85 protein-coding genes (1 of these 85 cut by a window edge) are annotated in these 92,587 nt (G+C 73.3%); 29 read left to right on the top strand and 56 right to left on the bottom strand.

All coding sequences use genetic code 11. From position 1 onward, the window contains the following. On the top strand, positions 1-1,337 hold the 3' portion of the coding sequence (locus ACFWE1_RS06580; RefSeq protein ID WP_376932671.1) for a M23 family metallopeptidase. Its footprint begins 160 nt before the window's first position; the window shows 1,337 of its 1,497 coding nt (coding positions 161-1,497); the start codon falls outside the window, past its left edge; its stop codon occupies positions 1,335-1,337. A gap of 60 nt (positions 1,338-1,397) precedes the next feature. Here ACFWE1_RS06580 and ACFWE1_RS06585 read toward each other — a convergent pair whose 3' ends face one another. The 4 genes from ACFWE1_RS06585 to ACFWE1_RS06600 all read right to left on the bottom strand — a co-directional run bounded on the left by ACFWE1_RS06585 (position 1,398) and on the right by ACFWE1_RS06600 (position 5,039). Then, positions 1,398-2,270, bottom strand: a complete 873-nt coding sequence (locus ACFWE1_RS06585; protein WP_376932672.1) for a transporter substrate-binding domain-containing protein — start codon at positions 2,268-2,270, stop codon at positions 1,398-1,400. 134 nt (positions 2,271-2,404) lie between these two features. Beyond that, the gene (locus tag ACFWE1_RS06590; RefSeq protein ID WP_376932673.1) at positions 2,405-3,259 is read right to left on the bottom strand and encodes a helix-turn-helix domain-containing protein; all 855 of its coding nucleotides are present in this window, start codon (positions 3,257-3,259) and stop codon (positions 2,405-2,407) included. Continuing rightward, the gene (locus ACFWE1_RS06595) at positions 3,256-4,119 is read right to left on the bottom strand and encodes an amino acid ABC transporter ATP-binding protein (protein WP_376932674.1); all 864 of its coding nucleotides are present in this window, start codon (positions 4,117-4,119) and stop codon (positions 3,256-3,258) included. The genes ACFWE1_RS06590 and ACFWE1_RS06595 overlap by 4 nt, the downstream gene beginning before the upstream one ends. After that, entirely contained in the window at positions 4,116-5,039 is a 924-nt protein-coding gene (locus tag ACFWE1_RS06600; RefSeq protein ID WP_376932675.1) for an amino acid ABC transporter permease, read from the bottom strand. Before ACFWE1_RS06600 ends, ACFWE1_RS06595 begins: the two co-directional genes overlap by 4 nt. A 310-nt stretch (positions 5,040-5,349) precedes the next feature. Between ACFWE1_RS06600 and ACFWE1_RS06605 the strand changes: the two genes are divergently transcribed. The 3 genes from ACFWE1_RS06605 (at position 5,350) to hutI (ending at position 8,939) form a co-directional block, all read left to right on the top strand. Beyond that, the gene (locus ACFWE1_RS06605; protein WP_376932676.1) at positions 5,350-5,832 is read left to right on the top strand and encodes a hypothetical protein; all 483 of its coding nucleotides are present in this window, start codon (positions 5,350-5,352) and stop codon (positions 5,830-5,832) included. 162 nt (positions 5,833-5,994) lie between these two features. Further along, complete coding sequence (hutU, locus tag ACFWE1_RS06610) at positions 5,995-7,701, top strand: urocanate hydratase (RefSeq protein ID WP_376932677.1); 1,707 nt, start codon at positions 5,995-5,997, stop codon at positions 7,699-7,701. A 14-nt stretch (positions 7,702-7,715) separates the two neighbouring features. Beyond that, the gene (gene hutI, locus ACFWE1_RS06615) at positions 7,716-8,939 is read left to right on the top strand and encodes an imidazolonepropionase (protein WP_376932678.1); all 1,224 of its coding nucleotides are present in this window, start codon (positions 7,716-7,718) and stop codon (positions 8,937-8,939) included. 86 nt (positions 8,940-9,025) lie between these two features. Here the strand turns inward: hutI and ACFWE1_RS06620 are convergent, their stop codons facing one another. Both ACFWE1_RS06620 and ACFWE1_RS06625 read right to left on the bottom strand, forming a co-directional pair. Next, on the bottom strand, positions 9,026-9,502 hold the full coding sequence (locus tag ACFWE1_RS06620) for a SixA phosphatase family protein (protein ID WP_376932679.1): 477 nt from the start codon (positions 9,500-9,502) through the stop codon (positions 9,026-9,028). Positions 9,503-9,575: 73 nt separating this feature from the next. After that, complete coding sequence (locus tag ACFWE1_RS06625; RefSeq protein ID WP_376932680.1) at positions 9,576-10,520, bottom strand: arginase family protein; 945 nt, start codon at positions 10,518-10,520, stop codon at positions 9,576-9,578. Positions 10,521-10,621: 101 nt separating this feature from the next. On the opposite strand from ACFWE1_RS06625, the gene ACFWE1_RS06630 reads away from it, so the two are divergent. Next, the gene (locus ACFWE1_RS06630) at positions 10,622-11,440 is read left to right on the top strand and encodes a hypothetical protein (RefSeq protein WP_376932681.1); all 819 of its coding nucleotides are present in this window, start codon (positions 10,622-10,624) and stop codon (positions 11,438-11,440) included. A 144-nt stretch (positions 11,441-11,584) separates the two neighbouring features. Here the strand turns inward: ACFWE1_RS06630 and ACFWE1_RS06635 are convergent, their stop codons facing one another. Further along, positions 11,585-12,580 (bottom strand): NAD-dependent epimerase/dehydratase family protein, encoded by a 996-nt coding sequence (locus ACFWE1_RS06635; RefSeq protein ID WP_376932682.1) that lies wholly within the window; start codon positions 12,578-12,580, stop codon positions 11,585-11,587. 191 nt (positions 12,581-12,771) lie between these two features. On the opposite strand from ACFWE1_RS06635, the gene ACFWE1_RS06640 reads away from it, so the two are divergent. Beyond that, positions 12,772-14,940: a copper-translocating P-type ATPase gene (locus ACFWE1_RS06640; RefSeq protein ID WP_376932683.1), complete on the top strand. Its 2,169-nt coding sequence runs from the start codon at positions 12,772-12,774 to the stop codon at positions 14,938-14,940. Positions 14,941-15,063: 123 nt separating this feature from the next. After that, a complete protein-coding gene (locus ACFWE1_RS06645; RefSeq protein WP_376932684.1) occupies positions 15,064-16,008 on the top strand; it encodes a helix-turn-helix domain-containing protein in 945 nt (314 codons plus the stop codon). A 196-nt stretch (positions 16,009-16,204) separates the two neighbouring features. Here the strand turns inward: ACFWE1_RS06645 and ACFWE1_RS06650 are convergent, their stop codons facing one another. The 4 genes from ACFWE1_RS06650 to ACFWE1_RS06665 all read right to left on the bottom strand — a co-directional run bounded on the left by ACFWE1_RS06650 (position 16,205) and on the right by ACFWE1_RS06665 (position 21,605). After that, entirely contained in the window at positions 16,205-17,002 is a 798-nt protein-coding gene (locus ACFWE1_RS06650; protein WP_376932685.1) for a GntR family transcriptional regulator, read from the bottom strand. 245 nt (positions 17,003-17,247) lie between these two features. After that, entirely contained in the window at positions 17,248-17,865 is a 618-nt protein-coding gene (locus ACFWE1_RS06655; RefSeq protein ID WP_376932686.1) for a DUF305 domain-containing protein, read from the bottom strand. An 85-nt stretch (positions 17,866-17,950) separates the two neighbouring features. Further along, the gene (locus ACFWE1_RS06660) at positions 17,951-18,382 is read right to left on the bottom strand and encodes a DUF6153 family protein (protein ID WP_376932687.1); all 432 of its coding nucleotides are present in this window, start codon (positions 18,380-18,382) and stop codon (positions 17,951-17,953) included. Between the two features lie 10 nt (positions 18,383-18,392). Next, positions 18,393-21,605 (bottom strand): efflux RND transporter permease subunit, encoded by a 3,213-nt coding sequence (locus ACFWE1_RS06665; protein ID WP_376932688.1) that lies wholly within the window; start codon positions 21,603-21,605, stop codon positions 18,393-18,395. Positions 21,606-21,759: 154 nt separating this feature from the next. Between ACFWE1_RS06665 and ACFWE1_RS06670 the strand changes: the two genes are divergently transcribed. Both ACFWE1_RS06670 and ACFWE1_RS06675 read left to right on the top strand, forming a co-directional pair. Then, a complete protein-coding gene (locus tag ACFWE1_RS06670; RefSeq protein ID WP_376932689.1) occupies positions 21,760-22,863 on the top strand; it encodes a hypothetical protein in 1,104 nt (367 codons plus the stop codon). 107 nt (positions 22,864-22,970) lie between these two features. Then, positions 22,971-24,356 (top strand): hypothetical protein, encoded by a 1,386-nt coding sequence (locus ACFWE1_RS06675; protein WP_376932690.1) that lies wholly within the window; start codon positions 22,971-22,973, stop codon positions 24,354-24,356. 251 nt (positions 24,357-24,607) lie between these two features. On the opposite strand, the gene ACFWE1_RS06680 is transcribed toward ACFWE1_RS06675, so the two are convergent. Both ACFWE1_RS06680 and ACFWE1_RS06685 read right to left on the bottom strand, forming a co-directional pair. After that, positions 24,608-27,436: an esterase-like activity of phytase family protein gene (locus ACFWE1_RS06680; protein ID WP_376932691.1), complete on the bottom strand. Its 2,829-nt coding sequence runs from the start codon at positions 27,434-27,436 to the stop codon at positions 24,608-24,610. Positions 27,437-27,644: 208 nt separating this feature from the next. Further along, entirely contained in the window at positions 27,645-29,105 is a 1,461-nt protein-coding gene (locus ACFWE1_RS06685; RefSeq protein ID WP_376932692.1) for a PLP-dependent aminotransferase family protein, read from the bottom strand. 63 nt (positions 29,106-29,168) lie between these two features. On the opposite strand from ACFWE1_RS06685, the gene ACFWE1_RS06690 reads away from it, so the two are divergent. Then, the gene (locus tag ACFWE1_RS06690; protein ID WP_376932693.1) at positions 29,169-29,885 is read left to right on the top strand and encodes a hypothetical protein; all 717 of its coding nucleotides are present in this window, start codon (positions 29,169-29,171) and stop codon (positions 29,883-29,885) included. Positions 29,886-30,023: 138 nt separating this feature from the next. Here ACFWE1_RS06690 and ACFWE1_RS06695 read toward each other — a convergent pair whose 3' ends face one another. Next, positions 30,024-30,782: a MerR family transcriptional regulator gene (locus ACFWE1_RS06695; protein WP_376932694.1), complete on the bottom strand. Its 759-nt coding sequence runs from the start codon at positions 30,780-30,782 to the stop codon at positions 30,024-30,026. Between the two features lie 171 nt (positions 30,783-30,953). On the opposite strand from ACFWE1_RS06695, the gene ACFWE1_RS06700 reads away from it, so the two are divergent. The 4 genes from ACFWE1_RS06700 to crcB are packed head-to-tail and all read left to right on the top strand — an operon-like array spanning position 30,954 to position 33,247. Next, complete coding sequence (locus tag ACFWE1_RS06700; protein WP_376932695.1) at positions 30,954-31,814, top strand: DUF4097 domain-containing protein; 861 nt, start codon at positions 30,954-30,956, stop codon at positions 31,812-31,814. Beyond that, on the top strand, positions 31,811-32,425 hold the full coding sequence (locus tag ACFWE1_RS06705) for a helix-turn-helix transcriptional regulator (protein ID WP_376932696.1): 615 nt from the start codon (positions 31,811-31,813) through the stop codon (positions 32,423-32,425). The genes ACFWE1_RS06700 and ACFWE1_RS06705 overlap by 4 nt, the downstream gene beginning before the upstream one ends. A 28-nt stretch (positions 32,426-32,453) precedes the next feature. Beyond that, positions 32,454-32,873, top strand: a complete 420-nt coding sequence (locus ACFWE1_RS06710; RefSeq protein WP_376932697.1) for a CrcB family protein — start codon at positions 32,454-32,456, stop codon at positions 32,871-32,873. Then, positions 32,870-33,247: a fluoride efflux transporter CrcB gene (gene crcB, locus ACFWE1_RS06715; protein ID WP_376932698.1), complete on the top strand. Its 378-nt coding sequence runs from the start codon at positions 32,870-32,872 to the stop codon at positions 33,245-33,247. The genes ACFWE1_RS06710 and crcB overlap by 4 nt, the downstream gene beginning before the upstream one ends. A gap of 61 nt (positions 33,248-33,308) precedes the next feature. Here the strand turns inward: crcB and ACFWE1_RS06720 are convergent, their stop codons facing one another. Further along, on the bottom strand, positions 33,309-33,944 hold the full coding sequence (locus tag ACFWE1_RS06720) for a copper resistance protein CopC (protein WP_376932699.1): 636 nt from the start codon (positions 33,942-33,944) through the stop codon (positions 33,309-33,311). 75 nt (positions 33,945-34,019) lie between these two features. Then, positions 34,020-34,664, bottom strand: a complete 645-nt coding sequence (locus ACFWE1_RS06725) for a hypothetical protein (protein WP_376932700.1) — start codon at positions 34,662-34,664, stop codon at positions 34,020-34,022. 126 nt (positions 34,665-34,790) lie between these two features. On the opposite strand from ACFWE1_RS06725, the gene ACFWE1_RS06730 reads away from it, so the two are divergent. The 3 genes from ACFWE1_RS06730 to ACFWE1_RS06740 are packed head-to-tail and all read left to right on the top strand — an operon-like array spanning position 34,791 to position 38,207. Continuing rightward, positions 34,791-36,890 carry an APC family permease gene (locus ACFWE1_RS06730; RefSeq protein ID WP_376932701.1) on the top strand — a complete coding sequence of 700 codons (2,100 nt, stop codon included), beginning with the start codon at positions 34,791-34,793 and terminating at the stop codon, positions 36,888-36,890. A gap of 10 nt (positions 36,891-36,900) precedes the next feature. After that, on the top strand, positions 36,901-37,326 hold the full coding sequence (locus ACFWE1_RS06735; RefSeq protein ID WP_376932702.1) for a DUF1801 domain-containing protein: 426 nt from the start codon (positions 36,901-36,903) through the stop codon (positions 37,324-37,326). Continuing rightward, positions 37,323-38,207, top strand: coding sequence for a DMT family transporter (locus ACFWE1_RS06740; RefSeq protein WP_376932703.1), 885 nt, complete (start codon positions 37,323-37,325; stop codon positions 38,205-38,207). Before ACFWE1_RS06735 ends, ACFWE1_RS06740 begins: the two co-directional genes overlap by 4 nt. 4 nt (positions 38,208-38,211) lie before the next feature. Here ACFWE1_RS06740 and ACFWE1_RS06745 read toward each other — a convergent pair whose 3' ends face one another. Further along, positions 38,212-39,396 carry an NAD(P)-binding domain-containing protein gene (locus ACFWE1_RS06745; protein ID WP_376932704.1) on the bottom strand — a complete coding sequence of 395 codons (1,185 nt, stop codon included), beginning with the start codon at positions 39,394-39,396 and terminating at the stop codon, positions 38,212-38,214. Positions 39,397-39,566: 170 nt separating this feature from the next. On the opposite strand from ACFWE1_RS06745, the gene ACFWE1_RS06750 reads away from it, so the two are divergent. Further along, positions 39,567-39,773, top strand: coding sequence for a DUF3073 domain-containing protein (locus ACFWE1_RS06750; protein WP_189083317.1), 207 nt, complete (start codon positions 39,567-39,569; stop codon positions 39,771-39,773). A gap of 180 nt (positions 39,774-39,953) precedes the next feature. Here ACFWE1_RS06750 and ACFWE1_RS06755 read toward each other — a convergent pair whose 3' ends face one another. The 8 genes from ACFWE1_RS06755 to ACFWE1_RS06790 all read right to left on the bottom strand — a co-directional run bounded on the left by ACFWE1_RS06755 (position 39,954) and on the right by ACFWE1_RS06790 (position 49,570). Further along, positions 39,954-41,603 carry an amidohydrolase gene (locus ACFWE1_RS06755; RefSeq protein ID WP_376932705.1) on the bottom strand — a complete coding sequence of 550 codons (1,650 nt, stop codon included), beginning with the start codon at positions 41,601-41,603 and terminating at the stop codon, positions 39,954-39,956. A gap of 71 nt (positions 41,604-41,674) precedes the next feature. Next, positions 41,675-42,154, bottom strand: a complete 480-nt coding sequence (locus ACFWE1_RS06760; RefSeq protein WP_376932706.1) for a DUF3237 domain-containing protein — start codon at positions 42,152-42,154, stop codon at positions 41,675-41,677. Between the two features lie 13 nt (positions 42,155-42,167). Further along, entirely contained in the window at positions 42,168-43,850 is a 1,683-nt protein-coding gene (gene nikE, locus ACFWE1_RS06765) for a nickel ABC transporter ATP-binding protein NikE (protein WP_376932707.1), read from the bottom strand. Then, positions 43,847-44,710 carry an ABC transporter permease gene (locus ACFWE1_RS06770; protein ID WP_376932708.1) on the bottom strand — a complete coding sequence of 288 codons (864 nt, stop codon included), beginning with the start codon at positions 44,708-44,710 and terminating at the stop codon, positions 43,847-43,849. Before ACFWE1_RS06770 ends, nikE begins: the two co-directional genes overlap by 4 nt. After that, positions 44,707-45,660, bottom strand: coding sequence for an ABC transporter permease (locus ACFWE1_RS06775; RefSeq protein WP_376932709.1), 954 nt, complete (start codon positions 45,658-45,660; stop codon positions 44,707-44,709). The genes ACFWE1_RS06770 and ACFWE1_RS06775 overlap by 4 nt, the downstream gene beginning before the upstream one ends. Positions 45,661-45,691: 31 nt before the next feature. After that, positions 45,692-47,341 (bottom strand): ABC transporter substrate-binding protein, encoded by a 1,650-nt coding sequence (locus tag ACFWE1_RS06780; protein ID WP_376932710.1) that lies wholly within the window; start codon positions 47,339-47,341, stop codon positions 45,692-45,694. A gap of 106 nt (positions 47,342-47,447) precedes the next feature. Continuing rightward, on the bottom strand, positions 47,448-47,906 hold the full coding sequence (locus ACFWE1_RS06785) for a DUF3237 domain-containing protein (RefSeq protein ID WP_376933075.1): 459 nt from the start codon (positions 47,904-47,906) through the stop codon (positions 47,448-47,450). After that, positions 47,906-49,570: a CocE/NonD family hydrolase gene (locus tag ACFWE1_RS06790; protein WP_376932711.1), complete on the bottom strand. Its 1,665-nt coding sequence runs from the start codon at positions 49,568-49,570 to the stop codon at positions 47,906-47,908. The genes ACFWE1_RS06785 and ACFWE1_RS06790 overlap by 1 nt, the downstream gene beginning before the upstream one ends. Positions 49,571-49,730: 160 nt before the next feature. Between ACFWE1_RS06790 and ACFWE1_RS06795 the strand changes: the two genes are divergently transcribed. Next, positions 49,731-50,303: a TetR/AcrR family transcriptional regulator gene (locus ACFWE1_RS06795; RefSeq protein WP_376932712.1), complete on the top strand. Its 573-nt coding sequence runs from the start codon at positions 49,731-49,733 to the stop codon at positions 50,301-50,303. Here the strand turns inward: ACFWE1_RS06795 and ACFWE1_RS06800 are convergent. Further along, complete coding sequence (locus tag ACFWE1_RS06800; RefSeq protein ID WP_376932713.1) at positions 50,189-50,764, bottom strand: MarR family winged helix-turn-helix transcriptional regulator; 576 nt, start codon at positions 50,762-50,764, stop codon at positions 50,189-50,191. The genes ACFWE1_RS06795 and ACFWE1_RS06800 overlap by 115 nt on opposite strands. Positions 50,765-50,797: 33 nt before the next feature. After that, positions 50,798-52,123, bottom strand: coding sequence for a flavin-dependent oxidoreductase (locus ACFWE1_RS06805; RefSeq protein WP_376932714.1), 1,326 nt, complete (start codon positions 52,121-52,123; stop codon positions 50,798-50,800). Positions 52,124-52,272: 149 nt separating this feature from the next. Between ACFWE1_RS06805 and ACFWE1_RS06810 the strand changes: the two genes are divergently transcribed. Next, positions 52,273-52,758 carry a DUF3237 domain-containing protein gene (locus ACFWE1_RS06810; RefSeq protein ID WP_376932715.1) on the top strand — a complete coding sequence of 162 codons (486 nt, stop codon included), beginning with the start codon at positions 52,273-52,275 and terminating at the stop codon, positions 52,756-52,758. A 69-nt stretch (positions 52,759-52,827) separates the two neighbouring features. On the opposite strand, the gene ACFWE1_RS06815 is transcribed toward ACFWE1_RS06810, so the two are convergent. From ACFWE1_RS06815 to ACFWE1_RS06835, 5 genes are read right to left on the bottom strand one after another with little or no spacing between them, the layout of a single operon-like run. Further along, a complete protein-coding gene (locus ACFWE1_RS06815) occupies positions 52,828-53,709 on the bottom strand; it encodes a 1-phosphofructokinase family hexose kinase (protein WP_376932716.1) in 882 nt (293 codons plus the stop codon). Beyond that, complete coding sequence (locus ACFWE1_RS06820; RefSeq protein ID WP_376932717.1) at positions 53,706-54,203, bottom strand: hypothetical protein; 498 nt, start codon at positions 54,201-54,203, stop codon at positions 53,706-53,708. Before ACFWE1_RS06820 ends, ACFWE1_RS06815 begins: the two co-directional genes overlap by 4 nt. After that, complete coding sequence (locus tag ACFWE1_RS06825; RefSeq protein ID WP_376932718.1) at positions 54,203-56,044, bottom strand: IlvD/Edd family dehydratase; 1,842 nt, start codon at positions 56,042-56,044, stop codon at positions 54,203-54,205. The genes ACFWE1_RS06820 and ACFWE1_RS06825 overlap by 1 nt, the downstream gene beginning before the upstream one ends. After that, positions 56,041-57,408 (bottom strand): hypothetical protein, encoded by a 1,368-nt coding sequence (locus tag ACFWE1_RS06830; RefSeq protein WP_376932719.1) that lies wholly within the window; start codon positions 57,406-57,408, stop codon positions 56,041-56,043. Before ACFWE1_RS06830 ends, ACFWE1_RS06825 begins: the two co-directional genes overlap by 4 nt. A gap of 28 nt (positions 57,409-57,436) precedes the next feature. Then, on the bottom strand, positions 57,437-58,276 hold the full coding sequence (locus tag ACFWE1_RS06835) for a fumarylacetoacetate hydrolase family protein (RefSeq protein WP_230763614.1): 840 nt from the start codon (positions 58,274-58,276) through the stop codon (positions 57,437-57,439). 80 nt (positions 58,277-58,356) lie between these two features. On the opposite strand from ACFWE1_RS06835, the gene ACFWE1_RS06840 reads away from it, so the two are divergent. Next, a complete protein-coding gene (locus tag ACFWE1_RS06840) occupies positions 58,357-59,034 on the top strand; it encodes a hypothetical protein (protein WP_376932720.1) in 678 nt (225 codons plus the stop codon). A gap of 52 nt (positions 59,035-59,086) precedes the next feature. Here the strand turns inward: ACFWE1_RS06840 and ACFWE1_RS06845 are convergent, their stop codons facing one another. From ACFWE1_RS06845 to ACFWE1_RS06880, 8 genes are read right to left on the bottom strand one after another with little or no spacing between them, the layout of a single operon-like run. Further along, the gene (locus ACFWE1_RS06845; protein ID WP_376932721.1) at positions 59,087-59,767 is read right to left on the bottom strand and encodes a polysaccharide deacetylase family protein; all 681 of its coding nucleotides are present in this window, start codon (positions 59,765-59,767) and stop codon (positions 59,087-59,089) included. Continuing rightward, positions 59,764-60,141 carry a hypothetical protein gene (locus ACFWE1_RS06850; RefSeq protein ID WP_376932722.1) on the bottom strand — a complete coding sequence of 126 codons (378 nt, stop codon included), beginning with the start codon at positions 60,139-60,141 and terminating at the stop codon, positions 59,764-59,766. The genes ACFWE1_RS06845 and ACFWE1_RS06850 overlap by 4 nt, the downstream gene beginning before the upstream one ends. An 8-nt stretch (positions 60,142-60,149) precedes the next feature. Then, complete coding sequence (locus ACFWE1_RS06855) at positions 60,150-60,989, bottom strand: class II fructose-bisphosphate aldolase (RefSeq protein ID WP_376932723.1); 840 nt, start codon at positions 60,987-60,989, stop codon at positions 60,150-60,152. Next, entirely contained in the window at positions 60,983-61,762 is a 780-nt protein-coding gene (locus ACFWE1_RS06860) for a DeoR/GlpR family DNA-binding transcription regulator (RefSeq protein WP_189083305.1), read from the bottom strand. Before ACFWE1_RS06860 ends, ACFWE1_RS06855 begins: the two co-directional genes overlap by 7 nt. Next, on the bottom strand, positions 61,746-62,753 hold the full coding sequence (locus ACFWE1_RS06865) for a D-2-hydroxyacid dehydrogenase (protein ID WP_376932724.1): 1,008 nt from the start codon (positions 62,751-62,753) through the stop codon (positions 61,746-61,748). The genes ACFWE1_RS06860 and ACFWE1_RS06865 overlap by 17 nt, the downstream gene beginning before the upstream one ends. Then, positions 62,750-63,658 (bottom strand): carbohydrate ABC transporter permease, encoded by a 909-nt coding sequence (locus ACFWE1_RS06870; protein WP_230763602.1) that lies wholly within the window; start codon positions 63,656-63,658, stop codon positions 62,750-62,752. Before ACFWE1_RS06870 ends, ACFWE1_RS06865 begins: the two co-directional genes overlap by 4 nt. Before the next feature lie 9 nt (positions 63,659-63,667). Then, a complete protein-coding gene (locus tag ACFWE1_RS06875; protein ID WP_189083303.1) occupies positions 63,668-64,609 on the bottom strand; it encodes a carbohydrate ABC transporter permease in 942 nt (313 codons plus the stop codon). Continuing rightward, positions 64,609-65,907, bottom strand: a complete 1,299-nt coding sequence (locus ACFWE1_RS06880; protein WP_376932725.1) for an ABC transporter substrate-binding protein — start codon at positions 65,905-65,907, stop codon at positions 64,609-64,611. The genes ACFWE1_RS06875 and ACFWE1_RS06880 overlap by 1 nt, the downstream gene beginning before the upstream one ends. 232 nt (positions 65,908-66,139) lie before the next feature. Between ACFWE1_RS06880 and ACFWE1_RS06885 the strand changes: the two genes are divergently transcribed. The 5 genes from ACFWE1_RS06885 to ACFWE1_RS06905 all read left to right on the top strand — a co-directional run bounded on the left by ACFWE1_RS06885 (position 66,140) and on the right by ACFWE1_RS06905 (position 69,699). Continuing rightward, complete coding sequence (locus tag ACFWE1_RS06885; protein WP_189083301.1) at positions 66,140-67,048, top strand: SIS domain-containing protein; 909 nt, start codon at positions 66,140-66,142, stop codon at positions 67,046-67,048. Next, positions 67,048-67,395 (top strand): hypothetical protein, encoded by a 348-nt coding sequence (locus ACFWE1_RS06890; RefSeq protein WP_376932726.1) that lies wholly within the window; start codon positions 67,048-67,050, stop codon positions 67,393-67,395. The genes ACFWE1_RS06885 and ACFWE1_RS06890 overlap by 1 nt, the downstream gene beginning before the upstream one ends. Next, a complete protein-coding gene (locus ACFWE1_RS06895) occupies positions 67,377-68,363 on the top strand; it encodes a carbohydrate kinase family protein (protein ID WP_376932727.1) in 987 nt (328 codons plus the stop codon). Before ACFWE1_RS06890 ends, ACFWE1_RS06895 begins: the two co-directional genes overlap by 19 nt. 62 nt (positions 68,364-68,425) lie before the next feature. Continuing rightward, positions 68,426-69,268 carry an alpha/beta fold hydrolase gene (locus ACFWE1_RS06900; RefSeq protein WP_376932728.1) on the top strand — a complete coding sequence of 281 codons (843 nt, stop codon included), beginning with the start codon at positions 68,426-68,428 and terminating at the stop codon, positions 69,266-69,268. Beyond that, a complete protein-coding gene (locus tag ACFWE1_RS06905) occupies positions 69,265-69,699 on the top strand; it encodes a GbsR/MarR family transcriptional regulator (protein ID WP_376932729.1) in 435 nt (144 codons plus the stop codon). The genes ACFWE1_RS06900 and ACFWE1_RS06905 overlap by 4 nt, the downstream gene beginning before the upstream one ends. A 36-nt stretch (positions 69,700-69,735) precedes the next feature. On the opposite strand, the gene ACFWE1_RS06910 is transcribed toward ACFWE1_RS06905, so the two are convergent. The 7 genes from ACFWE1_RS06910 to purM all read right to left on the bottom strand — a co-directional run bounded on the left by ACFWE1_RS06910 (position 69,736) and on the right by purM (position 79,977). Further along, positions 69,736-70,944: a sensor histidine kinase gene (locus ACFWE1_RS06910; protein ID WP_376932730.1), complete on the bottom strand. Its 1,209-nt coding sequence runs from the start codon at positions 70,942-70,944 to the stop codon at positions 69,736-69,738. Next, positions 70,941-71,615, bottom strand: coding sequence for a response regulator (locus ACFWE1_RS06915; RefSeq protein ID WP_376932731.1), 675 nt, complete (start codon positions 71,613-71,615; stop codon positions 70,941-70,943). The genes ACFWE1_RS06910 and ACFWE1_RS06915 overlap by 4 nt, the downstream gene beginning before the upstream one ends. A gap of 86 nt (positions 71,616-71,701) precedes the next feature. Beyond that, on the bottom strand, positions 71,702-75,085 hold the full coding sequence (locus tag ACFWE1_RS06920; protein ID WP_376932732.1) for a fibronectin type III domain-containing protein: 3,384 nt from the start codon (positions 75,083-75,085) through the stop codon (positions 71,702-71,704). A gap of 210 nt (positions 75,086-75,295) precedes the next feature. After that, positions 75,296-76,630 (bottom strand): cryptochrome/photolyase family protein, encoded by a 1,335-nt coding sequence (locus ACFWE1_RS06925; RefSeq protein WP_376932733.1) that lies wholly within the window; start codon positions 76,628-76,630, stop codon positions 75,296-75,298. Continuing rightward, positions 76,627-78,111, bottom strand: a complete 1,485-nt coding sequence (locus ACFWE1_RS06930; RefSeq protein ID WP_376933076.1) for an SDR family oxidoreductase — start codon at positions 78,109-78,111, stop codon at positions 76,627-76,629. Before ACFWE1_RS06930 ends, ACFWE1_RS06925 begins: the two co-directional genes overlap by 4 nt. Then, positions 78,108-78,866 carry an LLM class flavin-dependent oxidoreductase gene (locus tag ACFWE1_RS06935; protein WP_376932734.1) on the bottom strand — a complete coding sequence of 253 codons (759 nt, stop codon included), beginning with the start codon at positions 78,864-78,866 and terminating at the stop codon, positions 78,108-78,110. The genes ACFWE1_RS06930 and ACFWE1_RS06935 overlap by 4 nt, the downstream gene beginning before the upstream one ends. A gap of 7 nt (positions 78,867-78,873) precedes the next feature. Then, positions 78,874-79,977, bottom strand: coding sequence for a phosphoribosylformylglycinamidine cyclo-ligase (purM, locus tag ACFWE1_RS06940; RefSeq protein WP_376932735.1), 1,104 nt, complete (start codon positions 79,975-79,977; stop codon positions 78,874-78,876). Between the two features lie 40 nt (positions 79,978-80,017). Here purM and ACFWE1_RS06945 point away from each other — a divergent pair, with 40 nt between their 5' ends. Further along, complete coding sequence (locus tag ACFWE1_RS06945; protein WP_376932736.1) at positions 80,018-80,623, top strand: zinc-binding alcohol dehydrogenase; 606 nt, start codon at positions 80,018-80,020, stop codon at positions 80,621-80,623. Between the two features lie 46 nt (positions 80,624-80,669). Here ACFWE1_RS06945 and ACFWE1_RS06950 read toward each other — a convergent pair whose 3' ends face one another. Both ACFWE1_RS06950 and ACFWE1_RS06955 read right to left on the bottom strand, forming a co-directional pair. Beyond that, a complete protein-coding gene (locus ACFWE1_RS06950; RefSeq protein ID WP_376932737.1) occupies positions 80,670-81,272 on the bottom strand; it encodes a hypothetical protein in 603 nt (200 codons plus the stop codon). A gap of 30 nt (positions 81,273-81,302) precedes the next feature. Then, on the bottom strand, positions 81,303-81,773 hold the full coding sequence (locus ACFWE1_RS06955) for a hypothetical protein (protein ID WP_376932738.1): 471 nt from the start codon (positions 81,771-81,773) through the stop codon (positions 81,303-81,305). Positions 81,774-81,933: 160 nt separating this feature from the next. On the opposite strand from ACFWE1_RS06955, the gene ACFWE1_RS06960 reads away from it, so the two are divergent. Next, positions 81,934-82,368 carry a hotdog fold thioesterase gene (locus tag ACFWE1_RS06960; protein ID WP_376932739.1) on the top strand — a complete coding sequence of 145 codons (435 nt, stop codon included), beginning with the start codon at positions 81,934-81,936 and terminating at the stop codon, positions 82,366-82,368. A gap of 12 nt (positions 82,369-82,380) precedes the next feature. Here the strand turns inward: ACFWE1_RS06960 and ACFWE1_RS06965 are convergent, their stop codons facing one another. From ACFWE1_RS06965 to ACFWE1_RS06990, 6 genes are all read right to left on the bottom strand, one after another. Beyond that, on the bottom strand, positions 82,381-84,642 hold the full coding sequence (locus ACFWE1_RS06965; protein WP_376932740.1) for a TIM-barrel domain-containing protein: 2,262 nt from the start codon (positions 84,640-84,642) through the stop codon (positions 82,381-82,383). After that, the gene (locus ACFWE1_RS06970; RefSeq protein WP_376932741.1) at positions 84,639-85,775 is read right to left on the bottom strand and encodes a glycoside hydrolase family 15 protein; all 1,137 of its coding nucleotides are present in this window, start codon (positions 85,773-85,775) and stop codon (positions 84,639-84,641) included. The genes ACFWE1_RS06965 and ACFWE1_RS06970 overlap by 4 nt, the downstream gene beginning before the upstream one ends. Before the next feature lie 37 nt (positions 85,776-85,812). After that, positions 85,813-87,054: an ABC transporter substrate-binding protein gene (locus ACFWE1_RS06975; protein WP_376932742.1), complete on the bottom strand. Its 1,242-nt coding sequence runs from the start codon at positions 87,052-87,054 to the stop codon at positions 85,813-85,815. A gap of 76 nt (positions 87,055-87,130) precedes the next feature. Next, on the bottom strand, positions 87,131-87,982 hold the full coding sequence (locus ACFWE1_RS06980; RefSeq protein WP_376932743.1) for a carbohydrate ABC transporter permease: 852 nt from the start codon (positions 87,980-87,982) through the stop codon (positions 87,131-87,133). After that, a complete protein-coding gene (locus tag ACFWE1_RS06985; protein WP_376932744.1) occupies positions 87,975-88,931 on the bottom strand; it encodes a carbohydrate ABC transporter permease in 957 nt (318 codons plus the stop codon). Before ACFWE1_RS06985 ends, ACFWE1_RS06980 begins: the two co-directional genes overlap by 8 nt. After that, entirely contained in the window at positions 88,928-90,130 is a 1,203-nt protein-coding gene (locus ACFWE1_RS06990; RefSeq protein ID WP_376932745.1) for an ROK family protein, read from the bottom strand. The genes ACFWE1_RS06985 and ACFWE1_RS06990 overlap by 4 nt, the downstream gene beginning before the upstream one ends. Positions 90,131-90,313: 183 nt before the next feature. On the opposite strand from ACFWE1_RS06990, the gene purF reads away from it, so the two are divergent. Beyond that, entirely contained in the window at positions 90,314-91,771 is a 1,458-nt protein-coding gene (gene purF, locus ACFWE1_RS06995) for an amidophosphoribosyltransferase (protein WP_376932746.1), read from the top strand. 216 nt (positions 91,772-91,987) lie between these two features. On the opposite strand, the gene ACFWE1_RS07000 is transcribed toward purF, so the two are convergent. Beyond that, positions 91,988-92,428 (bottom strand): hypothetical protein, encoded by a 441-nt coding sequence (locus ACFWE1_RS07000; RefSeq protein WP_376932747.1) that lies wholly within the window; start codon positions 92,426-92,428, stop codon positions 91,988-91,990. Positions 92,429-92,587 lie beyond the last annotated feature (159 nt).

A 92,587-nucleotide genomic window follows, 5' to 3' on the forward strand; every position in this document is an offset into this window, starting at 1 on the left:
CCGCCCCGAGCGACCCCGCCCCGAGCGATCCACCGCCGAGCGATCCGCCGGATCCGGGCCCGACGACGCCACCCGACCCCGGCACGAACCCGGGAACGGATCCAGGCACCGACCCGGGCACCGATCCGGGAACGGATCCAGGAACCGGCCCCGGCACCGATCCGGGAACGGATCCAGGAACCGACCCGGGCACGACCCCGCCGACCACTCCCCCGGTGACGACCCCGCCGACCACCACGCCGAAGCCGACGACGCCCACGGCGCCGAAGCCGAGCGCACCGAAGCCGGCCGCGCCGGCCCCGACGGGCGGGTCGGCGAAGCCCGGACCGCGGCCGCTCAAGCTGAGCGCCGACATCCTCTCCGCGGGCACGGCCGTGTCGGCGGAGATCCGCCAGGCGCAGCGGGTCCTGAGTGAGGCGACCGCCGCGCTCCGGGCCGCGCAGGACGAGCTGGCCGCGGCGCGCGACTCGCGGGAGGCCGCCCGCTCCACCGCGATGGAGCTCGACGAGCTCGCCGAGGCGGCGCGCGACCAGGCCGACGCAGCGGCCCGGCTCTACATCGGCGCCCTCCGCGGCGACGGCGATGCGCTGGGCTCGATCGACGCCGCGGTGAAGCCCGGCGGCGACCTGCTCGCCGGCCTCGGCAGCATGCAGCGCGTCTCCGAGCTCACGGGCGACGTGCAGGGCCTCCGCGACGCGGCCGACCGGCTCGACGGCGAAGCCGATGCGGCCGAGGCGCGCGCTGAGGCCGCCTGGGCGAAGGTCGACGCGGTCCCGGTCGAAGCGCTCCAGCAGAAGGTCGACGACGCCGAGGCGGCCGTGGCGAGGGCGCGCGACGCCCTGGCATCGGTGCGCACGGTGCTCGCCGCGTCGAGCGTCACGGTCATCGAGAACCTGCCGACCGATTCCGGGCAGCTGAGCGATCAGGGCTGGTCGCTGCCGGTGAGCGGGCACCTCACCGACGGCTTCGGCCCGCGCCCGAACAAGCCGATCGCGGGGGTGAACGACTTCCACCGCGGCACCGACCTCGCCGCGTCCTGCGGCTCGCCCGTGTTCGCCGCGACGGGCGGCACCGTGATCGAGGCCGGCCGCAGCGGCAGCTACGGCAACTGGATCCTCATCGACCACGGCGACGGCGTCTCCACCGGCTACGCCCACCTCGTGGACGGCGGCATCCTCGTCTCCGTCGGCGACGTGGTCCAGGCCGGCGGGCTGATCGGCGCGGTCGGTTCGACGGGCGCGTCCACGGGCTGCCACCTGCACTACGAGGTGCGCCTCGGCGGCGTCGCGGTCGACGCGATCCCGTTCATGGCCGCGCGCGGCATCCAGCTCGGCTGAGCTCCACCGAACCGAGTTGCCCGACTTTCATGAAAGTCGGGCAACTCGGTGGTCGGGGGTCTACTTCTGCAGGTTGATCCCCGGGGCGACGGGCTTCACGCCGTACTTCGCGAACAGCTCCTCGGTCGTGCCGTCCTCGTAGAGCGTCGTCATCGCGGCGAGCACGGCGTCGATGAGCTCCGGCTTCGCCGTGTTCATCATGCTGCCGACGTAGAAGCCGCCGTCGAACGGTTCGGCCACGATCTCGCGGTTCGCCCCCTGCTCGATCGCGTACGCGGCGCCCGCTTCGCTCTGGATGCCGAGCGCCGTGCGGCCCGACTCGAGCGCGAGCTCCGCGTCCTGCTGGGTCGGGTACTCGGTGACCTGCATGCCCGGCTTGCCGGCCTCCTCGCACTCGGCGGTGAGCGCCTCGGCGTAGCTCACGTCGGTCGTGCCGCGGATCGTCGCGATCGTCTGCCCGCAGGCGTCGAGGCGGGTCGCGTAGGCGCCCCCGTTGCCCGCGGTCGTGATGAGCGTCGCCTGCTCGGTCATGAAGTCGACGAAGGTCCCCGCCTGCTGGCGCTCGAGCGTGTCGTAGAGGCTGCCGCCGTAGATGTCGTACCGACCGGCGGCGACGCCCGTGATCCCGCCCTCCCACGCGACCGGGATGAACTCGATCTCGAGGCCGAGCTCGGCGGCGACCGCGTCGAGCAGGTCCTTCGTGATGCCGGACTGCGGCACGTTGTCGGCGTCGGGGATCATGTACGGCGCGTCGGGCAGGGTCACGCCCACGCTCAGCACGCCGGGCTTCACGAGCCCGTCGAGGCCGGCCGCGGCGCCGTCGGACGGGCCGGCGTCGCTGCCGGGTGCGTCGAAGGTGCAGGCCGCGAGGGCGAGGGCCGTGGCGGCGGCGAGGGCGGCCGGCAACAGGCGTCGTCGGATGTTGCGGGTCATCGGGGGATCCTTCCGGTCGGTGGCTGCCGGCACCGCCGGCTCCCCCGACGGTAGGAGCGGCGCCGGGCGGCCTCCAGGGATCGGTCGCGGCATCCGTTGCACTTTCCGCGGATGCCCCGGCCGAGGCATCCGGCTCAGGCCGCGATGCCGAGCTGCGCGCGACGGAACGCGGTCGGCGTGACCCCGCACTCGCGCCGGAAGAAGCGCGAGAAGTACGACGCGTCGTCGAAGCCGAGCCGCCCGGCGATCTGCGCGCAGCTGAGCTCGGTGCGGGCGAGCAGGCGCTGCGCCTCGCGCACGACCTCGGCGCGGATGAGTTCGCCGGGGCTCCGACCGGCCTGCTGCCCGACCGTCTCCGCGAGGTGCCCGGGGGTGATGCCGAGCGCCTTCGCGCACTCGGCGACCGTGAGAGTCGCCGAGGCACGCTCGCGCACGAGCCGCTCGAACGCGGCCGACAGCCCCCGGCTCGGCCCGGCGGTCGGGTCGGGGGCGAGGCGGCGCAACTGCAGGAGCAGCAGCGACAGCAGGGTGCGGATGGCCCGGGCCTGCAGTGCGTCGGGCAGGGCCAGTTCGGCGCGGAGCTCGGCGAACACCCGCTCGAGGCGGCGGCGCTGGGCGTCGGTGGGCCGCAGCCGGGCATTCGTCCAACCGGGCAGGCCGGCCTCGGGCCCGCCCTCGCCGGTGAGGAAGTCCTCGCCGAAGAGCACGATCGTGCCCGTGACGGGCGCCGTCTCCTCCCAGTGGTGCAGCTGCCCGGGCGCGATCAGGAACAGCTGCGGGGCGGCGATCGCGATCGACTCCGTGTCGATGTGGTGGAATCCGGCCCCGCCGGTGACGAGCACGAGCTCGACGAAGTCGTGCCGGTGCGGGCGGCCCGCCCACGGCCCCGGCCCGAGCGTCTCGAGGGGACCGATCAGGAAGTCCCCGTCGAGGCTCGCGGGCGACACGTTGATGCGGTGGGTGGGCGGCGCGGCCGCGCGCACCGTCATGAGACCGCCGCCTCGGCCTCCGCCGCCTCGGCATCCTGCGCTGCACCGTCGTGCGCTTCGCCACCGTGCGCCTCGCGGTCGTGCGCCTCACCGCCGGAGCGACGCAGGAACGCCGCCGTCCGCGGCGAGCGCGGCGCCCCGAAGAGCTGCGCCGGCGGCCCCTGCTCGACGACGACCCCGCCCTCCATGAACACGACCGTGTCGGCGACCTCGCGGGCGAAACCCATCTCGTGAGTGACGACGACCATCGTCGTGCCGCCGGCGGCGAGCGCCTTCATGACCGCGAGCACCTCGCCGACGAGTTCCGGGTCGAGCGCGCTCGTGGGCTCGTCGAACAGCAGGATCGCAGGCTCCATCGCGAGGGCCCGGGCGATCGCCACGCGCTGCTGCTGCCCGCCGGACAGCTGCGAGGGGTACTTGCCCGCGTGCTCGGCGAGCCCGACCGAGGCGAGCAGCTCGCGCGCCCGGCGCTCGGCGTCGGCCTTGCGCCGCCCGAGCACCTTCACCGGCCCGATCGCGACGTTCTGCACGGCGGTGAGGTGGCCGAAGAGGTTGAACTGCTGGAACACCATGCCGAGGTTCCGGCGCACCCGGCTGGTCTCGCGGTCGCTCGCCTCGGTGAGGTGCCCGCCGTGGGCCGTGTAGCCGACGAGCTCGCCGTCGACGGCCACGACCCCGCCGTCGAGCGATTCGAGCTGGTTGATGCAGCGCAGCAGGGTCGACTTGCCGCCGCCGGAGGGCCCGATGAGGCAGACCACCTCGCCGGGGGCGACGTCGAGGTCGATGCCGCGCAGGATCTCGGTGCCGTGGTAGGACTTGCGCACGCCGCGCAGGGCGAGCGAGCCGCGGGCCGCGCTCATCGGGCCGCCTCCGCCTTGAGGACCCGCCGCCTGCTGCGGTCGAGGCCGCGCTCGAGGAAGTGCTGCCCGATCGTCGCCAGCGTGACGAGCGCGAGGTACCAGAGCGAGGCGACGACGAGCATCGCGATCACCTGGTAGTTCTGCCCGTAGATCTGCTGGGCGATGGTCATCAGGTCGCCGCCGCCGATCACGGAGACGATCGCGGTCGCCTTCAGGATGTCGATGAACTGGTTGCCGAGGGGCGGCAGGATGACCCGGACCGCCTGCGGGATGACGATGAGCCGCTGCGCCTCGAGGCTCGTCATGCCGATCGCCTTCGCCGCGTCGGTCTGCCCGGGCGGGACGGCGAGGAAGCCGCCGCGGACGACCTCCGCCATGTACGCCGCCGTGTGCAGCACGAGGCCGATGAGCGCCGCGAGGAAGGGCGTCACGAGTTCGTTGGTGCTGCCGCCGATGGTGAGTCCGAGCGCCGGGATGCGCACCCCGATGACCGGGAAGATCAGGGCGAGGTTGAACCAGAACACGAGCTGCACGAGCAGCGGCGTGCCGCGGAACAGCCAGATGTAGCCGTCGACGATGACGCGGAGCACGGGGTTGCCGGACTGGCGCATGACCTCGAGCACGATGCCGAGCAGCAGTCCGAGGGCGAAGGTCAGCACGGTGAACAGCAGCGTCGTGCCGACCCCGGCGAGGATGCGCGGGCTGAACAGGTACTGCGCCACGACCGGCCAGTTCATGGCCGGCGCGGAGACGAAGGCCCAGCCGATCGCGGCGACGAGGGCGCCGACGACGACGGCGGGGACCCAGCGGCTGAGGATGCGGGATCGGGACCGCAGCGGCAGGGCCGCGAGCCGGGCGAGCGGGTCGCCGCCGCCGGCATCGGTGCCGGGCGGGTCGGTGAGGAGCTGGGAGGAGGTCATGGGGTTCATTCCAGGAATCGGGGGTGCGGCCGGCAAGGCTTCGGCCGGCTCTGCTATCCGGTATCCCAGACCTGGCCGCTTCGATGAGCGATCGTGCGCGCTGGAGCAAGGCCGAGGCGTTCCCGGTCAAGGTGCGCGGGCGCCTGCGCCCGGCGTGCGCGGGGCGGCGGGCGCGTGTCGGGCGCCGCCGCACCCGAGAGGAGTCACAGCATCGCCGCCGCGCGTCCATCGACGTCCGGCCGAGGCATCCGTAGCGTCGCCAGCGGCCGGCGCACCGTCGGCCGACCGACGACGATCTGGAGGATGGCCGATGGCCGGAAAGTACGAGCACCTCTTCGTGCGACACATGGGCGACTCGAGCGCCGACCTCGTGAACGAGGGCGCCGTGGCGACGGGCGTGCCGCGCCCGGCGCACATCGGCGACGCGTTCGCGCTGATGCGGGCCGAGGACGTGCCCGAGTCGAAGATCCACATGACCTACACGTGGATCGGGCCGACCGACGAGCCCTCGCACTGGGTGAACGAGCACGAGCACGACTACGACGAGGTGCTCATCTGGACGGGCTCCGACCCGGAGAACCCGCACGACCTCGGCGGCGAGATCCTCATCGACATCGAGGGCGAGACGTACAGCGTGACGACCTCGGGCGCGCTCTACATCCCGGCCGGCATCCGGCACTGCCCGCTGGACTTCAAGCGCGTGACCCGGCCGATCCGCTTCAGCGCGCTCTCGCTCTCGGGCGACGGCGCCTACTCCTCGGACGAGGACGTCCCCCGCGACGCCACCGCCTGAGCGCGACGCGCTTGAGCTCGATCTCGACTTGCCCGACTTTCATGAAAGTCGGGCAAGTCGCCGTTTTTGCGGGCGGATGCCTCGGGCGACGTGTCCGGGATCGCAGACACCCGCCCCGCGGCATCCGTTGTCCGCACCGCCCGGCTGCGCGAACCTGGGGTCATGACCGATGCACCCTCCACCGAAGCGCGCGGCGCCCGCACCGTGCGCGCCGCCCGCGGCTCGACGCTGAGCGCGAAGAGCTGGCAGACCGAGGCGCCCCTGCGCATGCTGATGAACAACCTCGACCCGGAGGTCGCCGAGCGCCCCGAGGACCTCATCGTCTACGGCGGCACCGGCAAGGCCGCCCGCAACTGGGAGTCCTTCGACGCCATCGTCGCGACGCTCGAGCGCCTCGAGGACGACGAGACCCTGCTGGTGCAGTCGGGCAAGCCCGTCGGCGTGTTCCGCACGCACGCGTGGGCGCCCCGCGTGCTCATCGCGAACTCCAACCTCGTCGGCGACTGGGCGAACTGGCCCGAGTTCCGCCGGCTCGAGTCGCTCGGCCTCACCATGTACGGGCAGATGACCGCCGGCTCGTGGATCTACATCGGCTCGCAGGGCATCCTGCAGGGCACCTACGAGACCTTCGGCGCCGTCGCCCGGGTGCTCGCCGAGTGCCGCGGCCGCAGCGCCGAGGAGATCGCGCAGGCGAGCCTCGCCGGCACCCTCACCCTCACCGGCGGCTGCGGCGGCATGGGCGGCGCGCAGCCCCTCGCCGTCACCATGAACGGCGGCGCCGTGCTCATCGTCGACGTCGACGAGACGCGCCTCGCCCGCCGCGTCCAGCACGGCTACCTCGACGAGTACCACCCCGATCTCGAGACCGCCCTCGCCCGCGCCGTGGAGGCGAAGGACGCCGGCATCGCCCGCAGCGTCGGCGTCGTCGGCAACGCCGCGACGATCTTCGCAGAGCTGCTCGACCGCGAGGCGCCCATCGACGTCGTCACCGACCAGACGAGCGCGCACGACCCGCTCTCCTACCTGCCCGAGGGCGTCTCCGTCGCCGAGTGGCACGAGCTCGCCGCGAGCGACGCCGAGGAGTTCACCCGGCTCGCCCGCGCCTCGATGGCCAAGCAGGTCGAGGCGATGGTCGGCTTCCAGTCCCGCGGGGCCGAGGTGTTCGACTACGGCAACTCGATCCGCCGCGAAGCGGAGCTCGGCGGCTACCCGCACGCCTTCGACTTCCCCGGCTTCGTGCCCGCGTACATCCGGCCGCTCTTCGCCGAGGGCAAGGGACCGTTCCGCTGGGCGGCGCTCTCGGGCGACCCGGCCGACATCGCGGCCACCGACCGGGCCATCCTGGAGCTGTTCCCCGAGGACGAGCACCTCCGCCGCTGGATCACCCAGGCAGGCGAGAAGGTGCACTTCGAGGGCCTGCCCGCGCGCATCTGCTGGCTCGGCTACCAGGAGCGCCACCTCGCCGGGCTGAAGTTCAACGAGATGGTCGCCTCGGGCGAGCTGAGCGCGCCCGTCGTCATCGGCCGCGACCACCTCGACTCCGGCAGCGTCGCGAGCCCCTACCGCGAGACCGAGTCCATGGCCGACGGCTCCGACGCGATCGCCGACTGGCCGCTGCTGAACGCCCTGCTCAACACCGCGTCCGGCGCGAGCTGGGTGTCGATCCACCACGGCGGCGGCGTGGGCATCGGCCGCTCGATCCACGCGGGCCAGGTCGTCGTCGCCGACGGCACCGAGCTCGCCGCGGAGAAGATCGCCCGCGTCCTCGTCAACGACCCCGGCACGGGCGTCATGCGGCACGTCGACGCGGGGTACGAGCGGGCGATCGAGGTGGCGCGCGAGCGCGGCCTCGACGTGCCGATGGCCTGAGCGGAGGACGGCGGATGCCTCGGACGACCCTCTTCACGAACATCGGCGAGCTGACCACGAACGACCCGGCGCCCGGTCGCGAGGGCGGCCCGCTCGGCCTCGTCCGCGATGCCGCGGTGCTCGCCGTCGACGGGCGGGTCGCGTGGGTCGGGCCCGCCGCGGCCATGGCCTCCGCCGCCCCCGCCGGCGGCGCCGAGCCCGACGAGCTCGTCGATCTCGGCGGCCGAGCCGTCATCCCGGGCTTCGTCGACTCGCACTCGCACCTCGTGTTCGGCGGCGACCGGGCCGAGGAGTTCGCCGCCCGCATGGCCGGTCGGCCGTACGAGGCGGGAGGCATCCGCTCCACGGTGCAGGCGACCCGCGCGGCGAGCGACGAGGAGCTGCGCGCCCGCCTCGCCGCCTTCGTCGAGGAGCTGCACCGGCAGGGCACGACGACGTTCGAGATCAAGTCCGGCTACGGGCTCTCCGTCGAAGCCGAGGAGCGCCTGGTGCGCCTCGCGCGCGAGGTCACCGACGAGGTCACGTTCCTCGGCGCGCACGTCGTGCCGTTCGAGTACCGGGAGCCCGACGGGCCCGGCGCCGACGCGTACGTCGAGCTCGTCACGGGCGAGATGCTCGCCGCCTGCGCCCCGCACGCGAAGTGGGTCGACGCGTTCTGCGAGCGCGGGGCGTTCACGGCGGAGCAGTCCCGCCGGGTGCTCGAGGCCGGCCGTGCCGCGGGCCTCGGCGTGCGCGTGCACGGCAACCAGCTCGGCCCCGGCGAGGGGGTGCGGCTCGCGGTCGAGCTCGGCGCGGCATCCGTCGACCACTGCACCTACCTGAGCGACGAGGATGTCGCGGCGCTCGCCGCCTCGGACACGGTCGCGACCCTGCTGCCGGGCGTCGAGTTCTCGACCCGCCAGCCGTACCCCGACGCGCGGCGGCTGATCGACGCGGGCGCCACCGTCGCGATCGCGAGCGACTGCAACCCGGGCTCGAGCTTCACGAGCTCGATGCCGTTCTGCATCGCCGTCGCGGTCCGCGACATGCGGATGACGCCCGCCGAAGCCGTCTGGGCGGCGACCGCGGGCGGGGCCCGGGCGCTGCGCCGCGAGGATGTCGGCGCGCTCCGCCCGGGCATGTCGGCCGATCTCGTCGAGCTCGACGCGCCGAGCCACGTGCACCTCGCCTATCGGCCCGGCGTGCCGCTCGTGCGTCGCGTGTTCCGCGCGGCCGGGCACCTCGCCGGCGCCGCGTAGGCGGCCCCGGCGCTGTTTCCGAGTTGCCCGACTTTCATGAAAGTTGGGCAACTCGGGGTGGGGTGGCGGGTGAGCGGTCGACGGCGTCAGCTGCGCGGCGCGCGGACGAGCTCGAGCCGGCCGCTGCCCTCGATCAGCTCGGCCCACGAGTCGATGTCGACCGCGCACGTCACGACCGCGCACGTCGGCAGCTCGACGAACTCCCCGGTGAGCTCGGCGACCGCATCGCTCATGCCCGGATTGTGGCCGACGAGCATCGCGACGGATGCCTCGTCGGGCAGCGCTGCGGCGGCCGCGAGGATGGTCCGGGCCGACGCCGCGTAGAGCTCCGGACGTTCGACGGGCTCAAGGCCGAACGCCGTGGCGTACTCGCGCGCGGTCGTGATCGCCCGGAGCGCCGGGCTCGACACGACGAGCCGCACGCCGCCGCCCTCATCCACGAGGCGGTGCGCCATGGCGGGGGCGTCACGCAGTCCGCGGGCGTTCAGCGGGCGGTCGAAGTCGTCGATCGCCGGGTCGCCCCAGTCGGACTTCGCGTGCCGGGCGAGGAGGAGCGTCTTCATGCCCCCAGCCTCGCACCGCTCGCCCGTCGCCGCGAGGGTGCGGGCACGTCGGCCGAACGTGCGGAGCGGAAAGTCAGCCGCGCGCCGGCCGGCCCGCGACCCCGGCGAGCACCTCCAGCACGCAGAGGGCGGCGAGCCGCACGGTGCGCCCGTCCGGGGCATCCGCCGTCGCGTCCACCTCCGCGAGGTCGACGCTCACCACGCGCGGATCGCTCGCCGCGGCGCGCGCGAAGGCCCGCAGCTCCCACGCGGCGAGGCCGCCGGGCATCGAGGCGGGACAACCGGGGACGACGGAACGGTCGCAAACGTCGACGTCGAGGTCGAGGTGCACGGGCCCGTCCGCGGCGCCGGCGATCGCGAGCGCCTCGGCCATGACCTCGGCCGGTGCGCGGCCGTGCAGCTCGTCGCGGTGGATGACGGTGATGCCGAGCCCGCGCGCCCGGCGGGCGTACTCGGCCGAGTTCGCGAAGTCGGCGATGCCGATCTGCACGACGCGCGCCGGGTCGAGCCCGGCCTCCACGAGCCGCCGCACCGGCGAGCCGTTCGAGACGCCGTCGCGCAGATCGTAGTGGGCGTCGAGGGTGACGAGTCCGGCGCGGTCGAGCCCGTCGCCCCAGGCGCCGAGGGCGGTGGCGACCGTCACGGAGTTGTCGCCGCCGATCGCGAGCACGACCTCGGCCAGCTCGCGGAGCCGCGCGACCTCGGCGCGGGTGCGCGCCTCGCCCTCCGGGCCGTCCGGCTCCTCGACGTCGCCCGCGTCGACCACCGCGACCGGTGCGGACTCGGCGAGGTCGAGCTCGCGGCCGCTCCCGCGCCGGTCGGGCACGAGGGCGGCGCTGTAGCGCTGCAGCGCCTCGCGCACGGCGGACGGGGTCGCGTGCGCCCCGGTCGGCGAGAGCGAGGTGCGCCACGCGGGCACGCCGAGCACGGCGAGCGCCGCGCGCTCCCCCGCTGCGAGGACATCGGGGGCGGGCCAGGCTCCGGCGCGCGGCCAGAGCGGATCGTGCGAGAGCGCCATGCGCCCACGCTAGGCGGTCGGGCTCGCGCGCGCAGCGGGCGCGGATGCCTCGTCGTCTGCGATCCCGGACAGATGCCGCGTGCTCGCGTATCGTGGCTCGCATGCCCGAGCCCGAGCGCCGCCCCGGTTCTCCCGCGGCATCCACCCCGGCACTCGGCGCCCTCGCGGTCGTGCTCGCCGCGTTCGCGGTCGCCGTCATCCCGCTCGGCCGGCAGGCGCAGCTCGCCCTGCTGTCGGGGATCGGCCCGGCCCAGCTCGGCGCCGTCGGTGCGATGGCGCTCGGCACCGTGCTGCTCGTGATCGGGGCGGTCGCGGTGCGCGGCCGCACGCTGATCGGGGTCGCCGGGGGTGTGGCGGCCGTGCACTTCCTGCTGCTCGCCGCGGCGACGGTGGCCCGACTCGGCCTCGGCGGCGGGCCCGGCGGCACGGTCGCCGACGTGGGCGCGCTGCTCGCGCTCGCGATCGCCGCCACCGCCGCTGGACTCGCGCTCGTCGGCGCGCGGGCCGTGTCGAGCGCGGCGGAGCTCGGCATCCGCCGCGTCGCCCTCGTGCTCGCCGTCGGCGCCGCGGCGGTGCTCACGCTCTCGGAGCTGCCGGGACTCGTCGCCGCGCTCGGCTACGGCGCCGCCTCGGCGCGCTCGACGGTCGTGGTGTGGGTGCGGGTGCTCGCGATGGTGCTCGCCGTGCTGCTCGTCGCCCGCGCCGCTCGGGGCGGACGGGGCGCGCGCCCAGTCGCCGTCGTCGCCGCCCTGCTCGCGGGCGTGCTCGCCGTCGAGGCGGCGCTCGGCGTGCGGGAGTGGAGCGGCCTCGCCTTCGCCGCCGCCGTCGTCGCGGCGCTCTGCTGGGCGGCGGTCGCGGTCATCGCGGTTCGGCTCGCGATCGTGTCCGGGCCGGCCACCGGCGCCCACCCCCGCTCCTGAACGTCCTGCCCTCACCGAGGGGGTCGAATTGCGACATCCGCGTCGTTCCAGGACGCGAGAGATGTCGGAATTCGACCCCCTCGTGAAAGGTGGGGCGAGAAGAGCGGGGCAGGCCGAGAAGGGCGGGATCGCGGGAGGGCGGGTCTAGCGGCGGGCGGCGCGGAGCAGCGCCACGAGCTCCCGCTCGCGCTTGGCCGTGAGCCCGGCGCGCCGCTCGCGGTCGAGCCCCTGCTCACGCTCCCACGCCAGCACGTCGGCGAGGGTCTGCTCGATCGGGCGCGGCAGGAATCCCTCGCGCTTGGCCGCCTCGTTCGAGCGATCCTGGAAGGCGTGCCAGCCCGGCTCGGCGATCCAGAGGGGCAGGGATGCCTCGCCCGACCACTCGGCGACCCCCTGCTCGGCGAGCCAGTCGGGATCGGCCGCGAGCTGCTCGCCCGCGAACCCGCCGACCGCCACAGCAGCGTCGAGCACCGCGCCGAAGGTCGAACGGTCGCCGACGAGGTTGAACGCACCGCCGAGGCCGCGCTCGATCGCGTCGAGCGTCCAGGCGACCAGGTCGCGCACGTCGACGAGCTGCGCGGCGGCGTCGCGGATGGCCGGTACGAGCATCGGCGCGTCGTCGCGGGCCGCACGGGCGACCCAGTAGCCGCTCCGACCCGACTCGTCGCCCGGACCACCGATGAGCCCCGGCCGCACGATGAGGGCGCGGTCGCCGAACGCCTCGCGGTAGGCGTGCTCGATCGCGGACTTCGCCTCGCCGTAGCTCTCGGGATCGGACTCGTCGGACTCGAGCGGCGGCAGCAGCTCGGCCGACTCGTCGGCGCCGGGCTCGTCGTGGTGCGCGTAGACGTTGCCGGACGAGATGGCGACGGCGCGATCGGCCACCCCGGCGAGCGCCGTGGCGGCCCGCCTGGCGAAGCCGGGCTGGCGGGTGACGTCGATGACGGCATCCCAGCGCCGGTCCGCGACGGCGTCGTAGGCGTCGGGCCGCGAGCGGTCGGCGACGACGAGCCGGGCGCCGTCCGCGACCTCGCCGCCCGCACCGCGGGCGAGGCACGTGACGCGGTGGCCGCGGCGGACGGCCTCGCGGGCGAGTTCGCGGCCGAGCCACTGGGTGCCGCCGAGGATCAGGATCTGCATTCCGCCATTTCAGCATCCCTTCGACGAGCTCAGGGAACCAGGTGGTTCGCTGAGCCCGTCGAAGCGCCCGGTGGGGTTCCCTTCGACAGGCCCAGGGAACCAGGCCCGGGAATAGCCTCGTCAGCGGGGCGGTTTCCCTTGCAGATACCCCAGAGGGGTATTAATCTGGCGAGAGGACACAGGAGGGCACGATGAACGCGAGCCAGCACGACCCGCACACCGAGCACCAGGCATCCGACCACGATCCCCACGCGATGCACGCCGGCCACGACGCGCACGCCGGCCACGACATGCACGCCGGCCACGACATGCACGCCGGCCACGACGCGCACGCCGGCCACGACATGGGCGGCCACGGCGGGCACGGCGACCACGTCGGCCAGTTCCGCCGACTGTTCTGGATCATGCTCGTCATCGCCGTGCCGACCGTCGCCCTCAGCCCGATGTTCGCCGGCCTCATCGGCTACCCCCTCCCCGACTCGGGCGTCGTGCCGTGGATCTCGCCCATCCTCGGCACCGTCATGTACTTCTGGGGCGGCAAGCCCTTCCTCACCGGCGCCTGGTCGGAGCTGAAGTCCCGCAAGCCCGGCATGATGCTGCTCATCGGCCTCGCGATCACGGTCGCGTACTTCGCGAGCCTCGCCGCGAGCTTCGGCCTCGTCAGCCACCACCTCGACTTCTGGTGGGAGCTCGCGCTGCTGATCGTCATCATGCTGCTCGGCCACTGGATCGAGATGAAGTCGATCGCCCAGGCCTCCAGCGCGCTCGACGCGCTCGCGGCGCTGCTGCCCGACGAGGCCGAGCGCGTGGTCGACGGCCCCGACGGGCAGACGGTCGAGACGGTCACGCCCGCCGAGCTCGCCCTCGGCGACGTCGTCATCGTGCGCCCGGGCGGCCGGGTGCCGGCCGACGGCGAGGTCGTCGACGGCACGGCCGACGTCGACGAGTCCATGATCACGGGCGAGTCGCGCCCCGTGCGCCGCGGGCCCGGCGATCACGTCGTCGCGGGCACCGTCGCGACGGACACGGCGATCCGCGTGCGTGTCGGCGCGGTCGGCGACGACACGGCGCTCGCCGGCATCCAACGGCTCGTCGCCCAGGCGCAGGCCTCGAGCTCGCACGCCCAGCGGCTCGCCGACCGCGCGGCCGGCTGGCTGTTCTGGTTCGCACTCGGCGCGGCCGTGCTGACCGCCATCGCCTGGACCCTGCTCGGCGACCCGGACGACGCCGTCGTCCGCACGATCACCGTGCTCGTGATCGCCTGCCCGCACGCGCTCGGTCTCGCCATCCCGCTCGTCGTGCAGATCGCGACCGAACGCGCGGCGAAGGGCGGCGTGCTCATCACCGACCGGCTCGCGCTCGAGACGATGCGCACCGTCGGCGCCGTGCTCTTCGACAAGACCGGCACCCTCACGAAGGGCGAGCCCGCCGTGACGGATGCCGCGGCGGCCCCGGGCCATGAGCTCGACGAGGTGCTCGCGCTCGCGGCATCCGCCGAGTCCGACTCGGAGCACCCGCTCGCGAAGGCCATCGTCGCGGATGCCGAGCGCCGCGGCCTGCGCCGCAGCGCGACGAGCGAGTTCGAGGCCTCGGCCGCGATCGGCGTGCGCGCCGTCGTCGGCGGTCGCGTCGTGCAGGTCGGCGGTCCCGGGCTGCTCGAGCGCGAGGGCGTTGCGGCGCTGCCGGCCTCCGCCCCGTGGGCCGACGGCGGCTCGACCGTGCTGCACGTGCTCGTCGACGGCGCGGTCGCGGGGGCGCTCGCGCTGGACGACGAGATCCGCCCGGAGTCCCGCGAGGCGGTCGACGCGCTGCACGCGCTCGACATCCAGGTCGTGATGATCACGGGCGACGCGGAGCCCGTCGCGCGCCGTGTCGCCGGCGAGCTCGGCATCGACCGGGTGTTCGCGGGCGTGCGCCCCGAGGACAAGGCGGCGAAGGTGCAGGAGCTCCAGCGCGAGCGGCTCAGCGTCGCGATGGTCGGCGACGGCGTGAACGACGCGCCCGCGCTCGCTCAGGCGGACGTCGGCATCGCGATCGGAGCGGGCACGGATGTCGCGATCGCCTCCGCGGGCGTGGTACTCGCCTCGAGCGACCCGCGCTCGGTGCTGTCCGTGATCGAGCTGTCACGGGCGAGCTACCGCAAGATGTCGCAGAACCTCTGGTGGGCGGCCGGCTACAACCTCATCTCGGTGCCGCTCGCGGCGGGGGTGCTCGCCCCGATCGGCTTCGTGCTGCCGATGTCGATCGGCGCGATCCTGATGAGCCTGTCGACGGTGATCGTGGCGCTCAACGCGCAGCTGCTGCGGCGGCTCGACCTGCGGCCCGAGGCTTCGGCGAAGGCGGTGCTCGAGCGACGCTGAACCCGGATGCCGGTCGGCCGGCCCGCGTGCGAGCCGGCCGACGGGCGCCGACCGGTCCCCCGTGCGGGCGCCGCTCGGCTCGCATGTCGGCGGTGCCGCCTACACTGGCGCCAGGGAGGTCGAATGCCGTTGGAGCGCTTCGCCTCGCACGCGACCGACGTCGACCGGGCCGAGCGCGAGATGCAGCAGATCTGGCCGACGACGAGGCTCGGCCGTGACCCCGACCACCGCTTCGCGTACGAGCAGACGGTGCTGAGCGACGCCTCGGCGAGCTTCATCCGGCTGCACATCGGCACCCGCCTCGAACGCGCGTCCACCCGCCTCGACGACGCCTTCATGATCGGGCGTCGCAGCGGCGGCGGGTACGTCTACCGCACCGACGGCAAGGCGGGCAGTCGCAGCGCGGTGATGCTCTTCCATCCGGGCTCGGTGCAGGCCGACATCCACGATCTCAAGATCGATCTGGTCTCGCTCTCCCGCAGCGAGGCCCAGCGGGTCGCCGCGGGCCTCGTCGGCGCCGAGTCGGCCACGCTGCGCTTCGGTGGCGTCGGCGCTCGCACCGCGAAGCTCGAGCGGTACTGGGCGGCGCTGCACGAGCACGTGCTGCGCGAGGTGCTCGCCGACGACGAGCTCGCGTCGAACGATCTGATCCGGGGCCAGGCGGTGCGCTCACTGCTCGTCGCGGCCTTCGCGGCGTTCCCGATCGAGATCCTCGGCGACGCGGGGTACGCCGACGGCGCCCTGCCCGCCGCGGTGCGCCGCGCCGTCGAGTACGCGGAGTCGCACGCCGCCGAAGCGATCTCCGTCGACGACCTCGCGGCGGCGGCGCGGCTGACGAGCCGCGGGCTGCAGGCCGCGTTCCGGCGGCACCTCGACACGACACCGAGCGAGTACCTCCGCCGGGTGCGGCTCGCGCGGGCGCACGAGGAACTCCGCGAGGCCGACCCCACCGCGGGCGCCACCGTGCGCGGCATCGCGCGTCGCTGGGGCTTCGGCAACGGTGCCCGCTTCGCGCGCGCCTACCGCGAGGCCTACGGCGTGGCGCCGGTCGCGACACTGCGCGGCTGACGCGTCGCACGCGGCATCCGCCCTCCGCGCCCGCCCCGCCGCCCCGCCGCCCCGCCGCCGCGACGCCGCGACGCCGCAAGACGGCACTTTTTGCGGGTGTTCGCGCCCGCGCACCCGCAAATGCTGCCGTCTTGCGGGGCACGGGGCGGGGGCGGGCGCGGGGCCGGGGGCGGGGGCAGGGCGGGCGCGGGCCGGCTCAGTCGAGCGAGCGCACCTCGATCGGGCTCGCGGCGGTGGTGCCCGCCTCGCCGCCGGTGAACCCGGCGGCGGCGTTGTCGATCCGGAACGTCGCGAACTCCGAACGATAGCGCGCCTCGGCGTACTCGACGGCCCGGCCGTGCGCGTCGCGGGAGAGCCGGCGCTCGCGCAGCAGCGCCGCACCGGACGGGATGCCGAGCGCCTCCCCGTCGAGCGGGTTCGCGGCGACGGCGTCGATCGTGTGCCGCGCCTGCACGAGGCCGAAGCCGTGCCGCGCGAGCTCGTCCGAGACCGAGGCGTGGTCGAGATCGAGGCCGAAGAGCGTGCGTCCGACGTCCGGCACGAAGCTCGCGCGCTCGATCATGATCGGCACCTCGTCGAGCAGCCGCACGCGGATCAGCTCGACGACGAGCGCGCCCTCGTCGAGCTCGAGCAGGCCGGCGACCGCGGATGCCGCGTGGCGGCGTTCGAGCGACAGCGTCCTGGTGCCCGGGGTCTTGCCCTCGGCCCGCGCCCAGTCGGTGAAGGAGCGGAAGGTCGCGAGCGACTGCGCCGGGACGACCTTGCCCACGACGGGCGGCTTGCCGCGGCCGCCGACGATGAAGCCCTCCGCGCGCAGTGCCGCGAGCGCCCGGCGCACCGGTCCCCGCGAGGTGCCGAACTCCCGGCAGAGGGCGGCTTCGCTCGGCAGGGCCATCCCGGCCGACCACACCCCGCGCTCGATTCGCGTGCGCAGCTCGGTCCGCACGCGGAGCGAGACGGGGGACCGGCGGCCCGACGGTGCGCTGATGACCATGCTCCGACGATAGGGAGCGCGGTGTCCCCCGAACCGGGCATCCGGCGTCGCCGCGGTGAACACTGCGTGAACTCGGGGTCGGGGCGGTCCGGGGCATCCGCCTGGCAGCCCGAAGCCGGGCCGGCCGGGCACCGGGCGCGCCACTTCGGCCGCGTTGCGCCATCCGTACTGGCGCAACGCGGCGGAAGTGGCGCAGACGCGAGCGAGCGCGGGCCCGGCGGCCGGCGGGCCCGGCGGCCGGCCCGCTACTGCCCCAGCAGCTCGCGCATCTCGGCGATCTCGGCGGTCTGGTCGGCGACGACCGCCTCGGCGAGCTCCAGCACGTCGGCGTTCTCGCCCTCGGCGAGCACGTCCTCGGCCATCGCGACGGCGCCCTCGTGGTGCACGATCATCTGCTCGAGGAACAGCGGCCCGGCCTCGGCCCCGCTCGCCGCCTCGAGCGCGGCGAGGTCCTCGGCCGACATCATCGTGCTGTGGTCCATCCCGGCCATGCCGCCGCCGGACTGCCCCCAGTCCTCGAGCCACCCCTCCATGCGGTCGATCTCGGGCTGCTGGGCGGCCTTGATCCGTTCGGCGAGCGCCGCGACCTCGGGGTCGAGTCCCTCCTTCGCGAGTACGAGCTCGGACATCTCGATGGCCTGCTGGTGGTGCATGATCATGCCCGCCGTGAACGCGACGTCGGCCTCGTTCGCCGCGGCGAGCTCGCCCGCCGACTGGCCGGGGTCGGCACCGGTGCCGGAGTGGTCCATCCCGTCCATCCCGCCGCCGGTGGCGGCGCAGCCGCTGAGGACGAGGAGGCCGGCGGATGCCGCGGCGACCGTCGCGAGGCGCGCGGCGGTGCGGGGGGTCAGCTGAATCTTCATGGTGTGCTCTTCCGTTCGTGATCGGCGCGCCGCCGGTCGACGGCGCGCGTGGCGCTGGCGTCGCGCAGGGCGACGCGGGCGCGGATCACGTCCGGCTGATGGAGAGCTGCAGCAGCGAGGGCGCCGGACGGCGGCCCTCGCTCGCGAGCCGACGGGCGACGGCGACGAGCCGCATCGCACCGGGCAGACGCAGCGGCGCGGCGGCCGCGCCGAGCAGCAGCACGGCGAGCAGGGCGAGGATGCAGATGAGGGCGGCGACCCCGCCGTCGCCGGCATCGGCGGTGGCGACTTCGCTCGCCGCGTGCGCTCCGCTCGCGGCGTGCGCGGATGCCTCGACGCCGACCGGCCCGGATGGCGCACCGGAGCGCTCCGCGCCGGCGACCTCGGCGGCCTGCGCGACGGGCATCGTGTGCCCGCCGTCGTGCCCGCCCGCGCCGCCGAGGGCGTGCATGCCGAGCAGTCCGAGCAGGATGGCGGGCACGGCGAGCAGCGCGAGAAGCGCCCGCCGGATACCCATACCCCCTACCCTAGAGCGTGGACGCCTCCGGCGCACCCGACGCCTCCGGCGCACCCGCCGCAGCGCTTCCGCCCGAGGCATCCGCCCCGTCGTCGGCACGAGCCGCGCGCTTGGCCCGCCGTCGCTCCCGGCCGCCCTCGACGAGGTCGTAGAGCACGGGCAGCACGACGAGGGTCAGTGCCGTCGAGGAGATCAGACCGCCGATCACGACGATCGCGAGCGGCTGCGAGATGAAGCCCGAGTGCCCGGTGATGCCGAGCGCCATCGGCAGCAGCGCGAAGATCGTCGCCAGCGCGGTCATGAGGATCGGCCGCAGTCGCCTCGATGCGCCGTGCAGCAGGGCCTCGCGCACACGCATCCCCCGGTCGCGGTACTGGTTGACGAGGTCGACGAGCACGATCGCGTTCGTCACGACGATGCCGACGAGCATGAGCACGCCGACGAGCGAGGCGACGCCGAGCGGGATGCCGCTCAGGATCTGCAGCACGATCGCCCCCGTCGCCGCGAACGGCACCGAGACGAGCAGCAGCAGCGGCTGCAGGAGCGAGCGGAACGTCGCGACCATCACGACGTACACGATCAGGATCGCCGCGAGCAGCGCGAGCCCGAGCTGCGAGAACGACTCGGTCTGATCCGCGGTGACCCCGCCGACCGACGCCGCGGTGCCGTCGGGCAGCTCGACGTCGGCGAGCGCCTGCGAGACCGCGGCGCTCGCGGTGCCGAGGTCGTCGCCCGACGGCGTCGCCGAGACGGTCGCGCTGCGCAGCCCCTGCACCGTCGTGACGGTGGCCGGGCCGTCGACCTGCGCGACGGTCGCGAGCGAGTCGAGGCGCACCGGGCCGGCCGCGGTCGGCACCTGCAGCGCCTGGAGCGCGGCGATCGTGGTCGGCGGTTCCTCCGAGTCCAGGTAGATCGTGAGCGTCTTCTCGTCGATCACGATGGAGCCCGCGCTCTGCGGCTGCATCGCCGCCGAGACGAATCCGCCGAGGGCGACCTCCGAGTAGCCCGCCTCGGCGGCCGCCGAGCGGTTCACCTCGACGGCGATGTAGGGCCGCCCCTCGGAGAGGTTCGAGGTGACCTGGGCGAGGGAGTCGATGCCGTCGAGCTCCGTGACGACGGCGTCCGTCGCGGTGCGCAGGTCCTCCGCGTTCGAAGCGGTGATGTCGACCTCGATGTCGTTCGAGGCGCCGAAGCCGCTCGCCGCGGAGAGGGTGACCTCGCCGACGTCCTGCAGCCCGTCGAGCTCGTCGCGCACGGTGGCCTGCAGCGCGTCCTGGTCGGCGGACTCGTCGGTCGTCACCGAGTAGGTGACGGTCGCGGCGCCGCCGCCGAGCAGGGCCGAGAGGCCGCGCCCGCCGGAACCGATCGAGGTCTGCACGGTGTCGACGCCGTCGGTGTCGAGCAGCGCCTGCTCGACGGGCTTCGAGGCAGCGTCGAGCGCGTCGAGGCTCGTGCCGACCGGGAGCTCCTGCGTGACCTGGAAGGTGTTCTGCCCCGAGGAGCCGAGGAAGTTCGTCTTCATCAGCGGCGTCAGCGCGATCGTGCCGCCGAGCACGAGCACGGCGAGCAGGATGGTCGTGACGCCGTGCTTCAGCGTCCAGTGGATGATCGGCAGGTAGCCGCGCTGCAGCCGCGAGGGGTGCTCCAGCTCGTCGGCGCCCGCTGCGCCGCCGGTCGCGGATGCCTCGTCGATGAATGCCGCGGCCGAGGCATCCGAGCCGTCGTGCTTGTGCACCTTCGCGGGCTTCAGGAACCAGTACGCGAGCACCGGCACGATGGTGAGCGCCACGAGCAGCGAGGCGAGCAGCGCGATCGTCACGGTGAGCGAGAACGGCCGGAACAGCTCGCCCGTGACGCCCTCGACGAGCGCCATCGGCAGGAACACCGCGACCGTCGTGATCGTCGAGGCGGTGATCGCGCCGGCGACCTCGCGCACGGCGCGCACGATCGTGGCGGCCTTGTCGACGCCGGCGACGAGGTGCCGCTTGATGTTCTCGATGACGACGATGGAGTCGTCGACGACGCGGCCGATCGCGATGGTGAGCGCGCCGAGCGTCAGGATGTTCAGCGTGTAGTCGGCGGCCTGCAGGCCGATGAAGGTGATCAGCACCGAGGTCGGGATGGAGATCGCGGTGACGAGCGTCGCCCGCACCGAGAGCAGGAAGACGAGGATCACGATGACGGCGAATGCGAGGCCCAGCAGGCCCTCGGTCGCGAGCGACTCGATGGACTGCTCGATGTACGGCGCCTGGTCGAAGACGACGGTGAACGTCGCGCCGGGGTTCGTCGTGTCGAGCGAGGACTCGAGATCGGGCAGCAGCGCCTTGACGGCGTTCGACACCTCGACGGTGTTCGCCGCGGGCAGCTTCGTGACGGAGATCGTGAGGGCCGGCTCGCCGTTCACCCGGGAGATGCTCGTCACGGGGTTCTCGCCGAGGGCGACGGTGGCGACGTCGCCGATGGTCGGCGGGGTCGTGCCGGGCTGACCGACGAGCGGCAGGGCGGCGACGTCGTCGACGCTGCCGAGCCGGGTGCCCGACTGCACGGCGAAGGTGCGGTCGTCCTCGGTGATCGTGCCGGCGGGCACGAGCACGCCGTTCTGCGAGAGGGCGTCGCGGATGGCCTGCACGGTGAGGCCGCGCGCGGCGAGGGCGGCGGGGTCCGGGGTGATGTTCACCCGCTGGCCGACGTCGCCGACGAGGGTCGCGTCGCGCACGCCGTCGACGTCGGTGATCTCGCCGAGGGTGGTGCGGCTGATCTCGTCGGAGAGGGCGGCCGTGTCGTCGACGCCGGTGACGGCGAGCTGCACGACGGGGAAGTCGTCGAGCGAGAGGGCGACGACCTGCGGGTCGACGTCGTCGGGCAGCGATTGCTGGATGCGGTTCACCGCGGAGAGCAGCTTCTGCTCGGCGAAGGCGAGGTCGGTGCCGTAGGTGAAGCTCGCGGTCACCCGAGAGAGGCCGGTCGAGCTCGTCGTCGAGGTCGACTCGAGCCCGGTGATGCCCTGGATGGCGGTCTCGATCGGCGTGGACACGTCGGCGTCGACGACGTCGGGCGAGGCGCCGGGGTAGTTAGTCACGATCGAGAGCTGCGGGAACGCGATGGAGGGCGCGAGCTCCTGCTTGAGGCTCGTGAGCGAGAGGGCGCCGAAGATCGCCACGACGATCGTGACGAGGGCGATGAGCGCACGGTTGCGCATGCTGAGCTTCGCGAGCAGGTGCATGGGCACGATTCTCGCAGTCAGATTCGATCGGAAAGGTCACGGTTCGCTGAATGCCGAGCGCGCAGGGGTTGCCTGAGACATCCTCAAGGCGTATCTTCGGCAAGACCGGGGGGTGATCGGAATGACCGGTCTGATCGTTGCACGGCGAACGCCGTTGCAGCGTCCTGCCCTCCGAATCGCCCTCGCGGGCGCGGCCGTCTCGGCCGCCTGGCTCGCGATCTCGCTCTTCACCGGGGCCTCCAGCGCCTCCGCGGAGGAGGGCGCAGCGCCCCCGGACGGCGGCTCGTCGAGCTCGAGCGGCTCCGGCCTGCTCGGCGCCGTCGGCTCGGTGCTCGGCACCGTGGGCGGGGTCACCGGCGCGGTCGGCGACACCCTCGACGACGTCGTCGACACCGTCACGACGCCCGTGAACCAGGTGCTCGAACCCGCTGTCGAGGTCGCTCCGGCGCCCGTCGCCGAGGTCGTCGAGGAGGTCCCGGCCGTCGTCGACACCGTCACCGAGACCGCCAACGGGGTCGTCGACACCGTCGACGACACGGTCACCGGCACCGTCGGCACGGTCGGCGGAGCCGTCTCCGGAATCGCGAACGGCGGCACGGTCGGCGGCGTCGTGGCGCCCGTCGCGGACGCGGTGGACCACCTCGTCGGCACGCTCCCCGTCGTCGGCGGCCTGCTCGGATCGGCCCCCGTCGGCGGCATCCTGAACCCGGTCGTCGGCACCGTCGACGACACCCTCGGCGGCGTCGTCGGCACGCTCGGGCCGCTGCCCGACGGCGGCGTGCTGCCGCAGCTGCCGAACGTGCCCGTGCTGCCCGGAACCCCCGGCGGACCTGGCGAGCCCGGCGGCCCCGGAGACCCGGGCACGATCACGACCCCGCCTGCGCCCGGCGGCCAGGCGCCGACCGCGGCGCCGGTGCTCGCGGCCAGCAGCTCGGGCCCGCCCGTCCGGGCCGGCACGCTCGACCCGCTGACGAGCGATGAAGCACTCGGCGCCCAATTGCGCGCGCCGCACGACGCCTCGCCGCCGAACGCCCCGAACGGGCCCGGCGCACCGTTCGCCGGCGCCCCGTTCTCGTCCGCCCTCGGCGGCGCGGCGGGCGGGTCCGCCGCTGGCTCCGGTTCGGCCGGGGCATCCACCAGCTCCGACGCGGCCTTCGCCGCCGTCGGCCACGAGGCGACCGCCTCCCTGGCGCTCAGCACGGTGAACGACGAGCTGCCCTCGTCGCCCGTGTTCGAGACCGACACCACCCCTGACTGACGGGAACCGCCGTCCGTCGACGCGCTCGCGCGCGCCTGCGGACACACGGTCACTCCGCTCCGGCATGCGCCGGGGCGTCGATTCCCACACAGTCAGGAGAACTGATCATGAATCTCAAGCGGCTCGCCGTGAGGGCGCTCTATGCGACCCTCGTCACCGGGGGGCTCACGCTCCTCGGCGCCGGCGTCGCGCACGCTGCGGACACCAGCGGCGACGACGGCATCCTGTCCGGCTCCCAGGCCGGCATCTCGGTCGATCTCCCGATCACGCTCGGCGGCAACGCCGTCAGCGTGCTCGGCGACTCGAGCTCCAGCGACGCGAGCACGGAGACGGCGCCCGCCGCCCCGGCCGCCCCCGCCGAGGAGGCCACCACCTCCGGCGACGACGGGGTCGGATCGGGCACGCAGGCGCTCGTCGACGTGAACGTGCCGATCACCGTCGGCGGGAACGCGATCAGCGTGCTCGGCGACAGCAGCACGAGCGAGCCGACGACCGAGGTCGCCCCGGCTGCCGAGGCCCCGGCGGACGCGGGCAGCGCTCCGGCCGAGACCAGCGGCAGCGACGGCATCCTCGGCGGCACGCAGGGCCTCGTCGACGTCGCCGTGCCGGTCACGGTCGGCGGCAACGCGATCTCGGTGCTCGGCGACAGCTCGTCGGAGGGGGCAGGCACGACGGTCGCGGAGGGCGCGGGCAGCGCACCGGCCGCAGGCGGCTCGACCTCCGGCGACGACTCGATCCTCGGCGGCACCCAGGTGCTCGGCGGGGCGGGCGTGCCGGTCACGGTCGGCGGCAACGCGATCAGCGTCGTCGGCGACAGCGAGTCGACGGATGCCTCCACCGAGGTGACCGGCGGCACGGGCAGCGGCTCCGGCAGCGGGGCGGAGACCAGCGGCGACGACGGCATCCTGGGCGGCACGCAGCTGCTGCCCTCGCTCGGCGTCCCGGTCACGGTCGGCGGCAACGCCATCTCGGCCGTCGGCGACAGCACGTCGACGGATGCCTCGACCGAGGTGTCCAGCGGCACGGGCTCCGGCTCCGGCAGCGGGGCCGAGACCAGCGGCCTCGGCGGCCTGCTCGGCGGCACGCAGCTCGTGCCCGGCCTCTCGCTGCCGATCACGGTCGGCGGCAACGCCATCTCGGTGATCGGCGACAGCGAGACGGACGGGCCGTCGACGATCGTCGACCCGACGGATCCCACGGACCCGACCGACCCGACCGACCCGACGGACCCGACCGACCCGACCGACCCGACTGATCCCACCGACCCGACCGACCCGACCGACCCGACCGATCCCACGACGCCGACCACGCCGAGCAGCCCGTCGACGCCGGCCGGCACGAACGGCAGCGGCGGGGGCGCGACGATGGTCGCCGCCGAGGGCACGACCGGGCTGGCCAGCACCGGCGTCGACGGCTCGATCCTGTGGGCCGCGCTCGCGCTGCTCGCACTCGGCCTGCTGCTCGTCGGACGGCGACGCATCGCCCGCAACTGAATCACTGGGGCCCGGGCTCCGGCCCGGGCCCCGAAACCCCTGAACTCCCGGTCGCCGACACGGTCGACCGGGCGGCCGGATCCGTCCGGCCAGGGTGGGGCGGTGACATCCCCCCGTTGCCGCCCCGCTCTCCCCTGCCTGCAGCACCCCACCGAGTTGCCCGACGTTCATGAACGTCGGGCGGCGGGGCTCACCTCCCGAGTTGCCCGACTTTCATGAAAGTCGGGCAACTCGGGAGAGAAGTGCCGCGCTCAGGCCTGGCGGCGGCGACGCGCGGCGAGGAGGGCGGCCCCGCCGCCGAGGAGCACGAGCAGCGCGGCGCCGGCGAGCCAGCCGCCGTCGAAGCCCGTGTGCGCGAGCGAGCCATCGCCCGAGCCGTCGGCACCGCCGGTCGATCCACCGCCGGTTCCCCCGTCGGTGCCGCCCGGCGCCGCCGTCACCGTCAGCTCGGCCGCGACCTCGCTGCCGTCCGCCGCGATCGCGACGAGGTGGTGCGCGCCGGGCGCGGTCGTCGCCGGGATCTTCGCCGTGAAGCTGAGCGCCCCCGCCTCGTCGGCCTCCGCCGAGCCGAGCGCGACCGGCGTGCTGCGCAGCTCGAAGCGCACGGTGTCGCCGGGCACGAAGCCGGCGCCCGTGACGCTCACGGTGCCGCCCGCGGCGACCTTCGCGGCGCCGAGCACGAGGCTCGCCTCGCCCGGCTGCGGCTCCTCGTCACCCGGGAAGACCTCGTCGGCCTGCCCGAGGTGCAGGAACACCGTCTCGCCCGTGGCATCCTTCAGCCCGTCGTTGTCGGTCACCGCGTAGAGCGCGCCGTCGGCGGCCTTCGCGAAGCCCTCGAGCTTCTCCTGCGTCCACCCGCCCGTGGCGCGCAGCGCCGGCAGCACGTCGACCGCCGTGGACTTCTCGAGGATCGGCAGCTCGCCGGCGAGACCGGAGAGGCCCGGGGCATCCGCCGGGACGTCCACCCGGGTGATCCGCTTGACCTGCGCGGCCGGGCCGTTCAGCTTGTCGCGCTCGATGATCGCGAAGGTGTCGTCGTCGATCGCGGTGATCTCGGAGAGGCCGAGCCAGTCGCCCGCGACCGCGGTGTGCTCGAGCCGGTAGCCGAACCAGCTCCACTCGCCGGTCGCCGGGTCGAGCCGGCCGATGCGCGCCACGTCGTCGCTCTCGACGGCGCCCGCCGCGGGGTTCGCCGGGTCGGTCCACAGCGGCCGCTGCAGCACCGCCCAGACGCGGAGGTCCGCACCGGCGCCGGTCGTCGTGACGCCCTCGAAGCCCCACTTGCCGACGTGCGCCGCGATCTCGGCGGGCAGCGGGAAGCTGTCCACGACGGCGCCCGAGGCATCCGTGCGCTTCAGCACGTTGCCCGCGCCCGTCGCGCCCTCGACGGCGAGCCAGAAGCCGCCGTCCTCGGCGACGGCCAGGCCCTCGACATCGAGCGCGGCGGGCGTGCCGCCCTCGGTGATCGCGAGCGAGCCCGTGATCCGGGCGGGGGTCTGCGCGACGTCCACGGTGAACACCGTCGCCGGCGAGAGCACCGAGTCGCTCGCGGCGTACACGCGGGAGGCATCCGTCGGGTGGCCGGCGAGGGCGCCGAGCGCCGACCAGCCGATCGGCGCGCCGCCGACGACGTCCGAGACGATGCTGGGCTGCGCGGCGGCGCCGGCGAGCGCGTGGGCGGCCGCATCGCCGAAGGCGTAGAGGTTCACCGAGGCGCGCACGCCGACCGCGGCGGCGTCGGTCTCGCTCGAGACGACGAGGAGGTCGCGTTCGGGCACCGGCAGGATGCCCTCGGGCCCGTTGGTCGAGAACAGCAGCTGCCGGAAGGCGGGGGATGCCGGGTCGCTGACGTCGTACACGGCGACGAAGTTCGAGCGCTCGCTCGCGACGAAGGCGTAGGGCACGCCGTCGAACTCGGCGACCGAGATGCCCTCGGGCTCCGCGCCCTTCTTCGCCGCGCGGTCCTCGTTGTGCAGGCCGTGCTGGACGGCGAGGTTCGCGAAGCTGTTGCCGGCGTCCCAGATCACGGCGCCGTCGGCGGCGTCGAAGACGGTCCAGCCGCGGGTGCCGCCCTTCCAGTCGCCCTCGTTCGCGGTCGCGAGGCGGTCGTCGCCGATCCAGGCGATGGCGTCGGGTTCGCGCGGCGTCGCGGGGATCGAGCCCGAGAGGTCGATGCGGCCGTCCTTCGCGACGTCGATGCCGCTGACGGCGACCGAGCCCGCGGAGAAGGCGCGGGTGACCTCGAGCGTCGGCAGGTCGATGATCGCGATGCCGTTGTTCTCCTGCAGGGTGACGGCGAGCTCGTTGCGCGAGTTGATCGTGACGTACTCGGGCTCCGGGTCCTGCGGGGTGTCGAGGCCGGCTGCGGCCATCACCGGGATCGGGACGCCCGTCTCGTCGACGAAGGGCACGGCGTCGACGGTCCATGCGGCGGGGTCGGCCGGGTCGACGAGGCCGAGCACTTGCACGAAGCCGGCGGGCAGCTGCGGCAGGTCGCCCTTCTTGCCGCCGGCGGGCTTGAACTCCTCGTCGCGCTGGTTCTCCATCGCGATGGCGGCGTACGCGCCGTCCTTCGAGATCGCGATCGAGTCCGGCTGCCCGCCGAGGTCGATCGAGCGCACCAGGCTGCGGTCGCTCGCGCGGAGCACGTCGACGCGGCCCTTCGGGTTCACGAAGTCGCCGCCGGTCTCGTCGATGACGACGAGCACGAAGTCCCCGTAGGCGGCGACCGAGGTCGGCTGGTCGTCGGCGTGGCCGAGCTCGGCGAGCTCGACGGTGCCCGTGCCGACCGGGTTCGCCGGGTCGCTGACGTCGAGGAAGCCGATGCGCTTGCCGAGGGCGTCGGTGTAGACGACGGTGCCGTCGTCGGTGATCGTCGAGATCTCGGCGACGGTGGCGGCGGCCGGGTCGACGCCCGCCGGCACGTTCTGGAAGACGGGGTACGTGGCGGTGCGGACGAAGGCGCCGGGGGCCGAGGGCTCCGCGGCGGCGGCGGCGATCGCGCCGCTCGACACGAGCCCGGCGGCAGCCAGGCAGGCCACGGCGAGCGCGGCGACGGACAGGGGACGACGAGCGGGCATGCGGGCACTCCGGTGGGTCGCGACGGGCGGGGGTTCCGCGCCAGCGTGCTGGCGCCCGATGGCCCGGGAGTGCCCGCCGGGTGTCGCGCGCGCGTCCGGCCGGTGTCCGCTCGGTGAACGACACCGGGTCGGCGCGGCCGGGTCGCGCTCGGCGCACCCGGCTCGCGCTCGGCGCACCCGGGTCGCGCTCGGCGCACCCGGCTCGCCGCTAGACGACCTCGGCGAGCAGGCCCGCCTCCGGCGCGGCCGTGCCGGGCAGGGCCAGCCAGGCCCGGGAGAGCGCCTGCACCGCCTCGTCGATCGTCTCGGGCGGCAGGCAGATCGGCAGCCGTAGGTAGCGCTCGAAGGCGCCGTCGATGCCGAAGCGGGGGCCAGCCGCGATGAGCAGGCCCTGCGCCCGGGCGGCGAGCGCGAGCTGCGAACTGACCGGCGCGCCGAGGCCGATCCACGTCGCGATGCCGCCGTCGACGTGCGGCACGTGCCAGCTCGGGAACGCCTCGGCCAGCCGCGCTTCGAGCAGGTCGCGGCCCCGGCGGAGCTCGGCGCGGCGGAACTCGAGGATCTCGTCCATGCCGCGCACCAGCCGGGTCGCGATGAGCTGCTCGAGGATGGGCGTGCCGAGGTCGCCCGGCGCCCGGATCGCGACGAGGCGGCGGATGAGCGCGGGCTCGGCGCGGATCCAGCCGACGCGGATGCCGCCCCACGCCGTCTTGCCGAGCGAGCCGACGAGCACGGCGGAGCCGGCAGGCCCGTACGCCGCGAACGGGCGGAGCGCCGCCTCACGGTCGAGGTCGAGCTCGGCGGTCGTCTCGTCGGCGATGATCACGGCACCCTGCCGGGCCGCGGCGTCGAGCACCCGTTCGCGGCCGTCCGCGTCGAGGGAGCGCCCGGTGGGGTTCTGGAAGTCGGGCATGAGGTAGGCCGTCGACGGGTTGGCGTGACCGAAGGCGCGCACGAGCGCACCCACCTCGTCGTCGACGTCGAGGCCGCCCGCGTCGTGCGGGGCGACCGGCACCGGCACGAGCCGGGCGCCCGCCGCGCGCAGCGCCTCGTAGGCGTGCGGGTAGGTGGGGGCCTCGATGACGGCGCGGTCGCCCCGGCCGACGAGCACCTTGGCGAGCAGCCCGATCGCGTGCTGCGCGCCGATCGTCACCATCACCTGCTCGGGTGCGGTGGGGAGGCCGCGCGCGGTGTAGCGCTCGGCGATCGCGAGCCGCAGCTCGGGCAGTCCGACCGGGTCGAAGCCGGAGCCGGCGAGCTGGGTGGGCAGCTCCTCGACGGCCTCGCGGGCGACGTCGGCGAGCCAGGGCAGGGCGGGCGGGGCGGCCTTCGACAGGTCGAGGTGCTCGGCGGCGGGCGGCGCGGGCAGCACCGCGGGCGCGCCGGGGAGCCGGGTGACGCTGCCCGAGCCGCGGAGGCTGCGCAGCAGGTCCTGCTCCCGGAGTCGCCGGTACGCGGCGGCGACGGTGGTGCGGCTCGCGCCGAGCCGCTCGGCCAGCTCGCGCTCGGCGGGCAGCCGGGTGCCGACGCTCACGCGGCCGTCGAGCACGAGCAGGCGCACGCGGTCGGCGAGGGCGACGTAGGCCGGACCGCTCGGCCCGGTGCCGCCGTCGCGCCAGTCGCCGAGCAGGGTCACGAGCGCGCGTGCGCTGATCGAGGCATCCGCCATGCGATCCACTTTAGGAGAATTGGCCTCTTGTCGACAGTCCAATTCTGGAATTGGATGGCTGTCATGCTCCGCCGGATCCCTCAACTGCTCATCGGCCTCGTCCTCTACGGCATCGCCGACGCCATGATGATCCGCGCGGCCCTCGGCGTCGACCCGTGGACGGTCTTCGCGCAGGGACTCTCCCACCTCACCGGCATCGGCATCGGCTGGCTCACGAACATCGTCGGCCTGCTCGTGCTGCTGCTGTGGATCCCGCTGCGCCAGCGCCCGGGGCTCGGCACCGTGCTGAACATCCTGCTGATCGGCCCGAGCATCGAGCTCGGCCTGTGGCTCATCCAGACGCCGCCGGAGCTGTGGCAGCGCATCCTGCTCTTCACGGGCGGCCTGCTGCTGCTCGCCGTCGCCAGCGGCCTCTACATCGGCAGCCGCTTCGGACCCGGCCCACGCGACGGCCTGATGACGGGCATCCACGCGCGCACCGGCTGGCCGATCTGGGTCGGCCGCACCATCGTCGAGGTGACCGTGCTCGCGATCGGCTGGCTGCTCGGCGGCGACGTCGGCTTCGGCACCGTCGCGTTCGCGATCCTCATCGGCCCGCTCTGCGGGGTCACCCTGCCGCTCCTCGCCGTGCGCGAGCGGCGCCCCGCTGACGCCTCGCCCGCTGACGCCTCGCCCGCTGACGCCTCGCCCGCTGACGCCTCGCCAGTGGATGCCTCGCCGGCGGGTGCCTCGCCGCGGGCGGGTGCGCCGACGCATCCCACCGCCGCCGCGCCGCACTGAGCGGCGCCATCGACCGCTGCGGCCCCCAGGCCGGGACACCTCGGGGGCCGCAGCGCAGCCCCAAACCCAAACCACGAGTTGCCCGACTTTCATGAAAGTCGGGCAACTCGGGTATTTGGGGGGGTGCTGGCGCGGGGCTCAGAGCTCGCGCTCGGCGTAGGCGCGCAGCGCGTCGCGGACGAACTCCGCGCCGGCCTGGCCGCCGTAGTTCGCGCCGAAGCGCGGGTCGGCGACGTACATCTCGCCGAGGCCGAGCACGTACCCCTTGACGTCGCCGCCGGGCACCGCCGCGGGCGTGCCGGGCACGCCCGTCAGCCACTCCACGTGACGCTTCGCGAGCGCCTGCGCCTCGGCGCCGTCCGGGGCGAGCCCGGATTCGGCCGCCGCGATCCAGTCGCGGGAGAGCTCCGCCGTGCGGGCCTTCCACTCGCGCTGACCGGCCTCGCCGAGCCCGCGCCACCAGCGGTCGCCCGCGGCGTACGCCTCGGTTCCCCAGCGCTCCTCGACCTCCGCGCGGTGCACGGTGTGGTCGAAGCCGTCGAACATCTCGTCTGCCATCAGTCGTTCACCTCCTTCCAATGCCGTGATCGTCTTCTCGACCGACGCAATCTGCCGCGCCAGCCGGCCTTGCTCCTGCCGCAGCCAGCCGAGATGCGCTTGCAGGGCGCGCGCCTCGTCGGCGTCGCCCTCGAGCACCTCGGCGATGGCGGGCAGACCGAGCCCGAGCTCGCGCAGCAGCAGGATCCGTTGCAGCCGCACGAGCGCGCGCTCGTCGTAGTGGCGGTAGCCGTTGCCGGCGACCCTCGTGGGCGCGAGCAGGCCGATGTCGTCGTAGTGCCGCAGGGTGCGGCTCGTCGTCCCGGCGAGCTTCGCGATCTCTTGAATCGACCAGTCCACGTCTCAACCTCCGAGATTCACGGTAGAACTTGACGTTACGTCAAGGTCAAGCGCGCTCGGCTGGATGTTCGCCCGGAGCCCTTGCACGAGCCCGAGACGCGATATATCGTGTCGTACGTAAACGCGATATATCGCGTCGCGAGCAGTGTCATCGTCCAGCAAGGAGTCGCAATGTCCATCGAGAAGTGGGTGATCGCCCCCGGCGAATCCCGGATCATCGACCTCGAGCTCGTCCGCAAGCTCAAGGTCAGCCTCATCGGCGGCAAGGTCGACGTCATCGCGCACGACGAGCCCGGCGCCCGCGTCGAGGTCTCCACCGTCACGGGCAAGGACCTCGCCGTCTCCATCGACGGCGACGTGCTCGAGATCGACCACCCCCAGCTGCGCTGGGACAACTTCATCGAGGCCTTCAAGGGCTGGGCGGGCAACGCCAAGGCCGAGGTCTCGATCCTCGCCCCGCGCCACGTCGTGCTGCAGCTCGGCGTCGTCTCCGGCGACGCCCTCGTCTCGGGCTTCGACGGCGACGCCAAACTCAGCACCGTCTCGGGCGAGCTCGTCATCGACAACCACGACGGCGACCTCGAGCTGTCCGGCGTCTCCGGCGAGATCTCGGTCGGCAACCACGTCGGCCGCATCACCGCCCACACCGTGTCGGGCGATCTCATCGCCACCGGCGAGATCGTGAGCTTCAACGCCGACTCCGTCTCGGGCAACATGATCATCGACGCGCACGGCACCCCCGACCGCATCGACACGAACACCGTCTCGGGCGACCTCACGGTGCGCTTCGCCGGCGGCGCCGGCGCGCGCTACCGCATCAACACCGTCGCCGGCACGCTCGTGCTCGACGACATCACGGTGAAGGGCATGCGCGGCAAGGGCTTCGAGCGCGTCGTCGGCGAGCTCGCCGGCACCTGGCTCGACCTCGGCGCCAACAGCGTCTCGGGCAACATCTCGGTGCTGCGGCGCACGGTCGCGGAGGCGACGGATGCCTCGGCCGCGGCATCCTCGAACGACGAGGCATCCCGATGACCCCGCCGGTCTTCGCGCACGGCAGCCTGCGCCTCTACCTGCTCGCCCTCCTCGAGGAGCGGCCGCGGCACGGCTACGAACTCATCCAGGCCCTGTCGGAGCGCTTCGGCGGCACCTACTCCCCGAGCGCCGGCACGATCTACCCGCGCCTCGCGAAGCTCGAGGAGGAGGGGCTCGTCACCAAGACGAGCGACGGCCGCAAGTCGATCTACGAGATCACCGACGCCGGCCGTGCGGAGCTCGACGCCAGACGTCACGAGCTCGACGACATCGAGAACGACGTCACCGACTCGGTGCGCCGGCTCGCGCAGGACGTGCGGCAGAACGTCGACGACGCGATGCGCTCCCTCCGCGCCGAGCTCGCGAGCGCCGCGCGCGAGGCGAAGCGCTCCGCGACGAGCGTGCGCGGCGAGACCGTGAACCTGCACACCGACTCGAACCGCGCCGTGCACGAGGCCGACGTGGTGCTGAACGAGTTCCGCCAGCAGCTGCGCACCGAGCTGCGCCGGCAGGCGAGCCGCGGCCGGGTCGCCCCCGCGACCGTCGATCTGCTGCGGGCCCGGCTCGCCGAGGTGCGCGCCGAGGTGCTCGGCACCTTCGCCGACCGCTGATCCGGCAGGGCGGCGCTACCCTCGACACGTGCGCAACATCCTCGCGGTCGCCGTGGGCGGACTCCTCGGCACCGGACTGCGCCTCGTCTTCGACCTCGCGTTCCCGCACGCCGATCACGAGTTCCCCCTCGAGACGCTGCTCATCAATCTCCTCGGCGCCTTCGCACTCGGCTGGCTCGCCGGCGGGCTCTGGCGCCGCCCCTCGACGCCCGCCTGGGTGAAGGCGGGCGTCGGCTCGGGCGTGCTCGGCTCCTTCACGACGCTGTCGGCCGTGATGGCCTCGCTCGTCGTGCTCGAGCGCGAGGGCGCGCACCTCACCGCGGCGCTCTACCTCGTGGTCTCCGTGTTCGCCGGCCTCGCGGCCGCGGCCGTCGGGCTCTGGCTCGGCTCGCGGATCGGCCGCCGCCGCATGCCGGACACGATCACCGACTCCGGGGAGACGCTGTGACCACCCTCAGTCCCCTCGTCATCGCGACCGTGCTGATCGCGGGCAGCCTCGGCGCCGTCATCCGCTATCTCCTGTCGCGGCGCTTCCCGGTGCGTCCGGGCCACTTGCCGGGCGGCATCCTGATCGTGAATGTCGTCGGCTCGGCGGTCGCCGGCGTCGCCCTCGGCCTCGCGGAGCGCGCCGCGCTCTCGGCCGACTGGCGGCTCATCATCGTGACCGGCTTCTGCGGCGGGCTCACGACCTTCAGCACCTGGAGCGTCGAGACGATCGAGCTCCTCGACGGGGGGCGCTGGCGGGCCGCCCTCCTCAACGTCTTCGTGACGCTCGTGCTCGGCTTCGCGGCGGCGGGCGCCGGGTACCTGCTCGCCCGCTGACCGCTCGACCCCCATCGAGTTGCCCGACTTTCATGAAAGTCGGGCAACTCGGGGGTGAAGGTCAGGCCTTGGGGTCGTGGCGGCGGGCGCGCGCGAAGACGACGACCGCGGCGGCGAGGGCGGCGACGCCCAGGATGCCGGCGGCGATGCCGGCGATCGCCCAGCCGTCGGGGCCGGCGGATGCCTCGTCGTGCCCGACCTCGGCCGCGTCGTCGTGCCCGTCGCCGCTCGCGGCGGCGTCGTCGTGCGGCGCCTCCTCGGTCCAGGTGCCGGTCGCGCCCGAGCCGACGCCGAAGTCGATCGTGCCGTCGATGACATGCCCGTCGCTCGACACGGCGCGCCAGCGGATCTGGTACTCGCCGGAGAGGTCGGCCGGCAGCGTCGCGGTCACGTCGGGACCGGCGACGACGGCCTCGCCCGAGTCGATCGACTCGCCGTGGTGGTCGACGACCTCGATCGCGGTGCCGACGGGGATGATGTCGTCCGAGAAGGTCAGCTTCACCTCGGCGGGCGAGGCGTCGAGCACCTCACCGGCCGCGGGGCTGGAGGCGATCAGCTCGTCGTGGGCCGAGGCGGACTGGGCGTTCGCGAGCCCGAGCCAGGCGCCCGCGGCGAGCGCGATGGCGCCGAGGGCGAGCAGCCGGCGGCGGGGTGAGGCCGTGGGGGCGGTGGCAACGATGGTGGTGGTGCGGTGCATGGGGAATCCCGTCTTCGTGCGTCCGGGGCGCAGGGGCCCGCGCGGACGCGAGTGGTGGCCGCGATGCGGCCGGGTTCAGGCGAAGGCGGGATGGCGCGGCGGGCCGCGGTGCCGCAGCTGGGCGACGAGCTGGCGGCCGCGCAGGCGCGCGCGGTCGCGGGCGAGCGGTCGCACGAGCGGACCGGCGGGCACGGGGATGGCGGCGAGCGCGGATGCCTCGTCGACCGCCCGCACGAGCACGGCGCGGGCGGCCCGGCGGAGGGCGCGCCAGGCGGCGGCCTCGACGGCGAGCAGGTAGGCGACGGTGGCGAGCCAGGCGAGCACGTGACCGAGGAGCATCGCGGCGTCCGTGTGCCCGTGCCCGACGACGTCCGCGCCTGAGCCGACCGACCCCGTCGCGGCATCCGGCAGCACCGTCACGCTCGGGTGGTGGGCGTCCCCCGAGACCCGGAGCAACGCCCCGGCACCGCCCGCGCCCGCGCCGACGGAGAAGAGCAGGTGGAAGACGAGCTGGCTCGCCGCGGTCGCCAGCACCACGCGGAGGGGCGAACTGCGCCGCCCGACGAGGGCGACCGACACGGCGAGCGCGACGAACGCGGAGAGTGCGAGCCCGGGGCCGCCGGGAGCCTCGCCCGCGGCGGCGCCGTGCGAGAACGCCGCGAGGAACAGGGCCACCGCTGCGGCGGCGGCTCCGCGCGCGAGCTGCGTCGCACGGTTCACGTCTGGGTCCGATCTCGGCGTCTCGACCCGCCCGAATCGGGCGGGCTGCCCGCCGTCCGGCGGGATCGGCCTCCAGGGTAGCAAGCCGACTTGACAGCCGTCGCAACGGGTGTAGTGTCGTCCGCCGTGACGAATGAGGCGGAGGAACCGCCCGCAGAACTGAAGTCGCCGAAGCACTGGATCATCGGCGACCCGCTGCCCACGGAGCGACTCGAGGGGCAGCTGCTCCCGAAGCGCGTGGCGCTGCCCGTGTTCGCGAGCGACGCGCTCTCCTCGGTGGCGTACGCCCCGCAGGAGCTCCTCATGGTGCTCACCGCGGGCGGGCTCGCCTTCCTGGCCTTCGCGCCCTGGGTCGCGGCGGTGGTCGTGCTGCTGCTCGCGACGGTGGCGCTGAGCTACCGGCAGCTGATCCGCGCCTACCCCTCGGGCGGCGGCGACTACGAGGTGGCGCACAAGAACCTCGGCGAGAAGGCCGGGGTGCTCGTGGCCTCCGCACTGCTCGTCGACTACGTGATGACGGTCGTCGTCTCGGTCGCCTCGGGTGTCGACAACATCATCTCCGCGTTCCCCGAGCTGAACCCGTGGCGGGTGGAGCTCGCGGTGCTCTTCGTGGTGCTGCTCGCGGCGGTGAACCTCCGCGGGGTGAGCGAGTCCGGCAAGGCCTTCGCGGTGCCGACCTACCTCTTCGCGGGGAGCGTGCTGCTGCTCATCGGCACGGGGCTCGTGCAGATCCTGATGGGCAATCCGCCCGTCGCGGAGTCCGCGGCGTACCAGGTCGAGGGCGAGCAGCTCGCGCAGGCGGCCTTCGTCCTCCTGCTGCTGCGCTCCTTCGCGAGCGGATGCTCCGCCCTCACCGGTGTCGAGGCGGTCGCGAACGGCGTGCCCGCGTTCCGCCGGCCGAAGGTGCGCAACGCCCAGAAGACGCTGATGCTGATGGCCGGGCTCGCGATCGTGCTCTTCGTCGGCCTCACGACCCTCGCACTCGTCTCGGGCGTGCACTACGCCGAGGACCCGTGCAGCCTGATCGGCTGGGACGAGTGCGCGACCGCGCCGCAGCCGAGCCTCATCGCGCAGATCGCCGCCGCGGTGTTCGGCAACGGCTCGATCCTGTTCTTCGTGATCCAGGCGGCCGCCGCCCTCGTGCTGCTGCTGGCCGCGAACACTGCGTTCAACGGCTTCCCGCTGCTCGGCTCGGTGCTCGCCCGCGACGGCTACGCGCCGAAGTCGCTGTCGACCCGCGGCGACCGGCTGATCTACTCGAACGGCGTCATCATCCTGGCGACGGCGGCCGCGATCATCCTGGTGATCTTCCAGGCCAACCTGACGCTGCTGATCCAGCTGTACATCATCGGCGTGTTCGTGTCGTTCACGCTCGGCCAGTCCGGCATGGTGCGGCACTGGCTCCGGCTGCTGCGCCAGCCCCCTGCGAGTCATCGGAAGCGGGGCCGCCCGGGACCGGCGGCCGACGACGACCGGCCGATGACCCGCGGGGCGATGATCCGTTCGCTGTGCATCAACGCCTTCGGCGCGACCCTCACCGCGGTCGTGCTCATCGTCGTGACGATCACGAAGTTCACGCACGGCGCGTGGATGGTCTTCCTGATGATGCCGATCCTGTTCCTGCTGATGCTCGGCGTGCACCGCTACTACCGCGACGTCGAGCGCGAGATCGAGGTCGACGCGACGACGACGTTCGGCTCGGCGGGCGATCACGCGATCGTGCTCGTCGGGCGTATGCAGAAGCCGACCCTGAAGGCCCTCGACTACGCGATCGCCGCGAAGCACGACAGCCTCGAGGCCGTGCACGTCTCGATCGACGAGGAGCAGACGAAGCAGCTGAAGCGCGACTGGGTGAAGCAGAACATCCACGTGAAGCTGCGCATCCTCGCCTCGCCGTACCGCGACCTCAGCTACCCGCTGATCAAGTACATCAAGCAGCACCGCGAGGAGCACGGCTCCGAGGTCGTGACCGTGTACATGCCGCAGTACATCGTGGGCCACTGGTGGGAGAACATCCTGCACAACCACAAGGCGCGGCGCATCCGGCAGAAGCTCATGCTCGTGCACGGCGTCACCGTCGCCCTCGTGCCGTGGCTGCTCGACTCGAGCGACATGATCTACGGCCGTCGCTCCCGGCCGCTGCCCGGTCAGGACCGCCGCGGCGAGCCGGTGCGCCCGGTGCCCAGGCGCCCCGTCCAGGGCGCCGGCGCGAACCGCCGGCGGTAGGCTCGCGAGCATGACCCTGGATGCCTCGGTGCGCGCCTTCCTCGACGGGGTGACGCACCCCGTGCGGCGCCGCGACGCGGAGACCCTGCTGGCGCTGATGTCGCGCGTCACGGGCGAGCCCGCGCGGATGTGGGGGCCGTCGATCGTCGCGTTCGGGGAGTACCACTACCGCTATCCGAGCGGCCGCGAGGGCGATGCGCCCGCGGCCGCGTTCTCGCCGCGGAAGCCCGCGACGACCGTCTACCTCGCCGACGGCGTCGCCGCGTACGAGGCGGAGCTCGCCGCGCTCGGACCGCACACCACCGGCGTCGGATGCCTCTACCTGAAAGACCTGGAGCAGCTCGACCTGGCGGTGCTCGAGCGCGTCGTCGCGGCCTCGTACGCGGTGGTCACGGCGGGCGACTTCGGCGGCCTGGCCCGCGACGGCGGCGCGTGACCGCGAGGCCTGCGGCGCGCGGCGGGGCCGTCGCCGCGACGTCCCTCGTCGTGCTCGGGCTCGCCTGCCAGGAGGTCGGCGCGGCGATCGCCGTCATCCTCTTCCCGACCGTCGGACCACTCGGCATGGTGAGCCTCCGCCTGGTGTTCTCCGCCGTCATCCTGCTCGCGATCGCCCGGCCGCGACTGCGCGGCCGCAGCGGCGCCGACTGGCTGACGGTCGCCGGCTTCGGGCTCGTGCTCGCGCTCATGAACGCGCTGTTCTACCTCTCGCTGGAGCGGATCCCGCTCGGCGCGGCCGTGACGATCGAGGTGCTCGGGCCGCTCGCCCTCTCGGTGATCACTGGGCGGCGCGCCTCCTCGTGGCTGTGGGCGGGGCTCGCCGCGGTCGGGGTCGTGCTGCTCGGCCAGGGCAGCTTCGGCCACCTCGACCCGATCGGCGTCGTCTTCGCGGCCGGGGCCGGGGCGACGTGGGCGGGGTACATCCTGCTGTCGGCGCGCACGGGGCAGCGCTTCCCGCGCTTCGAGGGACTCGCGCTGGCGATGGCGGTCGGCGCCGTCGCGGTGCTGCCGTTCGGCATCGCGAGCTCGGGCGCGGTGCTGCTGCGTCCGGAGGTGCTCGGGCTCGGTGCGGCGGTCGCGATCCTCTCCTCCACCATCCCCTACGCGCTGGAGCTGATCGCGCTGCGCCGGCTCCGCGCGGGGGCGTTCGCGGTGCTGATGAGCCTGGCCCCGGCGATCGCGACGCTCACCGGGCTGGTGCTGCTCGGCCAGCACTTCACCTGGGTCGGCGGACTCGCCGTCGCGCTCGTGATCGCGGCCTCCGTCGGCGCGGTGCGCCAGTCGCAGGCCCCGCCCGCGCCGCCCGCACCGGCGGGCTGAGCGGTTACAGCATCGCCATGATCTGCCGGGCGATCATGCGCCCGGCGCGGTTCGCCCCGATCGTGGAGGCCTGCGGCCCGTAGCCGGCGAGGAACACCCGTGGGTCGCCCCACGACGCGCCCTGGCCGACCGTGACGCCGCCGGCCTTCTCACGCAGCTTCAGCGGCGCGAGGTGGCGGAGCTCGGGCCGGAAGCCCGTCGCCCAGATGATGACGTCGGCCCGCGCCTCGGTGCCGTCGTCCCACACCACCCGGTCCTCCTCGATGCGGTCGAACATGGGCTTCGCGACGAGCAGCCCGCGCTCGATCCCCGCGGCGATGCGGCGGTTCTTCGGCACGCCCGTGCCGCTCACGATCGAGGGCAGCGCCCGCCCGGAGCGCGCCGCCTCGTCCTGCGCGGCGACGGCGGCCGAGGCGCCCTCGAGGTCGAGCTCCTGGCGGTCGAGCCAGTCGATCGGACGGCGGGAGACCCAGGTCAGGGATGCCGCGACGTCTTCGAGCTCGAGCATGAAGCCGATGGCCGAGGTGCCGCCGCCGACGACCACGACGTGCTGGTCGCGCAGCGACTCGGCGTCGGTGAAGTCGGAGGTGTGCAGGTGCCGGCCGCGGAAGTCGGTCATGCCCGGGTAGTAGGGCACGAACGGCGAGCCCCAGGTGCCGGTCGCGTTGACGAGGATCTGCGTGTCGAGCGTGCCGCCGGGCTGCGCGGGGGGCGTCGGCACGGCGAACGTCTTGCGGCGACGGCCGAAGAAGCCGCGCACCTGCTGCTCCTCGGGGGCGGGCGCCGGTTCGTCGGGAGTACGCAGGTCGCGGTAGGCGATGCGCAGGTCGGCGCCCTCGTTCGAGACGCGGCGCACCTCGATGGGCCGGTGCACGCGCAGCTCGTAGTGCTTCTCGAAGCGGCCGTAGTAGTCGGCGACGATCTCGCGGGCGGGCTGCGTGCGATCGGCGGTCTCGAAGCTGAGCCCCATCTCGGCCATGCCGGGCAGGTCGTTGACTTTGTGGGCGGTGCCGAGCTTCAGCGACGACCAGCGGTGCTGCCAGGCGCCGCCGGGGCCCGGAGCACGGTCGAGCACGACGAAGTCCTCGTCGGCGACGAGCTCGAACCGGCGCAGGTAGTACGCCACCGAGAGCCCCGCCTGCCCCGCGCCGACGACCGCGACTTTGACGCGGGCGGGCAGGGAAGACATCACCCCTCCATCTCAGCATGAATCCGACCGCGAGTGCAGCAGCATCAGGGGGTTCGCAGCCGAGAAGGCGAGCGTTCGTCGGTGCTAAACTTACGGCACGAACTATTTCCGCCAAGAACGAGCCGGGCGAAGCACATTCCGCCCGGCCAGAAGCCGTAAGGGGGTCACGCATGGGGCGCGGCCGTCAGAAAGCCAAGCACACCAAGGTCGCACGGGAGCTGAAGTACTTCAGCCCCGACACCGACTACAACGCGCTTGAGCGCGAGCTCGCGGGCTCGGACGATGACAAGTACGAAGACGATCTGTCGAAGTGGTCGGAGTATGCCGACGACGGCAGTGACCACTACGTCCCCGGCGACGGCTCCCAGCGGGCCTGAGACCGGTTCCCTCGCGACGCGCGGCTGACGTTCCGACGCTCGGCTGACACCCCGGCATCGCCGGGGTCTTCTGCGTGCGCGGGCGCTACCCCTGTCCTTCCGACTTGCCCGACTTTCATGAAAGTTGGGCAAGTCGGAAAAGGGAGAGGCGGCCCTCTGCCCGGCGCGCGGCGGCGGCGATCAGCGCTGGAAGCGCACCACTCCCGCGACGACCGTGACGGCCGTCTGCACGGACACGAGGGCGGCCGGCGGCAGCTCGAAGGGGTCGGCGCTCGCGACGGCGAGGTCGGCGCGTTCGCCGACCCGGATCCGCCCCGGACGCCGGAGCACGAGCTCGGTCGAGCCGGCGGTGTACGCGGCGAGCGCCTGCTCGAGGCTCAGCGCCTGGTGCTCCGCGTCGAGGGTCGGCGGCGTCCCGCCTGCCGGGAGCGGCGACGCCTCGGCTCCGGGCGGCAGCGGCAGCCAGCGGTTCACCGCGACATGGATGGCGAGCCAGGGCTCGGCCGGGGAGACCGGCCAGTCCGAACCCATCGCGAGCTCGGCGCCGCTCTCCGCGATGCTCCGGAATGGGTACCCGGCCTGCATCCGCGCCTCCCCGATCATGGCGACCACGGCCGGATCGGGCGCCGCCCACAGCCCCTGGATGTTCGCCGTCACGCCGAGCGGCCCGAAGCGGGCGGCATCCTCCGGGCGCACCATCGAGAGGTGCGCGATGTGGTGCCGCGGCCCCGTGCCGTTCTCGGCGCGGGCCGCCTCGATCGCGTCGAGCGCGACCCGGACGCCCCGGTCGCCCATGATGTGCAGGTGCAGCGCGAATCCGGCCGCGTCGAGCTGGGCGACGAGGGCGCGGATCGCGGCCTCGTCGAAGTGCAGCTCGCCGGCGAAGCCGTCGCCGTGACTGCAGTAGGGCTCGAGCAGGGCGGCGGTCTCGCCGTGCGGCACGCCGTCGATCATCGCCTTCGCCGTGGACGTGTCGAAGCCGGCGGCGGCGTTCCGCTCGCGCAGCTCCACGAAGCGGGCGACGAGGGCGGGCACGTCCGCCTCGCCGAGTCCGGGCGCGATCCACAGGGCGCCGGATGCCTCGCTGCGCAGGCTGCCGTCGGCGATGCCGCGGAGGTACGCGGGCGTCGCGTCGGCCTTGCCGTTGTACTCGCCGAGGATCGCCTCGTGCCAGCCGGTGACGCCGAGCGACCAGAGGTACTCCTCGGCGTTGCGGAGTCCCGCGGACATCTCCTGCTCGGTGGCGGGCGGCACGACCCGGCCGACGAGCTCGGCGGCCGTCTCGTTCAGGTACCCGGTCGGGACGCCGTGCTCGTCGCGGTGGATGTGCCCGTTGCGCGGCTCGGGGGTGTCCGCGTCGACGCCCGCGAGCTCGAGCGCCCGCGAGTTGACCCAGAGGGTGTGATGCCCGGCGTCGCTCAGCGCGACCGGCCGGTCGGGCACGATCCGGTCGAGCTCCTGCCGCGTCGGCGCGGGGAAGAGCTCGTGGCTCCATCCGCCTCCGGTGACCCATTCCCCGTCGCTGCGCGCCGCGCCGGCACGGATCAGCTCGTAGGTCTCCTCGACGGTGACGGCCGGCGTGAGGTCGATGCTGAGCCGCTCGACCCCGGCGAAGACGGCGTGGGCGTGGGCGTCGACGAAGCCGGGGTGGATGAGCCCGCCGGCGGCGTCGACGACGGTGGTGGCGTCGTCGCGCAGGGCGAGCACCTCGGCGTCCGAGCCGACGCGGAGGATGCGGCCGTCGCGGACGGCGACGGCGGTGCTCGCGGTGCGCAGGCGACCGTCGAACACCCGGCCGTTCACGATGAGGAGCTCGGCGGAGTCGGTCATGGTCGTTCCATTCTGCTGGCCGGCCGGATCGGCCGGTCGGGGGCGTGCTGAGGTGGGGGCGCTCGGCTGGGTCAGACCAGGCGGAAGACGCGGATGACGACCTGCCCGGGTGCGGGGCGCGCGTAGCCGACGAACTGCGATTCGCCGAGCCATCCGAGCTCGGGGTGCTCGGTGCGGAACCGGAACGCGGTGCGGTAGTAGAGCTCGCGCTCGTCGACGTGCTCGCCGGCGAGGAGGCGCGCGTAGCCCGCCTCGTCGATGCGCCAGACGCCGCGATTCACGACCTCGACGCCGGCGGTGCCGCCCGTCACCTCCGCCTCGATGACGTAGCGGGCGTCGAGCTCGACGGTGAGGCCGCGGGCGGTCCACCAGTCCCCGCCGCTGTTCAGCACGCGCCCACGCAGCCTGGGGCCGTCGAAGTCACCGCCCGAGACCCGGGCGAAGTGCAGGCCCTCGCCGGGCTCGGCGCCGCCGAGCGGGATCGCCTCGTCGACGAGGCAGCGCAGCTCGAAGCAGTACTCGAAGGCGGGTTCCATCAGAGGTGCTGGCATGGGGTCCTTCCGTTCAGCCGGGGATCACGGTACTGCGGGTCACGGTGGCGAGGGAGCCGGTGCGGCCGAGGCGGCGTCGGCGCGGCGTCCAGCCTTCGCGCGGGATCGAGTCGAGGAGGAGCCGGGTGTACTCCGCCTGCGGCGCATCGAGGATGGCTTCGGCGGTCCCGTGCTCCTCGATCCGCCCCTGGCGCATCACCACGACCTGGTCGCAGAGCCGGCGGATGACCGTGAGGTCGTGCGTGATCATCAGGAGCGCGAGGCCGGTCTCCCGGCGGATCGTGTCGAGCAGGGTGAGGATCTCCACCTGCGTCGTGACGTCGAGCGCGGACACGGCCTCGTCGAGCACGAGCAGCTCGGGGTCGGCGGCGAGGGCGCGGGCGATCGCGACCCGCTGCCGCTGGCCGCCCGAGAGCGAGCGCGGCCGCTGGCCGAGCAGGGCCGGGTCGAGCCGCACCTGGCTCATGAGCTCGGCAATGCGCGCGTCGAGCTCGGCCCGCTCCACCCGTGGCCGGTGCACCCGGACCGCCTCGCGGAGGCACTGCCCAACGGTCTGGCGCCGGTCGAGCGACTGGTAGGGGTCCTGGAAGACCATCTGGGCCAGCTTCGCGCGATGCCGGCGCCCGCGGCTGCCGCGGGCTGGTCGGCTCCAGTCCTCCCCCGCCACCTCGATGCGGCCGGCGTCGGCCGTCTCCAGGCCGAGCAGGATGCGGGCGGCGGTGGTCTTGCCCGAGCCCGACTCCCCGACGATGCCGAGCGAGCCGCCCCGCGCGAGTTCCATGGACACGTCGTCGACCGCGACGAGGGTGTCGGCCCGGCCGCGGGCGTCGCGGAGCCGGTAGCTCTTGCGGATGCCCTCGAGCCGCAGAATCGGCGGTGCGGAGGCCCCGGCCTCCGCGACGATCGGCGGCGCCTCGTCGAGCGCGGCCGCCATCAGCGTCCGCGTGTACGCCTGCGTCGCGTCGCGGCGCATGGTGGCGGCCGGCAGCGTCTCGACGATGCGGCCGTGCTGCATGACGTTGACCCGGTCGCAGACCGCGCCGGCGAGGGCGAGATCGTGGGTGATGAACAGCAGCGAGAGCTCGCGGCGCTCGCGCAGCTCGGCGAGCACCGCCATGACCTCCTCCTGGGTGGTCACGTCGAGCGCGGTGGTGATCTCGTCGGCCAGCAGGATCTCGGGGTCCATGGCGAGCGCGGCGGCGATCATGACCCGTTGCAGCAGCCCGCCGGACAGCTCGCCGGGGTGCTGCCGCATCCGACGGTCCGGATCGGTGATGCCGACCTCGTCGAGCAGCGCGCGGGCGCGCCGCCCGGCGTCGGCGGGGCTCGCCCCCGCGACGTGCACGAGCGCCTCGGTGAGGAAGTCGCCGATCGTGCGCAACGGGTTCAGGTGCGCACGCGGCGTCTGGAAGACCATCCCGATGCGTCTGGCGCGGAGCTCCCGGACCGCGCGCCGGCCGAGGCCGGCGAGCTCCTGCCCGTCGACGCGGATGGCGCCGCGGGTCGTGAAGCCGTCCGGCAGCAGCCCCGCCACCGCTCGCACGGTGAGCGTCTTGCCCGAGCCCGACTCGCCGACGAGCCCGACGGCCTCGCCGCGTCCCACGCTCAGGGTGGAGTCGAACACGAGTTGACGGGGCCCGTCGGCGCCGGGGGCGAAGACGTCGAGTCCGGAGATCTCGAGGATGGGGTGGGTCATCGTTCCTTCTCCTCGGCCCAGAGGGTGACGCGCGCGCCGATGATGCCGACGGCGAGCACGGTGATCACGACGAAGACCGCCGGGAAGACGGACTGCTCGGGTGCCCCGGCGAGGATGCCGGCCTGCCCGCTCGCGATCATCGACCCCCAGTCCGGCGCCGGCGGCTGCTGCCCGAGCCCGAGGAAGGAGATCGCCGCGAGGTCGAGCATCGCGTAGCCGAAGCCGACCGCCATCTGCGCCGCGACGACGGGGATCATCGCCGGCACCAGGTGCCGGAAGCAGATCGCGAGGCTCGACACGCCCTGCACCCGCAGCGCGGCGAGGTACGGCTTGCCGAGCTCGCGCGCGGCGGCCGTCTGCGTGAGCCGGGCCACGACGGGGATGTACGCGATCGACAGCGCCACGACGGGGGCGACGAGCCCCTTGCCGAACATCGCGACCGCGAGCACGGCGATGACGAGGCCGGGGATCGCGAAGATCACGTCGACGACGCGGGCGACGACGCCGCTGACCCAGCCGCCGAACCACGCGGCGGTGAGCGCGAGCCCGAGGCCGAGCACGGTGGACAGCAGCACGACGACGATGGGCGCGAACACGCTCGCCCCGGCTCCCACGAGCACGCGGGAGAGGATGTCGCGGCCGACGTCGTCCGTGCCGAAGGGGTGGGCGAGGCTCGACGCGCCGTTCACCGGGCCGACGTAGAGCGCGCTCGCGTCGTACGGCGCGATCCACGGGCCGAGCAGCGCGGCGAGGGCGATGATCCCGAACACCACGAGGGCGCCGCGGAACAGCCAGTCCCGCCGGGCCGCCCGCTTGGCGACGGTCGGCACCGCCCCGCCGGCGATCTGTGCGACGCTCATGCCGCCTTCCCTCCTGCCACGCTCGTCGGGTCGATGAGGGCGCTGCAGAGGTCGGCGATCGCGTTCAGCACCACGAAGATGGTGACGAGCAGGAGCGAGACGATCTGCACCACCGGCAGATCGGCTCTGGCCGCCGCCTGCACCAGCAGCGAGCCGATGCCGCCGAGCCCGAAGGCGACCTCGGCGATCGCCGACGCCGCGAAGAGTCCCGCGATCGTCGTGCCGGAGATCGCGAGGATCTGCGGGGCGGCGTTGCGGAACACGTGCACCCGGAAGATGCGCGAACGCGGGATGCCGCGGACCCGCGCCGTCTCGACGTGCTCCGAGTGCACCTGGGCGACGAGGGCGCTGCGGGTGACCCGGCTGAGGTACGCGATGAACAGCACCGCGAGCGAGACCGCCGGCAGCACGAGGTGCCAGAGCCGGTCCCAGCCGCCCCCGCCCTCGCCGTAGACGGGGAACCAGCCGAGGGTCTTCGCGAAGATCCAGATCAGCAGGATGGCGACGACGAAGGTCGGCAGCGCCATCCCGAGCGAGGTGAGCACGGCGACCGTGCGGTCGACGGCCCCGCCGCGGAGCGCCGCGACCACGCCGGAGCCGACCCCGAACACCAGGATGATGAGCACGGTGAGCAGCACGAGCTGCAGGGTGAGCCCGAAACGCGGCGCGAGCAGCGTCATCACCTCCGTCTTGTAGACGAAGGAGCGCCCGAAGTCGCCCTGGACCGCGCTCGTGAGCCACTGCCAGTACCGCGACCACAGCGGGTCGTCGAGGTGGTAGGCGGCCCGGATCTGTTCGATGAGCTCGGGCGTCGGCTTCGCGCCGCCCGCCAGCGCCGCGATCGGGTCGCCGGTGAGGAGCACCGCCGAGTAGATCACGACGCTGGCGAGGAAGAGCGTCAGCAGCATCCCGCCGAGCCTCGCGAGCACCGTCCTGGTGAGTGGGGGCACCGTCGTCGTCCTCCGTCTGCCGGTCGTCCGGCTACTTGCCGCCGAGGTGCAGCGCCCAGGGGCTGCTGTACGCCGCCACCGAGGTGGTGACGCCGCTCAGTTCGGAGTTCAGGTAGGTGAGCTGGTACGTGCCGGCGAGCGTGACCTGCAGCTGCTGCGGCGCGAAGATCTCCTGGGCCGCGACGAACTCGCTCGCCGCCGTCCGCGGGTCGCTCGCGTTGCGGGCCGCCATCAGGTGCGCGGTGACGTCGGGGTCGTCGTACTCGCTCCAGTTGAAGACCCCGCCCATCGCGGGCGGCAGCAGGAACAGCGAGGGGTAGCCGAGCACGCCGGGCGTTTCGAGGTAGCCCTGGGTGGCGACGAAGTCGATGCCCGCGCGCTTCGAGGGATCGTAGAAGAGCGCGCCGAAGTCGGAGGCCTGCAGTTCGTCGATCTCGAGTCGGAGGCCGATCTCCTTGCCCGCGGCCTGCATGATCGCGGCGGTCTGCGCGAACTCCTTCGCCCCGGCCGGCACCGCCACCACGAGCGGCACGCTGAGGTCCTCACCGCTCTCGGCGACGAGCTGCTTCGCCGCCTCGAGGTCGACGGTCGGCTCGGCGAGCGCGTCGTAGCCGGCCTGGTAGACGTCGGCGGCCTCCATCGACTGGAAGGAGAACTCGGGCACGAGCGTCTTCTGCACGTAGCCGAGCCCGTTGACGACGGTGTCGAGGTACTGCTGCCGGTCGATCGCGAGGCTCAGCGCCTGCCGGATCTTCGGGTTCGCCGCCGCGCTCGTCGGCGAGACGGGCCCGAAGCTGTAGGAGGCGGTTGAGTGTCCGACGGTCAGCGTGCCGGCGCCGTCGCCCTCGAAGACCGCGCGGGAGCTCGGCGCGACGTTGATCGCGCCGTCGATCTCGCCCTGGGTGAGCGCCGTGGCGAGCGTCGAGCCGTCGTTCACGAAGGTGTACGTGAGCTGCTCGACGAGCGGGGCGCCGCCCCAGTACTCCTTGTTCGCGGTCGTCACGATCTCCGAGCCCGGCTTCCAGCCGCCCTCGGCGAGCTCGAACGGGCCCGTGCACATGAGCCCGCCGTCCGGGGTACCGACGGCCGGCCCCGCCGCCTCGCCGAAAGCTCTCTGCATGACCGCGCCGCCCTGCCCGGCGAGCGCGTCGCGGAAGGTGGAGTCCGGCGCGACGAAGTGCACGGTCACCTCGAGCGGCCCCGTGGCGACGATCCCGGTCGCCGGATCGGGGTCGACCAGGGCGAAGGCGCCGTACCACTGCGAGGCGGGGTCGGTGCTCTGCTGCAGGCTGTAGACCACGTCGTCGGCGGTCAGCGGGCTGCCGTCCCAGAAGGTCACGTCGTCGCGGAGGGTGATCACGAAGGTCACCGGGTCGACGAACTCGGCGCGCTCGGCGACGCCCGGCTCGACCGAGAAGTCGGGCTGCAGCGAGAGCAGGTTGTCGCAGAGGTTCGGGATGATGAGGTTCGCCGAGGCGGCCGGGTTCAACGTGGCCGGCTCACCCTCGACGATGGCCCAGGTGACCTCGTCGACGGGCTGCGTGCCGGCCGGCTGGGCGTCGACGAGGGTGAGCTCGGCGCTGGCGCCGTCGGCGTCGCCGCCGGTGCGGGGTCCGCAGGCGGTGAGGGCCAGCATCGCGGCGCAGGCGACGGCGCCCGCCGCGAGTCCAGTTCGCTTCATGAGAGTTCCGTTCGGTCCTGGCGGTCCGGCCGGATCCGGTGGATCCGCCGGGCCGTGGATGGATGGGGGAAGGGATGGTGCCGGTGGCGGCGATCCGCGCGGCTGCTCAGCGGAGCAGGAAGACGCGGATGCACACCTGGCCGCCCTCGTCACGGGCGAGCCCGACGAACTGGTGCTCGGCCAGCCATCGGTGCTGCGGTGCGTCGGTCTGGAAGACCGGCGCGGTGCGGAAGTACAGTCCCGGTTCGGTCTCCGGCACGTCCTCGCCGGCGTCCATGCGGGCGAGGACGTCGGGGCTCGCCCGGAAGTAGCCGCGGTTCAGGATGTCGATGACGGCGCCGTCTGCGGCGCGGATGAGGTAGCGCGCCTCGAGCTGCGCGGTGCCGAAGCGCTCGACCGCCCAGTCGCCGCCCCCGCCGAGCACTTCGCCCTGCAGCCGGGGGCCGTCGACGCTGCCGCCGGAGACGGGCGTGAACGACAGCCGTTCCTCCGGCCCGCGGCCGATGTGGAAGTCGGGATCGATCGTCGCCTTGATCTCGAAGACGTACTCGAGCACGGGGTCCATCACGGCAGTGCTCCTTCCAGCACGGTGAGCGTGAGCGCGAGACCGTCGGCGCCGCCCACGCGCGTGCGCTGGGTGGTGATCCGCGTCTCGCCCCAGGTCCAGGGGTCGGCCCCGGTGCCGGTCTGCGGCAGGAACTCGGGGTAGTCGCTGCTCGAGACGTGGATGCGGAGCCGGTGGCCGGCGCGCACGCGGTAGCCGAGCTGGCCGAGGTCGATCTCGAGCGTGTGCGGCGTGCCGGCGTCGAGCAGCTGCAGCTGCCCGCGGGCGATGCGGAGGGCCGACCCGTCGGGGGCGACGTCGAGCAGCCGCACGAAGCAGTCCGCCACGGGCCCGTCCGAGCTGAGCTCGAGCCGCGCCGTCGCGGGGCCGGCGAGGTCGACGTCGGCCGTCAGCACGGCCGAGTCGAAGCGCAGCACGTCGTCCCGCTCGCCGATGGGCGCCTCGTCGGGCAGCGTGAGCAGGAACGAGAAGGCGTCCGGCGCGCTCGACGGCACGAGGTCCGCCGGGTCGTGCCGCCACTCGAGCGTCGCCTCGGGACCGGCGTGCTCGGCGAGCGCCCCGTCGGCCGTGGCGTAGCGCGTCACGGTGCGTACCCCGGCGGGCGGCCAGGTGGCGGACTCGCGCTGCTCCTCGGTGCCGGCGAGGTTCCAGCTCACCCGCGGCAACTCGCCCGCCCGGCCGTTGCCGCGCACGAAGACCTCGAAGAAGTCGAGCGCGGGGTCGAGCGTGCGCGGCAGGAGCGCCCGGATCTGCGCGTCGCTGCGCTCGGCGACCCGGTCGCCGTCGGCCTCGAGCAGTTGGTAGCTCTCGTGGTCGATCGCCTCGATGCGCAGGTAGTGGTGGGCCTCCCAGTTCGGGCGTTCGGCGATGGCCGCGACGTCGGCCCAGGACAGCGGTGCGCAGTTGTCCCACCAGCCGATCGTGTGCAGCACGGGCACCGAGCGGCCGGCGAACGGGTCGCCCTGCGGGAAGCGGGGCAGCAGCACGGGGTTCGGGTACCACTGGTCGTAGGAGAGCCCGCGCTGCCCGAGCTGGGCGATGACCTCCTCGGCCTGGGCGGCGAAGTCGCGCCTCGACCAGTCGGGCTCCCAGTGCAGGGCGTCGTTCTCGAAGAACTGGGTGAGCGGGTAGAGGTAGGTGATGCCCCACTCGACGCGGCGCACGCGTTCGGCGGCCGTGCGGCGGACGGGCTCGCCGAGCTGGGTGCCTGTGACCCGCGGCGCGATCGCCTTGAGCGCGGGGTGGCCGCTCGCGGCGGCGGCCCACTGCGTGTAGCCGTAGTAGCTGTCGCCCCACATGGCGACGCGGCCGTTGGACCACGCCTGCCGGGTGATCCACTCGAGGGTGTCGTAGCCGTCGTCGGCCTCGTTCACGAAGAGCAGTGCGTCGCCCTCGGAGCGGAACTTGCCGCGCACGTCCTGCGCGACGACCCGGTAGCCGCGCCGGGTGAAGTACTCGGCGATGAGCGGGATGAAGCAGTAGACGCCCGACTTGTCGTACGGCAGCCGGATGAGGATGGTGTCGCCGGGGCTCGCGTCGGCCGCCTCGGGGGCGCCGGGCAGGTAGACGTCGGCGGCGAGCCGCACGCCGTCGCGCATGCGGATCCGGGCCGGGGTCGAGAGCGGGCTCTCGGGCGCCGGGGGGATGCGCAGGATGTCGGGCATGTCGCTCCTTCGGGACGTCGCGCCGGTGTTCGGCGCGGGTGACGGTCACGCTACGTCCGTCATCCATAGTTAGTCAAGTCCGACTAGACTAAAATTTACCGGGCCGTTACACTCGAGCTGCAGCCGCCCCGGTCGGCGCCGCAGGAGAGGAGATGCGTCGTTGGCACGCCCATCCGTCGCCGCCGAGCGCCGCGAGCAGATCATCGAAGCGACGATGAACACCATCGCCGAGCACGGCATCCACGGCACCACCCTCGACCGCATCGCCGACGCCGCGGGCATGTCCCGCGGGCACGTGCGGCACTTCGTCGGCAACCGCGACCGACTGCTGCACGACACGGCCGTCGCCGTCTTCGCCGACCAGAGCGGCGAGGTGGGCTCGATACTGCCTGCCGGCATCGACGGCATCGAGGCCGCGCTCGACTACCTCTTCGGGCCGGTCTTCAACGCCCCCGACCGCGAGAACGCCGTCGTGCTCGGGCTCGTCGAGCTCTCCCGGGTGACGCCCGAGATCGCCGAAGTGCTGACGACCGCGTACACCGCGACCCGGCTGCAACTGGCCGAACTCGTCGCCGCGGCGCATCCGCACGCCGACGAGAACGCGTGCGTCACCGCCGCCTACGGCGTGCTGACCTGTGCGCTCGGCTCCGTCTTCCTCGGCGACTTCGACGACGACCCCTCGCGGATGACGCGCTCCCGCGCCGCCGCCGAGGCCCTGCTCGCCTCGCTCTGAGCCTCGACGAGCTCGCGCAGCCGCTCGAGCACCGGAACCGCGGCGACCAGAGCGCGGCGCTCGTCGCCGCCGAGCCCCGCCGCTGCCTCGGCCACGAGCTCCCCGCTCGCGCGGTCGAAGCGTTCGAGCAGGTCGAGCGCGCGCTCGGTCGCCCGCACCGCGACCCGGCGGCCGTCGCTGCCGCTCGTGGCCCGCTCGACGAGCCCGGACTGCTCCAGCAGCTTCAGCAGATTGCTGACGGTGGAGCGCCCGAGCCCGAGCTCAGCGGCGAGCTCGCCCGGCGACTTCTGCACGCCACGGGGCACGGCCCGCAGCAGCTCGATCTGAGCGTCGGGGATGTCAGGGAGCTCCGCCGCGGCGCGCGCGCCCTTGAGCAGCGCGCGCCGCAGCGGCGAGACGACGAGGTTCAACCGGGCCAGCTCGGCCGAGCCATCCGCCGATCCCGCGCGCACTACTGCCATGCCCTCAGTGTGCCAGCCCCGCGAGCGACCCGATCACGGTTCGACGCTCGCCGGCGTGAGCGAGGCGCGCTCGCTCAGCGCGGCGGGGTGGAAGCCGGCGGCGCGCTTGTACGCGTCGGCGATCTCGCGCAACTCCGCCTCGGGGATGACGTCATGGATGTCGGCGAAGCCCTGCGGTGCGCGCTCGTAGGCGAGCTGCATGACCTTCTCGGGCCCGAGCTGCCGGGTCATCGCGAGCAGCGCCGCGGTCGCCGGACGGCGGTCGGCCTCGTAGGCGTCGAGCGCCGCCCGCACCGCCGCCGCGGTCTCGGCGGCCCCCGCGGACCCGCCGAGCCCCCGCACCGCGCCGGCGAGGTGGAACGCGAGCGTGCGGGCGTCGAGGATGGCCTGGGAGGAGCCGTTCGAACCGTTCGGGTACATGGCGTGCGCGGCGTCGCCGAGCAGGGTCGAGCTCCCCGCGCGCCAGTGCGGCAGGGGCTCGCGGTCGACCATGGGGTACTCGAGGATCTCGTCGGCCGCGGCGATGGTGGCCGGCACGTCGAGCCAGTCGAAGCGCCACTCGGCGAAGCGCTCGACGATGGGCGCCGGGTCGATCGGCAGGTTCCAGTCGGCGAGCTCGCTCGCGCCCTCGGGCGCCCGCCGCTCGGCGATGAAGTTCACCCGGGTCATCCCCGGCTCGCCGGTCTCGCCGGTCTCGCCGCCCTCGCCGGCGAGCGGGTAGGCGACGAACTTCTGCTCGCCGTCGCCCGCCATGATCATCGTGCGCCCGTCGAGGTACGTGGGGATCGTCGCGGTGCCGCGCCAGAGGATGAGGCCGTTCCAGACGGGCGCGCCGTCGTCGGGGTGCTCCTGGTCGCGGAGCGCGGAGTGGATGCCGTCGGCGCCGATGACGAGCTCGGCCTCGACCTCGTCGGCGGTGCCGTCGGGCCGCTCGAAGCGCGCGCGCTCGACGTGCTCGCCGTGCTCGACCGAGACCAGCCGGTGGCCGGTGCGGATGGCGCCCGGCCCGAGCCGGCGGGCGACCTCGGCGGCGAGCAGCAGCTGGAACTCGCCGCGGTGCACCGAGAGCTGCGGCCAGGCGTAGCCGGCCTCGAGCCCGCGCGGCTCCGACCAGATCAGCTGCCCGAGGCGGTTGAAGTACGAGAGCCGGCTGGGCGGCACGCCGAGGTCGGCGACCGCGTCGCCGAGCCCGAGCTCCGTGAGCTCGCGCACGGCGTGGGGCAGCAGGTTGATGCCGACGCCGAGGGGTCGCAGCTCCGCGGCCCGTTCGTACACCGCGATGTCGCGGAATCCTGCCTGGTGCAGGCTCAGGGCGGCGACGAGCCCCCCGATCCCGGCACCCGCGATGACGATCTTCATCGTGTCCTCCTCGTCAGATGAACGTCCGAGCAGACAGTTTTGTCACAAAATTACCTTGCGTCAATCCTCTCGCCAGATTATTTTGTGACAAAACGATCTCGGCGTCGGGCCCGCGACCGCGGCGGCGCCCAGCAGAGACAGGATGCCCCGTGCTCGACACCCTCCCCGCGCCCCGCCTCGATGCCGTCTTCGACGTCACGGTCGCCCTCGGCCCGCTCGCCGACCACGGCGCGACCCGGGCGGGGCGCCGTCGCGTCATCCCGATCCTCGGCGGTTCGCTCCAGGGCATCGGCGCCTTCGCCGGGCTCGGCGGCGCCGAGATCGAGCCGGGCGGAGCCGACTGGCAGCTCGTCCGACCCGACGGCGCGATCGAGATCGACACCCGCTACACCGCCCGCACGCCGCAGGGCGAGCGGATCTACCTGCAGACCCGGGGCCTGCGAACCGGGCCGCCGGCCGTGCTCGCCGCCCTCGCCCGCGGCGAGAGCGTCGACCCCCGCGACTACGCCTTCCGCATCACGGTGCACTTCGAGACCTCGGCCCCGCGGCTCGCCGCGCTCGAGCAAAGCGTGTTCCTCGCCTCGGCGGCCCGCAGCGCGGACGCCGTGCACCACCGCGTCTACCGAGTCGGCTGAGGCCCCGCCACACCTTCCGACTTGCCCGACTTTCATCAAAGTCGGGCAAGTCGGAAGGTGGGACGCGAGTCAGCCGAGCCGGCCCTGTCCGGGCACCGCGGCGTTCCGCTCCGCGGCATCGCGGGCGGCCTCCAGCGCGGCCTCGGGGCCGTGGCCCGCGTCGAGCGCCGCGAGCAGCGCGCCGAAGAACGCGTCGCCGCTGCCCGCCGGGAACCGGCCGGCGGCCCGGGGCGCAGCGACCGCGAACCCGACCCCGCCGAGCAGCGCCGCGGCACCGCGCACGCCGTCCGTGACGACGGAGTCCGTGCCGAAGCGCTCGGCGAGCGCCGCGCAGGCCGCCGCCGCGTCCGGCGGCGCCACGCCGAGCAGTTCGGCGGCCTCGCCGAGGTTCACCTTCACGAGGTCCGCGATCCCGGCGAGCGCCGCGAGCGGCGCACCCGAGCTGTCGACGCCGAGGCGGGCGCCCGACGCGGCCCGCACCTCGCGCAGCAGCTCCCCCAGCTCGTCGAGCGCGATCCCGGCGGGCACCGAGCCGGACAGGGCGAGCCAGCGCGGTGCGGCGTCGGCCGCCTCGGCCCGGATCGCCTCGGCGAGCGCACGCCACTCTCCCTCGACCAGCGGCGCGGATGCCTCGTACAGATCCGTGCTCGTCGGTCGATCGCCGTCCTCGACGATCGCGAGACAGCTGCGGGTCTCGCCGGAGACCTCGACGAGCCGGGCCCCGACGCCCTCCTCGGCGAGCAGCACGGCGACCCGTCTCCCCGTCGCGCCGCCGAGGGGAGCGACGAGACGCGCCGTGCCGCCCAGGGCCATCGCGACGCGGGCGGCGTTCAGCGCCTTGCCGCCGGGCACCGCGGTGACCCGGCGCGGCCGGGTGACGCCCCCGCGTTCGAGGCGGTCGACCTCGTACGTGAGGTCGAGGCTCGGCGACGCCGCCAGGAACAGGATCACGGCCGATCCGCCCAGGGTCGCACCGCGCCGAGCGTGCGACCGGCGCCGTCGCGGAGCACGGCGAGCGCGGCGTCGGAGATCTCCTCCGGGGTATGCCAGCGGGCGCCGCCGGCGCCGGGCGCCCAGCCGAGCTGCAGCGTCCACGGACCGGGCTCCGGCGCGGGCGCGCCGGGCTCCTCGGGCGACGGGGCGGCCTCGGCGCTCGTGCGCACGAGTACCACCGGGCCGTCGACCGCGGCGCGCAGCACCGGCAGCGAGGCATCCGTCACCGCGGGGGCGTAGACGACGGCGCGCGCCCAGCGCCGCGCCCCGAGCGCCCGGCGGAGGGCCGCGGCATCCCGCGCGTCCACCGCGATCGCCTCGACGCCGGACGGCATCGGCCGCACCCGGCCGACGCCCGTCACGGGCGCGCCGTCGTCGGCCGCCGCGAGCTGCGCGGCGGCCGGGGCCAGGATGCCTGAGGCGCCGACGACGAGCACGCCCGCGTCCGTCATCAGAACGCCTGCGGACCGACCGCGGCGCCGGAGCGCCCCTGCAGGAAGTCGAGGTCGAGCCCCTCGTCGGCTTGGGTGACGTGCTCGATGTAGAGGCGGGTCCAGCCGCGCTCGCTGCCCGGCACCGTCGGCGGCTGCCAGTCCGCCCGGCGGGCCTCGAGCTCCTCGTCGGAGACGTGCACGTGCAGCGAACGCCCGGCCACGTCGAGGGTGATCGTGTCGCCCGTGCGCACGAAGGCGAGCGGTCCGCCCGCGGCGGCCTCGGGCACGACGTGCAGCACGACGGTGCCGTACGAGGTGCCGCTCATCCGCGCGTCGGAGATGCGCACCATGTCGGTGACGCCCGCCTCGAGGATCTTCCGCGGCAGGGCGAGGTTGCCGACCTCCGGCATGCCCGGGTACCCCTTCGGCCCGACGTTGCGCACGACGAGGATGTCGTCGGGCGCGACGTCGAGCTCGGGGTCCTCTGCGTCGGCGAGGTAGGCCTGCAGCGTGTCCCAGACCAGCGCGCGCCCGGTGTGCTGCATCAGCCGCGGGTCGGCGGCCGACTGCTTGATGACCGCGCCGCGGGGAGCCAGGTTGCCGCGCAGCACGGCGATGCCGGAGCCGACGGGCTTGACCGGGTGATCGAGGGGGCGGATCACCTCCCGGTTGAAGACCTCCGCGCCGGCGTAGTTCTCGCCGAGCGTCGCGCCGGTGACGGTGAGCGCGTCGCGGTGCAGCAGCTCGCCGAGCGTTTCGGCGAAGCCCGCCGTGCCGCCGGCGTACTCGAAGTCCTCCATGAGGAAGCGCCCGCTCGGCATGAGGTCGGCGAGCACCGGCACGTCCCGCACGAGCGTGTCGAAGTCGTCGAGGGTGAGCTCGACCCCGACCCGGCGGGCGAGCGCGAGCAGGTGGATGACGGCGTTCGTCGAGCCGCCGAGCGCGGCGTTCGCGCGAACTCCGTTCTCGAAGGCCCGTCTGGTGAGGATCTTCGAGGGCCGCAGGTCCTCGGCGACCATCTCGACGATGCGCCGGCCGGCCAGGTGCGCGGCGGCCTGCCGCCGCGAGTCGTTCGCGGGCAGCGAGGCCGTGCCCGGAAGCTGCATCCCCATGAACTCCGAGACGCAGGCCATCGTCGAAGCGGTGCCCATGGTCTGGCAGTGCCCCTGGCTGCGGGCCATGCAGCCCTCGGCCTCGGTGATCGCGGTGTCGTCGATGAGCCCGGCCCGGTGCGCCTCGGTGAACTTCCACACCGAGGTGCCGGAGCCGATGTCGGTGCCGCGATGCTTGCCGTTCAGCATGGCGCCGCCGGTGATGAGCAGGGCCGGCAGGTCGACGGAGGCGGCGCCCATGAGGTAGGCCGGGGTGGTCTTGTCGCAGCCCGCGAGCAGCACGACGCCGTCGAGGGGGTTCGAGCGCAGCGTCTCCTCGAGGTCCATGGCCATGAGGTTGCGCAGGAGCATCGCCGTCGGGCGCACGATCGGCTCCCCCGCCGAGGTCGTGGGGAACTCGAACGGCACGCCGCCGGCCTGCCAGATGCCGCGCTTCACGTATTCGGCGAGGCCGCGCAGGTGCAGATTGCAGCTCGTGAGCTCGCTCCAGGAGTTCGCGATGCCGATGATCGGCCGGCCGCGGAAGCTGTCGTCGGGCAGCCCCTCGCTGCGCAGCCACGAGCGGTGCATGAACCCGGTCTTGCCCTCGGCGCCGAACCACTGCTGGCTGCGCAGCCCTTCGCCCCACTCGTGGGTGGGCACACCGCCGCGCGCGGCGAAGGCGGTCTCGTCCGCGGCGCCGGCCGCCTCGGCGGCGGCGAGCTCGGCGGCCTCGCGCTCCTCCTTGCCGAGGTTGCGGGCGGTCATGCGAACCTCGGCAGGTGCGCGGCCTGGGCCTCGATGAGCTCGTCGGCGAGGGCCGCGGCGCGGTCGGCGTCGGTCACCGCGCCGTCGGCGATCATCGCCTCGACGACGAGGCCGCGGTCGCCGGAGAGGGCGGCCTCGACCGCGAGGTCGACGGAGCTGAGCCGGCGGGCGAGGATCGCGGTGAGCGGCCGGCCGAGGTCGGGCACCGAGACGGGGCGGATGCCTCGCGCCGTCGCGACGCCGGGGATCTCGACGGCCGACCACTCGGGCAGGCCTGGCACCATGCCTCGGTTCACGACGTTGCAGCTGAACATCTCGCGGCGGTCGAAGGTGATCGAGCGGATGATCGCAATGAGCTGCTCCTGCTCGCCGCCCGAGCGTTCGAAGATCGACTGGTCGAGCGGCTCCTCGCCGAGCGCCTGGCGCTTCATGCCCTGGTAGCGGTTCTCGCCCCACTCCAGGATCTCCGGCAGGCTGAACGCGTCGATGCCGAGCTGCTTGCCGTAGTAGTCGCCCGAGGCGAAGCGCTCGGGGAAGAACTCGACGACGTGCCGGTCGCCCGCGGCGGCGAAGGCCCCGTAGCGCTCGAACAGCTCCCAGGCGAACGGGTTGTGCCAGGCGGTCGGCGTCTCGTAGAAGATGTTGCCGATGTCGGCCGGGTCGGGCGCCTCGGCGAGCTCGCGGCGCACCCGCTCGCGGATCAGCGGCCAGGCGTCGCGGCCGTTCCAGCGGAAGTCGTAGATGAAGGTGAGGTGGTTGATGCCGGCGTAGAGCGTCGACGTCTCCTCGAAGGGGGCGTCGATGAGCTGGGCGAGCTCGCGCTGGATGTGGTGCATGCCGTGGCAGAGCCCGACGACGTCGAGGCCGGTCTGCTGGTGGATGGCCTGCACGTTCGCGGTCATCGGGTTCGAGTAGTTGAAGAAGAACGCCTCGGGCGCGAGCTCGGCGATGTCGCGCGCGATGTCGACGAGCACCGGGGTGGTGCGGAGCAGCCGCGAGATGCCGCCCGGCATGATCGAGTCGCCGACCGGCTGGAAGACGCCGTGCTTCTGCACGATCTCGTGGTCGAGCTGCCAGGCGGGCCGGCCGCCGACGCCGACGCAGGTGACGATGAAGTCGGCGCCGGGCAGCACCTGCCGCCGCTCGGTGGAGCGGACCACGCGGATCGTCTCGCCCACCCCGCGCGCCGCGACCATCGACTCGGCGAGGTCGGCGGCGACGTCGAGCGCGACCGGGTCGACGTCGACGAGGCGGATCTCCCACGCGCCGAGGTCCTCGGCGCCGATGAGGTCGGCCAGCAGGCCGCGGGTGAACACGGCGGATCCTGCGCCGATCAGGACGAGTACTCGACGGTCGATGCTCATGGTGCTCCTTCGCAGTCCTTCCAGGGTGCTACGCGGCGAGCCGCGAGCGGTAGACGAAGCGGTTGCGCAGTTCGCCGATGCCCTCGACGCCGGCGGTGACGACCTGCCCGTGCTGGAGGTAGCGCGGCGGGGTGCGGAAGCCGCCCGCCCCGGCGGGGGTGCCGGTGAGGATGAGGTCACCGGGCTCGAGCGTGACGCCGTCGCTGACGAAGGCGAGGATGGTCGGCACGTCGAAGATCATCTCGGCGGTGTCGTCCTCCTGCAGGAGCTCGCCGTCGACCTCGGCGTAGATGCGGTGGCCGCCGGGCTCGCCGAATTCGTCGGGCGTGACGAGCCAGGGCCCGAGCGGGGTGAAGGTGTCGAAGGACTTGCCGCGGGTCCACTGCACGTCGCCGAACTGCACGTCGCGCGCCGAGACGTCGTTCGCGACGGTGTAGGCGGCGACGTCGGCGAGCGTCGCCGGGGTCGCGCCGCCGCAGCGGCGGCCGATGAGGAGGGTGAGCTCGGCCTCGAAGTCGACGCCCTGGGTGAGGTGGTCGGGCACGATCACATCGCTCGCCGGGCCGGTGAGCGACGTCGCGTACTTCGCGAAAGTGAGCGGGCGCTCGGGCTGGGCGAGCCCGGTCTCGGCGGTGTGGTCGACGTAGTTCAGGCCGACGGCGATGAGCTTGCCGGCGTCGGCGACCGGGGCGAGGAACTCGAGGCCCTCGACGTCGAGTTCGGCCCAGTCGGCGGTGTCGCCGGCGGCTGCGGCGGCGATGGCCTGGAGGGCGTCGTCGGCGTGCCCGGCGGGGGCGACGCGCGTCGAGCGCTCGTCACGCACGACGAGGCGGGGCTGTCCGTCGACGAGGACGCGGGCGATTCTCATTGCTCTCCTTCGGGATGACGTTGCGCCCATCGTGTCACAAATAGGCACATATGAGCAAGAATAAGCAGATGCATTCAGAAATGACCGAGATCGTCGGGGCACATCGCGCCACCGCCGGGCCCGCTTCCATCGCGCAGGGCGTGTACGGCGCCCGGGGAAACCTCGAACTCCTCGCCTGCGACGCGGTGGACGGGCTCTGGGTGTTCTGGTTCAACGCGGACCACGACGACGACCCGCTGCAGACCCCCGAGGTGCCGCCCGGCCGCTGGAGCGCGGGCCTGCACTTCGCCGCGGGTGCGCGCTACGTCGACGCCCAGATCGTGCAGTCGCCGCTCGGCCCGAACCACCTGGAGGTGCTCGCCCTCGACGCCGAGGGGGGCCTGCAGAGCTGGTACTGGTCGCCCGAGGCCGCCTTCACCCGGCGCGGGACGGATGCCGCGGGCGACGTCGCCCGCTTCCGCCTCGGCGAGCCGGACGACGAGGGGGCGCTCCGGTCGACGACCCTCGGCGGCGACGGCCGTATCCGGGGGTTCGCATCCGCCCCGCTCCCCTACCCGGAGCGCAGCTGGCACCCCGCGAGTGCGGGACCGGCGCTCGACGACGAGCGCGCCGTGCACCGGCTCGGGGAACTCGGGGTCCTGCAGCGGGTCGCGCCCGGCACCGCGCGCTCGGCGGGCTCGACCCGGCGCGGCGGCACCGTCGAGCTGGTCTGGCGCGAGCACGACGGCCTGCTGCGCCACCGCGGCGTGCCGGTCTGACCGAGCGGGCGCCGCACGAGGGGCCGGCCACCGGCCCGGCCCCTCGCTCCCGCTAGTTGATGCGGTGGATCATCGTGTTGGCGAACTGGTAGCGGTAGCCGGCATCCCGCACCGCCTGATCGTGGCGCAGGCTCTGCCCGTACGACGAGCCGTGCAGCCAGACGAACGCCGGCGCCTCCTGCCCGGTGACCGCCTCCAGCTGGCGCTTCGACTCGACGACCTCGCGTTCGAGGTCGGCGTCGGAGAAGACGCCGTCGAAGCCCTCGTGGTGCGCCGTGTGCGGGAAGACGACGTGCCGCTTCGAGATCTCGGCCACCTCGTCCCAGTTCATCGCGATGCGGCCGCCCTTCGTGTCCTCCTCGACGAGCGAGATCCAGTGCGCCCGGGCGAAGGCCTCCTGGTGCTCCGGATCGCAATCGACGAAGGAGGTGGCGATCGGGAACCAGCCGGTGAGGCCGAGCTCGTCGCAGAGCGGGGCCGCGACCGTCACCGAGTTGCGGTAGCCCTCGTAGAAGACGGGGATGACGCCCGGCTTGTCCTTGTGCCAGGTGCCGGTCTCGAACAGCCGGTCGAGGTCGTCGAGGGTCACCGGGGCGTAGTCGCGGGCGAAGCCGGCGAGCTCGCTCGCGAGCTCCGCGCGGGCCCCGCGCGGGGTGGAGTGGTAGTTCACGACGCGGATGAAGTGGCCGCGCTGCAGCTGCTCGCGCTGGGCGTCGAACGAGGGCCTGGTCATGCGTGGGGTCCTTCCGTGGCGGACGCGGCGTCCGTGATCGGCGCCGCACCGGGCGCGAAGTGGGTGTAGGCGAGCACCTGCATCGCGGTGATGACGGCGCCCTCGTCGTCGGCGCGCGCCCACGGCACGAGCTCGGCCGAGTAGCGGTCGAAGACCTCGGCGAAGGCGCGGCCCTCGGCGAGCTGGGCCGGGGTCGCCGCCTCGGGGATGCTGCCGCGCTCGTCGGCGAGGCCGAGCACCATGGGGATGCCCTCGCGCTCGAGCCGGCGGTCGTGGCAGGCCCGCATGAGGCCGAGGATGTCGCCGGCCGCGAGGAGCTCGGCCGCGCTCGGCTCGTCCTCGTGGGCGCTCGGCCCGGACACGGTTGCTGACATGGGTGGTCCTAACTCTGGGGATCGATGGGGGAGGAGACGACGGCGAGCAGCTGGGCGACCCGCTCGGCGATCGCCTCGCGGGCCGCGGCGAGCGCCGCCCGCGGGTCGGTGCTGGAGCCGAGCGTCGCGCGGAGGGCATCGGAATAGGCGGCCGACAGCTGCGTGCCGACGTTGACCTTGCGGATGCCGGCGGCCACCGCCGAGCGGATGCCCGCGTCGGCGACGCCGGAGGAGCCGTGCAGCACGAGCGGCACCGGCACGGCCGCCGCGAGCCGGGCGATGAGCGCGTCGTCGGGGCGGGCCGTGCGGTCGGTCATCGCGTGCGAGGTGCCGACCGCGACCGCGAGGCCGTCGACACCGGTCGCGGCGACGAAGGCGGCGGCCTCGGCGGGGTCGGTGCGGACGCCCGGGGCGTGCGCACCGTCCTTGCCGCCGATCTCGCCGAGCTCGGCCTCGACCCAGAGCCCGGCGGCGCGGCCGAACTCGGCCACCCGGGCGGTCTCCGCGACGTTCTGCTCATAGGGCAGCCGGGAGGCGTCGAACATGGCCGAGCCGAAGCCGAGCTCTGCGCACTCGCGCACGAGCGCCTCCGACTCGCAGTGGTCGAGGTGCAGGGCCACCGGCACCTCGGCGTCCTCGGCGAGCCGGCGGCAGGCCGCCGCGATCGGCGCGAGGCCGCCGTGGAAGCGCACCGCGTTGTGGCTCACCGAGAGCAGCACGGGCAGCCCCGCGCGCTCGGCGCCGGCGACGATGCCCTCGGCGTACTCGAGGGTGATGACGTTGAAGGCCGCGATCGAGGACAGGCTCGCGCCCAGCCCCGCGACCAGGCGGGAGGTCGGGGTCAGCATGTCTCGACGGTCACCCCGGCTTCGCGCAGACGCTCCAGCACCTCGGCATCCGCGCCGTCGTCGACGATGAGACGCGAGATGCCGCTCGTCGGCACGAGCTTCGCGGGCCCCCGCTTCGCGAGCTTCGAGTGGTCGGCGAGCACCGTGAGCCGCACCGCCGAGGAGGCGAGGGAGCGGTCGGTCTGCGTCTCCGAGAGGTTCGTGCCCGTCACGCCCATCTCCGGGTCGACGCCGAACGCGCCGGTGAACGCCTGGTCGATGCCGAACTCGTCGAGGCCAGAGATCGTGAGGTGGCCGAGCAGGCTCATCTCCTGCCGCCGCAGCAGCCCGCCGAGCACGATGATGTCGATGTCGGGGAACTGTGCGAGCCGGCTCACCACCGTCAGGCTGTTCGTGAGCACGGTGAGCCCGGGCACGGACCCGAGGAACGGCAGCATGGCCTCGGTCGTGGTGCCGCCCGTGATGAGCACCGTGGAGTTCGGCTGCACGTGCGCGGCCGCGGCCCGGCCGATGCGCTGCTTCTCCTCCGCGTAGGCGGTCTCGCGGAGCGGCCGGAGCGGCTCCACGTCGTCCTCGACCTGCGCAGCGCCGCCGTGGACGCGCTCGATGAGTCCGCGGTCCTGGAGCTCATTCAGGTCGCGCCGCACCGTGGAGGTGCTGACGCCGAGCAGCTTCGCCATCTCGTTGACGGAGCCCGCGCCGTAGGTGCGGATGTAGTTGAGCAGCTCGCGCTGTCGCTTCGGCCCGATCAGGGGCTCAGTAACCGGCTGCACGGTCCACCTCATTCACCAGCGGCCGTCGCTCGGCCAGTCGAGTCACGTTCTCGACCACGAGATCGAGCGTTTGTGCATGGTACTGCGGCGCGAGTCCCGCGACGTGCGGTGTGATCAGCGCGCCGGGTTCCGACCACCAGAGCGAGTCGGGGCCGAGCGGCTCCTCGTCGAAGACGTCGAGCGCGACGCCGGCGATGCGCCCGGCACGCAGGCCCGCGAGCAGCGCGGTCTCGTCGACGATGCCGCCGCGGGCGATGTTCACGACGTAGGCCCCCTCCGGCAGCAGCGCGAGCTCGCGCTCGCCGATCAGTCCGCGGGTCTCCTCGGTGAGGGGCACGACGACGACCAGGAAGTCGCTCTGCGCGAGCACCTCGTCGAGCCGGCCGATCGGGAACAGCTCGGCCGGATCGTCGGCGGCGGCGCGGCGCCCGGTGTCGAACTTCTCGCCGCCCTGCTGCCGCGCGCCCGAACGGCTGACGCCGAGCACCCGCATGCCGAGCACCTCCGCGAGGCGCGAGATCTCGCGTCCGATGCGGCCGTAGCCGACGATGCCGACCGTAGCCCCGGCCAGCTGCCGCGGCGTCAACGTCGCGAGCCGCTCGGCGTTCGACGGCCAGCTGCGCTCGGCGCGATGCCGTTCGATGCGAGGCATCCGGTGCGCGAGCTCGAGGATCGTCATCGTCGCGTACTCCGCCATCGGCACCGGCGCGATGCCGCCGAGCGTCGCGATCGGCACGCCGCTCGCCCAGAGCGGGGTGTCGCGCACGTGATCGACGCCCGAGGTGTCGAGCTGAACGCCGCGCAGCGCCGGCACGGCGGCGGGCTCGGGGAACCAGTCGCCCGTGTGCAGCAGTTCGATGCGGCCGAGCGTCTCGGCCGGCACCTCGGCGCCGGTCTCGGCCCGCACGATCTCGATGCCGGGCACGCGCCGGGCGAGCTCGTCGAACCAGTGGTCCGGCAACGGCAGCGTGCAGAGATAGCTGATGGTCACTTGATTCCACTCCTCGCGAAGCCCTGGACGAAGTATCGCTGGAAGAACACGAACAGCAGCACCATCGGCAGCACCGCGATGAGCGAGAGCGCCATGATCGCGTTGTAGTCCGGCGAGGTCTGGTTCTTCAGGTACAGCAGACCGATCGGCAGGGTGAACAGCTCGTTGTCCTTCAGCGCGATGAGCGGCCAGGCGAAGTCGTTCCAGCTGCCGAGCAGGGTGAGCAGCGTCAGCACCGCGATGAGCGGCTTGCAGAGCGGCAGCACCACCTGCAGGAAGATGCGCAGCTGGCCGGCGCCGTCGATCCGGGCCGCCTCGATCACCTCGTCGGGGATGGAGAGGAAGAACTGCCTGGCGAGGAAGATCCCGAAGGCGGCGGCCGCGCCGGGCAGGATGACGCCCCAGTAGGTGCCGTAGATGCCGAGGCCGGAGACGAGCTTGAACTGCGCCACCATGATCGCCTGCACGGGGATCATCATGGTCGCGAGCCCGAGCAGGAAGATGCCGTTGCGACCGCGGAAGCGGAGCCGGGCGAAGGCGTAGCCGGCGAGCAGGTTCACGATGACCGTCAGTGCGGTGACGAAGGCGCCGATCACGACCGAGTTGCCGAACCAGTCGAGCACCGGCACCCGGTCGAACACCTTCGCGAAGTTCTCGAGCGTCAGCGTGCTCGGCCAGAGCCGCAGGCCAGGCTCGAAGACCTCGCCGCGCGGCGAGAAGGCCACGACGAGCATCCAGTACAGGGGGAAGACGACGATCAGGGCGACGAGCGCGACGAGGATCGTGCGCCACACGATGCCCTTGCGTTCGCTCGAGTATCGGCGGCGGCGCTGCACGCGGGCGGCGCCGCGCGGGCCGAGCAGTTCGGCGTCGGCGATTTCGAGCACCGAGGTGGTCTGTGCCACGATGCGCTCCTATTCCACGAGGTCTCGGGTGCGGTTCGTCTTCCACTGGATGAAGGTGAAGACGAGGGTGATGAGCAGGATGACGATGCCGATCGCGGCGCCGTAGCCCTGCTCGCGGATCTGGAAGCCGTTCCGGTACGCGTAGGTGACGAGCACCGAGGTCGCGTTGCCGGGGCCGCCGCCGGTCATCACGAAGATGAGGTCGAAGACCTGGAACGAGGCGATGACGTTCATGATCAGCAGGAAGAAGGTGGAGGGGCCGACGAGCGGCACCGTCACCGATCGGAACTGCTGCCACTTGCTCGCCCCGTCGATGCGGGCGGCCTCGTAGAGCTCGGGCGAGATGGACTGGAGTCCGGCCAGGTAGATGATCATGTTGAAGCCGAGCCGCAGCCAGATCGCGGCGATCACGACGGAGACCATCGCCGGGGTGCCCTGCGACTGCCAGCCGATGGCGTCGAGCCCGAGCGCCTGCAGCACCTTGTTCACGAGGCCGTTCGACTCGTAGAAGAGGATGACCGCGATCATGCCCGATGCGACGCCCGAGATCACCATGGGCAGCACGATGATCGTGCGGAAGAGGCCCCGCGCCGGGATCACCGAGTTCAGCAGCACGGCGAGGCCGAGCCCGCCGGCGAGCTCGATCGGCACGGTCGCGACCGTGAAGACGAGCGTGTTCGCGAGGCTCTGCCAGAACACCGGGTCGGCGAGCAGCTTCGCGTAGTTCGCGGCGCCGACCCACTCGGGATCGCCGAAGCCCTTCGTCTCCTGGAAGGAGAGGATGAGCGCCCAGACGATCGGGATGAAGAGGAAGAGCGACATCAGCACGAGGTTCGGCGCGACGAACCCCCAGCCGACGAGCGACTCCTTGAACCGGGCGGCGCGACGCGCCGCCCGCGGCCGGGGCGACGCGCTCGCGCGCTCCCGGCCACGGGCGGTCAGAGCGGTCATTACTTCGCCGCCTCCTCGATCGCGGCCGAGAGGTTCGCGAGCGTGTCCGCCGTCGACTGGCCGCCGATGAAGGCCGCCTCGAGCTGGTCCTGCAGGGCGGTGTTGATGGCCGCCATGGCCGGGGAGGTGAGCTGCTTCACGTCGCCCGGCTCGATCGTCGCGGCCTGGTCGACGAAGACCGGCATGACGTCGGGGCGGATCTTGAACTGCACGGCGTCGCCCTCGAGGTCGAGGCGGGTCGGCAGCTCGTTCGTGTTGGCGCAGAACTCCGACATGGCGTCGGCCGAGACCATGAACTTCAGGAACTCGGCGGCGAGCTCGGGGTTCTTCGTGCCCTTCGTCGCGACGAGGGCGTTGCCGCCGAGGTCGGTCGCGCCGCGCTCGTCGCGGGGCATCGGGATGGCCGTCCAGTCGAACTTCGCGAGGCTGTCGATGTCCGGCACGAGGAAGGAGCCGACGAAGGCCATCGCCGCGGTGCCCTCGGTGAAGAGCGAGTCCGCGTAGACGGTGCCCTTGGTCGAGCTCGTCGGCGGCACCCACTGCTGCTCGAAGAAGCTCTTCGTGAAGTCGAGCGCCTTGGCCCCCTCGGGCGAGTCGATCGTGGCGGTGTCGCCGTCGAGGAAGGTGCCGTCGGCCTGGAAGAGCCAGCTCAGCCAGCGCGGCGCGCCGCCCAGCTGCCAGTTGTAGACGAAGGGGTACTTGTCGGCGGGCAGCGCGGAGCGCAGCTCGCCGGCGACCGCCGCGAACTCCTCCCAGGTCCAGGCGTCGTCCTGCGTGGTCGGCAGCGAGGCCGGGTCGATGCCGGCGTCCTTCACCATCTGCGTGTTCACGAGCAGGGCGGAGACGTCGGTCTGGTGCGGCACGCCGTAGGGCACGCCCTCGTAGGAGACGGCCTCCCACATCGCCGGGGTGAACTCGGCGATCTCGTCGTCGCTGAACGAGTCGCTGAGGTCGAGGAGCTGGTCCTGGCTCGAGTAGACGCCGAGGTTGCCGTAGTCGACGCGGAAGATGTCCGGGGCGTCGCCGGAGGCGAGCTGCGCGTCGATGTTGGAGAACATCTGGTCGTAGGGCACGACGTTCAGCTTGATGTCGGTGCCCTCGTGCTCGGCCTCGAACTGGGCGATGAGGTCCTTGAACGTGGTCTCCTCGGACTCGCTGCCCCAGGTGGTGAAGGTCAGCGTCTGATCGCCGCCGCCACCGGAGCCGCCTCCGCCGAAGCCCGCGCATCCGGACAGCACCAGGGTGCTCGCGGCCACCAGGCCGACTGCGCCGAAGAGGCGCCCTGAGCTCAGTTTCACGCTTCGATCTCCTTCGTTGTGATCGGATGCCTCGTCGATGCGGCATCCCGGCGCAGCTTCAATGCTGGCCCATCTGTGATCGGACGCGGCCTCGATGCTGCGCTGCGTCTCTCGGTCCTGGCAGTATTCAACAATAGCCTCAATTCGTCAATAGCTTTCATTCTTTGCTCATTTCTGATTGACTTTGCTCGAATTGCCGCGACCGACGGCGACGAACCAGGAAGCACGCGAGATGAACGAACCCATCGCCGAGCCGGCCGCGATCACCCGGGCGGAACTCACGAGCCAGCCCGAGATGTGGGCCCGCGCCATCGAACTCGACCCGCAGCACCGGGCCCTGCTGCCCGGGCCCGACGAGAAGGTCCTCGTCGTCGGCTGCGGCACCTCGTACTACGTCGGCGATGCCTACGCCTACCTCCGCAACGACGCGGGGCTGCCCCGCACCCGCGCCGCGATCCCCAGCGAGCTCCCCTGGATCGAGGACGACGAGCACCTCGTCGTGATCTCCCGCTCAGGCACCACGGCCGACGTCGTCGAGTTCGTCGAGCGCTACCGCGACACCCACACGATCACCGCGATCCTCGGCGACACCGACACCCCGCTCGGGCGCCTCTGCGCCGACCGCACCGTGCACCTCGGCTTCGCCGACGAGCAGTCGATCGTGCAGACGCGCTTCGCGACCACCGGGCTCACCGCCCTGCGCGCCTCGATCGGGCTCGCCGACGAGCAGCTCGTCGCCGACGGCCGCGCCGCCCTCGCCGCCGAGCTGCCGATGGCGCCGGCCGACATCGAGCACATCGTCTTCCTCGGCCACCGCTGGAGCGTCGGGATCGCGCAGGAGGCCGCCCTCAAGGTGCGCGAGTCGGCCGGCTTCTGGACCGAGGCGTACTCGATGTGGGAGTACCAGCACGGACCCATCTCCTGCGCCGGCCCGAACACCCTCGTCTGGTTCCTCGGCGAGGCCCCGGAGGTCATCGTCGACGACGTGCGCGCGACGGGCGCCACGAGCTACGTGAACGGCCTCGACCCGCAGGGGAACCTGCCGCTCGTGCACCGGCTCGCGGTCGAGCTCGCGACGCTGCGCGGGCGCAACCCCGACACGCCCCCGTTCCTCAACCGCTCGGTCCTGGTCACCGACTGATGCCCGTCGTCACCGTCGCGAGCCGCGAGCACCCGCGGCTGCGCGAGCTGCTCCTCGCGGTCGCCGACGCGGTCGCCGGGGCGCTCGGGCTCGGCGCCGGCCAGGTGATCGCGCTCGCGACCCCCGCGCCGCTGTCCGTCACGAGCGGCGATGCGGCCTCCGCGGCGGAGGCATCCGAACCCCGCCCGAGCGGCGGCTGGGCCGTCGTCACCGTGCACGGCTCCGACCGTGGCGAGCCGGCGACGACGCGCGCCTGCGACGCGGCGGCCCGGGCTGCCGCAGACTGGAGCCGGAGCGCCGGCGTCGAGTTCGAAGGAGTGTGGTGCGAATGGCAGCGGCCGAGGTGACCGGAGGGCGGCTGCTCGTCGTCGGCGAACTGTGCGTCGACCTCATCATCGACGTCGACGGCGAGCTGCGCTTCGGCCAGCACGAGCAGCTCGTCCGCGCGACGACGCTCACCATGGGCAGCTCCTCGGCGATCACCGCGTGCGGCGCGGCCTCGCTCGGCATCCCGACCGCCCTGCTCAGCGTGCGCGGCGACGACGCCTTCGGCCGCTTCCTCGACGAGGAGCTCGACCGGCGCGGCGTGACGACCGATCGCGTCCGCGTGGACCCGAGCCTGCCGACCGGCGCTTCGACGCACCTCACCCGGCCCGACGGCGACCGGGCGATCCTCACCTCGATGGGCTCGATCGGCACGGTCGCCGCCGAGGAGGTCGACGACGAGCTGCTCGCCGGCGTCGGCCACCTGCACGTCGGCAGCTATTTCCTGCAGCACGCGCTGCACCCGGGGGCCTCGGCGCTGTTCGCCCGCGCCCGCGCGCTCGGCGTGCCGACCTCGGTCGACGGCAACTTCGACCCCGCCGAGGAGTGGGACTCGGGCATCCTCGCGCTCCTCGCGCACTGCGACGTGTACTTCGGCAACGCCGAGGAGCTCTGCGGCATCACCCGCCGCGACCGCTTCGACGACGCCGTCGAGGCCGTGCTCGACGTCATGCCGGCGGGCGGGGTCGTCATCGGCAAGCTCGGCGCAGAGGGCGCGGTCGCCGCGCGCCGTCGCGACGGCGCGACCGAACGGATCGTCGCCTCGACGCCCGCCGTCGACGGTCCGCTCGTCGATACGGTCGGTGCGGGCGACACCCTCGCCGCGGGCTACCTCGCCGCGCGGCTCCGCGGCCTCCCGCCCGAGCCCGCCCTCGCCCTCGCGGTCGCCTGCGGCACCGCGTCCACGCGGGGCGCGGGCGGGGTCGGCGCGCAACCCGACTTCGCGACGGCGAGCGCGCTCGCCGAACGGGTGGCGGTCACCCGCTCCTAGCCACGACGTGCCCGACGTTCATGAAGGTCGGGCACGTCGGAATCGTGGGCTATATTCAGAGAATGGTGAAGATAACGGGATCGCTCGTCCGCCCGGGCGCCGAGCTGGGCTACGAGCTCGCCGAGGGCGACGGCTCGCATCGCGCGGCCGTCGTGCTCACCCACGGCGCCGGCGTGGACCGCGGCATGTACGACGCCCAGTTCGCCGCGCTCTCGGCGGCCGGGCACCGCACCGTGCGCTGGGACCTCCGCGGGCACGGCGCATCCCGGCTCGACGCCGGCACCCGTTTCACCGCCGCCGACGCCCTCGACGACCTCGCCGCACTCATCGACGCGCTCGGGCTCGACCGCCCCGCGCTCGTCGGGCACTCGCTCGGCGGCAACCTCTCGCAGGCCTTCGTGCGCGCGCACCCCGAGAGCGCCGCCGGGCTCGTCGTGCTCGACGCCACCTGGAACGCCGGGCCACTGAGCGCCGGCGAGCGATTCGCCCTGCGGCTCGCGGCGCCGATGCTCGGCCTCGTCCCCGCCGGGCGACTGCCCGGCCTGATGGCGCGGGCGTCCGCGGTCACTCCGGAGGCGATCGCCCGCACCGAGGCGATGTTCGCGCGGATGCCGAAGGCGATGTTCCTCGACGTCTGGCGTGCGACCGTCTCGCTCGTCTCCCCCGACCCCGGCTTCCGCAGCCCGGTGCCGCTCGCGCTCGTGCGCGGCGCCGAGGACCGCACCGGCAACATCGCCACCGCGATGCCCCGCTGGGCCGCCGCAGAGGGCGTCGCCGAGCACGTCGTGCCCGGCGCCGGGCACCTCGTCACGCTCGACGCGCCCGACGCGGTGAACGAGCTCCTGCTCCAGCTGCTGGGAGGATGGCACGGCCGGCCGCCGAGCGCAGGAGGGACCGCCGCATGACCGATGCCGAGGAGCAGCGCTTCATCGACGTGATGGGCGAGACGCTCGCCTCGTGGCAGCTCGCCCGGGCCACCGGCCGCGTCTACGGCTACCTGCTGCTGCGGGCCGAGCCCTCCTCCTCGGAGCAGCTGCGCGAAGCGCTCGGCCTCAGCGCCGGCGCCGTGAGCCAGGCCACCCGCGAGCTCGCCGCCTGGGGGCTCGCCCGCACGATCCCCCAGCCGGGCAGCCGCCGCCTCCTGGTCGAGGCCGCGGGCGGCTTCGAACAGCTCCTCGCCGCGAGCCACGAGCGGTCCCGGGCGTTCATCCGCGCCCTCGAGGCGGCGGAACCGCTCACCGACGACGCGCACGCCGCCGAACGCCTGCGGGCGGTCACCGGCCTCTTCAGCGCCTACGTCGACGCCGGGGAGCAGATGCTGCGCTCCCGCCGTTGACGCAGACGGTGCGCCGACGCATCCGCCTCCCCGCGATCAGCGCGAGGACGCCGCGACCTCGACCTCGAGGCGCGCGCCGCCGAGCGACGACGGCGCGAGCTCGACGCGGCCGCCGCGCAGTCCGAGCCGTTCGGAGGTGCGGGCGAGCCCGTTCCAGCGCGGCGAGTCGGGCAGGCCGACGCCGTCGTCCTCGACCGTCGCGCGCACGCGCGGCGCGGCAGCACCATCGACGTCGCTGACGCCGACCGCCACCCGGATCGTCGTCGCCGCACCGTGCCGGAGGGCGTTCGTGATGCCCTCCTCGACGCCGCGGACGACGGCGATGCGCTGCGCGACGGCGTCGTCGCCACGGTCGAGCGCGAGGTCCGCCTCGGGGTCGACCTCGGCGGTGATGTCGATCTCCGCGGGCACCCGTCGCACGAGCGCCCGGATGGCGTGCTCGAGACTGACGTCGACGCCGACCGGGTAGAGCAGGTTGCTGAGCTCGCGCACGTCGTGCTCCCGCATCCGCTCGAGATCGCGGCGCAGCCCGGCGAGCTGCGCGAGGGCGGCCTCGCTCCACCCCTCCTCGACCCCGCGGCGCTGGATCGCGTCGATCGCGGCCTGGCTCAGCACCAGCCGCCCCTGCAGCGTGCCGTGCAGGCCGTCGGCCACCTCGCGGCGCACCCGCATCTCCTCCGCGGCCAGTTCGGCGAGCGCCGTCGACGCCCGCAGCCGGTGCTCGGCCTCGGCACGCTCGTGCTCGCGCAGCCGCACGCGCGTGCGCACCTGCGCGAGCGCGAGGCCCAGTGCGACCACGATGACGACGGCGACCGAGCACACCTCGACGAGGCTGACGTCGAGCTCGGGGGCGACGTAGATGCCGAGCAGCAGCTGCAGCCCGTGCCGGGCCAGGGCGACCGGCAGGGCGATCGCGAGCACCGCGCCCGCCGCGGCGAGGGGCTTCCGCTCCTCGAGCCGCACGAAGGCGGCGAGCAGCAGCGCGATCGCGACGGTGACGAGGTTCGTCATCAGCCGGTCGGGCAGCTGCGGGGCCTCGGCGATCAGTTCGGAGGTGGCGACCCGCTCCGGGCGGTAGATGAAGATGGTCTGCAGCGTCGAGCCGATCGCGAACGCGGTGAGCAGCACGCCCGCGGTGAACAGCAGCACCCGCCGGTCGTCGGCGCGGTCGCGCACCTCCAGCGCGCTGATCGCGGCCGTCGGCGTCGCGGCCGTCGGCGCAGCACCGCGGGCGCGTTGGCTCATGCTCCGGCCCCGCCCGGGGCGCCGTCGCGTACGAGGTGCAGGGCCGCGGCGACGCGGCTGTTCAGGTCGCCGTCGTCGCGCACGCCGAGCGTCGAGTAGACGGCGTTCAGCAGGTTGTCGACGGAGTGGTTCGAGATGCCCATGTCGCGGGCGATGGCCGCGTTCGACAGCCCCTCGGCGAGCAGGCGCAGCGCGTGCAGCTGCCGCGGGGTGAGCGCGGCGAGCGCGCTGCCGCGGCGCGGGCGCAGGCGGCCCAGGAGCTCCGGGTCGAGCATGCTCGCGCCCCTCGCGCTCACCCGCAGGGCGCGCAGCAGCGTCTCCCGGGAGGTGGACGAGACCTTCGAGAGGTAGCTCCAGCCGGCGCGCTCGCGGTCGGGCAGGGCGAGCAGCAGCTCCATCACGTCGTGGCTGGACAGCAGCACGACGCCGAGCCCGGGGCGGGCGCGCCGCAGCTCGCGGCCGAACTGGAAGCCGTTGCCGTCGGGCAGCTCGATGTCGAGCAGCATCACATCGATGTCGGCGTCCGTCGCGAGGGCCCGCGCCTCGGCGATGGTGCCGGCCGCGGCGACGAGCTCGAGGCCGGGCTCGGAGCGCACGAGGTCGCTCAGCAGGGAACGGAACAGCGCCTGGTCCTCGAGGAGGACGACTCGGATGGCTGGTTCGGCGCTCATGACTCGTCGAGAGTCTAGCGGGGCGGGGCATGGCGATCGGGGCGGAGGATGCACCTCCGCCCCGATCGCCAAGACGGGTGGTCGGCTCAGAGCTGCGCGCGACCCTCGCCTCGGCGCCTTCGGGTGATGACGCTGATCCAGATGCCGGCGAGCAGGAGCAGGAGCGCCCCGCCGCCGGTGAGTGCGACGGTCGCCATCGACACGTCCCGGCCGGTGGTGGCGAGGTCGTCCGCCGACACCACGGTGATCCCGGTCACGATGCTGCGGACGCCGCCGTCCGGCGCGAGGCCGTTGATCTGCAGCGTTTCGGCGCCGAGGCGCAGCCCCTTCGGCAGGGTCAGCGTCGCGGTGAACGAGCCGTCGGCGTCGGCCGTGATCTCGCCGAGTCCGAGCTCCGCGCCCAGCAGCCAGAAGTCGAGCACGCTGCCGCCCTGGAAGCCGTCGCCGCTGATCCGCAGCGAGCCGCCCGCGGGCACCGCGAGGGTGCCGTTCACGAGGGCCACGGGCTTGCCGTCGGGCCCGACCGCCTGCACGCGCACCTCGAAGCCGTCGCCCGAGATCACGAAGGCGTCGCCGTCGGTGCTCGTCGTGACGGGCTCGTCGACCCCGCTCAGGGTCGAGGCGGCCTTGCCCGCGGCGAGCTTCGGCAGCGCGCCCGAGGCGGTGCGGATGGGCTGCAGCACCGGGGTGGCGGTCTGCACCGGGGATGCCTCGCCGGGCCCGGCCTCGGTGACGGCGCGCACCGACACCTGGCGGGGCACGCCGTTGCCGAGCCCCTCGATGACGATCGGGCTCGTCGTCGTGCCGGCGGAGATCCAGGTCTTGCCGCCGTCGATCGAGTACTCGTAGTCGCTGATCGGCGAGCCGCCGTCGTTCGCGGGCGGGGTGAACGCGACCGTGAGGGTGCGGTTGCCCGGGGTGATCGAGCCGATCGTCACGGCGTCGGCGGCGCGGCGGGGCGTGGCCGAGGCATCCGCCGCCGGTCCGCTGCCGGCCTCGTTCAGGGCCGAGACCCGGAACGCGACCGGGGTGCCGTTCGCGAGCCCCGTGACGGTGGTGCTCGTCGCGGTGCTGCCGGTGTCGGCCACGACCGTCGTCCAGGTCGTGCCGCCGTCGAGCGACTGCTCGACGCGGTAGCCGGTGACGGGTGCGCCGCCGGTGTCGGCCGGGGCCGTCCAGCTGAGCGCGACGCGGGCGTCATCGGGCGTCGCCACGAGCGGAGCGGGGGCGCCGGGCGTGGTGCGCGGGGTCGTCAGCGCCGTCTCGGCGTGCACGCCGGTGCCGGCCGCGTTGATCGCCGAGACGCGGAACGCGACCGGCTGGCCGTTGCGCAGGCCGGTGGCCGTGTAGCTCGTGGCCGGGGTCGGCGCGAGCAGGGCGGACGGGCGCAGGGCCTGGCCGCGCAGCAGCGTCGGCAGCGGGGTGCCGGTGTCGGCGACGATCGTCGCCCAGGTGCGGCCGCCGTCGATGGACTGCTCGATGCGGTAGCCGGTGACGGGCGTCCAGCCGTCGGCCACGGGCGCGGTCCAGCCGAGCTCGACGGTGGTGTCGCCGGGCGTCGCGGTGACCGGGGTCGGCGCGGCCGGCTTCGTGTAGGGGACGGCCTCGTTGCTGATCGCCGCCCACGGGCCCTGCCCGTTGGCGTTCAGGCCGGCGACGCGGAACACGTGCGGCGTGCCCGCAGTCAGGCCGAGCACGGTGGTGCTCGTCGCGGCGGAGCCGGTGTCGTCGGTCGCGGTCGTCCACGACTCGCCGCCGTCGGTCGACCACTCCACGGCGTAGCCGGTGATCGCGGCGCCGCCCTCCCAGACCGGGGCGGTCCAGCTGACGACGGCGCGCTCGAAGCCGGCGACGGCGCTCGTGGCGGTGCCCGCGCCGGGGCCGGTCGCAGCGACCTCGAGGGTGACGGTGAGCGCCTGGCGTGCGGTCTTGGCGGGGTGCGGGCCGCCCGGCGAGCGGTCCTCGGCCGAGATCTCGAACTCGAAGCTCTCGCTGTCGTCGCGCTGGCGGGCGTCGGCGGCCGCGGCATCCGGCACGAAGGCGTACGCGCCGGTCGCGCCGTCGAGGTAGAGCGTGCCGTAGCTGCCGCGCTTGCGCTGCGTGTAGGCGACGCCGTCGATCGTCGTGGTGGTCGGCTCGCCGCCGACGATGGCGCTCGTGATGGGGCTGTCGGGGTCGGTGGCGTCGAGCGTGCCGGTGGTCGTGGGGTAGCTCTGCGCGCCGTCCTGGTTGATGAGCGTGATCGGGGCGACCGGCCCGAACGAGGGGTCGTCGTCGACGGCGGTGATCGCGATCGCGACGCTGCCGGCCGCGGAGACCTGGCCGTCGGCGTCGGCGGCGGTGATCGCGATCGTGCGGCTGGCCGCGGGGTCGTCCGAGGCGTTGTGGTACTGCAGCTTGTCGCTGATCGAGGCGGCGACCGCGTCGGTGACCTTCGTGCCGAAGACGCGCACGTTGTCGATGAGCAGGGTCGCGCCCGCGGCCCGGCCGCAGGTCTTGTCCTGGGTGCCGCCGACGAACACGAAGCGGTACTCGCCCGAGGCCGGGATCACCGTCTCCTTGGTGACGAAGGCGTTGACCTCGTTGCCGCCGGTGGCGTCGAGCACCGGGGTCTGCGCGCCGGTCGCGGTGTTCAGGATGTAGCCGTAGACGTGGAAGTTGTCCGAGCCCTGGAACGCGCGCCAGTCGAAGGAGATCTTGTCGTTCGCCGCGGCCTCGAAGGGGTTGCTGTACACGGCCGGGCCGTGCACGACGTCGCAGCCCTCGGCCGTCTGCATATCGCTCGTGAGTTCGAGGCTCGTGGCGCCGTGGCTCGCGTCCACGGTGCTGAGTCGCACGGTGTAGCTCGCCGACACGGGTGCCGCGTCGTCGTCGAGCGGGGCGTTGGCCCCGCCCGAGAGGCCCGCGTAGGTGCTCTGGTCGATGCTGCGGACGCCGGCGATCGTGGTGACGCCGAGGTCGACGCGGTCCTCGATGACGGTCCAGCCGCCGATGCTGTCGTCGTCCTCGAAGCTGGGGTTGTCGAAGGGGCTCGCGAACACGATGCGCAGCGCGCCGTTCGCGCCGGCACGGTCGGATGCCACGGCGCCGATCAGGTCCGCGCCGGTGCCGTTGCCGAGGTAGACGCTCGTGCCGACGATGCTGACGACCCCGGGCGTCGTGTCGGCCGTCTCCGCGGTGAGCAGCGAGAGGGTCTCGTCGGCGGTGCCGCCGTCGACGGCGAAGTCGAGGTAGCCGCCGCCGTAGGCCGAGCCGCCCGCGAAGCTGACCTGCTCGCCGACGGAGACGGGCGGGGCCTGCTCGATGTAGGCGACGGGCTCGCTCGGGCCCGTGACGCTCGGCGGGGCGGCGAACGCGGCCATCGGCTGCGCGGCGAGCGCGAGCGAGGCGGCGACGCCGCACGCGGCGAATCGGATCAGGTGGCGGGAGCGCGCCGGGCGCGCGGTGGCGGCAGCAGCCTGCGAAGTCATGTAGGGACGCCTTCGGGTCTGGCACCCTGCCTCGGCGGCGCCCCGGTCAGGCCGGGACGTCTGGTGCGCGGACGCGCACAGGCGGCAGGACGCGTTCAGCCTAGGAACGGGCCCCGCGCGGGCCACAGGGAGAAAACTCCTCGCGCGCACCCCCAGCTCGGGTGGATCCGGGCCCCGCGCCGACGCGCTCGCTGCGCCCGCTCCGCTCGCTCAGCTCCCGCGGATGCGGGCGTACGCGGCGAGCGCGCGCTCCCGGGTGAAGGGCAGCTCGACGATCGGCATCCGACCGGCGCTGTCGGGCGCCCAGCGGCCGACGTAGCGGCCATCGGGGTCGAACTTCTTCTCCTGCAGCAGCGGGTTGAAGATGCGGAAGTAGGGCGCGGCGTCGGCCCCGCAGCCCGCCACCCACTGCCAGTTGAACGGGTTGCTCGCCTGGTCGGCGTCGACGAGGGTGTCCCAGAACCAGCGCTCGCCGACGCGCCAGTCGGTGAGCAGGTTCTTCGTGAGGAACGAGGCGGTCACCATGCGGACCCGGTTGTGCATGGCCCCGGTGCGCCAGAGCTCGCGCATGCCGGCGTCGACGAGCGGGAAGCCGGTCTCGCCACGCTGCCACGCGCCGACGAGCTCCGCGTCGGGCTCGGCCCACTCGAAGGCGTCGAAGCGGCGGTCGAGGTTGCGTTCGGCGAGCTCGGGGGCGTGGAAGAGGGTGTGCCAGGCGAACTCGCGCCAGCCGAGCTCGCCGAGGAACGCGGCGGAGGCACGGCCGGGCTCGGTGGCGCGGTGCCACACGGTGCGCGGGCTGAGCTCGCCCCAGCGCAGGTGCGGCGAGAGGTTCGAGGTGGCGTCGATGGCGGGCACGTCGCGGTCGTCGGCGTAGTCGTCGACGCGCTCGTCGAGGAAGGTCTCGAGCCGCTCGAGGGCGGCGGCCTCCCCCGGCTGCCAGGTCTCGGCGAGCCCGCCGGCCCAGTCGGGGCGGGCGGGCAGCAGCGCCCAGTCGTCGAGGCGGTCGGAGCGCACCTCGCCTGCCGCGTCGCGGAGCGATGTCGGTGCGTCGAGCGGCCGCGCGGGCGGCGGTGCGGCGAGGCACGCCCGCCAGAACGGCGAGTAGACGCGGTACGGGCCGCCCTCCTTCGTGGTGATCGTCCACGGCTCGTGCAGCAGGCCGCCCGGCAGGGAGTCGGCGGTGAGCCCGGCGCCGCGCAGCTCGCGTTTCAGCGCGGCATCCACCTCGCGTTCCGCGCCGCCGTAGCGGCGGTTCCAGAGCACGCGGTCGGCGCCCGCCTCGGCGACGACGCGCGGCACCTCCTCGCCGGCCGGGCCGCGGCGCAGCACGAGGGTCGCGCCGAGCTCGGCGAGCGAGGCGGCGAGCGCGGTGAGCGAGTGGTGCAGCCACCAGCGGGCGGCGCCGCCGAGCGGGCGGATGCCGGCGGATGCCTCGTCGAGCACGTACACGCAGACGACGCCGCCCGGGTCGTCGGCGGCGGCCGCCAGCGCGGGGTGATCGGCGATCCGCAGGTCGTCGCGGAACCAGACGACGGTGGTCACGAGCTCGCTCCCGCGTGCTCGCGCGCGCCGGCCTCGGCCTCGGCGGTGATGCGGTTCGCCATGCCGGCGAAGATGATGCCGTGGAAGGGCAGGATGGCCCACCAGTACAGCCGGCCGGCGAGCCCCTTCGGGAAGTACACGGCGCGCTGGTGGTAGCGGGAGCCGCCGCCGGCTGCCTCCTCCGCCGAGAGCTCGAGCCAGGCCCGGCCCGGCACCCGCATCTCGGCGCGCAGCCGCAGCGAACGCCCGCGCTCGAGCGACTCGACCCGCCAGAAGTCGACGACCTCGCCCTCGTGCAGCTCGTGCGGGTCGCGCCGGCCGCGCACGAGGCCGACGCCGCCGACGAGCTTGTCGATCCAGCCGCGCACCGCCCAGGCGAGCGGGAACGAGTACCAGCCGTTCTCGCCGCCGACGCCCTCGATGACGCGCCACAGCTCGGCGGCGGGGGCCGCGCAGGCGCGGGTGCGCTCGTCGGTGTAGACGGTGTGGCCGGCCCAGTCCGGGTCGCTCGGCAGCGGGTCGCTCGGCGCGCCGGGGGCGGCGGCGTTGCGCCAGCTCGTCTCGACCTCGCCCGCGCGCTCGCGTTCGAGGGCGAGGCGCACGGCGGTGCGGTACGGCAGCAGGCCTTCGGCGGGCGGCGGGATGACCTCGTCAATGTCGTGGTCGTGCATGACGCAGTCGTACTGCAGCGACTCGATGATGGGCACGGCGAGCCGGCGGGGGATGGGGGTGACGAGGTTCACCCACTGCCCCGCGAGCCACGGGGTCAGCACGGGTAGCGCGGCGATGGGCCGCTGCGGCAGGCCGGCTTCGACCGCGTAGCCGTTCATGAGCTGCCCGTAGCGCAGCACATCGGGCCCGCCGATGTCGAAGGCGCGGTTCACCTCGGGCGGCGCGTCGAGCGCCCCGATCAGGTAGTGCAGCACGTCGCGCACCGCGATCGGCTGGATGAAGGAGCGCACCCAGCGCGGCGCGGGCATGTAGGGCAGCACCTCGGTGAGGTGGCGGATCATCTCGAAGGAGGTCGAGCCGGAGCCGATCACGACGCCCGCCTGCAGCACGATCGTCGGCACGCCCGAGCGCAGCAGGATCTCGCCGACCTCGGCCCGCGAGCGCAGGTGGCGCGACAGCGGCACGCCCGGCGGGTGCAGGCCGCCGAGGTAGACGATGCGGCGCACGCCGTGCTCGCGCGCGGAGGCGGCGAACTGCTCGGTCATGGCGCGCTCGCTGGCCTCGAAGTCGCCGGGCGCGCCCATGGAGTGCACGAGCCAGTACGCGGCGTCGACGCCGGTCATCGCCTCGTCGACCGCCCGGCGGTCGGTGAGATCGCCCTCGACGAGCTCGACGTCGTCGGCCCAGGGGGCCTCGGCGAGCCGGGAGGGATGCCTCGCGATGAGCCGCACCTCGTGGCCGGCCGCGAGCAGCCTCGGGACCAGGCGTCCCCCGAGGTAGCCGGTCGCGCCGGTCACGAGCACCTTCATGGCGTCGGCAGCCACTCCGCGGTGCGCTCGACGAAGCGTTCGAGCTCGTCGAGGGACCCGCTCGGGGTGATCGCGCGCAGCACGAGCTCGTCGACGTGGCCGTCGTAGGCGGCGAGCCGTTCGGCATCCGCGATGGTCGTGTCGAGGGCGCCGAAGCCGAGCCGGGCGAAGTTCGCCGCGTAGGCGGGGAACGACTGGTAGCGCGCGGACTCCTCTTCGAGCGGCGGTCGGGCGGCGGGCTCGACGATGGTGCGGGCGTAGAGCACGGCGCGCACCTCACGGCCGGCGGCCTGCCGGTGCAGCTCCTCGCGGGCGGCGGCCCCGGCGTCGGGGGTGAGCCAGTTCAGCAGCACGGCGTCGGCCTCGTGCGCGGCGAGCTCGCGCATCTTCGGGCCGAGCGCGCCGACGGCGAGCGAGGCCGAGGTGCGGGCGCGGAGCTCGGCGAGACCGTCGCGCACGAGCCCGAGCGGCTTGTCCGCGCGCCCCGAGCCGATGCCGACGAGGGTGCGTTCGGCGGGCAGGCCGTCGAGGTCGAGGGAGGCCGCGGGCCGGCGGTCGAGCGGGATGACGCCCGTCGCGAGGCCGAGCCCGCTCGTGACCGCGGCCGCTTCGCGGAGACCGGCGAGCGAGTCGCCGCCGGGCACGTCGTTGAGCCAGAGGGCGTGGAAGCCGAGCCGTTCGATGCGCGGCGCGAGGGCCCGCACGTGCTCGGCCGGCGTGGTGCCGATGAGTCCGATCGAGTACGTGGTGGCCATGTCGGTCTCAGCTCGCGTAGCCGCCCACGAGGCGCACCGCGCCGCCGTCGACGCCCTTGGCGCCCTGCTCCCAGCCGTCGCCCGGGGGGGTGCCGTGGGCGACGGTGCCGAGTCGCCAGGACGGCAGGCCCAGCCGGTCGAGCTCGGCGACGACCGCGTCGGCGGCCTGGTCGGCGACGACGGCGAAGAAGCCGACGCCGAGGTTCCAGGTGCCCTCGGTCGATTCGAGCGTGGTGCCGGCGAGCTCGTTCAGCACCCGGAACACGGGGGCCGGCGACCAGGTGGTGCGGTCGAGCTCGGCGTAGGAGCCCTTCGGCAGCACGCGGGCGAGGTTCGCGGCGAGGCCGCCGCCGGTGACGTGCGAGAGGGCGTGCACCGCGTCGCCGTGCTCGCCCTCGAGCAGCTCGACGAGCTGGCCGGAGTAGAGGCGGGTGGGTTCGAGCAGGGCCTCGCCCCAGCTCGTGCCGAGCTCGGCGGCGTGGTCGCCGTAGCCGATGCCGGCGTCGCGGAGGATGGCGCGCACGAGCGAGAAACCGTTGGAGTGCAGGCCGCTCGAGGAGATCGCGATGACGGCGTCGCCGTCGCGCACCTTCTCGGCGCCGAGGGCGCGGTCGGCCTCGACGATGCCGACCGCGGCGCCCGCGACGTCGTAGTCGTCGGCGCCCATGAGGCCCGGGTGCTCGGCCGTCTCGCCGCCGACGAGGGCGGTGCCGGTGTCGGCGCAGGCGCGCGCGATGCCGGTGACGATCGTCGCGATGCGCTCGGGCACGACCTTGCCGCACGCGATGTAGTCGGTCATGAAGAGCGGCTTCGCACCGACCACGACGATGTCGTCGACGACCATGCCCACCAGGTCTTGCCCGATCGTGTCGTGCTTGTCGAGCGCCTGGGCGATGGCGACCTTCGTGCCGACGCCGTCGGTCGAGGTCGCCAGCAGCGGCCGGGCGTAGTCCTTCGCGAAGGACAGGTCGAAGAGGCCGGCGAAGCCGCCCACCCCGCCGAGCACCTGCGGCCCGTGGGTGGCGGCGACCTGCGCCTTCATCAGTTCGACGGCGAGGTCGCCGGCGGCGGTGTCGACTCCAGCCGCGGCGTAGGACGAGTTCGCGCTCACCCTCCAAGGGTAGCGGCGGTTCGGCGACTAGAATTCAGTCATGCATGCGGGGGCGACGCCGTCGTGGGTGATCCGTGAGAATGCGGGTCGCGGAATCCTGCTCGCCCTCTATCTCCGCGAGGTGCTCGCGGTCGGGGCGCCGGCCGAGCTGCCGCGGCTGCGCGACGTCGGCGCGATCGGCGATCGCGCGCCAGGCGACGGCCGCCTCGAACGGCAGTGGCGCACGTGGTGGGACATGACCGTCGAACCGGAGGAGCATCCCTCCCCCGTGCCGCTCGAGCTCGTCGAGGCGTACGGTACGGCCATCGCCCTGCCCCGCAGCGGGGCCGAGGAACTCGCCCGCGCCGTCGTGCCGCACGCCGGCGCGGCGCTCGCCTGGGTCGAGTGGGCCGAGGACGGCTACCGCACCGCTTCGAAGTCGCGGCGCGGCGACTCCTACCGGGCGTACGCCGGCACCATCGCCGAGCACGAGCGCGAGGTCGGCCGGCGCGCGCACTCCTTCGAGCTGAACGTCGAGGTGCTGCCGCTCGCCGAGGTCGGGGTGTGGTGGATCGGCCGCAAGACCGTCGCCGTCACCGACTCGCTGCGCAGCGACGCCGCCGCCTTCGACGACGCCATCCACCCGATCATCGCCGAGCTGGCGTAGGGCGGGTCGGTCAGGCGCGGAGCGCGCCGGCGGCCCGCGCGTTCCTTCAGTCGTCCAGCGGAAGGGCGGCGATCCAGCCGATGTCTCCCATGTTCGGGTCTCGGCCGAGCGCCCGCCACACGGACATGGCGACCTCGAAGCCGTCGCCCGACCACGGATGAAACCGACCGGTGTCGCCGTCGAAATTGCCCATCACGGCACCCGTCAACAGCGCCTTCAGGATGACGGCACCCAGCTCGAGCACCCGCTCGTCGGAGACGCCCGGAAACGCTCGCCGGATCCTCCACGGCAACGCCCAGAGCTCGACGTAGTCGTCCGTGAGCTCCTCGCGGAAGTCCGAGACGATCTCCTCGACGATGAGTTCATCGAAGGTCCGCTCCTTGCGGAGATAGACCCACTCCTCGCCCTCGTTCAAGAGGAGCGCCATCGGGCGTGGAAGCCAGATCGCCGAGAACTCCACCGCGTGCTCCGGCGTGAAATCGGCGACGACGCGGGTCTCCGCGAGAGAGACATCCGCCCGGTCTTCCTCCCCCGGATCGTGATCGAAGAGGAACCGGCCCGCGATCACTCCGCTCTCCCAGCGAACCGCCACTGCGCGGAGCCCCGGCGTCACCAGCCCCGGGAGCGCACGCTGCATCGACAGCAGCACCGAGGCCCTGAGCGTCATCCCGGGCACCCCTCAGAAGCCATGCTCAACGCGCGTCCGCAGTCCCTGAGCACGAACCGATCGAGAGCTGTACGGGGGTCGCAGCACCTCGGCGGGGTCGAGGCCGAGTGCTCGGAGTTCTCGTTCGATGTCGGCGACGAAGGAGTGGATGCCGGCATCCACCTCCGCCCAGTCGAATGGGCCGATGGCGGAGCCCGGGCGGTAGCAGGAGGTGACCAGCCAACCGCTCGGGGACGAGGTGATCTCCACCGCGTCGACCTCTTCGAGCGACATCGAGTCGAACCGGAAGCGGGCGCCAGGCGCTGCGCGCCACGCGGAGAGCAGCCAGGCGAGCTCGACGGCCGGGAAGCTCGGCTCTTCGAACAGGATGGCGTCATCCGACGCGATCCGAAGGGTGCCGTCGACCGCGATGAGGAAATCGGCCTGCGTGGCACCGCGCAGCTCCGCGGCATCCAACCGGTCCACCGAGATGTGCAACCGCATCGTTCCCCCAGGGCAGTCGCGGGCGGGGTCAAGCGAGGAACACTCTCCGTTCCTCGCACGCTCGATTCAAGCACGAGCGGTTCGCCGGCGCGATCATCTCGACGTCGCAGGCCCGTCCCGCCAGATCCGTCCGCCCCTGGCCCGTGCCAGACTCGAACGCATGAGCATCTGGTTCGGCGAGCCCTCCCTCGAGTGGGCGAACTCCCGCAGCGACGGCACCGCGATCACGAGCCTCGGCATCGAGATGACCGAGCTCACCGACGACTCGCTGAAGGGGCGGATGCCGGTCGACGGCCGCACCCGCCAGCCCGGCGGGGTGCTGCACGGCGGGGCATCCGTCGCCCTCGCCGAGACGCTCGCGAGCTGGGGCGCGAGCATGACCGTCGACCCCGAGCAGTACTACTGCGTCGGCATGGAGATCAACGCGAACCACGTGCGCCCCGTCGCCGAGGGCTGGGTCTACGGCGAGGCGCGGCCGCTCACCCGCGGCCGCACCACCCAGGTCTGGGACATCCGCATCACCGACGAGCAGGGCCGGCCGGTCTGCATCTCGCGGTGCACCATGGCGGTGCTGCCGGTCCCGTCGAAGTACTGAGCCGAGCCGGTCTCAGCCGGCGAAGACCTCCCGCAGCGCGGGCCAGGCGGCGGCGCGCACGTACACCGGCACCCGGTCGATCGGCACCTCGACCTCGAACACCCGGTCGCCGGCGACCGGGTCGCCGCTCCAGGCATCCACCCACTCGCCCGGCGGCAACGCCACCTCGTGGCGCGACTCGCCCTCCGTCACGACCGGGGAGACGAACAACTCGCGGCCGAGGAACCACTGCAGCGGATGCGTCCACGCGGTCTCGAGCCCGGGGTGGTCGAAGTACACCGGCCGCATGAGCGGCACCGAGCTGCGGATCGACTCGCGCGCCTCGGCGGCGAGGTACGGCACCAGCCGTTCACGCAGCTGCGCGAGCTCGCGGAACACCGGCAGCACTCGCTCGTCGCCCGACTGCTCGGCGATGTTCCACGGCGTGCGATCGCGCGACGGCGCCCGATGATGGTTGAACTCCGAGTGGTACTGCATGATCGGCACGAACACCGAGGCGGCCGTCGCGCGCAGGTACAGCTCCGCGCCCGGCACCGGGCCCGAGAAGCCCGCGAGGTCCCAGCCCCAGTAGAGGATGCCGCTCGCCGCCGAGGACAGTCCCGCGAACATCGACCAGCGGAACGCCTCCCACGTCGAGTTCTCGTCGCCCGCCCAGAATGCGCCGTGGGCCTGCGAGCCCGTGAAGCCGGCCCGGCTGAAGGTCACCGGCGCCTTGCCGGCCGAGCGCAGCAGCTCCCCGTACGCCGCCGCGTAGGCGACGGGGAAGCGGTTGTTCGCCTCGTCGCCGCGGCTGCCGTCGAGGGAGACGAGCTCACGACCCCAGGCGTGCTCGCCGCCGTCGGTCTTGAAGCCGTCGATGCCGAGCTCCTCGACGAGGTAGCGGCGCTTCTCGGTCCACCAGCGGGCGGCGCGCGGATCGGCGAGATCGGGCATCAGCGAGAGCGGGAACCACCAGCCGCGGTTTCGGTACGGGCGCAAGCCGCCGCGGCCGTCGGGCTCGCGCAGCAGCACGCCCTCGCGGATCGCCGCCTCGGCGTCGGCCTTGGCCTGCCCCTCGGGGTGCGGCCGCAGCTTCATCAGCGGGATCTGCCAGAGGTGCACGCGGATGCCCCGGGCATGCAGCTCGTCGACCATGCCCTTCGGGTCGGGCCAGGCGCCCTCGGCGGGGAACTCGAAATCCGCGAGCCGGTGCGGCGAGCCGTCGGCGTGCACCTCGTAGCGCGCATCGCGGAACGCCGTGAAGGTGCGCTCGTCGCTCCACGCCTCGATGACGACGGAACCGACGGGCACGTCGTGCTCACGGTGCAGATCGAGCTGGCGCATCACCTCGGCCTGCGTGTTCCACTCATTGCCGCTCGCCCAGAGCCGGAACACCCAATCGGGCAGCTCCTCCGGGCGGCCGACCTCGTCGAGGAACGCGCCCAGCACCTCGGCGGGCGCGCCGTCGTACACGGCGAGCTCGACGACCGGCTCCTGCGCACTCCCGGCCGGGGCGTCCGCCGCGTCCACCTCGACCTCGACGACGAGGCGATCGGCCCGGGACTCGCCGAGGTCGTACCAGCTGCGCCGCGAGGTGCGCACGTGGAAGCCCCAGCCGGCGCCGCCCACGACGTGCGCGAACGGCATCGGCAGATACGTCTTCCGCTCGGCGCCCTGGCTCTTGTACTGCTCGAAGACGACCGCGTCGAGGCTGCGCCCGCGGTGGTCGAGCGCGTCGAAGCGCTCGCCGAAGCCGGTGACGTGCTCGCCCGCTTCCAGCGGCAGCTCGAAGCGGGCGCGATGCACCCGCTCGCCGTCGGCGAGGAGGCGCACGCTGCCGGGGACGAGCCGGTCGCGGCCGAGCACCCGGACGAGCTCGTCTGGGGCCGCCCGCCAGCTCGCCGGGGCGGCCGCGAACCAGCGGGTTCGCTGCGCCCGCCCCGCGGCATCCCGCCCCGTGAAGCGGTAGCGCAGGCGCGAACCGGCCGGCGGCGCCGCGATCGTCGTCGCCCAGCCCCCGGCCGCGCGAGCGAGCCGGGCCTGGGCGGAGGCGAGGTGGCCGCCGTCGACGAGCTGGCCTCGCGAGCTTCGCGGCACCCGGCCGAGGGCGATCGTCTCGGCGGACTCGACACCGCCGGCGTCGGTCACGACGAGCTCGAGCTCGACCGACTCGATCTCGGCGCTCGTGCGCACGCCCAGGGCGAGCGGCTCACCGGCGAGCGGCAGCGCCGGGCGGCGCTGCTCGGTGTCCTCGGAGTACGGATGTCCCGAGCCGAACGGGCGGTGCCGGATCACGCGCGCACCCCCTCGTCGTCGCCGAGTTCGACCGCGAGCCGCAGCAGCATCGCGTGGCTCCACAGCAGCGGCTGCGCCACCGGCCCCCAGCGTTCGACCCACTCGGCCACCCGCTCGGGGGCGAGCAAGTGCTGCCCCACCTGCTCGGGCATCGCACCGTCGGCGTCCGCCGTCGAAGCGGCCCAGGCGAGCAGCTCGCGGGCCCGCGCGAGATCGCCCGCACGGGCATGCGCGATCCCGAGGAAGCACGACAGCAGCGGCCACTGCCCCCCGCCGTAGAAGGTGTCGTCGAGATAGCGGTGCACGCCGTCGCCGACCGTGAGCTCCCGCTCGAGGCGGTCGATCGTGGCCCGGCCGAGCGGGGAGCCCGCCGGCACCACGCCGAGCAGGCCCACGACCGCGCCGAGGCTCGCGTCGACGGCGTCGGAGCCGAGCCACTTCGCGAGGTGGCCGCCGACGACCCCCTCGCCCTCGGCGCCGAGCCGGGCGAGCGCCGACGCCTCGACGGCGGCCGCCGCGTCGACGCGCGCCGGCTCGAGCACGCCGAGCGCGACCGCCTCGCGCAGCCCTGCCGCGATGCAGCCGAGCGTCGAGACGTGCACGTGCTGCGCGTGCTCCTCCCACCAGTCGAAGCAGGGCCGATCCCACGAGGCGACGAGGTAGTCGACCGAGAGCTCGACCGCGCGGCGCCAGCGCGAGGCATCCGCACCGTGCCGACGCACGTGCTCGCCGAGCGCCCAGAGCCACGTGCCGTAGCCGTCGAGCTGGAAGTCCCACCACTCGTCGTCGCCCTCGCGGCCGTCGAAGGTGAAGCGGGTGGCGAGCATCTCGGCGTCGGGCACGGGAGCCCCCGCCTCGGCCGCGGCGACGATCTCGGCGATCCGGCCCGCCCGAGCCTCCAGCACCCCGCCGCACCAGTCGAAGAAGCGCTCGGCCGACTCCGCGCGACCGGCCGCCGACATCGCGTCGGCGATGAAGGCACCGTCACGGAACCAGCTGTAGCCGGCGTACGCGGAGAAGGTCGGGCTCGCCGGGTACGCGCCGCCGGGGTGCTGCAGGGCGGCGATGAGGTCGGCGCTCCGCTCGGCGAGCTCTGGGATCGACGGCCGGCGGTCGGTCACGGGAAGGGTCATGCGTCGTGCTGCTTTCGTGTCGGGGGTGGGTGGAGCGTCAGCCGATCGCGGCGTCGATGCGCTCGCTCGCGGAGGCCAGCGCCTCCTCGACGGTCTTGCGACCGGCCTGGGCCTCGATGAGCTCCTCGGTCATGATGTCCTGCATCTCCTGCTGGCCCTTCGCGACGACGGGCGGCAGCGCGACCTGGTCGAGCGAGTCGAAGACCGCCTGGCGGTTGGCGGGGTCGCCGAGGGTGAGGTAGCTCTCGAGCGCGGCCTCGTCGGAGATCACGGGCAGCTCCCAGCCCGCGTCGAGGCGGGTCTCGACCATCACGTCGCTCGAGGTGAGGAAGCGGGCGAACTCGGCCGCGGCATCCTGGTGCTTCGATCCCGAGGAGACCCCGACCGCGTTCGAGAAGAGCGCGCTCGCCTGCTGGGTGTTGCCCGGCTCGACCGCGATGTCCCAGCCGAACGGCACGTCGGCGAAGGCGCCGAACATCCAGATGCCGGTGTGCAGCATCGCGAGCTTGCCGTCGGAGAACAGCTTCGTGTCGAAGTCGGGCGTGCCCTGCCCCTGCTCGACGGTCGGCATGACGGTGCCGCTCTTGCCGACGAGCCACTCGGCCGCCTCGATGCCCTCCGGGGAGTTGAACGCGGTCTTCGTGCCCGACTCGTCGAGGAACTCGCCGCCGTTCTGCGCGAGCACCTTGTAGAACTCGTAGAAGCTGACCGGCTGGTGGTCGCCCCAGACGCCCGCGCCCTGGTCGGTGAGCTGCTCGGCGGCGGCCTGCTCGTCTGCCCAGGTCCAGTCGCTCGTGGGGTACTCGAGCCCCGCCGCGTCGAAGAGGTCCGAGTTGTAGAAGAGCACCACGGTCGAGAAGGAGCTCGGCAGCGCGTACTGCTTCCCGTCCGTCGCGTACGCTTCGAGCACGCTCTCGCGGTAGACGCTCGGGTCCTCGACCGGGATCTCGGCGAGCACGCCGTTCGCCTGGTACTGCGCGTAGTTCGCGTACTCGAGGTCGAACACGTCGGAGACGGTGCCCGCGGCGAGGTCGGTCTGCAACGCGGTGCCGTAGTCGGCGTACGGCAGCGTGGTCACCTCGACGGAGATGTCGGGGTGCTCGTCCTCGAAGGCGGCGACGATCTTCTGCAGGTTCTCCTCGTTGCCGTCGTTCGAGATGAAGTTGGTGTACGTGATCGTGACGGGGCCGTCGGCCCGACCGCCGTCGGCGGTGCAGCCGGTCATCACGAGGGCGGCCGCGGCGGCGATGCCGGCGGCGGCGAGTGCGGTGGTCCTCATTCGGGAATCTCCTTCGATCGTGTGAGGGATGGTGCGGGGGAATCGCTGGGTGGTGCAGGCGCGCGCCGCGGCCGGGCTACTTCAGCCCAGTGTTGGCGACGCCTTGGATGACGTACTTCTGTGCGAACAGGTAGATGGCGAGCATCGGCAGGATGCTGACGATCGAGCCGGCCATGACGACGTCCCACTGCGTGGTGAACTGCCCCTGCAGGCCGGCGAGCGCCACCGGCAGGGTCTGCACCTCCGGCGAGCGCAGCACGACGAGCGGCCAGAGGAAGCTGTTCCAGCTGCCCATGAAGGCGAACACCGCGAGGGTGGCGAGCGCGGGCCGGATGTTCGGCAGCATCACGGTCCAGAAGATGCGGAAGTGGCCGGCGCCGTCGAGGGCGGCGGCTTCGTCGAGTTCGGTCGGCACCTGGTTCATCGCCTGCCTGAGCAGGAAGATGCCGAAGGCGCTCGCGAAGGTCGGCAGCAGTGCGCCGAGGTAGGTGTCGACGAGGCCGAAGGCCTTGAGCTCGGCGAAGAGCGGCACGACGAGCACCTGCAGCGGCACCATCATCGTCGCGAGGTAGATCCCGAAGACCACCGTGCGCCCGCGGAACGGCAGCCGACTGAAGGCGTACGCCGCGGTGGCGCTCGTGAAGAGCTGCACGAGCGTCGTGACGACCGCGAGCAGGAGGCTGTTGCCGATGACCCGGGCGAAGGGCAGTCGGGTGAAGAGCGTCGCGTAGGCCTCCAGGCTCGGGTCGGCCGGCCACAGGGTCGGCGCGGAGTCGAGCCGGCTGTCGGCGTTCAGCGAGGTGACGAGCGTCCAGTAGAACGGGAAGAACATCGCCACGGCCCCGAGCGCGATGACGAGGTGGAGCAGGATGCTGCGCCACGGCACGGGGCGCGGTCGGGCGGCCGGGATCGCGAGGGTCTCAGCCATAGTTCACCCACTTGCGCTGGCCGCGGATCTGCACGACGGTGACCGCGAGGATGACGACGAAGAGCATCCAGGACAGGGCGGATGCCTCGCCGGCTCGCCCGTAGCGGAAGGTCAGGTCGTAGATCTGCTGCACGACGACCTGGGTCGCGCAGCCGGGGCCGCCGCCCGTCATCGCGTACACCTGGTCGAACACCTGGAAGCCGTTGATGAGCGAGATGACGATCACGAAGAACGTGGCGGGCGAGAGCAGCGGCAGGATGATCGAGACGAGCCGCCGCCACCAGCCGGCGCCGTCGACGCGCGCGGCTTCGAGCAGCGCCGGGTCGATGGCCTGCAGGCCGGCGAGGAGGATCACCATGACGAAGCCGAGGTCCTTCCATGCCGAGGCGAGGATGATCGAGGGCATGGCCCAGGCGGGGTCGGTCCACCAGCCCGGGCCTTCGATGCCGAACCAGGCGAGCACGGTGTTGACGACCCCGTTGGCCGGGTTCAGCAGCCAGCGCCAGACGAGGGCGACGACGATCCAACTGGTCACGACGGGCAGGAAGTAGACGCCGCGAAGCAGCGTCCGGCCGCGGAGGGCGGTGTTCAGGCCGAGCGCGATGGCGAGCCCGCCGAGGTACACGAGGGGCAGGTAGCCCGCGATGTAGGCGAGGGTGTGCAGGAAGACGTCGCCCGTCTTCGGGTCGGTGAGGAGCTTCGCGTAGTTGTCGAAGCCGACCCAGCTCGCGGGCGCGAGCAGGTTCCAGTCGGTGAGGCTGATCCACGCGGCGGCGACCATCGGCCCGAGCACGAACATCGCGAGCGGCACGGCGCTCGGCAGCAGGAAGGCGAGCACGGTGAGCGCGTAGCGGCGGCGGGCGGCGGGGGTGCGACCTCGGCCGCCCGACGGCGCCCGCCGCACGGCCGGTGGGGCGGCGCGCCCCGGACGGCTCAACGTGGCGGTCATGACCGGCCGGCCTGCTCGACGAGCCGGGCGCGGATGAGTCGGGCCTGGTCGCCGGCCGCGTCCGCGTCGAAGGGCGTGGCGAGCACGAGGGCGGCGGCGCCCTGCGCCCAGCTCTCGTCCTGCCACGTCTCCACCTCGACCGGGATACCCCGGAGGTGGCGCAGGAGGTGGGAGCGGAATGCCGGCTCGAATCCGTACGACCAGTGCCGCCAGGCGTCCGTGCCCTCGCCGAGCACGACGATGAAGGCGGGGGCGATGGTGTGCACGACCCCCGCGAGCGTGCGGCCGAGCACCGCGCCGGCGTCGCCGAAGACGCGGCTCGCGCGCTCGTCGCCCGAGTCGGCCGCCGCCCGCAGCGCGTCGATGCCGGCGGCCTCCGAGATGAGGCCCTCGGCGCGGGCCCGGGCGACGAGGGCCGCCTCGCCGATGAGTGCCTCGAGGCATCCGTCGTTGCCGCAGTGACAGCGCGGCCCCTCGGCGACGGGGATGTGCCCGATCTCGCCTGCACCGCCGTTCGCGGCCCGGAGCACTGCCCCGTCGACGACGATCCCGGCGCCGATGCCCGTGCCGATCGTGACGACGAGGAAGTGGTCGTGGCTGCGGCCGAGCCCGAACAGCCGTTCGGCGACGGCGAGCGCGTTCACGTTGTTCTCGACGATGACGGGCAGGCCGAGCGCCCGGCGGAGGGCGTCGCCGAGCTCGACCTTGCTCCAGTCGAGGGCGGGCGCGTCGACCACGCCGCTGCCGGGCTGGTCGACGCTGCCGGGGACGCCGACGCCGACGCCGAGGAGCGGCGCGCCGCCGCCGCCGTCGAGGAAGTGCCGGATGCGGTCGACGAGCTCGGTGAGGTAGGTGCTCGACATGGCGTCGAAGGGTTCGCTCGCCGAGCGCAGCACGCGGCCGTCGATGCCGACCTCGACGAAGGCGACGTGGTCGGCGACGACCTTGACCCCGATCGCCCGCCCGGCGGACGCCACGAGTCCGAGCATTCGCGCGGGCCGGCCACCGCTCGAGGGCGCCTGCTCGAGCTCGGCGATCAGGCCGTCGGCGAGCAGGTCCTTGGTGAGCTGGGTGACGAGCGCGGGCGAGACGGAGAGCGAGCGGGCGAGGTCGGCGCGGGAGGCCGGACCGTTGGCGCCGAGCTGCGCGAGGATCGCCGAGCGCGTGACGTCGGTGCGGGGGCTGGTGCGGTGCGCCATCTGAGCCTCTCTGCTGTGTGGCGGGCAGTGGTGTTAATTTAGAACTAAATAAAGCCGGATAGCAAGTCCCATCTGCTGCGCATCCGAGCACCCAGCAGCGCGGGCCGCGCTCGCCCGCGCGTGTGGGAGAATCGACGAGTCCACCTCGGACGCCCCTTCCACCCCCAAGGAGCCATCGCTCGCATGTGCGGCATCGTCGGCATCGTCTCCACCGAGCCGGTCAACCAGCAGATCTACGACAGCCTGCTGCTCCTGCAGCACCGTGGCCAGGACTCGACGGGCATCGCCACCGCCGACGGTCCCGTGTTCCACATGATCCGTTCGCGCGGACAGGTGCGCGAGGGCTTCCGCACCCGCGACATGCGCTCGCTCATCGGCAACATGGGCCTCGGGCACGTGCGGTACACGACGAAGGGCGCCGCCGAGCGCGAGGAGGAGGCGCAGCCGTTCTACGTGAACGCCCCCTACGGCATCGTGCTCGTGCACAACGGCAACCTCACGAACACCCGCGAGCTCTCGCGCGAGCTGTTCTCGATCGACCGCCGGCACGTCAACTCGACGAGCGACACTGAGATGCTCCTGAACGTGCTCGCCACCGAGCTGCAGAGCCAGATCACCGGACTTGAACTCGACCCCGACCAGGTCTTCGCCGCCGTCGAGGCGGTGCACCAGCGCGTCGAGGGCTCGTACGCCGTGATCTCGATGATCGCCGGCTACGGGCTGCTCGCGTTCCGCGACCCCTTCGGCATCCGCCCGCTGATCCTCGGCCGCCGCCTCACCGACGCCGGCAAGGAGGAGTGGATCGTCGCGAGCGAGTCCCTCGTGCTCGAGAACGGCGACTACGAGATCGTGCGCGACGTCGAGCCCGGCGAGGCGATCTTCATCGCCCTCGACGGCACCATGGTCTCGCGGCAGTGCGCGACGAACCCGCGCCTCGTGCCGTGCTCCTTCGAGTACGTCTACCTCGCCCGCCCCGACTCGGTGATGAACGGCATCTCCGTCTACGAGGCGCGGCTGCGCATGGGCAACCGGCTCGCCGACACCGTCGCGACGCACATGCCGCTCGGCGACATCGACGTCGTCATGCCGATCCCCGACTCCTCACGCCCCGCGGCGATGCAGGTCGCGCAGAAGCTCGGCATCGAGTACCGCGAGGGCTTCTACAAGAACCGCTACGTCGGCCGCACCTTCATCATGCCGGGGCAGGCCGAGCGCAAGCGCTCCGTGCGGCAGAAGCTGAACGCGATGGGCACGGAGTTCAAGGGCAAGAACATCCTCATCGTCGACGACTCGATCGTGCGCGGCACCACCTCGCAGCAGATCGTGCAGATGGCCCGCGACGCCGGTGCCAACAAGGTGACGTTCACCTCGGCGGCCCCGCCCGTGCGGTACCCGCACGTCTACGGCATCAACATGCCGAGCCGGCAGGAGCTCATCGCGCACGGCCGCAAGATCCCCGAGATCGCCGCCGAGCTGGGCGCCGACCACATGATCTTCCAGGAGGTCGCCGACCTGCAGGCCGCGATCACCGAGGGCACCTCGATCACCGAGCTCGACCTGTCCTGCTTCACGGGCGAGTACGTCACGGGCACGGTCACGCCCGAGTACCTCGACTGGGTCGAGCGCACGCAGCTCAGCTGAGCGGGCCCGCTCCCGTCCTTCTCTTCTTCTCTCGCTTCTCTCGCTTCTTCGCTTCTTCGCTTCTCGACTTGCCCAACTTTCATGAAAGTTGGGCAAGTCGGAATCAGCACCTCACTTGCCCGACTTTCATGAAAGTTGGGCAAGTCGGAATCAGCACCTCATTTGCCCGACTTTCATGAAAGTCGGGCAAGTCGTGGAGGGCGCGCGGGAGCTCGGTCAGTCGTCGACGCGGTGCGTCTCGTCGCGCTCGGCGACGACGCGCTTCGTGCGGCGCGCGAGCGCGCGGTCGACGATGAGCGCCGTGAGCGCGCCGAGCGCCGCACCGATCGCGACCCCGCCGAGCAGCAGGAAGCCGAACACCTGGCCCGGGTCGTACGTGAAGTCCTGCGCGACGCGGTCGGGGTCGGGCGTGAAGGCGAGCGAGAGCACGAGGGCGACGAGCGCGCCCACCACGGCACCGACGAGCAGGAACGCGCCGTAGCGCGGCGCCCGGCGCACGACGACCTCGTCGCGGCTGGTCTCGGTCTCGACGACGGGCTCGGCGGGAGCGACGGGCTCGGCGGGAGCGACCGGCTCGACGGGCGCGGATGCCTCGTCGGCGGCGTTCGGCTGCACGCCCCGGTCGGCGGCGGGCTCGGGCTGGTCGTCGGTGCTCACCCCTCCATTGTCCCGCATCCGTCCCCCGCCCGGCACCGGAGCGGAAACGGCGCCGGGGGGGGGGAACCCCCAACCCCCCCCAGGGACCAAAGCCCGGCGAGGAAGGGGAACGCGACCACCCTCAAACCCACAAGAAACCAAAGAAAAGAAAAAAAAAAA

This window comes from Agromyces sp. NPDC060279 (genome assembly GCF_042726785.1).
Taxonomy (GTDB): domain Bacteria; phylum Actinomycetota; class Actinomycetes; order Actinomycetales; family Microbacteriaceae; genus Agromyces.

Bases quoted from the DNA above. Each gene is read 5' to 3' on its own strand.
- ACFWE1_RS06785 (WP_376933075.1), bottom strand. From the start codon at position 47,906: ATGGACCCCGTGCTCGAGTACGTCTTCGAGATCAAGGCGACGATCGAT.
- ACFWE1_RS06700 (WP_376932695.1), top strand. From the start codon at position 30,954: ATGTCCATCGAGAAGTGGGTGATCGCCCCCGGCGAATCCCGGATCATC.
- ACFWE1_RS06735 (WP_376932702.1), top strand. From the start codon at position 36,901: ATGACCCTGGATGCCTCGGTGCGCGCCTTCCTCGACGGGGTGACGCAC.
- ACFWE1_RS06830 (WP_376932719.1), bottom strand. From the start codon at position 57,408: ATGAGCATCGACCGTCGAGTACTCGTCCTGATCGGCGCAGGATCCGCC.
- ACFWE1_RS06755 (WP_376932705.1), bottom strand. From the start codon at position 41,603: ATGACCGACTCCGCCGAGCTCCTCATCGTGAACGGCCGGGTGTTCGAC.
- ACFWE1_RS06780 (WP_376932710.1), bottom strand. From the start codon at position 47,341: ATGAAGCGAACTGGACTCGCGGCGGGCGCCGTCGCCTGCGCCGCGATG.
- ACFWE1_RS06650 (WP_376932685.1), bottom strand. From the start codon at position 17,002: ATGGTCATCAGCGCACCGTCGGGCCGCCGGTCCCCCGTCTCGCTCCGC.
- ACFWE1_RS06660 (WP_376932687.1), bottom strand. From the start codon at position 18,382: ATGGGTATCCGGCGGGCGCTTCTCGCGCTGCTCGCCGTGCCCGCCATC.
- ACFWE1_RS06620 (WP_376932679.1), bottom strand. From the start codon at position 9,502: ATGAAGACGCTCCTCCTCGCCCGGCACGCGAAGTCCGACTGGGGCGAC.
- ACFWE1_RS06850 (WP_376932722.1), bottom strand. From the start codon at position 60,141: ATGTCAGCAACCGTGTCCGGGCCGAGCGCCCACGAGGACGAGCCGAGC.
- ACFWE1_RS06985 (WP_376932744.1), bottom strand. From the start codon at position 88,931: ATGACCGCCACGTTGAGCCGTCCGGGGCGCGCCGCCCCACCGGCCGTG.
- ACFWE1_RS06590 (WP_376932673.1), bottom strand. From the start codon at position 3,259: ATGACGGTGCGCGCGGCCGCGCCGCCCACCCACCGCATCAACGTGTCG.
- ACFWE1_RS06685 (WP_376932692.1), bottom strand. From the start codon at position 29,105: ATGGCGGATGCCTCGATCAGCGCACGCGCGCTCGTGACCCTGCTCGGC.
- ACFWE1_RS06680 (WP_376932691.1), bottom strand. From the start codon at position 27,436: ATGCCCGCTCGTCGTCCCCTGTCCGTCGCCGCGCTCGCCGTGGCCTGC.
- ACFWE1_RS06635 (WP_376932682.1), bottom strand. From the start codon at position 12,580: ATGCAGATCCTGATCCTCGGCGGCACCCAGTGGCTCGGCCGCGAACTC.
- ACFWE1_RS06805 (WP_376932714.1), bottom strand. From the start codon at position 52,123: ATGAAGATCGTCATCGCGGGTGCCGGGATCGGGGGGCTCGTCGCCGCC.
- ACFWE1_RS06600 (WP_376932675.1), bottom strand. From the start codon at position 5,039: ATGACCTCCTCCCAGCTCCTCACCGACCCGCCCGGCACCGATGCCGGC.
- purF (WP_376932746.1), top strand. From the start codon at position 90,314: ATGTGCGGCATCGTCGGCATCGTCTCCACCGAGCCGGTCAACCAGCAG.
- ACFWE1_RS06930 (WP_376933076.1), bottom strand. From the start codon at position 78,111: ATGAAGGTGCTCGTGACCGGCGCGACCGGCTACCTCGGGGGACGCCTG.
- ACFWE1_RS06910 (WP_376932730.1), bottom strand. From the start codon at position 70,944: ATGAGCCAACGCGCCCGCGGTGCTGCGCCGACGGCCGCGACGCCGACG.
- ACFWE1_RS06840 (WP_376932720.1), top strand. From the start codon at position 58,357: ATGACCGAGATCGTCGGGGCACATCGCGCCACCGCCGGGCCCGCTTCC.
- ACFWE1_RS06885 (WP_189083301.1), top strand. From the start codon at position 66,140: ATGAACGAACCCATCGCCGAGCCGGCCGCGATCACCCGGGCGGAACTC.
- ACFWE1_RS06640 (WP_376932683.1), top strand. From the start codon at position 12,772: ATGAACGCGAGCCAGCACGACCCGCACACCGAGCACCAGGCATCCGAC.
- ACFWE1_RS06760 (WP_376932706.1), bottom strand. From the start codon at position 42,154: ATGCCAGCACCTCTGATGGAACCCGCCTTCGAGTACTGCTTCGAGCTG.
- hutU (WP_376932677.1), top strand. From the start codon at position 5,995: ATGACCGATGCACCCTCCACCGAAGCGCGCGGCGCCCGCACCGTGCGC.
- ACFWE1_RS06790 (WP_376932711.1), bottom strand. From the start codon at position 49,570: ATGCCCGACATCCTGCGCATCCCCCCGGCGCCCGAGAGCCCGCTCTCG.
- ACFWE1_RS06625 (WP_376932680.1), bottom strand. From the start codon at position 10,520: ATGGCGCTCTCGCACGATCCGCTCTGGCCGCGCGCCGGAGCCTGGCCC.
- ACFWE1_RS06975 (WP_376932742.1), bottom strand. From the start codon at position 87,054: ATGAGGACCACCGCACTCGCCGCCGCCGGCATCGCCGCCGCGGCCGCC.
- ACFWE1_RS06855 (WP_376932723.1), bottom strand. From the start codon at position 60,989: ATGCTGACCCCGACCTCCCGCCTGGTCGCGGGGCTGGGCGCGAGCCTG.
- ACFWE1_RS06605 (WP_376932676.1), top strand. From the start codon at position 5,350: ATGGCCGGAAAGTACGAGCACCTCTTCGTGCGACACATGGGCGACTCG.
- ACFWE1_RS06970 (WP_376932741.1), bottom strand. From the start codon at position 85,775: ATGACCCTTCCCGTGACCGACCGCCGGCCGTCGATCCCAGAGCTCGCC.
- ACFWE1_RS06800 (WP_376932713.1), bottom strand. From the start codon at position 50,764: ATGGCAGTAGTGCGCGCGGGATCGGCGGATGGCTCGGCCGAGCTGGCC.
- ACFWE1_RS06945 (WP_376932736.1), top strand. From the start codon at position 80,018: ATGCATGCGGGGGCGACGCCGTCGTGGGTGATCCGTGAGAATGCGGGT.
- ACFWE1_RS06915 (WP_376932731.1), bottom strand. From the start codon at position 71,615: ATGAGCGCCGAACCAGCCATCCGAGTCGTCCTCCTCGAGGACCAGGCG.
- ACFWE1_RS06895 (WP_376932727.1), top strand. From the start codon at position 67,377: ATGGCAGCGGCCGAGGTGACCGGAGGGCGGCTGCTCGTCGTCGGCGAA.
- ACFWE1_RS06690 (WP_376932693.1), top strand. From the start codon at position 29,169: ATGCTCCGCCGGATCCCTCAACTGCTCATCGGCCTCGTCCTCTACGGC.
- ACFWE1_RS06960 (WP_376932739.1), top strand. From the start codon at position 81,934: ATGAGCATCTGGTTCGGCGAGCCCTCCCTCGAGTGGGCGAACTCCCGC.
- ACFWE1_RS06820 (WP_376932717.1), bottom strand. From the start codon at position 54,203: ATGACGGACGCGGGCGTGCTCGTCGTCGGCGCCTCAGGCATCCTGGCC.
- ACFWE1_RS06705 (WP_376932696.1), top strand. From the start codon at position 31,811: ATGACCCCGCCGGTCTTCGCGCACGGCAGCCTGCGCCTCTACCTGCTC.
- ACFWE1_RS06955 (WP_376932738.1), bottom strand. From the start codon at position 81,773: ATGCGGTTGCACATCTCGGTGGACCGGTTGGATGCCGCGGAGCTGCGC.
- ACFWE1_RS06745 (WP_376932704.1), bottom strand. From the start codon at position 39,396: ATGTCTTCCCTGCCCGCCCGCGTCAAAGTCGCGGTCGTCGGCGCGGGG.
- ACFWE1_RS06875 (WP_189083303.1), bottom strand. From the start codon at position 64,609: ATGACCGCTCTGACCGCCCGTGGCCGGGAGCGCGCGAGCGCGTCGCCC.
- ACFWE1_RS06750 (WP_189083317.1), top strand. From the start codon at position 39,567: ATGGGGCGCGGCCGTCAGAAAGCCAAGCACACCAAGGTCGCACGGGAG.
- ACFWE1_RS06890 (WP_376932726.1), top strand. From the start codon at position 67,048: ATGCCCGTCGTCACCGTCGCGAGCCGCGAGCACCCGCGGCTGCGCGAG.
- ACFWE1_RS06665 (WP_376932688.1), bottom strand. From the start codon at position 21,605: ATGCACCTGCTCGCGAAGCTCAGCATGCGCAACCGTGCGCTCATCGCC.
- ACFWE1_RS06655 (WP_376932686.1), bottom strand. From the start codon at position 17,865: ATGAAGATTCAGCTGACCCCCCGCACCGCCGCGCGCCTCGCGACGGTC.
- ACFWE1_RS06905 (WP_376932729.1), top strand. From the start codon at position 69,265: ATGACCGATGCCGAGGAGCAGCGCTTCATCGACGTGATGGGCGAGACG.
- ACFWE1_RS06630 (WP_376932681.1), top strand. From the start codon at position 10,622: ATGCCCGAGCCCGAGCGCCGCCCCGGTTCTCCCGCGGCATCCACCCCG.
- hutI (WP_376932678.1), top strand. From the start codon at position 7,716: ATGCCTCGGACGACCCTCTTCACGAACATCGGCGAGCTGACCACGAAC.
- ACFWE1_RS06585 (WP_376932672.1), bottom strand. From the start codon at position 2,270: ATGACCCGCAACATCCGACGACGCCTGTTGCCGGCCGCCCTCGCCGCC.
- ACFWE1_RS06770 (WP_376932708.1), bottom strand. From the start codon at position 44,710: ATGAGCGTCGCACAGATCGCCGGCGGGGCGGTGCCGACCGTCGCCAAG.
- nikE (WP_376932707.1), bottom strand. From the start codon at position 43,850: ATGACCCACCCCATCCTCGAGATCTCCGGACTCGACGTCTTCGCCCCC.
- ACFWE1_RS06720 (WP_376932699.1), bottom strand. From the start codon at position 33,944: ATGCACCGCACCACCACCATCGTTGCCACCGCCCCCACGGCCTCACCC.
- ACFWE1_RS06845 (WP_376932721.1), bottom strand. From the start codon at position 59,767: ATGACCAGGCCCTCGTTCGACGCCCAGCGCGAGCAGCTGCAGCGCGGC.
- ACFWE1_RS06935 (WP_376932734.1), bottom strand. From the start codon at position 78,866: ATGGCCACCACGTACTCGATCGGACTCATCGGCACCACGCCGGCCGAG.
- ACFWE1_RS06900 (WP_376932728.1), top strand. From the start codon at position 68,426: ATGGTGAAGATAACGGGATCGCTCGTCCGCCCGGGCGCCGAGCTGGGC.
- ACFWE1_RS06920 (WP_376932732.1), bottom strand. From the start codon at position 75,085: ATGACTTCGCAGGCTGCTGCCGCCACCGCGCGCCCGGCGCGCTCCCGC.
- ACFWE1_RS06825 (WP_376932718.1), bottom strand. From the start codon at position 56,044: ATGACCGCCCGCAACCTCGGCAAGGAGGAGCGCGAGGCCGCCGAGCTC.
- ACFWE1_RS06990 (WP_376932745.1), bottom strand. From the start codon at position 90,130: ATGGCGCACCGCACCAGCCCCCGCACCGACGTCACGCGCTCGGCGATC.
- ACFWE1_RS06835 (WP_230763614.1), bottom strand. From the start codon at position 58,276: ATGAGAATCGCCCGCGTCCTCGTCGACGGACAGCCCCGCCTCGTCGTG.
- ACFWE1_RS06675 (WP_376932690.1), top strand. From the start codon at position 22,971: ATGAATCTCAAGCGGCTCGCCGTGAGGGCGCTCTATGCGACCCTCGTC.
- ACFWE1_RS06645 (WP_376932684.1), top strand. From the start codon at position 15,064: ATGCCGTTGGAGCGCTTCGCCTCGCACGCGACCGACGTCGACCGGGCC.
- ACFWE1_RS06980 (WP_376932743.1), bottom strand. From the start codon at position 87,982: ATGGCTGAGACCCTCGCGATCCCGGCCGCCCGACCGCGCCCCGTGCCG.
- ACFWE1_RS06595 (WP_376932674.1), bottom strand. From the start codon at position 4,119: ATGAGCGCGGCCCGCGGCTCGCTCGCCCTGCGCGGCGTGCGCAAGTCC.